This is a genomic window from Micromonospora sp. DT47 (assembly GCF_049844475.1).
In the GTDB taxonomy this organism is placed as follows: domain Bacteria; phylum Actinomycetota; class Actinomycetes; order Mycobacteriales; family Micromonosporaceae; genus Micromonospora.
In genome coordinates, this window is record NZ_JBNCLC010000006.1 from 166,686 (window position 1) to 277,560 (window position 110,875).

The 110,875-nt window shown below is 71.6% G+C and carries 110 protein-coding genes and 8 pseudogenes (2 of these 118 only partly in view); 61 read left to right on the plus strand and 57 right to left on the minus strand.

Annotated features, from left to right (window positions below; translation table 11 throughout):
• Positions 1-79, minus strand: the beginning of a protein-coding gene (locus ACLQ2U_RS11975; RefSeq protein WP_425750667.1) for an ABC transporter substrate-binding protein. Its footprint begins 953 nt before the window's first position; only the first 79 of its 1,032 coding nucleotides appear in the window; it begins with the start codon at positions 77-79; the stop codon falls past the left edge of the window.
• Between the two features lie 70 nt (positions 80-149).
• Here ACLQ2U_RS11975 and ACLQ2U_RS11980 point away from each other — a divergent pair, with 70 nt between their 5' ends.
• The 4 genes from ACLQ2U_RS11980 (at position 150) to ACLQ2U_RS11995 (ending at position 4,318) form a co-directional block, all read left to right on the plus strand.
• The gene (locus ACLQ2U_RS11980) at positions 150-1,229 is read left to right on the plus strand and encodes a FecCD family ABC transporter permease (protein ID WP_425750668.1); all 1,080 of its coding nucleotides are present in this window, start codon (positions 150-152) and stop codon (positions 1,227-1,229) included.
• Positions 1,226-2,251: a FecCD family ABC transporter permease gene (locus ACLQ2U_RS11985; protein ID WP_425750669.1), complete on the plus strand. Its 1,026-nt coding sequence runs from the start codon at positions 1,226-1,228 to the stop codon at positions 2,249-2,251. The genes ACLQ2U_RS11980 and ACLQ2U_RS11985 overlap by 4 nt, the downstream gene beginning before the upstream one ends.
• Positions 2,252-2,260: 9 nt before the next feature.
• Positions 2,261-3,061 (plus strand): ABC transporter ATP-binding protein, encoded by an 801-nt coding sequence (locus ACLQ2U_RS11990; RefSeq protein WP_425750670.1) that lies wholly within the window; start codon positions 2,261-2,263, stop codon positions 3,059-3,061.
• A 159-nt stretch (positions 3,062-3,220) separates the two neighbouring features.
• The gene (locus ACLQ2U_RS11995; RefSeq protein WP_425750671.1) at positions 3,221-4,318 is read left to right on the plus strand and encodes an FUSC family protein; all 1,098 of its coding nucleotides are present in this window, start codon (positions 3,221-3,223) and stop codon (positions 4,316-4,318) included.
• A gap of 30 nt (positions 4,319-4,348) precedes the next feature.
• Here ACLQ2U_RS11995 and ACLQ2U_RS12000 read toward each other — a convergent pair whose 3' ends face one another.
• Positions 4,349-6,106, minus strand: a complete 1,758-nt coding sequence (locus ACLQ2U_RS12000; protein WP_425750672.1) for a sulfatase — start codon at positions 6,104-6,106, stop codon at positions 4,349-4,351.
• A gap of 148 nt (positions 6,107-6,254) precedes the next feature.
• Positions 6,255-6,986: pseudogene (locus ACLQ2U_RS12005) on the minus strand (CDP-alcohol phosphatidyltransferase family protein); the annotation flags it as partial.
• A 90-nt stretch (positions 6,987-7,076) separates the two neighbouring features.
• Between ACLQ2U_RS12005 and ACLQ2U_RS12010 the strand changes: the two are divergent.
• From ACLQ2U_RS12010 to ACLQ2U_RS12055, 10 genes are all read left to right on the plus strand, one after another.
• Positions 7,077-8,057, plus strand: coding sequence for a zinc-dependent alcohol dehydrogenase (locus ACLQ2U_RS12010; protein WP_425750673.1), 981 nt, complete (start codon positions 7,077-7,079; stop codon positions 8,055-8,057).
• 4 nt (positions 8,058-8,061) lie between these two features.
• Complete coding sequence (locus ACLQ2U_RS12015) at positions 8,062-8,460, plus strand: 6-pyruvoyl trahydropterin synthase family protein (RefSeq protein ID WP_425750674.1); 399 nt, start codon at positions 8,062-8,064, stop codon at positions 8,458-8,460.
• A gap of 2 nt (positions 8,461-8,462) precedes the next feature.
• The gene (locus tag ACLQ2U_RS12020; protein ID WP_425750675.1) at positions 8,463-9,497 is read left to right on the plus strand and encodes a glycosyltransferase family 4 protein; all 1,035 of its coding nucleotides are present in this window, start codon (positions 8,463-8,465) and stop codon (positions 9,495-9,497) included.
• A complete protein-coding gene (locus ACLQ2U_RS12025; protein ID WP_425750676.1) occupies positions 9,494-10,315 on the plus strand; it encodes a class I SAM-dependent methyltransferase in 822 nt (273 codons plus the stop codon). Before ACLQ2U_RS12020 ends, ACLQ2U_RS12025 begins: the two co-directional genes overlap by 4 nt.
• A gap of 55 nt (positions 10,316-10,370) precedes the next feature.
• Complete coding sequence (locus tag ACLQ2U_RS12030; RefSeq protein ID WP_425750677.1) at positions 10,371-11,393, plus strand: lysylphosphatidylglycerol synthase domain-containing protein; 1,023 nt, start codon at positions 10,371-10,373, stop codon at positions 11,391-11,393.
• Positions 11,394-11,405: 12 nt separating this feature from the next.
• Complete coding sequence (locus ACLQ2U_RS12035) at positions 11,406-12,062, plus strand: GTP cyclohydrolase II (protein WP_425750678.1); 657 nt, start codon at positions 11,406-11,408, stop codon at positions 12,060-12,062.
• Between the two features lie 46 nt (positions 12,063-12,108).
• Positions 12,109-12,801, plus strand: a complete 693-nt coding sequence (locus ACLQ2U_RS12040) for a RibD family protein (RefSeq protein WP_425750846.1) — start codon at positions 12,109-12,111, stop codon at positions 12,799-12,801.
• Positions 12,802-12,905: 104 nt separating this feature from the next.
• Positions 12,906-13,454: a sigma-70 family RNA polymerase sigma factor gene (locus ACLQ2U_RS12045; protein WP_425750679.1), complete on the plus strand. Its 549-nt coding sequence runs from the start codon at positions 12,906-12,908 to the stop codon at positions 13,452-13,454.
• A gap of 109 nt (positions 13,455-13,563) precedes the next feature.
• Positions 13,564-14,259 carry a response regulator transcription factor gene (locus tag ACLQ2U_RS12050; protein ID WP_425750680.1) on the plus strand — a complete coding sequence of 232 codons (696 nt, stop codon included), beginning with the start codon at positions 13,564-13,566 and terminating at the stop codon, positions 14,257-14,259.
• Positions 14,252-15,280, plus strand: a complete 1,029-nt coding sequence (locus ACLQ2U_RS12055; protein ID WP_425750681.1) for a sensor histidine kinase — start codon at positions 14,252-14,254, stop codon at positions 15,278-15,280. Before ACLQ2U_RS12050 ends, ACLQ2U_RS12055 begins: the two co-directional genes overlap by 8 nt.
• Before the next feature lie 106 nt (positions 15,281-15,386).
• On the opposite strand, the gene ACLQ2U_RS12060 is transcribed toward ACLQ2U_RS12055, so the two are convergent.
• From ACLQ2U_RS12060 to ACLQ2U_RS12070, 3 genes are read right to left on the minus strand one after another with little or no spacing between them, the layout of a single operon-like run.
• On the minus strand, positions 15,387-16,025 hold the full coding sequence (locus tag ACLQ2U_RS12060; RefSeq protein WP_425750682.1) for a class I SAM-dependent methyltransferase: 639 nt from the start codon (positions 16,023-16,025) through the stop codon (positions 15,387-15,389).
• Positions 16,022-16,708, minus strand: coding sequence for a TIGR04282 family arsenosugar biosynthesis glycosyltransferase (locus ACLQ2U_RS12065; protein WP_425750683.1), 687 nt, complete (start codon positions 16,706-16,708; stop codon positions 16,022-16,024). Before ACLQ2U_RS12065 ends, ACLQ2U_RS12060 begins: the two co-directional genes overlap by 4 nt.
• Positions 16,705-17,379: a glycosyltransferase family 2 protein gene (locus ACLQ2U_RS12070; RefSeq protein WP_425750684.1), complete on the minus strand. Its 675-nt coding sequence runs from the start codon at positions 17,377-17,379 to the stop codon at positions 16,705-16,707. Before ACLQ2U_RS12070 ends, ACLQ2U_RS12065 begins: the two co-directional genes overlap by 4 nt.
• Positions 17,380-17,524: 145 nt before the next feature.
• Here ACLQ2U_RS12070 and ACLQ2U_RS12075 point away from each other — a divergent pair, with 145 nt between their 5' ends.
• Positions 17,525-18,904, plus strand: coding sequence for a hypothetical protein (locus tag ACLQ2U_RS12075; RefSeq protein ID WP_425750685.1), 1,380 nt, complete (start codon positions 17,525-17,527; stop codon positions 18,902-18,904).
• A 70-nt stretch (positions 18,905-18,974) separates the two neighbouring features.
• On the opposite strand, the gene ACLQ2U_RS12080 is transcribed toward ACLQ2U_RS12075, so the two are convergent.
• Positions 18,975-20,036: an NAD-dependent epimerase/dehydratase family protein gene (locus tag ACLQ2U_RS12080; protein WP_425750686.1), complete on the minus strand. Its 1,062-nt coding sequence runs from the start codon at positions 20,034-20,036 to the stop codon at positions 18,975-18,977.
• 401 nt (positions 20,037-20,437) lie between these two features.
• Between ACLQ2U_RS12080 and ACLQ2U_RS12085 the strand changes: the two genes are divergently transcribed.
• Positions 20,438-21,718, plus strand: a complete 1,281-nt coding sequence (locus ACLQ2U_RS12085) for a molybdopterin-dependent oxidoreductase (RefSeq protein WP_425750847.1) — start codon at positions 20,438-20,440, stop codon at positions 21,716-21,718.
• The gene (locus ACLQ2U_RS12090) at positions 21,711-22,160 is read left to right on the plus strand and encodes a hypothetical protein (protein ID WP_425750687.1); all 450 of its coding nucleotides are present in this window, start codon (positions 21,711-21,713) and stop codon (positions 22,158-22,160) included. Before ACLQ2U_RS12085 ends, ACLQ2U_RS12090 begins: the two co-directional genes overlap by 8 nt.
• Positions 22,161-22,201: 41 nt before the next feature.
• Here the strand turns inward: ACLQ2U_RS12090 and ACLQ2U_RS12095 are convergent, their stop codons facing one another.
• Positions 22,202-22,708, minus strand: coding sequence for a molybdenum cofactor biosysynthesis protein (locus ACLQ2U_RS12095; protein ID WP_425750688.1), 507 nt, complete (start codon positions 22,706-22,708; stop codon positions 22,202-22,204).
• 83 nt (positions 22,709-22,791) lie between these two features.
• Between ACLQ2U_RS12095 and ACLQ2U_RS12100 the strand changes: the two genes are divergently transcribed.
• Positions 22,792-23,874 (plus strand): SRPBCC family protein, encoded by a 1,083-nt coding sequence (locus tag ACLQ2U_RS12100; RefSeq protein WP_425750689.1) that lies wholly within the window; start codon positions 22,792-22,794, stop codon positions 23,872-23,874.
• A gap of 19 nt (positions 23,875-23,893) precedes the next feature.
• On the opposite strand, the gene ACLQ2U_RS12105 is transcribed toward ACLQ2U_RS12100, so the two are convergent.
• The 3 genes from ACLQ2U_RS12105 to ACLQ2U_RS12115 form a co-directional block, all read right to left on the minus strand.
• A complete protein-coding gene (locus ACLQ2U_RS12105; protein WP_425750848.1) occupies positions 23,894-25,765 on the minus strand; it encodes a transketolase in 1,872 nt (623 codons plus the stop codon).
• Positions 25,766-25,966: 201 nt separating this feature from the next.
• Positions 25,967-26,998: an LLM class flavin-dependent oxidoreductase gene (locus ACLQ2U_RS12110; RefSeq protein WP_425750690.1), complete on the minus strand. Its 1,032-nt coding sequence runs from the start codon at positions 26,996-26,998 to the stop codon at positions 25,967-25,969.
• A gap of 260 nt (positions 26,999-27,258) precedes the next feature.
• On the minus strand, positions 27,259-28,308 hold the full coding sequence (locus ACLQ2U_RS12115) for an NAD(P)H-dependent flavin oxidoreductase (protein WP_425750691.1): 1,050 nt from the start codon (positions 28,306-28,308) through the stop codon (positions 27,259-27,261).
• A gap of 219 nt (positions 28,309-28,527) precedes the next feature.
• Between ACLQ2U_RS12115 and ACLQ2U_RS12120 the strand changes: the two genes are divergently transcribed.
• Entirely contained in the window at positions 28,528-28,932 is a 405-nt protein-coding gene (locus ACLQ2U_RS12120; protein WP_425750692.1) for a DUF2267 domain-containing protein, read from the plus strand.
• 28 nt (positions 28,933-28,960) lie between these two features.
• Here the strand turns inward: ACLQ2U_RS12120 and ACLQ2U_RS12125 are convergent, their stop codons facing one another.
• The 11 genes from ACLQ2U_RS12125 to ACLQ2U_RS12175 are packed head-to-tail and all read right to left on the minus strand — an operon-like array spanning position 28,961 to position 40,061.
• Positions 28,961-29,488, minus strand: coding sequence for a hypothetical protein (locus tag ACLQ2U_RS12125; protein ID WP_425750693.1), 528 nt, complete (start codon positions 29,486-29,488; stop codon positions 28,961-28,963).
• Positions 29,489-29,502: 14 nt separating this feature from the next.
• The gene (locus ACLQ2U_RS12130) at positions 29,503-30,291 is read right to left on the minus strand and encodes a hypothetical protein (protein ID WP_425750694.1); all 789 of its coding nucleotides are present in this window, start codon (positions 30,289-30,291) and stop codon (positions 29,503-29,505) included.
• Positions 30,288-31,532: an MCE family protein gene (locus tag ACLQ2U_RS12135; RefSeq protein ID WP_425750695.1), complete on the minus strand. Its 1,245-nt coding sequence runs from the start codon at positions 31,530-31,532 to the stop codon at positions 30,288-30,290. Before ACLQ2U_RS12135 ends, ACLQ2U_RS12130 begins: the two co-directional genes overlap by 4 nt.
• Positions 31,529-32,944, minus strand: coding sequence for an MCE family protein (locus tag ACLQ2U_RS12140; RefSeq protein ID WP_425750696.1), 1,416 nt, complete (start codon positions 32,942-32,944; stop codon positions 31,529-31,531). Before ACLQ2U_RS12140 ends, ACLQ2U_RS12135 begins: the two co-directional genes overlap by 4 nt.
• Complete coding sequence (locus ACLQ2U_RS12145; RefSeq protein ID WP_425750697.1) at positions 32,941-34,191, minus strand: MCE family protein; 1,251 nt, start codon at positions 34,189-34,191, stop codon at positions 32,941-32,943. Before ACLQ2U_RS12145 ends, ACLQ2U_RS12140 begins: the two co-directional genes overlap by 4 nt.
• The gene (locus ACLQ2U_RS12150; protein WP_425750698.1) at positions 34,191-35,174 is read right to left on the minus strand and encodes an MCE family protein; all 984 of its coding nucleotides are present in this window, start codon (positions 35,172-35,174) and stop codon (positions 34,191-34,193) included. The genes ACLQ2U_RS12145 and ACLQ2U_RS12150 overlap by 1 nt, the downstream gene beginning before the upstream one ends.
• Entirely contained in the window at positions 35,171-36,205 is a 1,035-nt protein-coding gene (locus ACLQ2U_RS12155; RefSeq protein WP_425750699.1) for an MCE family protein, read from the minus strand. The genes ACLQ2U_RS12150 and ACLQ2U_RS12155 overlap by 4 nt, the downstream gene beginning before the upstream one ends.
• Positions 36,202-37,485: an MCE family protein gene (locus ACLQ2U_RS12160; RefSeq protein WP_425750700.1), complete on the minus strand. Its 1,284-nt coding sequence runs from the start codon at positions 37,483-37,485 to the stop codon at positions 36,202-36,204. Before ACLQ2U_RS12160 ends, ACLQ2U_RS12155 begins: the two co-directional genes overlap by 4 nt.
• Positions 37,486-37,487: 2 nt before the next feature.
• Positions 37,488-38,291 carry an MlaE family ABC transporter permease gene (locus tag ACLQ2U_RS12165; protein WP_425750701.1) on the minus strand — a complete coding sequence of 268 codons (804 nt, stop codon included), beginning with the start codon at positions 38,289-38,291 and terminating at the stop codon, positions 37,488-37,490.
• Position 38,292: 1 nt separating this feature from the next.
• Positions 38,293-39,063 carry an MlaE family ABC transporter permease gene (locus tag ACLQ2U_RS12170; RefSeq protein ID WP_425750702.1) on the minus strand — a complete coding sequence of 257 codons (771 nt, stop codon included), beginning with the start codon at positions 39,061-39,063 and terminating at the stop codon, positions 38,293-38,295.
• Positions 39,060-40,061: an ABC transporter ATP-binding protein gene (locus ACLQ2U_RS12175; RefSeq protein WP_425750703.1), complete on the minus strand. Its 1,002-nt coding sequence runs from the start codon at positions 40,059-40,061 to the stop codon at positions 39,060-39,062. Before ACLQ2U_RS12175 ends, ACLQ2U_RS12170 begins: the two co-directional genes overlap by 4 nt.
• Positions 40,062-40,222: 161 nt before the next feature.
• Between ACLQ2U_RS12175 and shbA the strand changes: the two genes are divergently transcribed.
• From shbA to ACLQ2U_RS12210, 7 genes are all read left to right on the plus strand, one after another.
• Complete coding sequence (gene shbA, locus ACLQ2U_RS12180) at positions 40,223-40,801, plus strand: RNA polymerase sigma factor ShbA (protein WP_425750704.1); 579 nt, start codon at positions 40,223-40,225, stop codon at positions 40,799-40,801.
• Entirely contained in the window at positions 40,798-41,679 is an 882-nt protein-coding gene (locus ACLQ2U_RS12185; protein WP_425750705.1) for an anti-sigma-D factor RsdA, read from the plus strand. Before shbA ends, ACLQ2U_RS12185 begins: the two co-directional genes overlap by 4 nt.
• Before the next feature lie 532 nt (positions 41,680-42,211).
• On the plus strand, positions 42,212-43,426 hold the full coding sequence (locus tag ACLQ2U_RS12190; protein WP_425750706.1) for an ATP-binding protein: 1,215 nt from the start codon (positions 42,212-42,214) through the stop codon (positions 43,424-43,426).
• The gene (locus tag ACLQ2U_RS12195; protein ID WP_425750707.1) at positions 43,423-43,887 is read left to right on the plus strand and encodes a roadblock/LC7 domain-containing protein; all 465 of its coding nucleotides are present in this window, start codon (positions 43,423-43,425) and stop codon (positions 43,885-43,887) included. The genes ACLQ2U_RS12190 and ACLQ2U_RS12195 overlap by 4 nt, the downstream gene beginning before the upstream one ends.
• 29 nt (positions 43,888-43,916) lie before the next feature.
• A complete protein-coding gene (locus tag ACLQ2U_RS12200) occupies positions 43,917-44,261 on the plus strand; it encodes a DUF742 domain-containing protein (protein ID WP_425750708.1) in 345 nt (114 codons plus the stop codon).
• On the plus strand, positions 44,239-44,844 hold the full coding sequence (locus tag ACLQ2U_RS12205; protein WP_425750709.1) for a GTP-binding protein: 606 nt from the start codon (positions 44,239-44,241) through the stop codon (positions 44,842-44,844). The genes ACLQ2U_RS12200 and ACLQ2U_RS12205 overlap by 23 nt, the downstream gene beginning before the upstream one ends.
• Positions 44,845-44,865: 21 nt before the next feature.
• On the plus strand, positions 44,866-46,104 hold the full coding sequence (locus ACLQ2U_RS12210) for a styrene monooxygenase/indole monooxygenase family protein (RefSeq protein ID WP_425750710.1): 1,239 nt from the start codon (positions 44,866-44,868) through the stop codon (positions 46,102-46,104).
• A 116-nt stretch (positions 46,105-46,220) separates the two neighbouring features.
• Here ACLQ2U_RS12210 and ACLQ2U_RS12215 read toward each other — a convergent pair whose 3' ends face one another.
• The 3 genes from ACLQ2U_RS12215 to ACLQ2U_RS12225 all read right to left on the minus strand — a co-directional run bounded on the left by ACLQ2U_RS12215 (position 46,221) and on the right by ACLQ2U_RS12225 (position 47,722).
• Positions 46,221-46,862 carry a DUF2238 domain-containing protein gene (locus tag ACLQ2U_RS12215; RefSeq protein WP_425750711.1) on the minus strand — a complete coding sequence of 214 codons (642 nt, stop codon included), beginning with the start codon at positions 46,860-46,862 and terminating at the stop codon, positions 46,221-46,223.
• A 200-nt stretch (positions 46,863-47,062) separates the two neighbouring features.
• Positions 47,063-47,245, minus strand: coding sequence for a hypothetical protein (locus ACLQ2U_RS12220; protein ID WP_425750712.1), 183 nt, complete (start codon positions 47,243-47,245; stop codon positions 47,063-47,065).
• A 303-nt stretch (positions 47,246-47,548) separates the two neighbouring features.
• Positions 47,549-47,722 carry a hypothetical protein gene (locus ACLQ2U_RS12225; RefSeq protein ID WP_425750713.1) on the minus strand — a complete coding sequence of 58 codons (174 nt, stop codon included), beginning with the start codon at positions 47,720-47,722 and terminating at the stop codon, positions 47,549-47,551.
• 532 nt (positions 47,723-48,254) lie between these two features.
• Here ACLQ2U_RS12225 and ACLQ2U_RS12230 point away from each other — a divergent pair.
• Positions 48,255-48,719 (plus strand): MarR family winged helix-turn-helix transcriptional regulator, encoded by a 465-nt coding sequence (locus tag ACLQ2U_RS12230; RefSeq protein WP_425750714.1) that lies wholly within the window; start codon positions 48,255-48,257, stop codon positions 48,717-48,719.
• Between the two features lie 73 nt (positions 48,720-48,792).
• Here ACLQ2U_RS12230 and ACLQ2U_RS12235 read toward each other — a convergent pair whose 3' ends face one another.
• Positions 48,793-49,407 carry an FMN reductase gene (locus ACLQ2U_RS12235; RefSeq protein WP_425750715.1) on the minus strand — a complete coding sequence of 205 codons (615 nt, stop codon included), beginning with the start codon at positions 49,405-49,407 and terminating at the stop codon, positions 48,793-48,795.
• Positions 49,404-50,501: an LLM class flavin-dependent oxidoreductase gene (locus ACLQ2U_RS12240; RefSeq protein WP_425750716.1), complete on the minus strand. Its 1,098-nt coding sequence runs from the start codon at positions 50,499-50,501 to the stop codon at positions 49,404-49,406. The genes ACLQ2U_RS12235 and ACLQ2U_RS12240 overlap by 4 nt, the downstream gene beginning before the upstream one ends.
• 198 nt (positions 50,502-50,699) lie before the next feature.
• Between ACLQ2U_RS12240 and ACLQ2U_RS12245 the strand changes: the two are divergent.
• From ACLQ2U_RS12245 to ACLQ2U_RS12260, 4 genes and pseudogenes are all read left to right on the plus strand, one after another.
• Positions 50,700-50,877, plus strand: a pseudogene (locus tag ACLQ2U_RS12245) (DDE-type integrase/transposase/recombinase); the annotation flags it as partial.
• Between the two features lie 241 nt (positions 50,878-51,118).
• Positions 51,119-53,014, plus strand: coding sequence for an ABC transporter ATP-binding protein (locus ACLQ2U_RS12250; protein ID WP_425750717.1), 1,896 nt, complete (start codon positions 51,119-51,121; stop codon positions 53,012-53,014).
• A 512-nt stretch (positions 53,015-53,526) separates the two neighbouring features.
• On the plus strand, positions 53,527-55,692 hold the full coding sequence (locus ACLQ2U_RS12255) for a glycogen debranching N-terminal domain-containing protein (RefSeq protein ID WP_425750718.1): 2,166 nt from the start codon (positions 53,527-53,529) through the stop codon (positions 55,690-55,692).
• Positions 55,693-55,745: 53 nt separating this feature from the next.
• The gene (locus tag ACLQ2U_RS12260) at positions 55,746-55,985 is read left to right on the plus strand and encodes a transposase (protein WP_425750719.1); all 240 of its coding nucleotides are present in this window, start codon (positions 55,746-55,748) and stop codon (positions 55,983-55,985) included.
• 391 nt (positions 55,986-56,376) lie between these two features.
• On the opposite strand, the gene ACLQ2U_RS12265 is transcribed toward ACLQ2U_RS12260, so the two are convergent.
• Entirely contained in the window at positions 56,377-56,658 is a 282-nt protein-coding gene (locus ACLQ2U_RS12265; RefSeq protein WP_425750720.1) for a hypothetical protein, read from the minus strand.
• 179 nt (positions 56,659-56,837) lie between these two features.
• On the opposite strand from ACLQ2U_RS12265, the gene ACLQ2U_RS12270 reads away from it, so the two are divergent.
• From ACLQ2U_RS12270 to ACLQ2U_RS12295, 6 genes and pseudogenes are all read left to right on the plus strand, one after another.
• Positions 56,838-56,963 (plus strand): hypothetical protein, encoded by a 126-nt coding sequence (locus ACLQ2U_RS12270; RefSeq protein ID WP_425750721.1) that lies wholly within the window; start codon positions 56,838-56,840, stop codon positions 56,961-56,963.
• A gap of 111 nt (positions 56,964-57,074) precedes the next feature.
• Positions 57,075-57,197: pseudogene (locus ACLQ2U_RS12275) on the plus strand (hypothetical protein); the annotation flags it as partial.
• Between the two features lie 414 nt (positions 57,198-57,611).
• Positions 57,612-58,493: a 4,5-DOPA dioxygenase extradiol gene (gene ygiD / locus ACLQ2U_RS12280; protein ID WP_425750722.1), complete on the plus strand. Its 882-nt coding sequence runs from the start codon at positions 57,612-57,614 to the stop codon at positions 58,491-58,493.
• A gap of 42 nt (positions 58,494-58,535) precedes the next feature.
• Positions 58,536-58,853 (plus strand): hypothetical protein, encoded by a 318-nt coding sequence (locus ACLQ2U_RS12285; protein WP_425750723.1) that lies wholly within the window; start codon positions 58,536-58,538, stop codon positions 58,851-58,853.
• A gap of 33 nt (positions 58,854-58,886) precedes the next feature.
• Positions 58,887-60,290, plus strand: a complete 1,404-nt coding sequence (gene sthA / locus ACLQ2U_RS12290) for a Si-specific NAD(P)(+) transhydrogenase (RefSeq protein WP_425750724.1) — start codon at positions 58,887-58,889, stop codon at positions 60,288-60,290.
• Positions 60,291-60,689: 399 nt separating this feature from the next.
• Complete coding sequence (locus ACLQ2U_RS12295) at positions 60,690-61,598, plus strand: GNAT family N-acetyltransferase (protein WP_425750725.1); 909 nt, start codon at positions 60,690-60,692, stop codon at positions 61,596-61,598.
• 86 nt (positions 61,599-61,684) lie between these two features.
• Here ACLQ2U_RS12295 and ACLQ2U_RS12300 read toward each other — a convergent pair whose 3' ends face one another.
• From ACLQ2U_RS12300 to ACLQ2U_RS12310, 3 genes are all read right to left on the minus strand, one after another.
• Positions 61,685-61,822, minus strand: coding sequence for a hypothetical protein (locus tag ACLQ2U_RS12300; RefSeq protein WP_425750726.1), 138 nt, complete (start codon positions 61,820-61,822; stop codon positions 61,685-61,687).
• Between the two features lie 203 nt (positions 61,823-62,025).
• Positions 62,026-62,409, minus strand: a complete 384-nt coding sequence (locus tag ACLQ2U_RS12305; RefSeq protein WP_425750727.1) for a hypothetical protein — start codon at positions 62,407-62,409, stop codon at positions 62,026-62,028.
• A gap of 439 nt (positions 62,410-62,848) precedes the next feature.
• Positions 62,849-63,253, minus strand: coding sequence for a hypothetical protein (locus ACLQ2U_RS12310; RefSeq protein ID WP_425750728.1), 405 nt, complete (start codon positions 63,251-63,253; stop codon positions 62,849-62,851).
• Between the two features lie 219 nt (positions 63,254-63,472).
• Here ACLQ2U_RS12310 and ACLQ2U_RS12315 point away from each other — a divergent pair, with 219 nt between their 5' ends.
• Positions 63,473-63,949 carry a hypothetical protein gene (locus tag ACLQ2U_RS12315; protein WP_425750729.1) on the plus strand — a complete coding sequence of 159 codons (477 nt, stop codon included), beginning with the start codon at positions 63,473-63,475 and terminating at the stop codon, positions 63,947-63,949.
• Between the two features lie 43 nt (positions 63,950-63,992).
• On the opposite strand, the gene ACLQ2U_RS12320 is transcribed toward ACLQ2U_RS12315, so the two are convergent.
• The gene (locus ACLQ2U_RS12320) at positions 63,993-64,727 is read right to left on the minus strand and encodes a uridylate kinase (protein WP_425750730.1); all 735 of its coding nucleotides are present in this window, start codon (positions 64,725-64,727) and stop codon (positions 63,993-63,995) included.
• A gap of 118 nt (positions 64,728-64,845) precedes the next feature.
• On the opposite strand from ACLQ2U_RS12320, the gene ACLQ2U_RS12325 reads away from it, so the two are divergent.
• Together ACLQ2U_RS12325 and ACLQ2U_RS12330 are read left to right on the plus strand one after the other, a co-directional pair.
• Positions 64,846-65,106, plus strand: coding sequence for a hypothetical protein (locus ACLQ2U_RS12325; protein ID WP_425750731.1), 261 nt, complete (start codon positions 64,846-64,848; stop codon positions 65,104-65,106).
• A gap of 311 nt (positions 65,107-65,417) precedes the next feature.
• Positions 65,418-66,188: a phosphotransferase enzyme family protein gene (locus ACLQ2U_RS12330; RefSeq protein WP_425750732.1), complete on the plus strand. Its 771-nt coding sequence runs from the start codon at positions 65,418-65,420 to the stop codon at positions 66,186-66,188.
• A gap of 163 nt (positions 66,189-66,351) precedes the next feature.
• Here ACLQ2U_RS12330 and ACLQ2U_RS12335 read toward each other — a convergent pair whose 3' ends face one another.
• The 5 genes from ACLQ2U_RS12335 to ACLQ2U_RS12355 are packed head-to-tail and all read right to left on the minus strand — an operon-like array spanning position 66,352 to position 70,502.
• A complete protein-coding gene (locus tag ACLQ2U_RS12335; RefSeq protein WP_425750733.1) occupies positions 66,352-67,008 on the minus strand; it encodes a hypothetical protein in 657 nt (218 codons plus the stop codon).
• Positions 67,005-68,474, minus strand: a complete 1,470-nt coding sequence (locus ACLQ2U_RS12340) for a hypothetical protein (RefSeq protein WP_425750734.1) — start codon at positions 68,472-68,474, stop codon at positions 67,005-67,007. Before ACLQ2U_RS12340 ends, ACLQ2U_RS12335 begins: the two co-directional genes overlap by 4 nt.
• The gene (locus ACLQ2U_RS12345) at positions 68,471-69,217 is read right to left on the minus strand and encodes an ATP-binding cassette domain-containing protein (RefSeq protein WP_425750735.1); all 747 of its coding nucleotides are present in this window, start codon (positions 69,215-69,217) and stop codon (positions 68,471-68,473) included. Before ACLQ2U_RS12345 ends, ACLQ2U_RS12340 begins: the two co-directional genes overlap by 4 nt.
• Positions 69,214-69,951 (minus strand): hypothetical protein, encoded by a 738-nt coding sequence (locus ACLQ2U_RS12350; RefSeq protein WP_425750736.1) that lies wholly within the window; start codon positions 69,949-69,951, stop codon positions 69,214-69,216. Before ACLQ2U_RS12350 ends, ACLQ2U_RS12345 begins: the two co-directional genes overlap by 4 nt.
• On the minus strand, positions 69,948-70,502 hold the full coding sequence (locus ACLQ2U_RS12355) for an RNA polymerase sigma factor (RefSeq protein WP_425750737.1): 555 nt from the start codon (positions 70,500-70,502) through the stop codon (positions 69,948-69,950). Before ACLQ2U_RS12355 ends, ACLQ2U_RS12350 begins: the two co-directional genes overlap by 4 nt.
• A gap of 476 nt (positions 70,503-70,978) precedes the next feature.
• On the opposite strand from ACLQ2U_RS12355, the gene ACLQ2U_RS12360 reads away from it, so the two are divergent.
• From ACLQ2U_RS12360 to ACLQ2U_RS12375, 4 genes are all read left to right on the plus strand, one after another.
• Entirely contained in the window at positions 70,979-71,722 is a 744-nt protein-coding gene (locus ACLQ2U_RS12360; protein ID WP_425750738.1) for an MBL fold metallo-hydrolase, read from the plus strand.
• Positions 71,723-72,013: 291 nt separating this feature from the next.
• The gene (locus tag ACLQ2U_RS12365) at positions 72,014-72,631 is read left to right on the plus strand and encodes a hypothetical protein (RefSeq protein ID WP_425750739.1); all 618 of its coding nucleotides are present in this window, start codon (positions 72,014-72,016) and stop codon (positions 72,629-72,631) included.
• 440 nt (positions 72,632-73,071) lie between these two features.
• Entirely contained in the window at positions 73,072-73,488 is a 417-nt protein-coding gene (locus ACLQ2U_RS12370) for a YciI family protein (protein ID WP_319458899.1), read from the plus strand.
• On the plus strand, positions 73,488-74,702 hold the full coding sequence (locus ACLQ2U_RS12375) for an RNA polymerase sigma factor (protein ID WP_425750740.1): 1,215 nt from the start codon (positions 73,488-73,490) through the stop codon (positions 74,700-74,702). Before ACLQ2U_RS12370 ends, ACLQ2U_RS12375 begins: the two co-directional genes overlap by 1 nt.
• Here ACLQ2U_RS12375 and ACLQ2U_RS12380 read toward each other — a convergent pair.
• From ACLQ2U_RS12380 to ACLQ2U_RS12425, 10 genes are all read right to left on the minus strand, one after another.
• A complete protein-coding gene (locus ACLQ2U_RS12380) occupies positions 74,667-74,888 on the minus strand; it encodes a hypothetical protein (RefSeq protein WP_425750741.1) in 222 nt (73 codons plus the stop codon). The two genes, ACLQ2U_RS12375 and ACLQ2U_RS12380, sit on opposite strands and share 36 nt — an antisense overlap.
• Before the next feature lie 218 nt (positions 74,889-75,106).
• Positions 75,107-76,111, minus strand: a complete 1,005-nt coding sequence (locus ACLQ2U_RS12385) for an ornithine cyclodeaminase family protein (protein WP_425750742.1) — start codon at positions 76,109-76,111, stop codon at positions 75,107-75,109.
• Between the two features lie 139 nt (positions 76,112-76,250).
• On the minus strand, positions 76,251-76,583 hold the full coding sequence (locus ACLQ2U_RS12390; RefSeq protein WP_425750743.1) for a nuclear transport factor 2 family protein: 333 nt from the start codon (positions 76,581-76,583) through the stop codon (positions 76,251-76,253).
• Between the two features lie 380 nt (positions 76,584-76,963).
• Positions 76,964-77,626 carry a M23 family metallopeptidase gene (locus tag ACLQ2U_RS12395; protein ID WP_425750744.1) on the minus strand — a complete coding sequence of 221 codons (663 nt, stop codon included), beginning with the start codon at positions 77,624-77,626 and terminating at the stop codon, positions 76,964-76,966.
• Positions 77,627-77,816: 190 nt separating this feature from the next.
• Positions 77,817-78,548, minus strand: coding sequence for a class I SAM-dependent methyltransferase (locus tag ACLQ2U_RS12400; RefSeq protein ID WP_425750745.1), 732 nt, complete (start codon positions 78,546-78,548; stop codon positions 77,817-77,819).
• Between the two features lie 52 nt (positions 78,549-78,600).
• Positions 78,601-78,990, minus strand: coding sequence for a leucine zipper domain-containing protein (locus ACLQ2U_RS12405; protein ID WP_425750746.1), 390 nt, complete (start codon positions 78,988-78,990; stop codon positions 78,601-78,603).
• A gap of 7 nt (positions 78,991-78,997) precedes the next feature.
• Positions 78,998-79,192, minus strand: a complete 195-nt coding sequence (locus ACLQ2U_RS12410) for a helix-turn-helix domain-containing protein (protein WP_425750747.1) — start codon at positions 79,190-79,192, stop codon at positions 78,998-79,000.
• Between the two features lie 61 nt (positions 79,193-79,253).
• The gene (locus ACLQ2U_RS12415) at positions 79,254-80,000 is read right to left on the minus strand and encodes a hypothetical protein (RefSeq protein ID WP_425750748.1); all 747 of its coding nucleotides are present in this window, start codon (positions 79,998-80,000) and stop codon (positions 79,254-79,256) included.
• 1,284 nt (positions 80,001-81,284) lie between these two features.
• Positions 81,285-82,097 carry an inositol monophosphatase family protein gene (locus tag ACLQ2U_RS12420; RefSeq protein ID WP_425750749.1) on the minus strand — a complete coding sequence of 271 codons (813 nt, stop codon included), beginning with the start codon at positions 82,095-82,097 and terminating at the stop codon, positions 81,285-81,287.
• Positions 82,098-82,299: 202 nt separating this feature from the next.
• Complete coding sequence (locus ACLQ2U_RS12425; protein WP_425750750.1) at positions 82,300-83,235, minus strand: alkylmercury lyase family protein; 936 nt, start codon at positions 83,233-83,235, stop codon at positions 82,300-82,302.
• A gap of 88 nt (positions 83,236-83,323) precedes the next feature.
• Between ACLQ2U_RS12425 and ACLQ2U_RS12430 the strand changes: the two genes are divergently transcribed.
• Positions 83,324-83,545 carry a hypothetical protein gene (locus ACLQ2U_RS12430; protein ID WP_425750751.1) on the plus strand — a complete coding sequence of 74 codons (222 nt, stop codon included), beginning with the start codon at positions 83,324-83,326 and terminating at the stop codon, positions 83,543-83,545.
• Here the strand turns inward: ACLQ2U_RS12430 and ACLQ2U_RS12435 are convergent.
• Entirely contained in the window at positions 83,542-86,652 is a 3,111-nt protein-coding gene (locus ACLQ2U_RS12435; protein ID WP_425750752.1) for a discoidin domain-containing protein, read from the minus strand. The genes ACLQ2U_RS12430 and ACLQ2U_RS12435 overlap by 4 nt on opposite strands.
• Positions 86,653-86,923: 271 nt before the next feature.
• On the opposite strand from ACLQ2U_RS12435, the pseudogene ACLQ2U_RS12440 reads away from it, so the two are divergent.
• A pseudogene (locus tag ACLQ2U_RS12440) lies at positions 86,924-87,157 on the plus strand (helix-turn-helix domain-containing protein); the annotation flags it as partial.
• 31 nt (positions 87,158-87,188) lie between these two features.
• Here the strand turns inward: ACLQ2U_RS12440 and ggt are convergent.
• Positions 87,189-88,991, minus strand: coding sequence for a gamma-glutamyltransferase (gene ggt / locus ACLQ2U_RS12445; RefSeq protein ID WP_425750753.1), 1,803 nt, complete (start codon positions 88,989-88,991; stop codon positions 87,189-87,191).
• Between the two features lie 225 nt (positions 88,992-89,216).
• Here ggt and ACLQ2U_RS12450 point away from each other — a divergent pair, with 225 nt between their 5' ends.
• The 4 genes and pseudogenes from ACLQ2U_RS12450 (at position 89,217) to ACLQ2U_RS12465 (ending at position 91,670) form a co-directional block, all read left to right on the plus strand.
• Entirely contained in the window at positions 89,217-89,426 is a 210-nt protein-coding gene (locus ACLQ2U_RS12450) for a hypothetical protein (RefSeq protein WP_425750754.1), read from the plus strand.
• Between the two features lie 552 nt (positions 89,427-89,978).
• Positions 89,979-90,352, plus strand: a pseudogene (locus ACLQ2U_RS12455) (integrase core domain-containing protein); the annotation flags it as partial.
• 67 nt (positions 90,353-90,419) lie between these two features.
• A complete protein-coding gene (locus tag ACLQ2U_RS12460) occupies positions 90,420-90,896 on the plus strand; it encodes a heme-degrading domain-containing protein (protein WP_425750755.1) in 477 nt (158 codons plus the stop codon).
• A gap of 152 nt (positions 90,897-91,048) precedes the next feature.
• A pseudogene (locus tag ACLQ2U_RS12465) lies at positions 91,049-91,670 on the plus strand (pyridoxal-phosphate dependent enzyme).
• 211 nt (positions 91,671-91,881) lie between these two features.
• On the opposite strand, the gene ACLQ2U_RS12470 reads toward ACLQ2U_RS12465, so the two are convergent.
• Positions 91,882-92,373, minus strand: coding sequence for a MarR family winged helix-turn-helix transcriptional regulator (locus tag ACLQ2U_RS12470; protein ID WP_425750756.1), 492 nt, complete (start codon positions 92,371-92,373; stop codon positions 91,882-91,884).
• On the opposite strand from ACLQ2U_RS12470, the gene ACLQ2U_RS12475 reads away from it, so the two are divergent.
• The 3 genes from ACLQ2U_RS12475 to ACLQ2U_RS12485 all read left to right on the plus strand — a co-directional run bounded on the left by ACLQ2U_RS12475 (position 92,363) and on the right by ACLQ2U_RS12485 (position 95,048).
• The gene (locus ACLQ2U_RS12475; protein WP_425750757.1) at positions 92,363-93,103 is read left to right on the plus strand and encodes a class I SAM-dependent methyltransferase; all 741 of its coding nucleotides are present in this window, start codon (positions 92,363-92,365) and stop codon (positions 93,101-93,103) included. The genes ACLQ2U_RS12470 and ACLQ2U_RS12475 overlap by 11 nt on opposite strands.
• Entirely contained in the window at positions 93,100-93,357 is a 258-nt protein-coding gene (locus ACLQ2U_RS12480; RefSeq protein ID WP_425750758.1) for a glutaredoxin domain-containing protein, read from the plus strand. The genes ACLQ2U_RS12475 and ACLQ2U_RS12480 overlap by 4 nt, the downstream gene beginning before the upstream one ends.
• Before the next feature lie 389 nt (positions 93,358-93,746).
• Positions 93,747-95,048 carry an MFS transporter gene (locus tag ACLQ2U_RS12485; protein WP_425750759.1) on the plus strand — a complete coding sequence of 434 codons (1,302 nt, stop codon included), beginning with the start codon at positions 93,747-93,749 and terminating at the stop codon, positions 95,046-95,048.
• 234 nt (positions 95,049-95,282) lie between these two features.
• Here ACLQ2U_RS12485 and ACLQ2U_RS12490 read toward each other — a convergent pair whose 3' ends face one another.
• Entirely contained in the window at positions 95,283-98,702 is a 3,420-nt protein-coding gene (locus ACLQ2U_RS12490) for a S8 family serine peptidase (protein WP_425750760.1), read from the minus strand.
• Positions 98,703-98,757: 55 nt separating this feature from the next.
• On the opposite strand from ACLQ2U_RS12490, the gene ACLQ2U_RS12495 reads away from it, so the two are divergent.
• A complete protein-coding gene (locus ACLQ2U_RS12495) occupies positions 98,758-99,708 on the plus strand; it encodes a helix-turn-helix domain-containing protein (protein WP_425750761.1) in 951 nt (316 codons plus the stop codon).
• Positions 99,709-100,238: 530 nt separating this feature from the next.
• Positions 100,239-100,505 carry a hypothetical protein gene (locus ACLQ2U_RS12500; protein WP_425750762.1) on the plus strand — a complete coding sequence of 89 codons (267 nt, stop codon included), beginning with the start codon at positions 100,239-100,241 and terminating at the stop codon, positions 100,503-100,505.
• A gap of 94 nt (positions 100,506-100,599) precedes the next feature.
• Here ACLQ2U_RS12500 and ACLQ2U_RS12505 read toward each other — a convergent pair whose 3' ends face one another.
• Entirely contained in the window at positions 100,600-101,058 is a 459-nt protein-coding gene (locus ACLQ2U_RS12505) for an Lrp/AsnC family transcriptional regulator (RefSeq protein ID WP_425750763.1), read from the minus strand.
• Between the two features lie 94 nt (positions 101,059-101,152).
• On the opposite strand from ACLQ2U_RS12505, the gene ACLQ2U_RS12510 reads away from it, so the two are divergent.
• Together ACLQ2U_RS12510 and ACLQ2U_RS12515 are read left to right on the plus strand one after the other, a co-directional pair.
• The gene (locus tag ACLQ2U_RS12510) at positions 101,153-102,004 is read left to right on the plus strand and encodes an LLM class flavin-dependent oxidoreductase (protein WP_425750764.1); all 852 of its coding nucleotides are present in this window, start codon (positions 101,153-101,155) and stop codon (positions 102,002-102,004) included.
• Positions 102,001-102,426, plus strand: coding sequence for a nucleoside deaminase (locus tag ACLQ2U_RS12515; RefSeq protein ID WP_425750765.1), 426 nt, complete (start codon positions 102,001-102,003; stop codon positions 102,424-102,426). Before ACLQ2U_RS12510 ends, ACLQ2U_RS12515 begins: the two co-directional genes overlap by 4 nt.
• Here ACLQ2U_RS12515 and ACLQ2U_RS12520 read toward each other — a convergent pair whose 3' ends face one another.
• Entirely contained in the window at positions 102,427-102,561 is a 135-nt protein-coding gene (locus tag ACLQ2U_RS12520; protein ID WP_425750766.1) for a hypothetical protein, read from the minus strand.
• Positions 102,562-103,338: 777 nt separating this feature from the next.
• A complete protein-coding gene (locus tag ACLQ2U_RS12525) occupies positions 103,339-104,067 on the minus strand; it encodes a helix-turn-helix transcriptional regulator (protein ID WP_425750767.1) in 729 nt (242 codons plus the stop codon).
• A gap of 92 nt (positions 104,068-104,159) precedes the next feature.
• On the opposite strand from ACLQ2U_RS12525, the gene ACLQ2U_RS12530 reads away from it, so the two are divergent.
• From ACLQ2U_RS12530 to istB, 3 genes and pseudogenes are all read left to right on the plus strand, one after another.
• The gene (locus ACLQ2U_RS12530) at positions 104,160-104,606 is read left to right on the plus strand and encodes a hypothetical protein (RefSeq protein WP_425750768.1); all 447 of its coding nucleotides are present in this window, start codon (positions 104,160-104,162) and stop codon (positions 104,604-104,606) included.
• 139 nt (positions 104,607-104,745) lie between these two features.
• Positions 104,746-105,540 (plus strand): annotated as a pseudogene (locus ACLQ2U_RS12535) (integrase core domain-containing protein); the annotation flags it as partial.
• A pseudogene (istB, locus tag ACLQ2U_RS12540) lies at positions 105,540-106,323 on the plus strand (IS21-like element helper ATPase IstB). The pseudogenes ACLQ2U_RS12535 and istB, both read left to right, overlap by 1 nt.
• Before the next feature lie 101 nt (positions 106,324-106,424).
• Here istB and ACLQ2U_RS12545 read toward each other — a convergent pair.
• From ACLQ2U_RS12545 to ACLQ2U_RS12555, 3 genes are all read right to left on the minus strand, one after another.
• Positions 106,425-107,861, minus strand: coding sequence for a pyridoxal phosphate-dependent decarboxylase family protein (locus ACLQ2U_RS12545; protein ID WP_425750769.1), 1,437 nt, complete (start codon positions 107,859-107,861; stop codon positions 106,425-106,427).
• 220 nt (positions 107,862-108,081) lie between these two features.
• Entirely contained in the window at positions 108,082-108,540 is a 459-nt protein-coding gene (locus ACLQ2U_RS12550; protein ID WP_425750770.1) for a transposase family protein, read from the minus strand.
• Between the two features lie 111 nt (positions 108,541-108,651).
• Complete coding sequence (locus tag ACLQ2U_RS12555; protein WP_425750771.1) at positions 108,652-109,842, minus strand: MFS transporter; 1,191 nt, start codon at positions 109,840-109,842, stop codon at positions 108,652-108,654.
• A gap of 282 nt (positions 109,843-110,124) precedes the next feature.
• Between ACLQ2U_RS12555 and ACLQ2U_RS12560 the strand changes: the two genes are divergently transcribed.
• Positions 110,125-110,875: the 5' portion of a hypothetical protein gene (locus ACLQ2U_RS12560; RefSeq protein WP_425750772.1), read on the plus strand. Its footprint extends 5 nt past the window's final position; only the first 751 of its 756 coding nucleotides appear in the window; its start codon is at positions 110,125-110,127; its stop codon lies off the right edge, out of view.

Here is a 110,875-nt window from a genome sequence, read left to right on the forward strand (position 1 = left end):
GCGCGGCCAGGGCGGCGCCACCGCCGGCGGCGAGCAGGCCCCGGCGGGAGAGTCGGTGAGTGGAGGCGGCAGGAAGCATAGTGACGTCTTTCGATCAGGGCCGGACCACGATGATCCGCGACCGCCGAGTTAGGTTAACCTAACCTAACTTGCTGTCAACAGGCCGCACGCCGTTTCTGCCCAGAGTGGAGCCGACACTGTCCGTCACCACGACCGCCGACGCCCCGCCGTCGGCGCCACCGCCGCGCCGGGCCGGGTCCTCCGGCGTACGGTGCGCCGGCCTCGCCGCCGGCCTGCTGCTGCTCCTCGTCGTCGCGTTGCTCAGCGTCGCGGTCGGCGCCAAGCAGCTCTCCCCCACCGAGGTGTGGCAGGGCCTGGTCTCCGCCAGCTCCCCCGAGCACGCCGTGGTGCACCGGATGCGCCTGCCCCGTACGCTCCTCGGCCTGCTCGCCGGCGCGGCGCTCGGCGTCGCCGGGGCGCTCATGCAGGCGCTGACCCGCAACCCGCTCGCCGACCCGGGACTGCTCGGCATCAACGCCGGCGCGTCCGCCGCGGTCGCCACCGCCACCGCCCTGCTCGGCGTCGGCACCGTCCAGGGCTGGATCTGGTACGCCCTGCTCGGCGCGGTGACCGTCACCGTCCTGGTGCACGCCGTCGCCGGCGGCCACCGGGCCACCCCGGACCGGCTGGCGCTGGCGGGGGCGGCGCTCAACGCGGTGCTCTACTCGTACGTCAGCGCGGTGATGCTGCTCGACGCGGCCTCGCTGGACCGGTTGCGGTTCTGGACGGTCGGTTCGCTGGCCGGCGCCGAGTTCGCGACGCTGCGTACCGTGGCACCGTTCGTCGGGGCCGGCCTGCTGGTCGGGCTCGCGGCGGCGCGCCCGCTCAACGCCCTGGCCCTCGGCGACGACGCGGCGCGGGCGCTCGGCGCCCGCCCAGCCCTGATCCGGGGCGCAGCCGTCGCCGCCGTCACGCTGCTCTGCGGCGCGGCCACCGCCGCCTGCGGACCGATCGTCTTCGTCGGGCTGCTCGTGCCGCACCTGGTCCGCGCGCTCACCGGGCCGGACCTGCGCTGGCTGCTGCCCGGCTGCGCGGTGCTCGCGCCCGTGCTGCTGCTCGGCGCGGACGTGGCCGGCCGGGTGCTCGGCCGCCCCGGCGAGCTCCAGGTCGGGCTGGTCACCGCGGTCCTCGGCGGGCCGCTCTTCCTGCGTCTGGTGGCCCGGCGATGACGGTGCTCCGGACCCGCGGCGGCCGCTCCCTGCGCTGGCGCGCCCGCTCCCTCGCCGTCGGGGCCGGCACCGCGCTGCTGGCGGTGACGCTCGGCCTGCTCGCGGTCGGCGGCGGCGACTACCCGATGAGCCCCGCCGACGTGCTGCGCACCCTCGCCGGGCAGGGCACCCCGGCGGAGGAGTTCATCGTCGGAGAGCTGCGGCTGCCCCGGGTGCTCACCGCCCTGGCCGCCGGGGCCGCCCTGGCGCTGGCCGGCGCGGTGGTCCAGGCGCTGCTGCGCAACCCGCTCGGCAGCCCCGACGTGCTCGGGGTCACCCAGGGCGCGGCGACCGGCGCGCTGGTCGTCGTGGTGGCCGGCGGCGGCAGCCTGACGCTCTCCGCCGCGGCGCTGGCCGGCGGCACCGCCACCGGCCTGCTGATCCGGGCCGTCGCCGGGCGGCGGGGGCTGTCCGGCCACCGGCTGATCCTGGTCGGGATCGGGGTCTCGGCCGTGCTCACCGGCGTCAACGGCTGGCTGCTCACCCGGGCGCCGCTGATGGACGCGGCCCGGGCCGTGCTCTGGCTCACCGGCAGCCTGGACGGGCGCGGCTGGTCACAGGCGGCGCCGCTGCTGGGCACCCTCGCGGTGCTCACCCCGGTGGTGCTCGGCCAGGCCCGGGCGCTGGCCACCGTCGAGCTGGGCGACGACGCGGCCACCGCGCTGGGCGTGCCGGTCGGCCGGGTACGGCAGGCACTGCTCGGCGCGGCGGTGCTGCTCGCCTCGGCCGCCGCGGCGGCCGCCGGGCCGGTGTCGTTCGTGGCGCTGGTCGCGCCGCACCTCGCCCGCCGGATCACCCGGGCGCCCGGGGCGAACCTGGTCGCCTCCGCGCTGACCGGGGCGGTGCTGCTGCTCGCCGCGGACCTGCTGGCGCAGCGGGCGTTCGCCGGGCGGCAACTGCCGGTCGGCGTGGTCACCGGCGCGATCGGCGGGGCGTACCTGGTGTGGCTGCTCGCCGCGCGGCGGCGGGCGGGACGGAGCTGAGGAGGGCACATGTCGGGAGATCCACGGCTGGGCGGGGTCGGGCTGACCCTGGCGTACGAGCGGCGGGTCATCGCCGAAGGGCTGACGGTCGCCGTACCGGACCGGTCCTTCACCGTGGTGATCGGGCCGAACGCGTGCGGCAAGTCGACACTGCTGCGGGCGCTGGCCCGGACGCTGCGGCCGCGCGCCGGGACGGTGCTGCTGGACGGGCGGGACATCCACACCCTGCCGTCGCGCGCGGTGGCCCGTACCCTCGGCCTGCTGCCGCAGACCGCGGTCGCGCCGGACGGGATCACCGTGGCCGACCTGGTCGCCCGCGGCCGCTACCCACATCAGAGCCTGCTGCGCCAGTGGTCCACCGAGGACGAGCGGGTGGTGGCCGAGTCGATGGCCGCCACGGGGGTCGCCGACCTGGCCGGGCGGCCGGTCGACGAGCTCTCCGGCGGCCAGCGGCAGCGGGTCTGGATCGCCATGGCGCTGGCCCAGCGGACGCCCCTGTTGCTACTCGACGAGCCGACCACCTATCTGGACATCGCCCACCAGATCGAGGTGCTGGACCTCTGCGCCCGGCTGCACTCCGAACAGGGCCGGACCCTCGTCGCGGTGCTGCACGACCTGCATCACGCCGCCCGGTACGCCACCCACCTGATCGCCATGCGCGACGGCCGGGTGGTGGCCGAGGGCGACCCGCGGACGGTGGTCACCGCCGAGCTGGTCCGGGAGGTGTTCGGGCTGCCGTGCCGGATCGTCGAGGACCCGGAGACCGGCACCCCGCTGGTGGTCCCCGCCGCCCATGGCCGGACCCGCTGACGCCCACCGGCGTCGATCCGTCGCGCGCGCCGCCGGTCCGGCCCGCCGCACCTGCGGGTTTACCGGGTCGACCGGTCCGGGTAGTGCCACGTCCGGGCCGGCTAGTGATCACGGTCCGGTGTGGACCGACCATGGGGGCAGCGGAACGTGCGAAAGAGGATGCGGTCCGCCGTCGACCGGCTGCGCGGCGGGGCGATGCCGGCGCTGGAGGCGGCGGCGGCCGCGACCATCGCCTGGCTCATCGCCGCGGAGCTGATCGGCCACCCCGATCCGGTCTTCGCGCCGAGCGCCGCGCTGATCGTCCTCGGCGAGGCGCGCGGGCAGCGCGTCCGGCAGACCGTCGAGATGGTCCTCGGGGTGGCCGCCGGGATCCTCGCCGCCGACCTGGCCGTGCGGTCGCTCGAACTGGGCACCGGCACCGTCTTCGTGGTCCTGCTGCTGACCATCGGCGTGATGGTGACGCTCGGGGCGAGCAGCACCCTCACCGTCCACGCCGCGATCTCCGCGCTCTACCTGGTCGCGGTGGCGGCGCCGAAGGGCAGCATGATGCCGTTCCGGTTCGTCGACGCGCTGATCGGCGGCGCGGTGGCGCTGGCCGCGAGCCAGCTCATGGTGGCCCGGGACCCGCTCGCCCCGCTGGTGGCGCAGGCCCGGCAGACGTTCGCCGACCTGGCCGACCTGCTCGGCCGGATCGACGAGGCGCTGGCCGGGTGCGACGAGGAGGCGGCGCGCGCGGTCCTGGACCGGGCCCGCGAGCTGGACGGCTGCGTGGACCGGCTGCGGACCGCCGTGCAGGCGTGCGGCGAGTCGCTGCGGCTGCGCGTCCGCAAGCGCCGGCACCTCGGCCAGGTGGAGGAGGTCGAGGCGACCTGCCGGCAGCTCGACTACGCGGTGCGCAACATCCAGGTGCTGGCCCGCAACGCCGTCACGCTGACCCGCCTGCACACGAGGACGCCGCCGGAGCTGAACGACGCGATCCGGGCACTGCGCGAGGCGGTCCGCGCCGCCGCCGACGCGCTCTCCACCGACCTGCGCGGGCGCCGGGACGCCGACCGGTACGCCGACCGGGCCGACGACGCCGCCCTGGAGGCGGTCCGCATCGCCGCCACGCTGCTGCGGACCGACCCGCCGCTACCGGTGGTGATGATCGTGGGCCAGATCCGGGCCACCGCCATCGACCTGCTGCGCGGGGTCGGGGTGGACGACGCGGCCGTGCTCGGCCAGGTGGACCAGGCCGTCGGCATGCCGTCGGCCTGACCGCCGCGCGCCCCCGTGCTGCCGGTGGCGTCAGTCGTGCCGCGGCGCGGCCGCGTGGGTGGGCGGCGGCGGGCCGAACGCGGTGAGAAACCGGTCCCGGAAGGTGTCCATCCGCCAGACCGGGGCCTGCGGGCCGGGCCGCAGCCCGTCCTGCCAGCCCCACCCGTCGACCCGGGCCAGCACCGCCGGGTCACGGGCGACGATGGTGATCGGTATGTCCCGGCTGGCGTCCTCTCCGGTGACCACCGGGGCGGGCTGGTGGTCACCGAGGAAGACCAGCACCAGGCTGTCGTCGCCGTAGGTATGCACGTAGGAGATCAGGCTGTTCAGCGAGTACTCGATGGAACGGCGGTAGCCCTCCCGCACCTCGGTGGTGCTGCGTCCCACCACATCGGTCGGGTTGGCGGCGACCGAGGTCGGCCGGCGGTAGACCGACCCGTCGCCGACCTGCTCCCAGTCGAGCATCCGGGGGATCGCCGCCCACGGCGAGTGGCTGGAGATCAGCGGGATCTCCGCCATCACCGGGGCGTGGCCGGGGGTGGCGCGTTCCCGGCGCTGGAAGGTGGCCAGGGTGTACTGGTCCGGCATGGGCGCATAGCTGAACTTCGGGCCGCGGTAACCCAGCCCCGCCGCGTCGTGGTAGCGGTCATAGCCGAAGAATGTCCCCTCCGGCCACGGCTGGGTGGCCGCCGGCATCACCCCGACCGTCTGCCAGCCGGCCCGCCGGAACGCGCCGTTGAGGGTGAGCCGGTCGCTGCCCAGCAGGCCGAGGTGCCGTTGCTGGTTGTCGACCCAGAGCCCGGAGAGCAGCGTGTCATGGGCCAGCCAGCTGCCCCCGCCGGCGGTGGGCGAGGTGAGGAAGCCGCTGCGGGCGGCGAAGCCGGCGGCGGCCAGCTGCCGGGTGCCGTCGTCGAGCACCGCGCCGACCTGCGGCGCGAACTCCGGATCCTCGACCGCGTCCCGGCCGTAGCTCTCCACGAAGGCCAGGATCACGTCCTTGCCGCGCAGGGCGGTGAGCAGCTGGTCGCCGGGGGTGTCCCGGAAGGCGTCGGTGGCGACCTCGGCGGCGAAGGCCTCCCGGTCCCGCAGCCCGGCGCCCACCTGCCCGACGTGCTGGCGGACCAGGGCGGACGCCTCGGAGTCGGCGACCGGCGCCCCGACCGCCGCGACGGCGACCCAGACCACGGCGAGCGCTGCGAGCACCCGGACCACCCGCGGGTCGTGCCGGGCCACCAGCCGGGTCAGCCGCAGCACCGACCGGGTGGTCAGCACCAGCAGCGCGACGACGAGAGCGACCAGCGCCACCGACGCGGCGACCGCGCCGGCCCGGCCGACCGAGTCGGTGACGAAGCCGTACGCGTCGTCCAGCAGCACCCAGTCGAGCACCAGGTCGAACGGGCGGGCCAGCGACGCCGACATGCCCATGTCGAGCAGCTTCACGATGGCCAGCAGCCCGATCGCCAGGCCGACCAGGAGCGCCACCGCCCGCCGGGCCCGGCCCCGCAACACCAGCAGCAGGGCGGCGGCGATCAGACCCTCGACCGGGACGCGGAGGAACGCGGCGGGGGTGAGCTGGTCAAGCCGGTTCGGCGCGACCAGCATGGCGAGGACCAGCAGGCCGGCCAGCACGGTGGTCACCGTTGCGGCCACGGTACGCAACCGACCACGGCCACCCGCGGTCGCGGTGCCGGCGGCGGCGGCTCGCGGCTCGTCGCCGGATCCGATGTCGACGGCCGGGTCCTCCCCGGCGGTCGTCGGGCGGCGGCGCAGGCGCGGCAGCACTGACACTGCGGTGTCCCTTCCTGGGGAGGCCCGGCGGCGCGGCCGGGTGGATGGGTACGGCTCAGACGGGCTGGTGCGCGGCGAGCGGCCGTTCGGCGGCCGCCCGCCGCCGGGTCGCCGCCGCGGGCGGGGCGGACGCGGGCTGAGCCGACGGGGCGGACGGGGGCGCGGCCGGAGCCGCCGGCGCGGTCCGGGCCGGACGGTGCCACCAGAGCCAGCCGACGTCGTGGCCGAACGACTCGACCAGCAGGGCCAGCGAGGCGGCCACGACGACGGCGGTCACCGACCGGGGCAGCACGTCCGCCGTGACGGTCGCCAGCACGATCCCCTGCGCCGCCGCGACCACCTTGCGCCAGTAGCGCGGCGGCAGCGTGCCCCGCATCCAGGGCAGCACCCAGCTCGCGGCGACGAAGGCGTACCGCATGGCGCCGATGGCGAGCACCCAGGCCCCGGCGGACGGTGCCACGTGGACGCTGAGCACCAGGATGAGGACGGCGTCGACCTCCATGTCGAAGCGGGCGCCGAGCGCGCTCGCGGTGCCGGTGCGCCGGGCCACCCAACCGTCGACCGCGTCCAGCGCGAGCGCCACCGTGGCCAGCGGCACCAGCACGCCCAACGGCGCCGGCCGGTCGAGGGCCTCCACCACCAGCGCCGTCACCCCGCCGACCAGGACCGCCCGGGTCAGCGTCACCCGGTCCGCCGGCCCCAGCCGGTCCGCGCCCCGCCGGCGCAGGCCGCGCTCGAGCGCGGCGGCGACGACGACGCCGTACCCGACACCGGCCAGCCACCCGGCGACGTCGAGCCCGACGGTCGCGGCCAGCCCGGACAGCAGGACGATCTGGGCGGTCAGGCCGACCACCGGACCCGTTCGAACCCTGGACACCACGCCTCCGTGTTTATGATCGACGGCCTCGACAGGAAACACGGAGCAGGCGGCCGTTCGGTTCGGTTCCGCAGCCAGATGAGGAGAAAGCGCGTGACCCGCGACGCCCGTGCCTTCTGGCTCCGCTCGGCCGGGGTGGGTGAGATCCGGCCGGTGACGCTACCCGACCCGGGTCCCGACGAGGTCCTGGTCCGCGCCCTGCACTCCGGGGTCAGCCGGGGCACCGAGACGCTGGTCTTCACCGGCGGCGTGCCGGTGAGCCAGCACGCGGCGATGCGCGCGCCGTTCCAGGAGGGCGACTTCCCCGCCCCGGTCAAGTACGGCTACCTCAGCGTCGGGGTGGTCGAGGCGGGCCCGGCGGCGCTGCGCGGACGTACCGTCTTCTGCCTGTACCCGCACCAGACCGCGTACGTGGTGCCGGCGTCGGCGGTCACGCCGGTGCCGGACGGGGTGCCGGCGGCCCGGGCGGTGCTGGCCGGCACGGTGGAGACCGCGGTGAACGCGCTCTGGGACGCCGCGCCACTGGTCGGCGACCGGGTGACCGTGGTGGGCGGGGGGATGGTGGGCTGCGCGGTCGCGGCGCTGCTGGCCCGCTTCCCCGGCGCACGGGTCGAGCTGGTCGACGCCGACCCGGCGCGGGCCGCGGTGGCCGCGGCGCTGGGCGTCGGATTCGCCCTGCCGGACGCGGCGGCCGACGGGCGTGACCTGGTGGTGCACGCCAGCGCGACCGGCGCCGGCCTGCAGCGCGCGCTGGAGCTGCTCGCCCCGGAGGGCACCGTGGTCGAGCTGAGCTGGTACGGCGACCGGGAGGTGCGGCTGGCGCTGGGCGGCTCGTTCCACTCCGGCCGGTTGACCATCCGCAGCAGCCAGGTCGGCACGGTCTCCCCCGCCCGGGCGTCCCGGCGGAGTTACGCCGACCGGCTGGCGCTGGCCCTGGAGCTGCTCGCCGACCCGGTCTTCGACGCGCTGCTCACCGGCGAGTCCCGCTTCGCGGAGCTGCCCGACGTGCTCGACCGACTTGCCGCGGGGAGCCTTCCCGCGCTCTGCCACCTGATCAGCTACGACGGGGAGTGACGCCGTGTTCAGCGTGACCGTACGGGACCACATCATGATCGCCCACAGCTTCCGCGGCGAGGTGTTCGGCCCAGCGCAGAAGCTGCACGGGGCGACGTTCGTGGTGGACGCGACGTTCCGCCGGGCCGACCTCGACGCCGACGGCATCGTGGTCGACATCGGCCGTGCCACCGAGGAGCTGAAGTCCGTGCTCGGCGAGCTGACCTACCGCAACCTCGACGACGAGCCGGCGTTCGCCGGGCAGAACACCACCACCGAGGTGCTCTGCCGGGCGATCGCCGACCGGCTGGCCGAGCGGGTGCACGCCGGCGGGCTGGGCGAGGGCGCCCGGGAGCTGGCCGGGATCACCGTGACGCTGCACGAGTCGCACATCGCCTGGGCCAGCTACGAGCGGTCGCTCTGACCGTGCCGGTGGTGCACGTCGTCCTGCCCGGCGACATCGACGACCCGGCCACCCCGAGCGGCGGCAACAGCTACGACCGCCGGGTCTGCCACGGGCTCGCGGGGGCCGGGTGGACGGTGCGCGAGCACGGCGTACCCGGGGAATGGCCGCGGGCCGACGGGCCGGCGCGGACCCGGCTGGCCGGGGTGCTCGCCACCCTGCCCGACGGCACGGTGGTGCTGCTCGACGGGCTGGTCGCCTGCGCGGTGCCGGAGGTGCTGGCGCCGCACTCCCGGCGGCTGCGGCTGGTTGTCCTGGTGCACATGCCGCTGGAGGACGTCACCGAGGCCGCCGCGCTGGCCTGCGCCGCCGCGGTCGTCACCACCAGCGGGTGGACCCGGGGCCGGCTGCTGGAGCGCCACCGGCTGCCCGCCGGCCGGGTGCACGTCGCCGAACCGGGCGTCGACCCGGCCGCACCGGCGACCGGGACGGCCGAGGGCACCCGGTTGCTCTGCGTCGCGGCGGTCATCCCGCACAAGGGACACGACGTGCTGGTCCGGGCCCTCGCCGAGGTCGCCGACCGGCCGTGGACGCTGGACTGCGTCGGCGCGCTCACCCGCGACCCGGCCTTCGTGGCCGGGTTGCGCCGGCAGGTCGACGCCCTGGGCCTGACCGATCGGGTAGGGCTGGCCGGCCCGCGCACCGGGGAGGCGCTGGACGCCGCGTACGCCGGCGCCGACCTGCTGGTGCTCGCCTCGCGGGCCGAGACGTACGGGATGGTGGTCACCGAGGCCCTGGCCCGCGGCGTCCCGGTGCTGGCCACCGCGGTCGGCGGGCTGCCCGGGGCGCTCGGCCGGACGGCCGCCGGCGAGCTGCCCGGCCTGCTGGTCCCGCCGGACGACCCGGCCGCCCTGGCCGACGCGCTGCGCCGCTGGCTCGACGGCGCCGACCTGCGCGACCGGCTGCGCGGCGCCGCCCGGGACCGCCGCGCCACCCTGCCGGGCTGGCCGGCCACCGCCACGACGATCGCCGACGTGCTGGACGGATTGAGAGCGTGACCACCTACCCGACGGACCCGTTCGCCGACTGGCTGCGGCTGCGCGAACCCGCCGACGCCGCCGCCCGCGCCAGGGACCTGGTCGACCGGCTGGGTGACCGGCTGACCGGCGACCGGCCGCTGGTCGTGCACGACCTGGGCAGCGGCACCGGGTCGATGGCCCGCTGGTTGGCCCCGCGGCTGCCCGGCCCGCAGCACTGGATCCTCTACGACCGGGACGCCGGCCTGCTGGACCGGGCCCGCGCCGACGCACCCCGCGACGCCGACGGCGACCCGGTCACCGTCGGGACCCGGCAGCGCGACATCACCCGGCTCACCGCCGACGACCTGGCCGGCGCCGCGCTGGTGACCGCCTCCGCCCTGCTGGACATGCTGACCGCCGAGGAGGTCGACCGGATCGTGGCGGCCTGCGCCGGCGCCGGCTGCCCCACCCTCTTCGTGCTCTCCGTGATCGGCCGGGTGGAGCTCGACCCGGCCGACCCGCTGGACGCGGAGGTCGCCGCCGCGTTCGACGACCACCAGCGACGTACCGCCGACGGCCGGACGCTGCTCGGGCCGGACGCCGCCGACGCCACCGTGGCCGCCTTCGCCCGGCACGGGGTCGACGTCACGGTACGGCCGAGTCCGTGGCGGCTCGGTCCCGCGCAGGCCGCGCTGACCGCCGAATGGTTCACCGGCTGGGTGGACGCCGCCGTCGAGCAGCGCCCCGAGCTGGCCGACCGGACCGCGGCGTACGCCCGCCGCCGGCTGGCCGAGGCCGGGGCGGGCCGGTTGACGGTGACCGTCGGGCACACCGACCTGCTCGCCGGGGCGGAATGAACCCGGACGCCGCCTGGTACGTGAAGGAAGGAGACGTCCGCCGAGGAGGAACCGCGTGACCGCCGCCGACTCGTCCCCCGCCCCCGCCAGCCCGAGCTGGGCCCGGGTGAGCCACCTCGGGGGCGTCGCGCTGGTGGCGGGACTGCTCTGGTGGCTGGGCACCGGCCCGGTGGTGGCCGGGCTGCGCCGGATCGACGCCCCCGCCGTGGGGGCGGCGCTGGCGCTGGGCGCGCTCACCACGGTCTGCTGCGCGTGGCGGTGGAAGCTGGTCGCCGAGGGGCTCGGGATCCGGTTGCCGCTGGGCACCGCGGTGGCGGACTGCTACCGGGCGGTCTTCCTCAACGCGACGCTGCCCGGCGGGGTGCTCGGCGACGTGCACCGAGCGGTGCGGCACGGGCGGGACGCCGGCGACGTCGGTCGGGGCATCCGGGCGGTGGTCTGGGAACGCACCGCCGGGCAGGTCGTGCAGGCGGCCCTCGCGGTGGTGCTGCTGCTCGCCCTGCCGTCCCCGGTGCGGCCGTACCTACCGGCGCTGACCGCGGCGACGGTGGTCGTCGCCCTTGTGCTCGTCGTACTGCTGCGGGCGCTGCCCCGGTCCGGGCCGTCCCGGCGGGCGCGGGCGCTGCGGGCCGCCGCGGCCGACGTCCGGGCCGGCCTGCTCGGTGCCCGGACCGCGCCCGGGGTGCTGGCCGCCTCCGTGGTGGTGGTCGCCGGCCACCTGGCCACCTTCGTGCTGGCCGCCCGGGTCGCCGGCGCCACCGCGCCGCTGTCGGCGCTGGTGCCGCTCACCCTGCTGGCGCTGCTGGCGATGGGGCTGCCGGCCAACGTCGCCGGCTTCGGCCCGCGCGAAGGGGTGGCTGCCTGGGCGTTCGGCGCCGCCGGCCTCGGTGCGGCCCAGGGGGTGTCCACCGCGCTGGTGTACGGCGCGCTGGTGCTGATCGCCGCGCTGCCCGGCGCCGCCGTCCTGATCGTCCGCCGGCGCCCGTCCGGCCTGCGGCAGGGTGCGACGGCCCGTACGGTGAGGAACCCGGGTGGTTCCTCACCGGTCCCCGCTGCCGGGCTGGCCGGCAGCGCCTGACGGAGGAGACACATGCACGAAGCACTGCCGGTCGCGACGGTCCGCACCCAGGTCACGGTTCCCCTCCGCTTACCCGACGGGTACGCCACGACGGCCCGGGTCTTCACCTTCGACGGGCTGGTGGACGGGCGGGAGCACCTGGCGTTCGGGCTCGGCGACTGGGCGGGCGCGCTCGACCGGCACGCGGCGGGCGGGGCGGCGCCGCTGGTCCGCCCGCACAGCGAGTGCCTGACCGGGGACGTCTTCGGCAGCCAGCGCTGCGACTGCGGCCCGCAGCTGCGGGAGGCGGTGGAGCGCATCGCCGGCGCCGGCGGCTTCCTGCTCTACCTGCGGCAGGAGGGACGCGGCATCGGCCTCTACCCGAAGCTCGACGCGTACGCGCTGCAGGACGCCGGCCTGGACACCTACGAGGCCAACGTGGCGCTGGGGCACGACGAGGACGAGCGGGACTACCGGGCCGCCGCGCAGATGCTCGCGGTGCTCGGCGTCGGTGCGCTCGCGCTGCTCAGCAACAACCCGGAGAAGGCCGACCAGCTGGATCGGCTCGGGGTGACCGTCACCGAGGTGGTGCCGACCGCGGTGTACCTCTCCCCGGCCAACGCCGACTACCTGGCGGCCAAGGCCAGCCGGGCGGCCACCCGGTCCGTCGACCAGCCGTCGCTGAACTGAGATGGGCGTCGTACCGGCCGCGCCGGCGGTCCCGCAGGTGGCCACGATGGCCGCCCGGCCGTACGTGCTGCTCAGCTGCGCCACCTCGATCGACGGGTACATCGACGACGCCACCGAGCAGCGGCTGCTGCTGTCGAACGAGGAGGACCTGGCCCGGATCGACGCGGTCCGGGCCGGCTGCGACGCGATCCTGGTGGGGGCCGGCACCGTCCGCCGGGACGACCCACGGCTGGTGATCCGCTCGGAGCGGCTCCGCGCGGCCCGCGAGGCGCGTGGACTGCCCCCGTCACCGGTGAAGGTGACCCTGACCGCCCGCGGCGAGCTGGACCCGGCCGCCCGGTTCTTCACCGTGGGCGACGCCGACCGGATCGTGTACTGCGCCAGCCCGGCCGTGGAGAAGACCGCCGAGCTGCTCGACGGGCTCGCCACCGTGGTGGACGCGGGCGATCCGCTGGACCCGGCCCGGGCCCTGGCCGACCTGGCCGGCCGGGGTGTGGGGCGGTTGATGGTGGAGGGCGGCGGCACGGTGCACGCGCAGTTCCTCACCGCCGGGCTCGCCGACGAGCTGCACCTGGTGGTCGCCCCGTTCTTCGTCGGTGACCCCCGGGCACCCCGGTTCGTCGGCGACGGGGCCTTCCCCTGGCACCCCGGCCGGCGGGCCCGGCTGGCGGAGGTCCGCCAGATCGGCGACGTGGTGCTGGTGCGGTACGCCCTGTCGGAGCGCTGCACCGAGGGGTGAGGCGGTGAACCGGTCGGGCGCGCCGTCCGTACCACCGGTCGAGGCGGACTCCCCATCTACTACGCTACGTCGTAAAGGGTGGGTGCGGCGACGAGGGGCGGGACGTGGTGGACGAGGACGACCGGCAGGTCACGGCGTGGGCGCTCGCCGCGGGCCGGGGCGACCCGGTGGCCCTGGCCGCATTCGTCCGGGCCACCCAGCCGCAGACCTGGCGGTTCCTGCGCCACCTGCTCGCCTCGGCGGAGACCGACGACCTGGTGCAGGAGACCTACCTGCGGGCGATCCGCGGGCTGCCCCGCTTCGCCGGCCGCTCCACCGCGCGGACCTGGCTGTTCGGCATCGCCCGGCGGGTCGCCGCCGACCACCTCCGGTCCACCGCACGCCGGCCGACGACCGTCGCCCTGGACGCCTGGGACCCACCGGCGGCCGCCCGGTTCGAGAACACGGTGGTGCTGGACGCGCTGCTGCGGCAGCTGCCCGCCGAGCGCCGGGAGGCCTTCGTGGCCACCCAGATCCTCGGCCTGTCGTACGCCGAGGCGGCGCAGGTCTGCGACTGCCCGGTCGGCACCATCCGGTCCCGGGTGGCGCGGGCCCGGGAGGGCCTGATGGCCGCCCTGGAGGAACGGTCCGGCGCCACCGTCCGCGCCGGCTGACCGCCGGCCGCCCACCCCGGGGGCCGTAAGGACATCGCAAGGTTTCCACGCCCCTGCGCCCGTCCGGCGCGCGGCTACGCTGGCCGGCACGAGGGGGGGAGGTACCCAGGTGGCGCAACGGGTGCTGGTCGTCGACGACGACCGGACGGTCAGCGACGTGGTGTGCCGCTACCTGGAGCACGCCGGCTACCGGGTGGACCACGTCGGGGACGGGGCCGCCGCGCTCGCCGCCGTCGCCGCCGCGCCGCCGCAGCTGGTGGTGCTCGACCTGATGCTGCCGGTGCTGGACGGGCTGGAGGTGTGCCGGCGGCTGCGCGAGCGGCCGGACGGCGTACCCATCGTGATGCTGACCGCGCGCGGCGACGAGGCCGACCGGATCCTCGGCCTGCAACTCGGTGCCGACGACTACCTGAGCAAGCCCTTCTCCCCGCGCGAGCTGGTGCTGCGGGTGCGCTCGGTGCTGCGCCGGGCCGGCGGCGGGCCGCCGGGCGCGGCGCCGGAGGTGCTGACCGACGGTGGCCTGACCGTGGAGACCGGCCCCCGGGTGGCCCGGCTGCACGGCCGGGAACTGGCCCTCACGCTGCGCGAGTTCGACCTGCTGGCGTACCTGATGCGCCACCCTGCCCGGGCGTTCCGCCGGGCCGAGCTGCTGGAACGGGTCTGGGGGTGGCGCTTCGGCGACCAGTCCACGGTGACCGTGCACGTGCGCCGGCTTCGGGAGAAGATCGAGACCGAGCCGGCCAGCCCGCGACGGATCGTCACGGTCTGGGGCGTCGGCTACCGGTACGAGCCGGTCGATGGCTGACCTGGCCCTGATCTTCGGCGCGGCGCTCGGCGCGGCCTGCTGCGTCGGGCTGCTCGGCGCGGGCGCGCTGCGGCTGCTGCGCGGCCGGTCGATCACCGCGCACATCTCCGTCCTGCTGGCGATGACCGTCACGGCGGTGGTGGCCGGCGTCGCGGTGATCGCCGAGGCGATGTTCCTCTCCCCGCACGACCTGGAGGTCGTGCTGATCACCGTCTCCGCGGCGGCGGTGGTCAGCCTCGCGGTCGGCTGGCTCTTCGGGCGGCGGCTGGCGGCCGCGGCGGTCTGGACCGACCAGGCCCGGGAGCGGGAACGGCGGATCGAGAAGGGGCGCCGGGACCTGGTCGCCTGGGTGTCGCACGACCTGCGGACGCCGTTGGCCGGCTTGCGGGCGATGGCCGAGGCGCTGGAGGACCGGGTGGTCGCCGACCCGGCCACGGTCGGCGAGTACCACTGCCGAATCCGGGTGGAGACCGACCGGATGACCCGGCTGGTTGACGACCTGTTCGAGCTCTCCCGGATCAACGCCGGGGCGCTGCGGCTGTCGCTGTCGGCCGTACCCCTGGGGGAGTTGGTCTCCGACGCGCTGGCCGGCACCGCACCGCTCGCCGCGGCCCGCCGGATCCGGCTGGTGGCCGCCGAGTCGGGTTGGCCGACGGTCACCGCCAGCGAGCCGGAGCTGGCTCGGGTGGTGGGGAACCTGCTGCTCAACGCGGTCCGCTACACCCCGGAGGACGGCACCGTGCGGGTGGACGCCGGCCGGGACGGCGACGGCGCCTGGCTGGCCGTCGCCGACACCTGCGGCGGCATCCCCGAGGCGGACCTGCCCCGGCTCTTCGACGTGGCGTTCCGGGGCGAGCCGGCCCGTACCCCGCGGCCGGGCAACGGCGGGGTCGAGGGCTCCGGCGGGCTGGGCCTGGCGATCGTGCGCGGTCTGGTCGAGGCGCACGGCGGCCGGGTCGAGGTACGCAACGTCTCCGGCGGCTGCCGGTTCGTCGTCCGGCTGCCCCTGGCGAGCGCGTAGGGCGACCCGGCCAGGTCGGGCCGCCCGGCGTCTCCCGCGACTCAGCCGCGAACCAGGCGCCGGACGCCGCACGGTAGGTGGCGAACCGACCTCCGTTCCCTCCCCGTCACCCGACCGCGGTCGTGCCGAGCTCGGCGAACCAGCGCCGGCCGGCGGGGAACACCTCACGGACGGCGAGGCCGGCCGTCGCGGCCGGGGCGTGCACCGCCCGGGTGTCCAGCCGCGCCCAGCGGAAGCTCGGCCCCCGGTCCCGGCCGGACACCACGTGCGCCTGCCCCTGCCAGATGCCCGTGCCGGGCGGGTCCAGCTCGACCAGCACAGTGCCGGCCGGGCGGAGCAGCGCCCGGCAGCGGCGCAGCAATGCCACCGGGTCCCCGCCGATGCCGATGTTGCCGTCGAGCAGCACCGCGTGCGCCCACCGCCCCTCGGCGGGCAGCGGGTCGAACAGGTCGGCCTGGACGGCGACCGCGCCGCGCGCCCGGGTCAACCCGACCGCCCGGGCCGAGACGTCGACGCCGAGCGTGGCCAGCCCGGCGCGGGTGAGCGCCAGGGTGAGCCGGCCCGGCCCGCAGCCCAGGTCCAGGGTGGGGCCGGCGCAGCGGGCAACCACCGGCTCGGTCGCCGGCTCGGCCGGCCCGTGCCACCGGTCCACCGGCAGCCGGCTGCGCGCCCCGTCGGCGTGCACCAGCCAGTGCGCGCCGGCGTCCCGGTCGTGCAGCGCGGTGGCGAAGCCGTCGACGGTCACCGCCGGCCCCCGACCACCAGGATGCGCCGGAGCGCGGCGACCTCCCGGGCGAACCGGCCGCCGGGGACCGCGCCGGCCACCGCGAGCGCGTCGGCCCAGGAGTCCACGTCGCGCAGCACCGGCAGCGGCCCGACCCGCAGGTCGCGCTCGGCGAGCGCCGTCCAGGTGAGCCGCCCGGTGTCGGGGGTGGACATCGGCACCGTCCGCAGCGCGTCCGCGTGCCGGGGGTCGCGCAGGCCCAGCGCCCACCAGCCGCCGTCGGCGGCCCGGCCGAGCACCGCGTCGGTGTCGGCCGCACCGAGCCGGCGTACGGCCCCGGCCAGCCGCGCCGCGGTCAGCTGCGGGGTGTCCATGCCGATCTGGAGCACCGGCCGTTTCGGGTACGCCGCCGCCACGTCGGCGTGGGCGTGGGCGAGCCGGGCGGCGAAGTCCTTCCCGCGCTGCGGCAGGACCGGCCAACCTGCGACGGCGGCGGCCAGGTCGACGCCGTCCTCGGCGTCGGCGAGCCGGCCGGCCAGCGCCAGCACCGGGGTCACGCCCGGGGTGGCGGCGACGGCGTCGAGCGTGTCGCGCAGGGCAGCGGCGGCGATCCGGGCCGCCTGTCCGGGCGTGGCGGGCGGGCAGAGCCGGGTCTTGGCCGCACCGGGCACCGGCGCCTTGGCCACCACCAGCAGCACGGTCACCGTCGACCGTCCACGCTGCGCAGCACGGCGGCGAAGTCGCGGGTGGCGCGGAACGTGCCGCGTACCGAGCCGGAGACCTTGGAGCGGGTGCCGGCGGCGCGGGGGGCGTACGCGACGTCCCGCTCGTGGATCCGCCAGCCGGCGGCGGCGGCGCGGATCAGCAGCTCCAGCGGGTACCCGAAGGCCCGGTCGGTGACCCCGAGGGCGAGCAGCGCCTCCCGCCGGGCCACCCGGATCGGGCTGAGGTCCCGCAGCGGCACGCCCCGCTGCCGCAGCAGCGCGGCGACCAGCGCGGTGCCGGCCCGGGCGTGCCACGGCCAGACCCCCGCGCGCACCGGCCGGCGGCGGCCCACGGCCAGGTCGGCGCTGCCGTCCGCCACCGGGGCGACCAGGGCGGGCAGCTCCCGGGGGTCGAACGAGCCGTCGGCGTCGAGCACGCAGACCAGTTCCGCGTCGGCGGCCTCGATCCCGGCGTGCACGGCCGCGCCGTAGCCCCGACGGGGCTCACGGACCACCCGGGCGCCGTGCCGGGCGGCCACCTCCGGCGAGCCGTCCCGGGAGCCGTTGTCCACCACGATCGCCCGGTAACCGGGCGGCAGCGCGCTCAGCACGCCGGGCAGGGCGGCGGCCTCGTCCAGGCACGGCAGCACCACGTCGATCTGTGTCGGCATACCGCCGACGCTAAGACCGGACCCGGCCGCGCCGGCCCCGATCGGCCTTACGGAACCCTTACCGAGCAGGCATTTCTTACCGTCCGGTGACGGGCAGGCGGTTCGGCTGACGGGCGGCCGGCCCGCGCCTTATCGTCCGGTCGTCATGAGACCCGCACCCTCCCTCCCCCGCTCCCCCGCCGCGGACCGGGCGTCGACCCGGGACCGGGGCGACCTGGCCGTGCTGGCCGTCGAGGCGGCGCTGCTCGCCGCCGCGGTGCTGGTCGGGGCGATGCTCAACCGGCGCGGCGTGGGCCTGCACGCGGACGCCGCGCCGCTCTACGCCGCCTGGCGGCCGCACGCCGGCTGGGGCACCCCGCTGGCGCTGCTGGTCGCGTTGACCGTGCTCGGACCGGGGATGCGCTGGGCGCGGACCGCCCGGTGGGTTTCGCTGCTGGCCGCCGGCTGGCTGGCGGCGGTCGCCTGGACGCTGGCCCTGGCGCTGGTCGACGGCTGGTCGGCGGGGCTGACCCGGCGGCTCACCCCGCAGGCGGAGTACCTGCACGAGGTGCCCGGGGTGGTCGACATTCCCCGGATGCTGGCCGGTTTCACCGACCGGATCCTCGACTTCCAGCCGGACTCCTGGTCCACCCATACCGCCGGCCACCCACCCGGCGCCCTGCTGGTCTTCGTCGGACTGGACCGGATCGGCCTGGGCGGCGGCACCGCCGCGGCGCTGCTCTGCGTGCTGGTCGGGGCGACGGTCACCGTGTCGGTGCCGGTCACCCTGCGGGCACTGGGGGCCGCCGACGCGGCCCGGGCGGTTTTGCCGTTCCTGGTGCTGCTGCCGGGCGCGGTCTGGCTGGGCGCGTCCGGCGACGCGATCTTCACCGGCGTGGTGGCCGCCGGGCTCGCCCTGCTGGCGGTCCGCGGACCGGTCGCGGCGCTGGCCGGCGGGCTGCTGCTCGGCTTCGCGCTGCACCTGTCGTACGGGTTCGTGCTGGTCGGTGCGCTGGCGCTCGCCGTACTCGCGCTGCGCCGGGACCGCCGGTGGGCCGCGCTGCTCGCCGCGGCGGCCGGGGTGGCCGCCGTGGTGGCCGGGTTCGTCCTGGCCGGCTTCCGCTGGTGGGAGGGGTACGACCGGGTCGTCGAACGCTACTACCAAGGTTGGGCGGCCGACCGCCCGTACGGCTACTGGATCTGGGCCAACCTGGCGGCGCTGCTGCTCTCGGCCGGCCCGGTGCTCGGGCCGGCCCTGCGGCGCGCGCTGCTGGCGGCCCGGGCGAGGTGGCGGCCGGCGCCGTTCCCGGAGCGGGTCCGGGGCCCGGGGCCGACGGTGCTGCTGCCCGCCGCCGCCGCGCTGGCGGTGCTCGCCGCCGACCTGTCCGGGATGAGCAAGGCCGAGGTGGAACGGATCTGGCTGCCGTTCGCGGTCTGGCTGCTGGTCGCCGCCGCGCACCTGCCCGCGCCGGCCCGCCGCTGGTGGCTGGCCGGGCAGGCGCTCACCGCCCTCGCCGTCAACCACCTGCTCTTCACCGTGTCGTGAGCGGTCCCCGGTCGAACCGCCTCGTGAGCGGTCCCCGGTCGAACCGCCTCGTGAGCGGCCCGTGCCCGGGTCAGACGGCGACCGCGGCGGGCTCGCGCAGCGGGTCGGTGGCGAAGGCGGTCACCCCGTCGACGAAGCCGACCCGCGCGGTGTAGCCGAGCAGCTCCCGGGCCCGGGCCGGGTCGGCCACCACGTGCCGGACGTCGGCCGCCCGCGCGCCGCCGACCACCACCGGCGCCGGCCCGCCCATCGCCCGGGCCAGCGTGATCGCCAGCTCCCCGACGCTGTGCGGCTCGCCGGAGCAGACGTTCACCGGGACCAGGCCGTCCGGGGCCGCAGTGGTGAGCGCCAGCAGGTTGGCCCGCGCCACGTCGGAGACGTGGACGAAGTCGCGGCGCTGCCGGCCGTCCTCGTACACCCTCGGCGGCCGGCCGTCGGCCAGCAGGGAGCGGAAGATCGAGGCGACCCCGGCGTACGGGGTGTCGCGGGGCATCCGGGGGCCGTAGACGTTGTGGTAGCGCAGTGCCCACACCCCGCCCCCGGTCTGCCGGGCCCAGGCCGCAGCCAGGTGCTCCTGGGCGAGCTTGCTGGCCGCGTACGTGCTGCGCGGCTCGAGCGGGGCGTCCTCGGGAACCAGGGCGGGGGTGAGCGTGCCGGCACACTCCGGGCAGGTGGGGTCGTACCGGCCGGCGGCCAGGTCGGCGGCGCGGCGCGGGGCGGGACGGACCACGCCGTGCCGGGCGCAGGCGTAGCACCCCTCGCCGTAGACCACCATCGAGCTGGCCAGCACCAATCGGGACACCCCGGCCCGGTGCATCGCGGCGAGCAGCACCGCGGTGCCGTAGGCGTTGTGGCTGGCGTAGTCGGGGGCGTCCGACGGGTCGAGCCCGTGCCCCACCATCGCCGCCTGGTGGCAGACCGCGTCCACCCCGGACAGCAGTCGGTCCAGCAGTCCGGGGTCGCGCACGTCGCCGATCACCGGGGCGTGCCGCCGCGACCACGCGGGCAAGTCACCGCCGTGCGCCTGGGGCAACAGGGCGTCCAGGCACACCGCCTCGTGCCCCTCGGCGACCAGCAGGTCGGCGATCTGCGATCCGACGAAACCGGCCGCGCCGGTGACCAGTACCCGCATTCCCGTCACGCTAGGGCACCGCGGGACGCCGCGGGCGGGTTCGGGGCGGACGTCAGCGGTCCGTAAGGGACAGGCGGTAAGCCTTCGGTAATGCGGCAAAGCGGACCGACCGGCGGTGCCGGCGTCTAGCGTCCTGGACGAGGGCCCGAAGCGCGGAGCGTGCCGCGCGGCCCGGCTCGCCGCCGTCGTCCGCAGGAGGTGCCGTGCCCGTCAGCCCCCCGCCGCCACCGGTCGGCCCGGCACCCGACGGGGAGGCCGGGCGGCCGGAGCCGGGCCAGGAGGCCGGACGGCCGGAGCCGGGCGGCGGCCCGTCCGCCGGCCGCGCCGACCGGTCCGCCGCCCCCGGACGGTCACCCGGCGCGCCGGGCGCCGGGGCCGGCGGGTACGCCTTCCCGGCGCGGCTGTGGCGGGGACTGGACCGGCACCGGCCGCCGGGCGTCGACGCGGCGACGCACGCCTGGCGCAGCCCGGTACGCGGCCCCTGGCTGACCTCGGTGCTCGGCGCCGTGCTGCTCGCCACCCTGCCACTGGTGATCGTCACCGGGCTGCTCGACTGGATCGCCTACAGCCCCCGCTTCGACCAGGCGCTCCCGCGCGACGTGGGCTGGCTGCACCCGCCGGTCTTCGACTGGCCGACCCGGCCGGCCTGGTTGTTCCGGGTCACCCAGGGGCTGCACGTGACGCTGGGGATCGTGCTGGTCCCGGTGGTGCTGGGCAAGCTCTGGTCGGTGGTGCCGAAGCTCTTCGACTGGCCGCCGGCCCGCTCGGTCGCCCAGGTGCTGGAGCGGCTGTCGCTGCTGCTGCTGGTCGGCGGGATCCTCTTCCAGACGGTCACCGGCCTGCTCAACATCCAGTACGCGTACCTGTTCGGCTTCGACTTCTACACGGCGCACTGGTTCGGCGCCTGGGTCTTCACCGCCGCCCTGGTCACCCACGTGGCGATCAAGCTGCCCCGGATGGTCACCGCGCTGCGGGGACCGGGCTTCGGGCGTACCCCGGTGGAGCGGACCCGGCCGGAGCCGGCGGATCCGGACGGCCTGGTGGCCCCCCGGCCCGGCCCGGCCGCGATGAGCCGGCGCGGGGTGCTGGCCCTGGTCGGCGGCGGGTCGCTGCTGCTGGCGGCGCTGACCGTCGGGCAGAGTCTGGACGGGGCGCTGCGCCGCACCGCGCTGCTGCTGCCCCGGGGCCGTCGGATCGACGACGGGCCCACCGGCTTCCCGGTCAACCGCAGCGTCGCCGCGGCCGGCGTCACGCCGGACCAGACCGGGCCGGGGTGGCGGCTGACCGTGCGCGGTGGTGGTCGCACCGTCGAGCTGGACCGCGACCGGCTGCTCGCCATGGCGCAGCACACCGCCACGCTGCCGATCGCCTGCGTGGAGGGCTGGTCGACGTCGCAGACCTGGACCGGGGTCCGGCTGCGCGACCTCGCCGCGCTGGTCGGGACGACCGACCCGGCCGCGGCGCGGGTGCGGTCGCTGGAACGCTCCGGCCTGTTCCACCAGGCCACCCTCCAGGGCAACCAGGTGCGGGACGCCGACGCGCTGCTGGCCCTGCGGGTCAACGGCGTCGACCTCACCCCCGACCACGGTTTCCCGGCCCGGATCATCGTGCCCGCGCTGCCCGGGGTGCACTGCACCAAATGGGTACGCGAGATCGCGTTCGACGGGCGGGCCGATGACTGAGTTCCGGCGCGCGTACGGGGCTGCGCCCTGGCACCTGGTGCTCCTGCTGGGCTGCTTCGCGGTGACCGGCTGGATCGCGCTGCGGCTGGCCGGCGAGCCGGCGGCGGGCCGGATGCTGCTCTGGTTCCTGGGCGCGGTGGTCGCCCACGACCTGGTCCTCTTCCCGGTGTACGCGTCGGTCGACCGGGTGCTGCGCGCCGCGCTGGGCCGGCGGGGCGGGCCGTCGGCGTTGAACCACGTGCGGGTGCCGGCGCTCGGCGCGGGGCTGCTCTTCCTGGTCTCCCTACCCGGCATCCTGGGCCTGGGCGACGGCACCTACGCCTCGGCGACCGGCCTGGCGCCCCGGCCGCTGCTGGGCCGGTGGTTGGCGGTCAGCGGGGCGCTCTTCGCGGCCAGCGCGCTGCTCTACCTGGCGCGTCGGCTGCGACACGGGCCCGGGTGACGCGGCGGGTCGGCGCCACCGTGGCGGCAGCCGTCGACGCCTCAGCGGTGCGGCCGGTCGCCCGGTGCCGTCGTCCCGTTGTCGATCGTGACCTCGACCGGGCCTACCCGCAGGGTGCCGTCGGTCAGGGGCGTGCAGCGGACACCGCCCCGACCGCGCAGCGCCTTCCAGGCGCCGGGGCCGACCGTGACGTCCATCCAGGCGCAGGGATTCGCCGGCCGACGGACCCGCAGGCTGACCGGCCCCTGCCCCGAGTCCAGGATCAGCACGGACCCGACCAGCTCGTCCACGGCGATGCCGGAGGTGAGGACGTTGCGCCTGACCTGCACCAGATCGGCGCCGGGCGGCAACGACTCCTGCGCGATCACGGTCACGCTCGCGTCGCGGTGCGCCGCCTTGCCGAAGTACCGGTCGCCGACGATGCCGAGGCCCGCCCGGATCCGGATTTCCTCGACCAGTTCCCCGGGCGGGGCCGGGGCCGGACCGTCGGCGGGCCGGCCCACGTAGCGGTGCACGGGCGAGGCCAGCAACTGCACGATCAGCGGCATGACAGCGATCCTACGAACCGGGCGGGGCTCGCCGGGCGGAGTCGAGGTCCCGATCAGATCAGTGCGACCCGTAGAGTCCCGGCGTGATCGAGATCCATGCCGCGGCCGACCTGTCCCACCCTTCCGACCGGGTCTGGCATGTATTGACGAACCGAGGGTTGCTCGCCCACTGGTTCACCGACGCCGAGGTGGTGACGGGCGCGCCGGGGCGGCTGCTGCTGCGCACGGCGGGGCTGCCCGGCTACGACGCCGCCGTCGAGGCGGAGGTTACCGACCGGCGGGCGCCGGAACTGATCGCGCTGCGGTGCCGTGAGGGCGACCGGCGTACTCGGCTGACGTGCGCGATCACCCCCACCGCAGGGGGCTGCCGGCTGTCTGTGAGCGAGGCCCTCGAGCGCGGCACCTGGTCCCCCGAGCAGCGCCTGGGCCGCGAGCAGTACTACCAACAGGCGCTGACGGGACGGCTGCCCGCCATCCTCGACTGGCTGGCCTTCCAGCAGGTCGACCTGCCCGCCGGCGGGGTCGCAACGACGGCCGAGTTCCCCGTGACCGAGGTGTCCGGCGACGTGATCACGCCGGTCGGCCGCAGCCGCCTCCTGGTGCTGATCGCGGTGCTGGCCGGCGTCGTTCTGGCTGCCGGGATGGCGGGATGGGCCGTGCTGCCGGCCGATCCAGAGCGCACCGCCGGACCGGATCCGGTGCTGCCGCTGCCGCCGGCACCCACCGCCAGGAGCGTCCCGAGCCACTCGCCCCGGGCGACCCCCTCCCGCCCCAAGCCGACGGCCACCACGAGCATCGCCGCCCCGAGCCGGAGCCTCACAGCGAAGCCCTCAGGTACGCCGACCTCGAACCCGCCACCCGCCCCGCCGGTGGCTGCCCGCTACCAGACCGTGTCCACGCGGCTCCTCGGCTACACCGGCGAGGTGGTGGTCGACAACTCGGCCAGCGCCGCGGCGCAGGACTGGACGGTGATCGTCACCCTGTCGCAGGGCGGCACGGTCACCAACGTCAGCGGGGCGGACTGGCGGCAGGACGGGCAGGCCGTCACCTTCACCGGGCCGGCCGGACGGCCGCACACATTCCGGTTCGACGTCCGCGACCCCGAGCTGCTCACCAACGCACCCGAAGGATGCACGGTGGACGGCAACCCGTGCGCGGGCCTGTGATGCCCCCGAACGGCTGTCGTCAGCGGCTCCCGGCCAGCGCGGCGCGCGCCGCCGCGACGATGGCGCCCACCCCGATCCCTGCCTGGTCCATCAACTCGGCTGGTGTCCCCGAGGTGGGCAGCCCGCGTACCGCCAGGTGGGTCACCCGCACCGGCTCGGCCAGGTCGGCCAGTGACTCGAGCACGGCCGACCCGAGGCCACCTTCCGGGTAGTGGTCCTCGACCACCACCAGCCGGCCGCCGGTGTCCCGGACGGCGTCGAGCAGCCGATCCCGGTCCAGCGGCTTGACGGAGTAGAGGTCGATGACCCGCGCGTTAACCCCCTCGCCCGCCAGTTCGTCGGCGGCGGCGAGGCAGTTGTGCACGGTCACCCCGGCACCGATCAGCGCGATCCGGTCGTCGTCGCCGCCGCGGAGCAGCTTGCTACCGCCCACCGGGAAGGTGTCGTCGTTATCGTAGAGCACGGGGTGACCGCCTCGGGTCGTGCGCAGGTAGTTGATGCCCTTGCGGTCGACCATCTGCCCCACGAGAGCGGCGCAGGACACGGCGTCACTGGGATAGAGAACCGTCGACCCCTGTACGGCGCGCATGGCGGCGAGATCCTCCAGCCCCATCTGCGAGGGACCGTCCGCCCCGACCTCCACCCCGGCGTGCGAGCCGGACAGGGCGATGTCGGCCTGGGAGATGCCGGCCATCCGGATGAAGTCGTAGGCGCGGGAGAGGAACGCCGCGAAGGTCGAGGCGAATGGCCGGTACCCGCGCACCTGCAGCCCGACCGCCGCCGCGACCAGTTGCTGTTCGGAGATGAACATCTCGAAGAACCGGTCGGGGTACGCCTTGGCGAACTTGTCGGCGCGGGTGGAGTCGCTGACCTCGCCGTCGAGGGCGACCACGTCCGGCCGGGAGCCCAGCGCGCGCAGCGCATCACCGTACGCGTTCCGCGTGGCCACCTTCGCCCCCCTGTCGTACCGCGGCAACTGGGGCGGCTGACCGGCAGGGGCACCAGCGGGCGGGGCGGGCTCGGGCTGCGGCCCGGTGACGCGGATCTGGCGTACCCCGCCGAGATCGTTGACGGCCCGCTCGGCCACATCGGGTTTCAGCGGCTTGCCGTGCCAGCCCGGCTGGTTCTCGACCTCGGGTACTCCCTTGCCCTTCACCGTCCGGGCGAGCACCACCGTGGGACCGGTCGACTGCCGGGCCCGGCCCAGCGCCTCGTCGATCGCGACCAGGTCGTGGCCGTCGATGACGATCGCCTGGCAGCCGAACGCCTCGACCCGCCGTCGGTAGGTGTCGAGATCCCATTCCAACTCGGTCGGCCCCCGCTGCCCGAACCGGTTCACGTCGACGAGCGCGGTGAGGTTCCGCAGCCCGTAGTGGCCGGCCTTGTCCAGCGCCTCCCAGATGGAGCCCTCGGCCGTCTCGCTGTCGCCGCACAGCGCCCACACGTGGAACGGCAGGTGATCCAGATACCGCCCGGCCAGCGCGATCCCGACGCCGACGGGCAGTCCCTGACCGAGCGCACCCGTCGCGACGTCCACCCACGGCAGCGCCGGCGTGGGATGTCCCTGCAGACGCGACCCGAACTGGCGGTAGGTCTCGACCAGCTCCTGGTCGGTGACCACACCCACCGCCTTGAAGACCGCGTACAGCAGGGGCGAGGCGTGGCCCTTGGAGAAGATGAGGTGGTCGTTGGCGCGACCGCGAGGGTCGGCCCAGTCGTACCTCAGGTGCCGGGAGATCAGCACCGCCAACAGGTCGGCGGCCGACAGACTGGAAGTCGGATGGCCGGATCCGGCCTTGGTGCTGCACCGGATCGCGTCCACCCGCAGCTGGGCAGCAAGCTCACCCAACTGGGTGAGCTGCTCCTCGTCGAGGACGCGCTCTGCTTCCATCGTCACCGGTATCGCCTCCAGCGATCGGCCATCTTGGCCAGCACTCCATGCCTGGCCGACCGGACTCGCCGTCCGGGCCGCTCGCCGCTGACCGACTCCGCCCATACGGTAGCCAGCAAACCCGGTCGTCATCCGGTAACCACCGATTTGGCCGCCTTGTGGGCTGCGGAGATCACGTCGCCGTCAGGCCGGCTCGCCGGTTCACACCTGCCCGGCGTAGAAGCCGGCGCTGGGCCGTACGCCCGGATCGGGGGTCGGGGTGACGGCGAGCGCGGTGGAACCGCCGGCCTCCACCGCCTCGCGCTGCTCCTCGACGGCCTTCGCCCGGGTGCCCGGCTCGGCACGCTCGGCGGCGACCAGCTCCCGCACCGCGGGCGCGACCTCCTCGGCGAACAGCTGGATCGCGGTGGGGTCGTCGGCGCCGAGGATGAACCCGGAGGTGCCGTGGTCCAGGGCGAGACCGGTGAGCTCCTCCACCCACTGCTGCGGCGGCCCGGTCAGGAAGCCGGACCCGGAGCGGGTGAACCGCCCGGAGAGGTTGAGCAGCCGCCGCACCGACCAGGGGTCCCGCCCGGCCGCCTCGGCGCCCTCGTCGACGAGCGCGTTGAGGTCCGCCAGCTCCGCCGGCCCCTTGGGCAGGTACGCCAGCGACGGCAGCCAACCGTCCGCCGCCCGTCCGACCAGCCGCAGCATCCGCGGCTTGTACGCGCCGACCCAGATCCCCACCGGGTGCGCCGGGGCGGGCCCGCGCTTCGCGCCGACCACCCGGTAGTGCTCGCCGTCGACCCGGACCCCGCCCCGTCGGTCGGCGGCCCACACCTCCCGGATGATCCGGATCGCCTCGTCCAACGCGTCCACGGCCTGACCGCGGCTGAGCCGCCGGCCCCCGTTGGCCTCGATCGCCTCCCAGAACGCGCCCGCGCCGAGGCCGAGCTCGACCCGGCCGCCGCTGAGCAGGTCCAGGCTGGCGACGCTGCGGGCCAGCACCACCGGCTGGCGCAGCGGCAGGTTCAGCACGTTGCCGGCCAGCCGGATCCGGCTGGTCGCCGCCGCCAGGTACGACATCAGCGTCCAGGTGTCCAGGAAACCCGGCTGGTAGGGGTGGTCCTGGAAGGTGACGAGGTCGAGGCCGACCTGTTCGCAGAGCTTCGCGAGGGCGACCACCTGCTCGGGGTGCCCGGCGTCGGGGGTGAGGAAGCCGCCGAAGATCAGCTCGTGCCCATAGTCGGTCATGACCGCGCCGCCACCTCGCCCCTCGTCCCATCCGGCTTCGCCCGTCGCCGCGCTCCAGCGGCGCGATCAGGCCTGCGGCGCGGGAGGCACCGCCGGTGCGACCGGGTCACGGCGGCCCGGTCCGGGACGACAAATCCCACGGTACGGGCGGATCCGCAGCTTCGTTCACCGGACCACCGGGAGACCTCGCCGCGACGGTCCGGGCGTCCGCTACCGACGTCCCTGGCTCCCGCGCCGTCGGCTGGTCCGATCGGCGGGACTCAGTCCCAGCGGGCCGACCGTTCGGCCGTCGCTGCCAGCGCGGCCCGCGCGCCGGCGGTCAGCTCGGCCACCAACTCGGCCGCCGGCAGCTCCCTCGCCAGGGGATGTGCCTGGCCGGCCCACAGATTCGCCACCGAGGCGTCCCCGTCCCGCCGGGCGGCGGCCAGCAGCGGCCGGGTCAGGTGCAGCACCTGCGGATAGCCGGCCGGTGCCGACCGGTCGTGCCGGCGGAGGAAGTCGTTGACGAGGGCGCGCGCCCGCTTGCCGGTGAACGCCCCGGTCAGCGCGGTCGGCGCGGCGCTGGCGACGGCCGCCCGGTGCATCGGCGAACTGCCCGCCTCCGGGCAGCGCAGGAACGCCGTGCCGAGCTGCGCGGCCGTGGCGCCGGCGGTCAGCACGGCGGCCACCCCGGGGCCGTCCCCGATACCGCCGGCGGCCACCAGCGGCCGGTCGCAGCCGGCGGCGATCAGCCGCAGCAGCGGCAGCAGGGCGTAGTCGTCGTCGTCCGGCTGGCCGCCGCGGTGCCCACCGGCCTCGGTGCCCTGCACCACCACGGCGTCCACGCCGATCCGGGCCGCCGCCACGGCAGCGTCCGGCCGGTTGACCGTCGCCCAGACCTCGGTGCCCCGCTCGCGCAGGGCGGCCACCGCCGCCCTGTCGGGCAGCCCGAACGCGAAGGACACCACCGGGACCGGGTCCGCGAGCAGCGCCGCGAGCTTTTCCGGGTACGCGTCGTTGCCGCCGGCCGGCTCCCCGAGCGTCACCCCACGCCGCCGGGCCTCCGGGCCGAGCCGGTCGGCGTACGCCTGGATGGCGGCCTCGTCCACCACGTCGGCGCCGGGGAGAAAGACGTTGACCCCGAACGGCCGGTCGGCGCGGGCCCGCACCTCGGCGATGTCGGTGACCAGCCGCTCGGTGTCGATCATCCCGGCGGCGAGGAAACCCAGCCCACCGGCGGCGGAGACGGCCGCCACGAGCGCCGGGGTGGACGGACCGCCGGCCATCGGAGCGGCGACGATCGGGCGGCGCAACGCGGACAGCACGGACATCCGCCCATCCTGCCGCACGTGACGCGATCCGGCCGCCGATCCGCCCGTGGCTGCTGCCCACCAACCCGCCGGCCCCCACCAGCGCCAGCATCAGCAACTGGCACGACGGACCGTCCGGCTCGCCACGTCAACGGCGGACAGCCATGTCCCGCTGGTCGCCGTTTGCCGCGCCGGCACGCGGGTAGACGCCGCTATCCGTCGCAGAGAAAGGCCCCGAAGGTGGACAACAGCGAGTTCATCGACTCGGTGGCGAAACGCTTGAGCACGTCGACCGAACAGGCGACCGCCATCACGCGCGCCACGCTCACGACCTTGGCAGAGCGGATCGAGGGGGGCGAGGCGCGGGACCTGTCCGCCCGACTTCCCGACGAACTGCGGGCCTACGCGTTCGCGCCCCGCGAGAAGGCCGAGCGCTTCGGGCTCGACGTGTTCGTCCAGCAGGTCAGCGGACGGGCCGAGGTGGATGGGGCGCTGGCACAGGCCGGCATGCGCGCGGTGTTCGACACCCTCCGCGAGGCCATCCCGCCCGGCGACTACGACGACGTCATCACCCAACTCCCGGCGGAGTTCTGGGAAATCACCGACTCGGCGGGGCGATACGTCGGACGGCGGAGCCGCGACTAGCAGCGGCGCCGCCGGCGTCGTCACCGCGTCAGATGGCCGTGGCCTTGGCGACCTTCCATTCCCCGTCGACCGGGACCAGGGTGAGCACCACCCGGTTCTGGTCGACCTTCTCCCCGGCCGTGTTCACGTTGCGCCGGTACTGGTTGAGGTACACCAGCAACTCGACCCGCTCGGCGGTCGCGGTCACCACGCCCGTCGCGGACACCTCCGCGGCCACGACCGCCTGCTGCTTGGCGGCGGTCTGCTTCAACGCCGACGTGGTCTGCGCGTACTCCGCGCCGAACGGGCCCGTGGCGAAGGTGCGGCCGTTGGCGACGCTGTCGTCGAAGGTGCGGTAGTCGTAGGAGAAGATCGCCTTGGCTGCGGCGGGCGCCGTGGCCAGCGCCTGTCGTACGGCGGTGTCCCGCTGTTTGGCGCGGTGGTCGCCCCACCAGCCGAGGCTGGCGACGGCCGCCGTGAGCACGATCGCGACGACCAGGGCCGGGACCAGCCCGATCCGGGTGGAGCGCCGCACGGGGACGCGCGGCCGTCGCGCGAATTCGACCAGGGTACGCACGGGTCCTCCCTCTCTCATCCGACGAACTGCAGGCGGGACACGAGCCACCGGCCGGAACCCTTGTCGCGGACCATGTCCAGCTGGATCCGGTAGTGCGACGGCCGACCCTGGGGTGCCTTGACGTTCTTGACGGTGGCGTCGACGGCGACCAGCACGACCGCCCTGCGGCGGTCCCCGGAGACCAGCCCGGCCCGCAGCACCGACCCGCGCGAGTCGACCTTGTTCTCCACGACCGCGGCGCGGACCTGCGACTGTCCTCGGGTGAACTCGTCCTTGAAGTCGCCGGTGGCCCCGGCCGTGATCCGCTGGATGTCCCGGTCGACGCTGGCCGCGCTGACCGAGACGAAGGTGACGCTGGCCTGTCTGGCGGCGGCGAGGGCCTCCTGTCGGGCCTGGTCCGTCGCCCGGTCGACGTACCACCGGTGACCGGTCACGCCGGCGGCCGTGACCGTCGCGGCGAGCACGGCCACGAGCAGGACGACCAGCATCCGCCCGCGTCCCGCCGGCGCGGCCGCGGCCGGCTCGTCGGCGGGCCGCTCACCGGTGCCCTCCTCCGGCGGACCGTCTGCGTTCGCCGGGTCGTCCCCGCCCGCCGGGTCCTCGACCTCCGCCGGGTCCTCGACCGGTTCCCGGTCGAGCCGCTTCAGCAGGTCCTCGATCGGCTCCGCGGGCCGGGGAAGCTGGCGGGGCACGATCCGACGTTGGGACGCCCGGCCGGGCACTCCGGGCTTCGCCCCCTTAATGACTCTCAGCGTGTGGTCCCTGCGGGCCTGCATCGCCACCTCCTTCTTCGCGCCGGTCACCGGGTCACCCCGGCGAGCAGCAACTGCTTCCACGACTGGTCCCCGGCCATCCGGGACTGGCCGCCGGTCCCACCGAACTGCAGCGGTCGACCGTCGGAGCCGAGCACCAGGCCGGTCGCCGGGTCGTACCCGTCGGTCTCGGCGGACGGCGCCGCGCCGGTCTGCGCCGGGGCCGGTTCCCGGCCGCCCGGACGGGGTGCGTTGGCGGCGCCGCGCACGCTCGCGCCGGCCGCCCGCTCCCCGCCGCCGCATGTCGTCCCGCCGCCCCGGTACACGCAGGACGGCGGGTCGTTGGCGTTGAGGACCAGTCCCAGGTGGGCGGTGCCGTCGCCCGGGGTGACCGTGAAACCACCGGCGACGGCGATCGGGTACACCACCAGCAGTTGCTCGATGCCGGGCAGCCGCCGGGCGGCGATGCCGTTGACGGTGACCAGGTTGCCGAGCAGGGTGCCGACCGTCGGTTCCAGCCCACGCAGCAGCGCGACCAGCTCGCGCCCGGCGGGAGGTCCGGCGGCGAGCAGCCGCCGCAGGTCGGGATCGGCGCCTCGGACGGTGGCCGCCAGCCGGGCCAGGCCCGCCGCCCACCGGCGCAGCGCCTCGGCCGACTCCGCCTGGGTGGTGAGCACGGTACGTCCGTCGTTGATCAGCGCGAGCGTCTCCGGCAGCCGGGTGGTCGCGTCGGTCAGCAGCGCGTCCCCGGCGTCGAGGATCCGGGCCAGCGCCATCTCGTTGCCCTCGAACGCGGTGCCGAGTTCGGTGATCAGGACGGTGAGATCGTCCGGGTCCAGGGAGCGGACCAGGGCGTCGAGGTTGCTCAGCAACGTCTCCGGGGCGAGCGGCACGCCCGTCCGGTCGGCGGGGATCACCGCGCCGCCGGCGAGGTACGGCCCGCTGTCGCGCTCGGGGCGCAGGTCCACGTACTGCTCACCGACGGCGGAGCGCTGCGCCACCACGGCGCGCAGGTCGTCGGGCACCCGGACGTCGCGCTGCAACCGCAGGTCGGCGCGGACCCCGTGGCCGCGCAGGGCGACCGCGGTGACCCGGCCGACGGGCACCCCACGGTAGGTGACCGGGGCGTTGGGGAAGATCCCGCCGGCCCGGGCCAGGTCCATGTGGACGACGTAGCTGCCGCCGAGGAACCGGTCACCGAGCCCGACGTAGCGGACTCCCACGTGGCCGACACCGAGGACGCTCACCAGCACGAACGCCAGGACCTGCAGTTTCGCGGTACGTCCGATCATGGCTTCAATCCCCCTCCGAGGACGTCCGGCAGGCCGCCGATCTGTCCGGTCACCGCGCCGGTCACCGGCAGTACGCACTGCGCCGACATGACGGTGCCCGCGGGCAGTTCGGTACCGGCGGGGAAGGCCGTTCCCGGTGGCACGACGCCCTTCGGCAGGATCAGTCCGCCGGCGGGCACGGTCGAGCCGGGCTTGAGCAGGACGCACCCCTCCGGCAGCAGGCAGTCCTTCGGCGGCGTCCAGGTCGCCGGGACGTTGTCCGGGTCGGGCAGGCACTTCAGGATCGGCAGGTCGGGGATTGGACCGGACCCGGTGCCGGGCCGCGGCACGACGGGCGACGTGCCACCGGCCGCGGGCGGCGTGGTCGGGCCGGAGGCCTTCGGCGGCGCGGCCGGGCGGGCCGGCGTGGGCGCGGCCGCGACCAGGTTCGCCAGGATCGAGGCCGAGTCGAGGTCGGCGGTGACCGAGAGGTTGACGAAGTCGCCGACGATCGCGCCGGTGACGTTCGGCGGGAACGGGTACGACAGCATGAAGTCCAGGGACTGCGGCAGGTCGTCTCCGGCGCGTACCAGCTGTTCCAGGATCGGTTGCAGCGCCCGGACGTCGGCCAGGGTGTCGTCGCGGCTGCGGTTGACGACCCGGGTGCCGACGTCGCCGAGTTTGTCGAGGGCGGTCAGCGCGCCGGTCAGTTGGGCGCGCTGACGGGCCAGCACGGTCAGGCCGGGGGCGAGGGAGTCCACCGCCTCGCCGAGCACCCGCTTCTGCCGGTGGAGCCGGCCGGTCAGCCGGTCGAGGGCGTCGAGGGCGCGGACCATGTCGGCCTTCTGCTTGTCCAGCCCGCCGATGAACGTGTCGAGCTGGCTCAGCGCGTCCCGGACGGCAGGTTCCCGGCCGGCCAGGGCGGTGCCGAGTTCCTGGTTGATGGTCCGCAGCTGGGCCAGGCCGCCGCCGTTGAGCAGCAGCCCGAGGGCGGCGAGGACCTCCTCCACCTCGGCGCCGCGGGTGGTGCGGGACAGCGGGATGACGTCGCCGTCGGCGAGCCGGCCGCTCGCGGCACCGGTCGGTGGCGGCGCGACGGTCACGTATTTCTCGCCCAGCAGGCTGCTCTGCCGGACCGCGGCGGTGGCGTTGGACGGCAGGTGCACGCCGGCGCCGAGGCGCAGGGTGACCCGGGCGGTCCAGCCGGCCAGCGAGATCTGCTCGACGCTGCCGACGGTCACGTCGTCGACCTTGACGGCGGCCTGCGGCACCAGGTCGAGCACGTCGGTGAACTCGGCGGTGACGGCGTACCCCTCGCCCTTCGGGGCGCCGCCGGGCAGCGGCAGGTCGGCGAGGTCCGGCGGGCCGCACCCGGCCGGGAGCAGCGCCACCAGGACCGCGCAGGCCAGGGTTCGCAGTGTCCGGGCGGTCATGGCGTGCCTCGCAGGATGCCGCCGAGGGTGGGGTCGCTGGTGAGGCCCGGGCCGCCCGGCGCCTGGTCGGGGATCGGCCCACCGGGAGAGCTGATCGGAGGAGTACCCGGTGGTGTGGTGCCGGTCGCCGTGGCGCCGGGCGGCAGCTTGAGCAGCTTGCGCAGCTGGTCGGTCATGGGCAGCCCGCGTGAGTGCAGGGTCTGCGCGAGGGCCCGGCACTTCGCGGGCGCCTTGGCCGCGGGGAGCTGGTCCACCATCAGCGAGCAGGCGAAGCCGGCCGGGTCGTACGGACCCATCGGGTTGTCGCGGGTGTCCAGGGTGCCGGAGCGCGGGTTGTAGGCGAGGGCGAGGTTGTTCAGGGCGAGCGGGGCGACGTCCAGGATGTCGATGACCGCCTGTTGCTGCCGGACCAGCACGCTGGTGATCTCCGTCAGCGCGGCGACGTTGGAGGTCAGCGCGGCCCGATTCTGCCTGACGAACGCGGTGACGTCGGTCAGGGCGGTGGCGAGGTTGCGCAGCGCGGCGGCCAGTTCGTCGCGTTCACCGGCCAGCTGTTCGGCGACGTCGGCGAGCTGCTGGTTGAAGGCGCGCACCTGCCGGTCGCTGCGGGCCAGCGCGGTGGTGAAGCGTTGCAGGTTGGCGACGGAGCCGAAGAGGTCCTGCCGGCCGTCGGAGAGGGTGGTGAGCGCCTGGGACAGGCCGTCGAGGGTGTCGTGCAGGTGCTGGCCGTTGCCCTCCAGGTTGGCCCGGCCGGTGGCGACCAGGTCGGACAGGGCGCCGTCGCGGTTGGCGCCCTCGGGGCCCAGGGTGCGGTTGAACTCGTCGAGCGCCTGGTAGATGTCGTCGATCTCCATCGGCGCGGCGGTCCGCTCCACCGGTATCTCGGCGCCGTCGGTGAGCGCGGCGCCGCCGGCGTAGGCGGGGGTGAGCTGCACGTACCGGTCGCTGACCACGCTGGGCGGGACGATGAGTGCCTGCGCGTCGGCGGGGACGTCGATGCCCGGGTCGTAGCGCATCGTCACCTCGACGGTGCGGCCCTGCGGGGTCACCGCGACCACCTCGCCGACGCGTACGCCCAGCACCCGTACGTCCGATCCGGGGTACACCCCGACGGCCCGGGTGAAGTGGGCGACCACCCGCCGGTCGGGTGTGCCGTCACGGAGGACGACCACGCCGGCGGCGACGGCGACCAGCAGGGCGGTGGCGACGGCGACCGGTCGTCGCCAACGCTGGATGGGACCGGGCATCAGCGGCCTCCCGTGGTGGGCTGGTACGGCTGGAGCAGCCCGGAGACGTAGGAGTCGAACCAGCGGCCGTTGCCGACCACGTTCGCGAACGCGGTGACGAACGGGCCCATCCGCTGAATGGTCCGTTCCAGGTCGTCCCGGTTGCGTTGCAGGATGGCGACCACCTCGCGCAGCTTGCGCAGCGCGGGACTGAGCTGGGCGCGGTTGTCGGCGACCAGTCCGGAGAGCTGGGTGGCGAGGTCGTCGGTGCCGACGAGCAGCTTGTGGATGGCGTCCCGGCGCCGGCTCACCTCGGTCAGCAGCGCCTCGCCGTCGGTGACCAGTTTGCGGAACTCCTCGTCCCGGGTGGCGAGCACGGCGGTGACGTCGCGGGCGCGGGCGAGCAGCGCCCGCAGTTCGGCGTCGCGTCCGGCGACGGTCCGGGAGAGCCGGGAGAGTCCGACCAGGGAGGCGTTGACGCTGTCGGGCGTGTCGGCGAAGGTCTGGGACAGGGTGGTGAAGGCGGCGGCGAGCTGGTCGGTGTCGACCTTGTCGAGGGTGTCGGCGAGCCCGGTCACCGCCTGCACCACGTCGAACGGCGCCGCGGTGCGGGCGAGGGGGATCCGCCCACCCTCGCGCAGCCGCCCCGGCCCGGCCGGTGACAGGGCCAGATACTTCTGGCCGAGCACCGTCTTGATCCTGATCGTGGCGCCGGTGTCGGTGCCGAGGCGGACGCTGTCGTCGTCCACCCGGAACCGGACCCGTACGTAGGGCGCGCCGTCGCGGGCGAGTTCCACGGCGGTCACCTTGCCGACCCGCACCCCGGCGACCCGCACCTCGTTGCCGGTGGTGAGGCCGCTGGCGTCGTGGAAGGCCGCCTGGTAGGCGCGTCCGGTGAGGTCGGCCAGCCGGTCGAGCTGGAAGGCGCCCACCAGCGCGGCGACGATCAGGGCCAGCCCGACCGCGCCGACGACGACGGGGTTGCGTTCCCGGAACGGTGTCACTGGCTGCCTCCGCCGGCGCATCGGGCGGCCGGGGCGCTGAAGGTGGGCAGGTCGAGCGGTGCCCGGCCGGCCACCGCCACGTTGCCGTCGAAGTCGCAGAGGTAGAAGTTGAACCACGAGCCGGAGGAGGCGACGCGGGTCAGTGACTGGTACCGCTCGGGCATCCGCCCGAGGGTGCTGTCGATGACGGCCGCGTTGCGGTTCAGGTTGCCGGCGAGTCCGTCCAGGGCGCGGACGTCCGCGGCGAGCGGTGGTCGTACCTCGCTGAGCAGCGAGGACGTCGCGGTGGTGAGTTCGCCGATGCTGATCAGCGACTCGCCGATGGCCTTGCGGTCGGCGGAGAGCCCGGAGACGAACTGCTGCAGCTGGCTGATGCTCTGGTCGAGGTTGCGGTCGCGTTCGGCCAGCGTGGCCAGGACGCCGTTGAGGTTGGTGATGACCCGTCCGATGACGGCGTCCCGGTCGGCGAGGGTGTTGGTCAGCGAGGCGGTGCGTTGCAGCAGGCTGCCCACCGTGCCGCCCTCGCCCTGCAGCACCTGGATGATCTCGTAGGCGAGCTTGTTGACGTCGTCCGGGTCCAGCGCGGTGAACAGGGGTCGGAACCCGTTGAACAGCACGGTCAGGTCCAGCGCCGGCGTGGTCTGGCCGAGCGGGATGAGGCCGTCGACCCGCAGGGGCCGCCCCTCCCCCGGCCCCTCGTTCAGTGCCACGTACCGCTGGCCGACCAGGTTGCGGTAGCGGATCTTGGCGCGGACGCTGGTGGACACCGGGACGTCGGTCGTGACGGTGAAGGCCACCTCGGCGACGGCGCTGTCGACGACGCTGATCCGGCTGACCCGGCCGACCTTCACCCCGGCGACGCGCACGTCGTCTCCCGGGAGCAGCCCGGTGACGTCGGTGAACCGGGCGCGGTAGGTGACGCCGCCGGGTGGGAAGGCGCCGAGGGTCTGCGCGAGCAGCGCGGTCAGCAGCAGGGTCACTGCGGCGAAGACCACCAGCTTCACCAGCGGCGCGGTCGTCCTGGTGCTCATCGGGCGTTCACCACCCCGCCGCGCAGCAGCGGCCCCCAGAGCAGGACCGCGATGTCGGGGACCTCCGCCGGCGGGGTGCCGGTGACGGCGCCGACGAGGGGCTTGACCAGGGCACGCTCCTCGCCGGTGGCGGCCTGACCCATCGCCGGGGACCCACCGGAGGGCGAGGTCGACGGCAGGCCGACGGGCAGCGGGGTACGCGGGCGGGCACCCCGGTAGTCGTAGCCGTCGTTGACGGGCACCTCGGGCGCCGGCCGCCCCGGTTGGGGCAGGCCCCGGCACTGCGGGCCGGTGTGTGCGCCGTAGACCGGCTCGTCGCGTCCCTTCTCGTACCTGCCGCCGTCGCGGGTGACCTCGAGGGTGATGTGCATCCGCCCACCGGCGAAGACCTCCTCGACGCGGGGTTGCAGGGCGACCAGGCCGCTCATCAGGCACGGGTACTCGGGGGCGTACGTGGCGAGCAGTTGAAGCACCGGCCGGCTGACCTGGCCGAGCGCGATGAGCTGGTCGCCGTGCCGGTCGAGGAAGCCGCGGGTGACGTCGGCGGTGCCGGTGGCGTCGGCGAGGAACGCCGCCAACTGGTCCCGTTGGTCGGTGACGGTGCGGGCGGTGACGGTCACGTCGCGCAGCAGGGCGAGCAGGTCGGGCAGCGCGGCGTCGTAGCTGTCCAGCGCGGCGGCCAGCTTCCGGACGTCCTCGGCGATGGTCGGCATCGCCGGGTTGAGCTGCCTGAGGTACGCGTCGAGCCGGACCACGTTCGCGCCGAGCTGCTCGCCGCGCCCCTCGAGCGCGGTGGCGATGGCCCCCAGCGTCGCGGCGAGCTGGTCGGGCCGCACCGCCTGCAGCAGGGGCAACGCCTGGTCGAGGATCCGTTCCAGCTCGACGGCGGTGCGGCTGCGGTCCTGGGTGATGACGGCGCCGTCGCGGATCGGTGCGGCGGTGCCGCCGCTGGCCGGGACCAGTTCGACGTACCGCTCACCGAAGAGGGTCTTGGGCAGCAGCCGTGCGCTGACGTCGGCGGGGATCCTGGATGTCGTGGCCGGATCCAGGGCCAGCCGGATGGTCGCGCCGGCGCCGGCGCTGCCGACCGAGCGGACCTCGCCGACGACGACCCCGCGTACCTTGACGTCGGCGCCCGGGGTGAGCTGCAGTCCGGCCCGGTCGGCGCGCAGGGTGACCCAGGCGACCGGGGTGAACGCCTTGCGGTACTGCAGCACCGAGGCGGTCAACGCCGTGGCCAGCACGGCGATGAAGACGATGCCGAGAATGCGATGTCTCATGCTCACCCCGCGATCCGGACGGTGGTGGTCGCGCCCCAGATGGCCAGCGACAGGAAGAAGTCGACGATGTTGACCGCGACGATCGCGAGCCGGACGGCCCGGCCGACCGCGACGCCGACGCCGGCGGGTCCGCCGCTGGCGGTGTAGCCGTAATAGCAGTGCACCAGCACCACGATCACGCTGAAGACCAGCACCTTGCCGAAGGACCAGAGCACGTCGCCAGGGGGCAGGAACAGGTGGAAGTAGTAGTCGTAGGTGCCGGCCGACTGTCCGAAGTAGTGCACGGCGATGGTGCGGGTGGCCAGGTAGCTGGAGAGCAGACCGACGACGTACAGCGGGATGACCGCGATGAATCCGGCGATCATGCGGGTGGTCACCAGGAACGGCAGCGACGGCACGCCCATCACCTCGAGGGCGTCCACCTCCTCGGAGATCCGCATCGCCCCGAGCTGGGCGGTGAATCCGCAGCCGACGGTGGCCGACAGGGCCAGCGCCGCCACCAGCGGCGAGATCTCCCGGGTGTTGAAGTACGCCGAGACGAAGCCGGTGAACGCGCTGCTGCCGAGCTGGTTGAGCGCCTGGTAGCCCTGCAGCCCGACCTCGGTGCCGGTGAAGAAGGTCAGGAAGCAGATGACGCCGACGGTGCCGCCGAGTACGGCGAGCGCGCCGGACCCGAAGCTCACCTCGGCCAGCAGCCGTACCACCTCGCGCTTGTACCGGCGCACGGTACGCGGCGCCCACGCGAACGCGCGCAGGTAGAAGGCGAGCTGTCCGCCCAGGTCGTCGAGATGTCGCAGCACCGCCACGTCAGCTTCCCTTCTGCGGTACGACCTGGAAGTACACGGCCGTGACGAGGAAGTTCAGCGCGAAGAGCAGCATGAAGGTGATCACCACGCTCTGGTTGACCGCGTCGCCGACCCCCTTCGGGCCGCCCTTGGCGGTCATCCCCTTGTAGGAGGCGACCAGCGCGGCGGCGGCACCGAACAGCAGCGCCTTCACCTCGCCGACCAGCAGGTCGGGCAGCTGCCCCAGGGCCTGGAAGCTGGCCAGGTACGCGCCGGGCGTGCCGCCCTGCAGGACCACGTTGAACAGGTAGCCACCGGTGACCCCGACCACGCTGACCAGGCCGTTGAGCAGGACCGCGACCAGCATCGAGGCGAGCACCCGGGGCACCACGAGGCGCTGGATCGGGTCGATGCCCAGCACCTGCATGGCGTCGAGTTCCTCGCGGATCTTCCGCGAGCCGAGGTCGGCGCAGATGGCCGAGCCGCCCGCGCCGGCGATGATCAGCGCGGTGACGATCGGACCCGCCTCGCGGACCACCGCGAGCACCGACGCGGCCCCGGTGAACGACTGCGCGCCGAGCTGCCGGACCAGTGAGCCGAGCTGCAACGCGATGACCGCGCCGAAGGGGATGGAGACGAGCGCGGCGGGCAGGATCGACACCGAGCTGATGAACCAGGCCTGCTGGACGAACTCGCGCACCTGCACCGGCCGGCGGCCGAGGCCGCGCAGCGTGTCCAGGCAGAACGCGACGAACTCGCCGGTGCTGCGTACGACGGTGACGGGGGCGCTCATCCGGCCACCTCCCGGAGCCTGACGGGGCGGCTCAGCTCGACCGTCGGCCGCTCCGCGTCGTGCCGGCCCTCGAAGGAGCCGGGTGGCGGGGTGACGCCGTTCTCCCGGCACCACCGCCCCGGCGGCCGCTCGGCCACCCGGGGCAGCCCGTCCGTGGGCGGCAGCTGCAGCGGGATGGGCGGCAGTGGCGGCAGTTCGACGCCGGCGTCCGCCTCGGCCCGCAGCTCCTCGGCGTCCTTCTCCTCGGCCATGCCGATCGGGCCGACCCGCTGGGCGTTGAGGAACTGCCTCACCACCGGCTCGGTGCTGGACAGCAGCATCTCCCGCGGCCCGAACATGGCCAGGTGCCCGTGGTAGATCAGCCCGATGTTGTCCGGCACCGTGCGCGCGGTGTTGATGTCGTGCGTGACGATCAGGAACGTCGCCCCGGTCCGCTGGTTGAGGTCGATGATGAGCTGGTTCAAGTACGCGGTGCGTACCGGGTCCAGACCGGAGTCGGGCTCGTCGAACAGGACGATGCGGGGGTCGAGCACGAGCGCGCGGGCCAGACCGGCCCGCTTGCGCATGCCGCCGGAGATCTCACCCGGCAGCTTCTTCTCGGCGCCGACCAGCCCGACCATGTCGAGCTTCTCGGTGACCACGTCGCGGATCTGCGACTCGGACTTGCGGGTGTGCTCCCGCAGGGGGAAGGCCACGTTGTCGTAGATGGTCATCGAGCCGAACAGCGCGCCGTCCTGGAACAGCACGCCGAACAACTTGCGGACCTCGTACAGCGCCCGCTCGGAGAGCCGGGGTAGGTCCTTGCCCTCGATCCAGATGGAGCCGGTGTCGGGCCGGAGCAGCCCCACCAGGGTCTTGAGGAAGACCGACTTGCCGGTGCCGGACGGACCCAGCAGCACGGAGATCTCACCGGCCGGCAGGGTCAGGCTGATGTCCGACCAGACCGGTTGGCCACCGAAGGACTTGGTCAGTCCCTGCACGGCCACTTCGACACCCATGCACCCTCCCCTCGTCGCTACCTGAGACATCGCGGCGGTCCGGCCGGGCGCAACAGCTTCTTTCCGCCGCGTCTCCATCACGAAGCGTGAGCTAGGCAAAGTGGCGTGCGTCTCGATAGCGTGCGGTTAACCCGCCGGTAACGAAGGTGTCTCGCATCCCCATGACCACAGCGATCGAGCCAGAACTCGTCCGACTGGCCGCCGATGGCGACCGGGCGGCGGTGGCGGCCCTGCTCACCGACGTGCGGCCACGGCTCGTCCGCTACTGCCGGGCCCGGCTGGGCCGCATCGGCGGGGCGTACACCACCGCCGACGACGTCGCCCAGGAGGTGTGCCTGGCGGTGCTGAAGGCCCTCCCCCGCTATCGCGAACAGGGCAGGCCGTTCTCGGCGTTCGTCTTCGCCGTCGCCGCGAACAAGGTCGCCGACGCCCAGCGGGCGGCGGTGCGCGACTCCGCCGTCGCCGTCACCGACACCCCGCTGGAGTGCCCGGACGCCGCGCCGGGGCCCGAGCAGCAGGCCGTCGCCACGGATCTGGCCCGCCGGCTCTCGGTGCTGCTGCACCGCCTCCCCGACGTCCAGCGGGAGATCATCATCCTTCGGGTGGCGGTCGGTCTCCCCGCCGAGGAGGTCGGCACGATCCTCGGGATGTCGGCGCCGGCCGTACGGGTGGCCCAGTCCCGTGCCCTCGCCCGGCTCCGTACGCTTGCCGGTGACGGACTTGACGAGGTGGCGGCATGAGTGAGCGCTGGCCGGACGGTGGCGAGGAGCTGGACCTCACCACGGTCGCCCACGACGACCTGCTCCTCGACGCGCTCGGACGGGGCGAGACGGAGACCGACGCGGACGGGCTCCCGGCGATGCTGGCCGCCTGGCGCGCCGACGTCGTCGCCGACGAGACGGACGCCGATGTCGACGGCACCGAGGTCCTCGCCGTCGGAACGGGCGTCGACCGTCGGGTCGACCGGGTCCGGGCCGACACTCCCGCCGGACCCGTCCTCGCCTCGGCCCGGTCGCGACCGCTCAGGCGGCGGGCCCTGCGGCTGGCCGCCGCCGTGGTCGCCGCCCTCGTGCTGGCGACGGGGCTGGGGGTCGGCAGTCGCACCGCCGGGCCGAGCAGTCCGCTGTGGTCGCTGACCAAGGTCCTCCATCCCGAGCGGGCTGAGGTGCGGGCCGTCGAAGACACCATCGACCGCGCCCGTGACGCCGTGGCGGCGGGACGGTTCGAGGAGGCCCGGCAGTTGATCGATCAGGCCCGGCGGGACCTGACCCGGATCACCGACCCCGCTGACGTCGCTCGGCTGCGCGCCGACATCGACGCCGTCCTGCGCGACCTGGCCGCGGCGGCGTGCCCCACCTGGCCCGGGTGCGCGACCTCCCCGGCGCTCCCGACGCCGTCGCCCGCCGCGCCGACGGCCGGCGGCCCCGACGCCACCGGCACCCCGGCACCGCGCACGACCGCGCCGGCGCCGCGGCCGGCGGCACCGGCGCCCTCGCCGACGTCCGGCTCCCACCTCCTGCCGTCGTTGCCCGGGCTTCCCCTGCCGCCGGCGCCGAGCCCGTCGCTGCTGCCGCCGCTGCCCGGGCTGCCGCTGCCCACCGGAGATCTGCTCGGCTGACCGACTCGCCGGCCCGGCTGGACCGGTCGCGGCGGAGCCCGGCCGTGGCGGTCGGGCCGCCCGCGCTGCCCTGCAACGGGCGCCTCGCCCCGGTTGGCCTGGCGCTCGCCGCGCGCTGCCCGGCCGGCGGCGCGGTGACGTTCGGAAACGCCTGTTGCGTTCTGGGGGCCGCGCCCGATGGACATAGGTGGCATCAACGCGGCCGGGCCTGGCCGGGAATCAGGTATGCGGTGACCCGGTCTGCGACGTGGCCCGGGTCCCGGCGTACCGGTGCCGGCACCGCCCTGCTGGCGGCCCCTGTCCGGCACGATGCACCGCACGACGGCGGTGGGATCGGCCGCGGCGGGTGCGCCGCGCCGGACACCGCCGTGCCGCCAGCGACCTGCGCGGCGTGTCCAGTCGGTGTGAAAACCCCAAGTTGACCTTGAAGCGGTTGCCATCGGCACAGGACGGTGGTTGACTGCTGCACCGTGCCAGAACGGGTAATTAACGATAGGCCGGGTATTTCGTGACACAAGGTGAGATGTCCATAATGAAGTCTCCGAATCGACGTCGCGCGACGTGGCGGCAGCGGGCGGCCCGCTGGCTGGACCCGACGGTGGCGCAGTGGGCCGTCGCTCCGGAGGAGACCCCACCCCCGCCCGAGGAGCGCGCGGACAGCCTGTGGCCGGCCATCTGCGAGCAGTTCGCCCTGCGCATCCTCGCCTCGGCGTACCAGATGGGCAGCCACCTCGAAGCCGTCGAGACCGACGAGCAGGACCCGGACCGGCTCGAGCGGCTCTACCGCATCGACCACACGAACACCCGGATCCGCCGCCACGCGGAGAACCTGCAGGTCCTGTTGGGCCGCCGGATCGAGGACGCCGACCCGCAGACCGTCACCCTGGTGGACGTGGTACGGGCCGCATCCTCGGCCATCGAGTACTACCCCCGGATCCGGGTCGGACACGTCGTGGACCTCGGGATCGTGGAATTCGCCGCGGACGACGTCATCCGGGTGCTCACCGAGCTGCTGGACAACGCGACCCGCTTCTCACCGCCCGCCGCGTCGGTGATCGTCTCCGCGTACGTCACCGAGGACGGCAGCGTGCTGCTCCGGGTCGAGGACGCCGGCCTCGGCGTCCACCCCGATCAGCTGGCGGCGCTCAACGCCATGCTGGCCGGCACCGCCTCGGCACCGGTCGCGGTGAACCCCGCAGCGCACCTGGGCCTCGTCGTCGTGGCGTACCTGGCCCACGCCAACCGCCTGCGGGTGAGCCTCACCAACCGACCCTCGGCCGGCACGACCGCGACGGTGCTCGTCCCCGCCCCCCTGCTGTGCGAGGTGGTGCCCGGCGCTCAGCCCGGACCTGCCACTCCCCCGTCCACCGAGCCGATGGCGCCGGCCGGCAGGCCGCCCACCTGGAGCGAGACCCGTCAACGGAGTGCGCAGATGGCCGCGTCCCACGACAGCGCGCAGGCCCCCACCATGCGCCTGACCACCCTCGACGCCCTGCCGACCGGCGACAACCCGGGCGCGGAGGCACGCCAGCCGGGTCCGGGCGGCGGCCTGCCCCGCCGGGTACGTGAAAGCGTCCGCGCCGACGCCTCCGCAGCCGGGGCGCACCGCCCCGGAGTGCCACCACAGGATCGGGCCCCGGCGGACGGCGCGTCGTCCCCCGACGCCTGGCCCGACGAGACAGCGGCCTTCGCGGCCGGCATCAGCGACGCACAGTCCGCACCCCTCCACGAAGGACACCTTCCATGACCCCGACCCACCACCTCAGCGGAAGCCAGTCGGCGGCCGGCCAGGGCCAGCCGGACTGCGCGTGGCTGATCCGCCAGTTCGCCGACGACGTACCCGGCGTCACCCACGCGTTGCTGGTGTCTCTCGACGGTCTCCAGCTCGCCGCCTCCCGGCAGGTTCCCCGCGACCTTGGTGACCAGCTCGCCGCGCTGACCTCGGGGCTGCTCAGCATGGCCGACCGCAGCGCCGCCCTGCTCGACCTCGGCGCCTCGGAGTATCTGACGGTCCGGCTGCCCCACGGGCACCTGCTGTTCATGCGGGTCGGCGAGTCGGCGGGCCTGGCCGTGGCCGCCGCCGCCGGTTGTGACCTCCGGGTCGTCTCCTATCGGATGACGCAGTTCGTCGGGGCCGTCTGGCACGCGCTCACCCCGCAGGTCCGCAGCGAGTTGCACCGCCTCACCGTCAGCCAGCCGGCCCGCTGACGGGCCAGAGCCAAGGGAGCGTGTCCACCGTGCCCACCTCGTACTGGAAGGTACGGCCCTACGTCCTCACCGGGGGGCGTACCCGCACCAGGCAACACCTGCTGGTGCACACCCTGGTGTCGGTGCCGTACTACGACGCCGTGTTCGCCTCGGGCCTGCTGCCGGAATCACGGTCGCTCTACGAGCAGGCCAGGAAGACCAGGTCGGTCGCCGAACTGTCAGCGGTCTGCGGCATGTCGCTGGGGGTGACCCGGGTGGTCGTCGACGACCTCGCCGCCACCGACCGGCTGCAGATCCACTGCGACAACTACGCCTCCCCGTACGACTACCGCCTTCTGGAGAGACTCCGCGATGGCCTCCGCCAACTTGCCTGACAGTCCCCTGCTGACCTCGGCGAAGATCGTCATCGCCGGTGGCTTCGGGGTCGGCAAGACCACCTGTGTCCAGTCCATCTCCGAGATTCCCCCGATCAACACCGAGGCGTGGATGACGGCGGCGAGTGAGACCGTGGACCGACTCGACCCCGGAATCGACAAGACGACCACGACCGTCGCGATGGACTTCGGCCGGCTGACGATCGGCACCGACCTGGTGCTGTACCTGTTCGGCACGCCCGGTCAGCCCCGGTTCTGGCCGATGTGGGACGACCTGTGCCGAGGAGCCGTCGGGGCGCTGGTCCTGGCCGACACCCGGCGCCTGGAGGAGTCGTTCCCCGCGGTCAACTACTTCGAGCAGGACACCGACCTGCCCTTCGTGGTCTGCGTCAACCTGTTCGACGGTGTGCTGACCCACCACCTGCACGACGTCCGCGAGGCCCTTGAGGTGTCCCCCGAGGTTCCCGTGATCGGCTGCGACGTCCGCGATCCGTCGTCGGTCGCCAGGGCACTGCTGGCGGTCGTCGAGCACACGATGACCCGCACCGCCGGCTCGTCCCCGAGCGTCCTCGCCGCCCGATAGCCCACCGACCTGGAGTTGACAATGCGCAGAATTCTGATCGTCGGGGCCGGCCAGTCCGGGCTGCAGCTCGGGCTGAGCCTGCTCGCCGAGGGCTACGACGTGACCATCATGTCGGCCCGTACGCCCGACGAGATCCGTCGTGGCTGGGTGATGAGCACGCAGGCCATGTTCGCCGCCGCCCTGGACACCGAGCGGCGGTACGGGCTGAACCTCTGGCAGGACCAGGCGCCGTCGATCGAGGGGCTGCACGTGTCGTTGTCGGCGCCACCCGGCGAGCGGGCGCTGCGCATCCCCTGCCCTCTCGACGACCCCGCGCAGAGCACCGACCAGCGCCTGAAGATGGCCGCCTGGCTGGAGGTGTTCGAACAGCGCGGCGGCACCGTGCACTACCAGGGTGTGACCACCGCGGACCTGGACGGGCTGACCCGGCTCGGGCGCTACGACCTGACCGTCGTGGCCGCCGGCAAGGGCGACCTGGTCGGCGTCTTCGACCGGGACCCGCAACGGTCGGTATACACGGCACCCCAGCGAGGACTGGCCGTCGCGTACGTGCACGGCATGGCGCCGGACCCGCTGTGGCCGGTGCCGCACGTCAGCTTCAACGCGGTGCCCGGGCTCGGCGAGCTGTTCGTCATTCCCGCGCTGACCCTGTCCGGACCGTGCGAGATCCTGTTCTGGGAAGCGGTGCCCGACGGGCCGCTCGACCTGTGGAAGGATCGGCGGGACCCGGTCGAGCACCTCAAGCTGACCCTGGACCTGGTCCGGCAGTACACCCCGTGGATCTACGACCGGTGCGTGGGCGTCGAGCTGACCGACGGGCGGGCCACCCTGTCCGGCCGGTACACCCCGACGGTGCGCCATCCGGTGGCGGAGCTTCCCTCCGGCGGCGTCGTCCTGGGCATGGCCGACGTGGTGGTCGCCAACGACCCGATCACCGGTCAGGGCAGCAACACCGCCGCCAAGTGCGCGTCCTCGTACCTCCGATCCATCCTGGAGCGTGGCGACCAGCCCTTCGACCGGGATTGGATGGGGCGCACGTTCGAGAGGTTCTGGGCGGACGCCGGGCAGGCGGTGACCCAGTGGACCAACGCCATGCTCCAGCCGCTGCCCCCGCACGTGCAGCAGGTCCTCGGCGCCGCCTCGGCCAACCCGACGATCGCCCGTCGGTTCGCCAACGGCTTCTGCGACCCGAACGACTTCCAGCACTGGTTCATGACGCCGGACCGCGCGGAGCAATACCTGGCCTCCGTCGCCGACTGAACCGACCGCTTCGCGAGCCGAGGGCCGTGGCGCGGCGGGCGGTCGACCCGCCGCGCCGGTCCGTCCGCGCGGCGCTGGGACCGGCCGAACCGGCGATCGGCCACGCCGGCCGGCTCCTACCCGGGCAGCCCTGCTCGATGGGTGGGCGCTGGCGGCGGCAACTGGCGGTCGTGCCACCGGCTGAGCAGGGCCAACGACGTGATCGCACCGACCAGCGCCAGGAACATGTCCCACTGGGTGTCCCACACGTCGCCCTGGGTGGCGAGGAAGTCGTCGGCGGCCGAACCGCCGGCCACCGCCGCCCACCATTCGATCATCTCGAAGAGAGCGCTGAAGGCCAGACAGGCGCAGACCACGAGCGGGGCGAGCCACCGGCTGCCACGCAACGGCGAGCGGCGGACCAGAATCTCGCGGACCAGAATCGCCGGCACGAAGCCCTGCGCGAAGTGACCGAGCCGGTCGTACGGGTTGCGCGACAGGTCGAACAGGTCCTGCAGCCAGTTGCCCAGCGGGGTACGCGCGTAGGTGTGGTGCCCGCCGACGATGAGGATCGTCGCGTGCACCGCGAGCAGGCAGCACAGCAGTGTGCTCAGCGGGAACCGGCGCCAGACGAGCAGCAGCACCGGGATCCCCACGATCACCCACACCGTCTCCAACAGCCAGGTGAGCCGGTCGTAGGGCCGAATGCCGGACGCGACCAGCGCAACGAGGACGAGGCCCAGCAGTGCCTGCGGAAGGACAGCGCGTGCTCGGGCCACCGGTGACCACCTACTCGTGAATGACCAGACCGCCAGCCGCCGCCCGGACGCCGACGATATCAGCGGCGTGATCAATGCCAGACGTACGTACGGCAGGCGGAACCTCGGTCCACCGGGGCTCCCACCTCGCTGTCAACGACGGCGGTTGGCCTTCGACGTTTCGGCAGTGCCTCGTGGTGTGGGGTGGACATGTCCCGGCGTCAGCCGGCCCGCTCGGCCGGGCGTAGCAGCAGGGCGGCGAGCAACCCGCCGAGGAGGACTGCGGCGGCACCGACCGTCTGGCCGGTCTCCAGCGCCGAGCGGAACGCGTTGGAGACGAGCCCGCGTTCGGTCCCGGTGCGCGCGGCGGCCAGGGCCGCCGGGAACGACCCGGCCCCGGCCACGGCGGCGGGCAGCGGCGCTGGCGCCCAATATCTCCGCGCGCCGTCGGGGGCCGACCGATCCGAGGAGGATGATCCGTTCGTCGCCGATGTGCGGTGCCACCAGTTCGGTGTGCTGTCGCTCGTCCTGCACGATGCCGCAGATGGTCAGGGCCCGCCGGTGAGCCGGGCGATCTCGATGGGTCGTCGACCTACCCCGGGCGCACACGCCGTCGAGGCTCGACCAGTAGTTCCGTCACCTGCTCCCATGGGACGTTGTGATGCAGAAGGGTGTCCGCCACGCGACCGGCCCGAGCAGAGCCACCCTCACGGGGATGGCACATCGGTGAGATCGGCCGGGTCGAGACGCAACGTCGCGAGCAGCCCGGCGTGCTTGCCGGGATCCACCCACTCCGGTAGCTCATGATCGACCCAGTCGGCTCTGACCTGCTGACCCCGCTCGCGTAGGGCTTGAACGATCCGGTGCTTGGCGATCTTCATCAGCTGCTCCCTTGTGAAGCCGTTGGGACGGTCATGGCCCCTCCCCTGCTCGAACGGGTAGCGGTGTGGACGCGGTGGTCGAATCCCCGTCACCAGGTCGCCGGGGGGCGCGGTGGACGTCGGTCGGCGCCCCTGCGAACTCGTACCGTGGCCGACGGAGCCGTGCGGACAGCACGTGGAAGATTCCAGGGACAAGCCGGCGTGGCGGTCGCACGTCGATGCAACAGCTGTGAGCTGGTCGTGGTCGCAACGCTCGGAGTCGGCGGAAGGGAGAGTGCCGTAGCTGTCGCGATGGAGGTGACCATTGTTCAACGCCCCTCAGGGGCTGGTGGCGGCGAAACCGGCGGGGCCACCGGGGTACCCGGGCGACATGACCACCGTACGCCCCCACCCGGTAGGAGGGCATCCCGTACCCCGTCCTCCCGGGAACTCGACGTTGCACCGGGACCGACCTGAGCGCCGCGGCAGTCAAGGCGATCGTCACGGAGTGCGGCGCGGCCGATTGCTCGGTCAAGCAACTAGCATGGATGGCATGTCCGGCTCCCCAGCAGAACCCCTTCAGCCCCTGAACCCCGAGGAGGAAGCGCTGGTCCGCTCCCTGGGCCGCGTGATGTACGTCCTGCCCCGGGCGATCGACGCCGACATGGTGAGCGAGCACCAGCTGCCGCTCACCGAGTACACCGCCCTGAGGAACCTGTCCGAGGCGCCCGGTCGGCAGATGCGGATGAGCGAACTCGCGGCGGCCTGCCAGCTCTCGCTGAGTGGGATGACGCGCACGATCAACCGCCTGGAGACCGCGGGCCTGGTCGAGCGGGTCAGGAGCGAAAAGGACGCCCGCAGTTGGAACGCCGTCCTCACCGACGCCGGCTTCGCCCGCCTGGAACAGTCCTGGCCGAGCCATCTGGCCAGCGTGCGGCGGCGGTTCCTGGACCACTTCGAGGGCATGGACCTCGTCCAGCTGGCCCGTGCGTTCCAACAGGTCGGGACGGCCCGCTGACGCGTCCTCCCCGCCCGCATCAGCCGTGGGCGCCGGGCACGCGATGCGGCGGCCCGGCGCTCCGCGACTGCGGTCACTCCCCGGCGAGCAGGTGCTCGAACGGCGTCGGGTCGTCGAAGGGATCGGTGTGGGTGGGCTTGTCACGCCGGTCCACCTCGCGGGCCAGTTCGCCGGCCGCCCGGTCGATCCGGTGGACCAGCGAACTCTGTGCCGTGTCGCCGGCACCCCAGTCCTCGGGGGCGGCGAACACCGCGGTCGGCACGACCACCGCGTGCAGGTAGGCGAAGAGCGGTCGCAGCGCGTGTTCCAGCACCAGCGAGTGCCGTCCCGTCCCCCCGGAGGCGGCGATCAACACCGGCTTGTCCACCAGCGCGGTGTCGTCGAGGACATCGACGAACATCTTAAGGAGCCCGTTGTACGACGCGCTGAACGTCGGCGTGACCGCGATCAGTGCGTCCGCGCCCGCCACGGTCTCGTGCACTCGCTTCAGCTCTTCCGACGGATAGCCGGCGAGCAGGTTGTTGACCATGTCGTGCGCGTGGTCGCGCAGCTCGATGAGCTCGACGTCGACCTCGGCACCGAGCTGTTCCAGCTCGCGCCGGGCCGCGTCGGCGAGCCGGTCGGCGAGCATCCGGGTCGACGACGGCTGCCGCAGACCGGCCGACACGACTGCGATGGTGCGCCTCATCGGTCCTCCTCCGCCGCAGCGGCCTGCGCAGCGGCCTTCAGCGAGGCGTGGGTCGGGGCGTCCGGCACGTGGGCGGGACGGCCCACTGCGAACTCCTTGCGCAGCACCTGCACGACCTCGCCCAGCATCTCGATCTGCTGCAGCACCGTCTTCCGCGGTACGCCGATCCCGTCGACGTTGAAGAGCTGGCGCTGGTAGTCGCCGCCCGCGTACTCCCGGAAGGCCAGGGTCCGGTCGATCACCTCCTGCGGGCTGCCGACCAGGAGCGCCGTCTGCTTCATCGTCTCCTCCAGCGACGGCCCATGTCCGTAGGCCGCAGAGTTGTCGAAGTACGGGTGGAAATCGCGGACCGCGTCCTGCGAGTTCCTCCGCATGAACACCTGCGCGCCCAGGCCCACGATGGCCTGGTCCGCGGAGCCGTGCCCGTAATGCTCGAACCGCCGGCGGTAGAGCCCGACCATCCGCTGGACGTGCTCCTTGGGCCACAGGAGGTTGTTGTGCAGGAACCCGTCGCCGTAGTACGCCGCCTGCTCGGCGATCTCCGGGCTGCGGATCGAGCCGTGCCACACGAACGGCGGTACGCCGTCCAGCGGCCGGGGCGTCGAGGTGAACGACTGCAACGGGGTGCGGAACTTGCCCTCCCAGTCGACCACCTCCTCACGCCACAACCGGCGCAGCAGGGCGTAGTTCTCGACGGCGAGCGCGAGGCCGTTGCGGATGTCCTGGCCGAACCACGGATAGACCGGCCCGGTGTTGCCGCGGCCCATCATGAGGTCGACCCGGCCGTCGGCGAGATGCTGGAGCATCGCGTAGTCCTCGGCGATCTTCACCGGGTCGTTGGTCGTGATCAACGTGGTCGAGGTGGACAGCACGATCTTTTCCGTCCGCGCCGCGACGTGGCCGAGCAGCGTGGTGGGCGAGGACGGGAAGAACGGCGGGTTGTGGTGCTCACCGATGGCGAAGACGTCCAGGCCCACCTCCTCGGCCAGCTTCGCGTACTCCACCACAGCCTTGATCCGCTCGTGCTCAGACGGCATCCCTCCGGTCACCGGGTCGCGCGCCACGTCGCCCACACCAAAGATTCCGAACTGCATCTCAGCTCGCCTGCCTCGCTCGTTCCGATCACGGTTGACGCCATCATGAACCCGAGGCGGGTGAGGCAAATTCCTTGACTAGGCAAGTACTTTGGGGTGACGGCGCTCACGGTCGGCCCGGCAACCGCAGCCCCCTACTGGTCCGTCCGGTCGACCATGTCCCAACGTGGGCCCTCCTCGGCCTAACACAGGCCGCCTCACCCCACCACCGGGGGCAAGCTCTACCTCTGCGCGATCAAGGACGTTTACTCCGGCCGGATCGTCGGCTACTCCATCGACGACCGGATGACAGCGTCCCTGGGCTGTCACGGCGCTGCGCTACGCGATCCGGCTGCGGGACCGGGCCGGCACGATGCACTCCGACCGGGGCAGCCAGGGCGGATTCACCTGGTCGTCGCAAGCCACCCCACGCTACGACGTCCACATGGGACCGAACGAACACCGCGAAACCCGTTACGAAGAACACGAAGCCCGCCAATCCCCGCCCGCGCCGCACGCGTTGAAGATCAAGCTAGTAGCGCACTCTCTCGCAGGCTCCCTCACGGTGCGAGCCGGGATATCAAATGACTTGACCTCAACCTCGGGTGAGGTTCTAGCCTCTTTCGCGGAGGTACGGCATGAGCATGGAGATTACCGCGTGGATGTCCCTGCACCACGCGATGAATGCGCAGGACGAACGGCCACTGTCACGGGCGACCTTGAAACGCATCGCCCGGTTCGCGGGGCCGCACCGCACCTTGATCATAAAGTTCCTGTTGTTGAGCGTGGTGACAGCGGTCCTCACGGTGGCGGCGCCGGTTCTCGCCGGTCGGGTGGTTGACGCGATCGTCGACGGAGCCGACACCGGCATCGTGATCCGGTTGGCAGTGCTGATCGCCGTGATCGCCCTGGCCGAAGCCGGCCTGGGTCTGGTGACGCGCTACCTGTCCGCAAGCATCGGTGAGGGATTGATAGTCCAGCTCCGGACCGCCGTCTTCGACCACGTTCAGCGCATGCCGGTGGCGTTCTTCACCCGGACCCGCACAGGTGCGCTGGTCAGCCGTTTGAACAACGACGTGATCGGCGCACAGCGGGCATTCAGCGACACCCTGTCGAGTGTGGTCGGCAACACCGTCACACTGATACTGACGTTGGCGGTGATGCTCAGCTTCTCGTGGCAGATCACGCTGCTGGCGCTCGTACTGCTGCCCATCTTCGTACTGCCGGCCCGGCGGATGGGTTCGAAGCTCGCCCAATTGCAGCGCGAAGCGGCCGAGCACAACGCGGCGATGAGTACCCGGATGACAGAACGCTTCTCCGCACCCGGCGCAACACTGGTCAAGCTGTACGGGCGTCCGGCCGAGGAGTCGGCCGAGTTCGCCGCGCGGGCGCGGCGGGTGCGAGACATCGGCATTCGCGCCGCCATGCTCCAGTGGGTGTTCATCACCGCACTCACCGTTGTTGGCTCGCTGGCGCTGGCCCTGGTGTACGGGCTAGGCGGTCTTTACGCCCTACGGGGCAGCCTCGACGCCGGTACCGTGGTCGCGCTGGCGCTGCTACTGTCGCGCCTCTACGCGCCGTTGACTTCGCTGGCCAGCGCCCGGGTCGAGGTGATGAGCGCGCTGGTGAGCTTCGAGCGGGTGTTCGAGATCCTCGACCTCAAGCCCCTGATCCTCGACAAGTCCGACGCCCGGCCGCTTCCCGACGGGCCAGTGGCGGTGGAGTTCGACGCGGTACGGTTCGGCTACCCGTCAGCCGACAAGGTGTCGCTCGCCTCGCTTGAGGATGTGGCGAAGCTCGACACGCGCGGCGGCGAGGAGGTGCTGCACGGCGTATCGTTCCGCGCCGAAGCGGGGCAGATGGTCGCCCTCGTCGGCTCCTCCGGAGCGGGCAAGTCGACGATCGCTCAGCTCGTGCCCCGCCTGTACGACGTCGAGGACGGCGCGGTGAAGCTCGCCGACGTCGACGTACGCGACCTGTCGGCCGACTCGATCCGAACGGCACTCGGCGTGGTGACCCAGGACGGGCACCTGTTTCACGAAAGCATCCGAGCCAACCTGACGTTCGCTCGGCCGGACGCGACCGAGGAGGAGATGCGGGAGGTACTACGCCGGGCCCGGCTCGACAGCCTGATCCGCTCGCTTCCTGAGGGGCTCGACACCGTCGTCGGCGAACGCGGGTACCGCCTGTCGGGCGGAGAACGGCAGCGGCTCACCATCGCGCGGCTGCTCCTGGCCCGTCCCCGCGTGGTCATCCTCGACGAGGCGACCGCGCACCTCGACTCCACATCGGAGGCCGCAGTACAGGCCGCACTCGGCGAAGCCCTGACCGGCCGGACAAGTGTGGTCATCGCGCACCGGCTGTCGACCATCCGTGCGGCCGACCAGATCCTCGTCGTCGAAGACGGGCGCATCGTCGAACGCGGGCGACACAGCGACCTACTCGCCGCCGGCGGCCGGTACCAGGAGCTGTACCGCACGCAATTCGACCAGGAAGAGCCGGCGGTCCAGGAAGAACCCGTCGCGGCCGCGTAGCCGTGCCGGAGGCTCTGTCGTCCTCAACGCACTAACTTCGGCAGTTGAGGGCGTTTGCGAGGACGGCATCCTCAACCAGGGCCTTGAAGCGCCTCGTGTCGCTGTTGCAGTCGAACTGCTGCCCGTTTCAGCACCGCTGGCACCGGTGCGCCACTTCACCCGCCAACGGATCGTCTTGCCCTCCTGGGACCGCCCCCTCTCGACGTAGAGGTGCGCCCACCTCCACAACATCGCCCTCACCGGGTGAGCACCAACGCGGCCACGGGCAACGCCTTGACCGAGTTACGAGACGTTGCTTAGGTGGAGCGCGCCGATCGGACGTTATGGCTGGAGATGTCGGAACTCCAAGGCCCCTCCATCCCAACGGCAGCGGGGTTGCCATGGGATGACTTGCGTATGGCCGGGAACCCTGGTTCGGAATGACCAAGTCCTGACAGCAGCTTGGCGGCGATCTTCCGCTGCGAGCGACACTCGGCATGGGCAAACCCTGTCGACGACTTGAGGAGGTCTGGGTGACCGCGACATCACGGCGGCCGACGCCCGCCGACCCGATGCCGGACGCACCGACGCGGCCGGGGGTGTCCAGCGGCGCCTGCCGAGACCTGCCGCCGGAGTTGGGGCCGGACGCGATCGGCGTGCTGGAGGGTCGCACGTTCATGTTCTCCGACGCCCGCGGAGACGTGCCGAGAGGCTCCATCGGCGGCCTGGTGCGCGACGACACCCGGTTCCTCAACCAGTGGGAACTGACGATCGACGACGCGCCGCTGCTGGTGCTCTCCTCGGGAACCGTCGACGCCTACTCGGCGGCGTTCTTCCTGGCCAACTCCGACCTGCCCCACCTGCCGGCCAACCGGGTGGGCGTGCGACGGCAGCGCTTCGTCGGCGACGGCCTCTACGAACGCCTCGAGCTGCGGTACTTCGGCATCGAACCCGTGTCGATCCGCCTGCGCTTGGCGGTGGGGACGGATTTCGCCGACCTGTTCGAGATTAAGGAGTCGGGCCGCGACCGTGCTCCGGACATCATCCGCCGGCACGAACCGGACGGCTCGGCACTCGCGTTCGGGTACCGCAACGGCAGCTACGCGGCGTCGTTAAGCGTCGAGGCCGACCCGCCGGCCGACCTGGCGGACGGCGACGCCCTGGTGTGGGATGTGTGTCTCGAGCGGGGGCAGCAGTGGAGCTGCGAGTTGCAGGTTCCGCTGCGCTGCGGCGAGGAAGACTACCGACCGGCGGTCCGCGGGTTCGGCGAGGCCTTCGATCACGGGCCGGAGGACCCGTCGACCCGGTGGGCGGCGGAGAAGCCGCATCTGCACGCGGACGTGGATCTACTCCGCGACGTCTACCACAGGTCGGCGATCGATCTGGTGTCCATGCGGATCGAGAAGACCATCGCCGGCGAGCCGGTCGTCCTCCTTGCCGCTGGCCTGCCGTGGTTCCTGACCACCTTCGGTCGCGACACGGTGATCACCGCCTACCAGACCATGATCTGCGGCCCTGATGTCGCCCGCGGCGCCCTGATCGTGCTGGCCACGCATCAGGCGAAAGGGTTCGACGACTTCACCGACGAGGAACCTGGCAAGATCTTCCACGAATACCGCTCAGGTGAGCTGACCCAGCTCGGACTCAAGCCCTACCGCCCGTACTACGGCAGCGCCGACACCACCGCGCTCTGGCTCATCCTGCTCTCGGAGTACTGGCGGTGGACCGGGGACGCCGACCTCGTGCGCCGGTTGCGCGGCAACGCCGAGGCCGCGCTGCGATGGATCGACCGTTACGGCGACCGCGATGGCGACGGATACGTCGAATACGCCACCCGCTCCAAGCAGGGCCTGGGCAACCAGTGCTGGCGGGACTCCCCGGACGGTGTGCAGTACGCCGACGGGAGGATACCCGTCCTACCGATCGCCACCTGTGAGACGCAAGGCTACACCTACGACGCGAAACTGCGCATGGCCGAACTCGCCGAGGGACCGTGGCAGGACCCGGCCATGGCTCAGCAACTACGCGCCGGCGCCGCGCGCCTGCGCGAGCAGTTCAACCGGGACTACTGGATCCCGGAGCGGGGCGGCTACTACGCCGTCGGCCTCGACGGCGACAAACGGCCCATCGACTCGATGACCTCCAACATGGGTCATCTGCTCTGGAGTGGGATAGTCCCCGAGGAACGCGCCGGACAGCTCGCGCGACACCTGATGTCTCCCGAGCTGTTCTCTGGGTGGGGGGTGCGCACCCTGTCCACCGCCGATGTCGGCTACAACCCCATCGGCTATCACGTCGGCACCGTCTGGCCACACGACAACTCGATCATCGCCGCCGGGCTGGCCAGCTACGGTCACCGCGACGAGGCCAACCGGATCGCGATGGCGATGCTGGAGGCGTCCCGGCACTCCGAGCACCGGCTGCCCGAGGCGTTCTCCGGCTACGACCGGTCCTTCGGCCGTCAGCCCGTGCCGTACCCGACCGCCTGCAACCCCCAGGCCTGGGCCAGCGGGGCTCCCCTGCTGTTCCTGCGCACGATGCTCGGCCTCGAACCGCGGGAGGCCGAACTCGTCGCCGACGCTCACGTCCCCGACGAACTCGGACGGATCCGCCTGCACCACGTAGCGGCGCTCGGGCGACGGTGGAACGTCGAAGCCGCGGGTTCCGAGTGCACGATCTCCCCCGATAAGAACTCCTAACGAAATGATGTTGGGGCGTGTCCGCTGGGACATGAGGATCGTTCTGTCTGAATGTGAGGAGGGGTGAGCAGCCGCCGTGGGTCGTCTCGGACGAGTTATGGGCTGAGATCGCGTCGCTGCTGCCACCACGTCCACCGCGCCGGCACCGGTTCCCGGGCCGCAAGCCCCTCGACTATCGCAAGGTGCTGTGCGGGATCCTGTTCGTGCTCTACCCCGCGATCCCGTGGGAGTACCTGCCCCAGGAACTCGGGTTCGGCTCAGGGACGACCTGCTGGCGCCGGTTGCGGAACTAGAACGACGCCGGCGTGTGGCAACGGCTGCATGAGGTCCTGCTGGGCAAACTACGGGCCGCCGACGGCCGAGATCGAAGCGCTGCGCCGCGCCCGTGTGGTGCACGTGCAGCCGGGTATCGAATCACTCACCTCACGCGTGCTGAAACTCATGGACAGGGGCGTGACGGGCACCCGGAACGTCCGGACATTGCGTGACTGCGAATCGGCGGAGCTGACGGTCGCCTGGAACTGGCTGTACGGCTTCCCCGGCGAGACCACCGATGACTACCGTCCGGTGATCGAACAGGTGCCGGCGCTGGTGCATCTGCAGCCCCCGTCCGCCGCCACCCGGATCGCCCTCGAACGGTTCAGTCCGTACTTCGAACGACCCGAGCTCGGGTTCGCCCTCCGGTCACCCGACGAGATCTATCACCACGTCTACGCCCTGCCTCCCGAGGAACTGGCCGACCTCGTCTTCCTCTTCGAGTGCGAGCCTGCTGGCATCGTCGGCGAGGACGTCAGGCACCTGGAGTGCGCACTCGACGAGTGGAAGGCGGCGTATCCCAGCAGCACGCTCCTGCGGATCCTCGACGCCGACGGGATCCACATCCAGGACAACCGCGTCGGCTGGCCCAGGCGCGACCATCACATCACCGACCCGACGCTGGTGGCCGGATACCTGGAGCTCGAGCACGGTCGGTCCCTGCCCGCGCTGGTCGCCCGGCTCGGCGATCAGGGAATGATCCTCGCGCCAGAACGGGTCCGCCGTGTGGCTCGACCAGCTGCGGCGAGACGGACTGGTGTTCGTCGAGAACGGACAGTACCTGGCGCTCGCCACGGTGAACGCGCCGATGCGGATGAGGTGAGGATGACGTGCCGACCGCCGCGTCCACCAACACGCCCACCCCTGTCAAGCCGCACCAGACCAGCGTGCGGGCCGCCGACGCCGGCGAGGTCCTGGTGGCCGAGCTCGAGGCGGCGGGCACGACGGGGTGGTGATAAACGGCGGCGTCCGTGTCGATGCTGACGCTCCCTCGCTGATGTTCCGCCCAGGCAGCAGGGCAGGCCGCCCGGTGGCAAGCTGAGCACCGCTACGGGTCCTGCTACTACCGCCGCGGACCAGGCTTCATGACCGTGAAGGACACCCGCATCGCCACGGCCCCCATCCGGTTCGTCATCGACGACGAGCCGGCGTGGTCGGCTTCGGGAAGCTGCTCAACGTCGCGAATCTGAACCAGGCTGACCCATCGGTATGCGACCTGGCCGAGATCCTCGCCCACGAGCGCCTGGTGCTGCGGTTCGGGAACGCCGCGACACTGCTTCCCGTCCGTATGCGGCGCTGGCCCGTACCGTACGACGCAATCTAAAGGACCAAGGTGCTGCACACCCCCTCCGGGGCACGCCCGCCAACGTCCGGGAGCACGTCATCTACGCCCTGAGATCCACCGGCTGACCGGCATCACCCGACGCCATCCTGCGCAGGCTGAGCCCGGACGGTTCCATGTCCGCGACCTACCACCGCTACGACACGGGCCATCCCGAAGTTCGGTAGCGGACAGGCCGTCAAGCATTAGGCTGATGACCTGCTCGGAATGAGGCGCCCCACCGTCCGACGGACCGACACCGCGCATCGAGGAAGGCCAGATCGTGCACGCAGACGCCGTCAACGGCTCAGGCGACCCGATGCCCGCGGCGTTCATCGGACACGGCAACCCGATGAACGCCCTCGAGGTCAACCGCTACACGACGGCATGGAAGGCCTTCGGCGCGGCGGTGCCGCGCCCCCGCGCCATCCTCGTGATCAGCGCACACTGGTTCATAAACGCCACGGCCGTCACCGCCATGCCAAAGCCGCGGACCATCCACGACTTCTACGGGTTCCCGCCAGCACTGTTCGAGGTGCAGTACCCCGCACCCGGGCTACCGGAGCTGGCCGCAGAGATCAGCGACGTCGTGCACCCCACCTGGGTCGGTGCCGACATCGACAGCTGGGGCATCGACCACGGCACCTGGTCGGTGCTCACGCACGCCTTCCCCGACGCCTCGATCCCGGTTGTCCAGCTCAGCATCAACGCCGACAAGCCCCTGGACTATCACCTTCAGCTCGGCGCCAAGCTCGCGCCCTTGCGGCAGCGAGGAGTGCTCATCGTCGCCAGCGGCAACGTCGTGCACAACCTGCGCGGCATGGACTGGGAACTGACCGACGACGGCTACGACTGGGCCCAACGCTTCGACGAAGACGCCAAGGGCCGCATGCTGACCAACCCGACTGAGTTCGCGACGCTCGACGCCCACCGTGACTTCCAGCACGCCGTACCGACACCCGACCACTTCATCCCCGCCCTGTACCTCGCCGGCCTCGCCGCAGCAACTGACACACCGGACACCGGCGTCCTGGTCGACGGCTACGCCTACGGATCGCTGTCGATGACCGCCTACACACTCGGCCTCTCCTGCCCCAACGCCGCTGGTGAAGGCGGATCCCCACAACCACCCGCCGCCCTACCACCCGACGCGTCCAACATCTGACCCCAACCCCGGGCTGCACGACAACATGCTCATCACCCCGCCGTGGAGCGACCCGCGGAACTGACCGGCCTCAGCGGGTCCGACCAGGCCTGGCTGGCGTGGATGGCTCACTTCGACGCCGACCTGTCGGCCTCCATGCGTCTGCAGACGACCCGCCCGCAGACCCTCGCGTACGCGCTCACCGACTCGCCGTGTCAGCGAGACCCGGTACTGACCACCGGTCGGGCTCGCCGCAGTCCACCGGATGGCCGTCACGCCGTCGACCTCGGCGGCGCCCAGGAACTGCTCGATCACGCCTCCTCGCCGCAGGGCACCAATGGCAAACGACCGAGTCAGGGACCGCACGCATACACGGCCTAGCGCGGGCCGCGACATCTTGCGACGCTAACAGTTGTGTATGACTACGACCTGTTGGTGCTGGGCTCCGGACCCAGTGGTCAGAAGGCCGCGATCGCCGCCGCCAAGCTCGGCAAGCGGGTCGGCATCGTGGACCGCCGCGACATGATCGGTGGGGTGTGCATCAACACCGGCACTGTCCCCTCCAAGACGCTACGCGAGGCCGTGCTCTACCTGACCGGCATGAGCCAGCGGGACCTGTATGGCAGCAGCTACCGGGTCAAGGAGCAGATCACGGTCAGCGACCTGGCCGCCCGGACCCAGCATGTGATCAGCCGGCAGACCGACGTCATCCGCAATCAGCTGGCCCGCAACCGGGTCGCAATGATCACCGGCACCGGACGGTTCGCGAACGCGCACGCGATCTGGGTGGATGGCGGCTCCGGGCGCGAGTCCAAGGTCACCTTTGACAAGATCATCATTGCCGCGGGTACACGCCCGGCCCGCCCGGACAGCGTCGACTTCGACGACCGGACGATCGTGGACTCGGACGGCGTCATCAACCTCCAGGCCGTACCCCGCAGCATGGTCGTGGTCGGCGCCGGCGTGATCGGCATGGAGTACGCGTCCATGTTCGCCGCGCTCGGCACCAAGGTGACCGTGGTAGAACGCCGCGACCGGATGCTCGAGTTCTGCGACGAAGAGGTCGTCGAGTCGCTCAAGTACCACCTACGCGACCTGTCCGTGACGTTCCGCTTCGGCGAGGAGGTCGCCGCGGTGGAGAAGCACCAGACCGCGGCGCTGTGCATCCTAGAAAGCGGCAAGAAGATCGTCGCGGACACGGTCATGTACTCGGCCGGCCGCCAGGGCCAGACCGACGACCTGGCGCTGGAAGCGGCCGGGCTGGAGGCGGACAAGCGCGGCCGGATCAAGGTCGATGCGAACTACCGCACCGCGGTCGACAACATCTACGCGGTCGGTGACGTGATCGGCTTCCCGGCGCTGGCGTCCACGTCGATGGAGCAGGGCCGACTCGCCGCGCAGCACGCCTGCGGCGAGCCGGTCCGCGAGCTGCACGAGTTGCAGCCAATCGGCATCTACACGATTCCGGAGATCAGCTTCGTCGGGAAGACCGAGGAGGAGCTGACCGACGGCTCGACGCCGTTCGAGGTGGGCATCGCGCGCTACCGCGAGCTGGCCCGCGGCCAGATCGTGGGTGACTCGTACGGCATGCTGAAGCTGCTCGTCTCGCCGGACGACGGCCGGCTGCTCGGCGTGCATGTGTTCGGGACCGGCGCCACCGAGATCGTCCATATCGGACAAGCGGTCATGGGCTGCGGCGGCACGGTCGACTACCTGGTCGACACGGTGTTCAACTACCCGACGCTGGCCGAGGCGTATAAGGTCGCCGCCCTGGACGCATCCAACAAGATCCGCAACATCATCCGGATCGACGGTTAGTAGACTGATGCCGCGACTGGCGTTCCGTCCGGTCCGGAATTTCCGATGGTGCGCAGCGCTCGCAGGTCCTCGACGGCGCAGAGATTTCCGTGCCGGTGTAGCGGCACGGTGGCTAGTGCGGTGTCCACTAACGTTCGCCGGGTTGTCGCCCCTGGGAATTGTCGTACGGGTGGTGTTGGCTTCGGTTCGTGCCTCGTCGTCGGGATCCGTTCGCGCCGCCGGTCGTGCATCGCACCGCGCGTGTCGCGGTGCGGGTGACGCCGGGGCAGCGGCGGCGGTGCTTCGGGCTGCTGCGCTCCGCTGGTGATGTGTGGGGAGTCGCTCGCCCCCACGGCGAGGATCCACAACACCCACCGGAAACCCGGTGAACGTTAGTGGACACCGCACTAGCCTACGCAGATGAGCTTCCCGATGGCCGGACTGCGACTGCGGTTCTGCACCGATCCGGGCGAGATCCTCGCCGCGGCGGGTGACCACCTGGCCGCCAACCCGGTAGTCAGCACGGTCGTGACCACGATCGCCCACCGGGTGCTGTCGCAGCGGGCCGACGGGATCTCGCAGCCCGACCGTAACTGGTGGCTGGTGGTCAGCGACGACTCCGGCGCCGTGGTCGGGGCCGGGATGCGGACGGCGACGGCTGCACCCTACCCGCCATTCCTGCTGCCGATGCCCGACGAGGCGGCCGTGGCCTTGGCCTACGCGTTGCACGAGCGCGGGGAGCAGGTGCTCGGGGTCAACGGGGCCCTGCCTGCCGTGGAACTGTGCGCAGCCGAGCTGGCCCGACTCGGCGGGGGCCGAGTCGAGGTCAGCCAGCACACGCGGCTACACGAGCTCGGCGAGCTGGTGCAGCCGACGTCCGCGCCCGGCGCGCTGGTGGTCGCGACCGAGGACGACGTGGAACTGGTTACGGAGTGGTTTGCCGCGTTCATGGGCGACGCCGACGAACAGGCGGGCCGGCGGCGCGGTACCAGTGCGCACCAAGTGCCCGACCGTTCGGAGATGCTGCGCCGAATCCAAGCCGGCCGGCTGTGGTTCTGGGTCGACGAGACTGGGGAGCGGGTGCATCTCACCGGCGCCAACCCACCGTCATTCGGGGTGGTCCGCGTGGGACCGGTATACACGCCGCCGGCCCAGCGTGGGCGCGGCTGGGCCAGCAACGCGGTCGCCGAGGTTTCCCGGCGGATTCAGGCCGAGGGTGCGCGGGTCTGCCTGTTCACCGACCAGGCGAACCCGACGTCGAACAAGATCTACGCCGCCCTGGGCTACCGGCCGGTAGTCGACATGGCAAACCTTCTCATCGTCCGCTGACGCCGACCACATCGCGGATGAGTGCACGGTAGGAGGCATGACCGGGTGGAGGTCGCCGCCTCGGTCTGGGAAAACACGTTGGTGGGCTAAATCTTGATCCAGTAACGTCGCGCGGCGCCGAGTTCGGTGTCCCGGACGTCCTCGAGGGCGCCGGGACCCCACTCGTCACGCGCCTCGAGCCAGGCGGCGTGCAGGCGTACGGTGGGCGCGACCAGTTCGGGCATGCGGCGACGATAGAGGTCCAGGTCTCGCGGGCGGGTATCAGGTTCGCCTGCACCTCATGCGGCTGGATCGGACACGCCGATCGCAATGCCGCCCTGAACGTCCTCACTGCGGCCGGATCGGTCGTGGACGGACGTGGAGCCACCGCCGGGGGGCGGCGTGACCGCCCCCCGGGAATCTGCTCGCCATCAGGCGGCAGAGGGGGTCACCAGGCCTTTCCTCGGATCGGCGGGACGTCGAGGTCGCGGTTCCCGCCGCGGTGTTCGGCGAGCATCTGACGGCGCTTCGCGCGCCAGCCGTGGCGCTCCTGGCGCCGGGCCTGCTTGCGGTAGACCCGGCCGGAGCAGCTGTTGCACGGACACTGCCCGCGCCCGCCGATGTAGGTCAGCGCGCAACGCGTCCAGTACGTCCGCGGCGCGCTCAGGCACTCGCGCAGATCGCAGGGGATCAAGCGCTTGACGAGATGCCGCCGCAGCTCGGGATCCCAGTGCTCGTAGAGCCAGTGGTTGTGGTCGACCCGGTACTCCTGGCGCAGCATCGGGTCGCGCTCGCGGACCCAGCCGGGTCGGTGAGCATCGGTTCGGGACATGTGACGACCTGCCCTTCGGGCCGCCCGCGCACCGTGCGCGGGACTAACGCCTCCCTGGCATGTCGATCACCTCCAGATGTTGAGAGTGGATGCCGGTACACGAGTGGTCTGGGGCCTGCCCATCTCCCGACTCAGCAGGGGAGCACCCGTCAGAGCATGTTGGTCACGGCGTACATGGTAGGCCGGGGCACCGACGGGATCCGATCACCGTGGCGAGCCGCCCGGCCCTTGCCGGAGTGGCCGCGGGTGCGGGCGACCCGGGAGGCCATGCGGTCCGGCGTCTCCTGCGGCGCCGGGAGAGTGGATGCCGCCGCCGAACACGGCGACGTAGGTGGGGGCGGCCATGGCCCGGGCCTCCCGCTCGGTGAACCCCCGGCGGCGGAAGTAGGTGACCTCACCGGTGACCCACTCGTGCAGCGGGCGACGGCCACGCCGAGGCTCAGCAGGTTGGCCCGCAGCTTGTTCGCCTCGTCCTCGTAGACCATGTCAGCCGACCGGCGCGGGGGTGGGCTCCCGCCAACGCTGCCCGCCGCCACGGCCTGGCCGACGATCTCGGGGTACCCGCCAGCGGTACCCGGGCCGGGGGACGCCGCGAGGCGCCCGGCGTCCAACCGGTACCCAGGTGGTCCTCCCACTGCCGGGCACTCAGGCTGAGGACGTGCAGCGCCGGGAACCCGGCGACGGCGGCGACGTCCGCGACGGCCGCCTCGGCGAGGTCCAGCCGCACCAGGTTCGGCAGCTCCGCGAGCGCGGCAACCGACACCGGCTCGGCGTTGCCGGCCAGCGCCACGTACCCGATCGTCGGCGTCGCGGCCAGCCGCTCCGGCTCGAACCGCTCGGCCACGACGAGGCGGCCGACCGGCAGATGCTCCGTCGTTGGTGCACGCCGACGGCGGCGCGGCTTCATTCATCGGGCAGAGTCGCCGTGCCGCGCTCGCCGCGCTATGAACGCCCGATCAGCGGCAGAAGCGGATACTGCGCCGGCTGGCCAGATGCGTTGGCTGCTGCCACCGCATGTTGGTGCTCCGGGGCAACGTGAGCCGGTACATGATCCAATGGCGCCATGGAACTCAGCAAGCAGTTCAGCGAGCAGCAATACGCTCGGGCGCTGGAGTCGTGGACCTGGCTGGATCTCGACGGTAAGGTTCCGCGGTTTACCTCGCTGTTCGGCGATGTGTTCCTCGAGTCTGCGGACGGGGCATGGTGGTTCCTCGACACCTTCGAAGGGCACCTCGTACGGGGGTGGAACAGCGGTGCCGACCTCACTGCCGAACTAGACACCGAGGCTGGCCAGGACAGGTACCTCCTGGCCAGCCTCGCTATGGCCGCGTACCACCGGCGCGAGCTTCGCCTGGACGCCGGCCAGATCTATGCCTACGCGCCGCCCCCGATCGTCACCGGTAGTTTCGACGTCGACCAAATTGAGGTGTTCGACTTCTTTGCGGTGGTCAATATCGCTGGCCAGCTCCACGAGCAGCTACGGAACAAGCCCTCAAGTTGGAGCCGGCCCCTCGGAATGGTCGGCAGACCCGGCCCGTAGTACCCGCCACGGCGTTGGTCGCGGCAACCAGCGACGAACGCGCTCAGATCGGCATGGTCGGATGTGACTGGTGGGTGTTTGCGCTGAGGGACGGGAATCGACGCTTGTCGCTGGAGTTCTCGACGACGGGGACCATCCAGCGCTTGACCGTCGGCGCGTCGGCTCGGTCGTTGTCCACGACAACTTGCGCGATAGCCTCCGGGTCGACCTCGCTGCGATACAGCGCCTGCCCGGGTAGATAGCGCCCGAGGTAGCGCCGCTCGATCTCCTCGTGCGACCCGAACAGATTCATGTCGCGGACTTTGGCGCGGCGCAGCGTCTCCCGCGGTGATACGCGCAGGTAAACCGATAGCGTCCACTGGTCACGCAGTTGCTCGCGCAGAAGGAACACGCCGTCGAAAATGAGGACGGCACGAGCCGGAACCTCGGCGACGCGGACCGAAGAGCCGGCATCAGTTTTATGGTCATACCTGGCGATCTGCACCCGGGCAACGCCCTCGCCGAACGGCCTAAGGCACTCACTGAGCAGAGCCTGGTGGTCGAACGAGTCGCGGTAGTAACCCTCGGCTGACAGCTCGCCTCGCTGGTAGCGCAGCTCGCGCGACTGATGGAAGCCATCGATCGACGCGCGCAATGTCGGTACATCCAGCGCCCTGGCGAGCTGATCGGCCAGCGTCGTCTTGCCCGCGACGTCCGGTCCGTCAACGCCCACCAAGACCCGGTCCTGTTTTCGAGACAGGCTCGTCACGACTGCTGCGAGCCGCCCCACCATGTCCATCCACGGAGCATCTCACGGCAAGATCCGTTTGCGCGGGACTGTCGGGCCGACAAGGGACCGGGTCAATGCGATCGAGGTCTGGCGTCCGTCCGAGCGGGACGTCGTGCGATACCGCGACGTGGACCTCTTCGGCCTGCCAGCACTCGAAGTCGTGGAGCGTCTACGTCGCCATGTTGACCTCAGGCCCAACGAGCACGACGACGGCTTCACTGCAGGAGACCTGCACCTCGCCCTGTGGCGTCCGTTCGCCGCGGACGACGACCCGGATGAGGAGCAGGGTCACTTCTTCCAATCGATTCTCCTGGCCCGGCCCGGCTACGACGACACACCCGCCGAGGCAGCAGCGCGGCACGCCGCTGGCGGCCAACCGGGCTACTGATCCACCTGAACGTCGCGCGAGACCGCTTACTGCGTCACACCCGCCCGGCCAGTGACGTTCGCTGCGGCGGGGATGACGCGTAAAGCTCACCGGACTCCTCGCGGCTCAGGTCGCCAACGAAGAGTTGAGCGAGCAGTACCGCGCTGCCTTCGTGGATCAACGAGACCTCGCCGGTTCGAGCGTAGAACGCTCAGCTCACATCGGCACGGCCGCGCGACCAGCGGCAGGAGAGTGCACCGAAGCAAGGGCCCGGGCTGGCAGCGGCGCGGCCTTACAGGTGATTCAGCGTGCCCGGCCGTTAGGGTCGCGAGATGGGTCAGGGCAGCGAGCATGTCGTGGAGCAACCCTTGGCCGGGGGTCGTTTGACGGCTGGTGTGGTCCGGGTTGGAGATACGGTGCGCCGCCCGGCCTCGCCTGCGTCGCGTTTCGTGGCGCGGCTGCTGACTCATCTCGCCGCGAAGGGTTTCGACGGCTCCCCTCAGCACCTGGGGTGGGACCAACACGGTCGTGACATGTTGTCGTTCGTGCCCGGCCATGTTCCTCCGCGATGGCAGCAGTTCACCGACGTCCAGGTCGGTCAGGCAGCGAGGCTGCTGCGAAAACTGCATGACGCCACGCGAGACTTGGCGTCGAACCTCCGGGGTGAGGTGGTCTGTCATCACGACCCCGGTCCGAACAACACGGTCTTCCGCGACGGCCAGCCGGTCGCGTTCATCGACTTCGACTTCGCGACGCCTGGCCACCCGTTGGAGGACGTGGGGTACATGGCGTGGGCCTGGTGCATCTCGTCACGGCCTGACCGGGGACCCGCGACAGAACAGGCCCGCCAGGTGCGGACGCTGGCGGACGCGTACGGCTTGAGCCCGACCGACCGTGACCGCCTACCAGCCGCCATCCGCGAGCGCTTGCGCCGCAACGAGGCGTACTGGCGAGACATCCACGACGACGAAGCGGCCTCGACCCCTCGCGCACGCTCTGCCGAAGTGCTCGCCTGGACCCAGCGCGAACTCGCCTACACCGAGGCCAACCAGGAGACGTTCATCGCCGCACTATGTTCGGCAAAGTCGCGCGGTCAGCGCTGATGACAGCACGTTCGGCCCCGATTCTTCTGGCTCACTGGGGCGGCGTTGAGCGAGCAGATTGGGAGCATCACCGCGCTCCCAACGACGCTGAACGGCGCTTAACCGGTCGATGGAGCCGCCGATCGATGTTCCTCGGGTTCGGTGGAGTCGGTTTGGTCGACTTTCATGTGTTTCGCTCGTTGGTGGCGTCGCGGGCTCCGCGTAGCGCGATGGCGGCCATGCCGGTGATGAACACCAGGCCGGCGCAGAGGGCAGCGCCGATGTCGTGTGGAGGTCGGGCGGGCCAGATCCAGGGTGTGGTGAGTGCGGGTCCGTGCCATTGGGTGTACAGGGCGTAGATGGCGATCATGAGGTAGGCGGTGGGGGCGGTCCAGGCGAGTGCGCCGCCGAGGAGGGCGGCGCACAGCAGCCCGATGCCGGTCAGCCCGGCGAGGTTGCGCAGCACGTCCAGGGCGCCGCCGGCGAGGTGGGCGCCGATTCCCGCGGCGGCCAGCGTGCCGGCTGCGGCGGCGGTCAGGATCAGCGCGGTGGCCAGTCGCAGGAGTGGCAGCCATCGGCCGGTGGCGCGTTCCGGTTCGCCGAACGGGCTGGCGGTGGTGGCGGCGATGGCGGCGGCGCATCCGGTTTCGAAGATCAGTGGGAGTTGGAGTGCGCCGTAGGCGTTCCATTGCCAGTGCAGCGCGATCCGTAGTGCGACAGCGCAGGCCGCGATCGCGGCCAGGGCCGCTGGGACTCGGCGGCTGGTCAGGTGCAGCCGTGCCAGGCGTAGGCCGACGGGTGCGGATTCTGCCGGCGGCGTGCCGGCTCCGGCGGCGGTCATGGCAGCTCCGCGAGGGTGATCTGGCCGGCCCGCAGCGCGGCTACGTGCTGCGTGAGCCAGGCGTGTCGGGCAGCGGGCGGCAGGGCGGCGAACCGTTGCGCGGCGGCGGCGGTCGGGGTACCGGGCGAGAGGGTGGAGGTCTTGAGAATGGCCTCGGCGACCGCCTGTTGCGCGTCGGTCGTCTCGCGCTTGCGGCCGCCGATGACGCTGTTGAGGATGTCGTGCGCGGTGTCCGCTTGCAGCACGGTAGTTAGTTCGTCGGTAGCTACCGAACGTCCCAGTTGGATGGGGAGGAGTATGTGGAGCGTTGGCGGGGTGCCGCTCATGGCCGTGCCGGCTCTGCTGATACTGACGCGGTTGCCCGATTCTTGTTGATAGATCGCGGCAGTTTGGTTGATGCGGGCCGGCGCGCCGGGCAGGCCGGCCAGTTCGCTGAGTACCGGTTCGAGTGCGGCCGTCACCGTGGGCAGGTGGATGGTGTAGGCGGGGTGCAGGCAGACCGGGATCGGGGTGTCGCTGCACACGGGTGTGTAGGGGACGGGGCGGTCGTTGGCGGGGTTGTGCAGGGCGGGGATGGCGATCATGCCGTGCGGGTCGAGCCGGCCGGTGCCGGCCAGTGCGGTTGCGGTGATGGCGGCCAGCAGGCCGGCCGTGGTGAGGGCGGCGGCGGAGCGGCGTAGCCATCGGCCGCCGGAGCCCGCGGGCAGGCCCAGGACGCCGAGCAGCGCCGTGGTGAGGCCGGCGAGGAACATCAGCTGGACGATGGGCAGGTCGGGCAGGTAGGGGTAGAACGTGGCGACGCCCTGGTCGGGGCCGATTTCCCAGGGGCCGGCGACCAGCGGGGATACCTGCCAGGGTGAGTCGTCGCCGTGGATGAACTGCGCGGTGAGTTCGAGCGCGAGGAACGCGGCGACGGCGACTAGTGGTGCGGTGAACCGGCTGGGGCGCAGCGCCCCGGCGGCGAATCCGAGCGCGGAGAACGCGGGCAGACTCGCGGCGCCGACCGCCGCCGGCCACCACAGCGGACCGCCCCAGGCGCCCTGCCGCGCGGTGACCACGTACAGGACAGCCACGCAGCCCAGGTACGCGACCAGCGCCCAGCAGGTGGTGGCGGCCCAGGTGGCGAGCTGGCAGGCCCACCGAGACCGGGAGGCGCCGGACAGAAGGTCGGTCATGCCGTAGCGGGCCTCCCGCGAGCCCAGCCAGGCGGCGGCGCCGACCACAGTGGGAACGAAGACCGCCAGGGCGCTGGTCTGCATGGTCATCGCGCGGACGTTCCACATCGGTGGGTACGCGATGGCCGGCCGATACGTGATCAACCAGAAGAGCGCGACGACGATCGGCAGCATCCACAGCATCACGTTGCGGCGCAGCTCCAGTCGCAGCAGCCGCCCGGCCGCCGCCAGCGGCACGCGGGACGCCCGCGCCGGCCTGGTAGGCACCTGCATGACTGGCGTGGCGGTCATGAGCGTGCCTCCGCGAGTACCGCGCTGTATCCGCGCTCCAGCGGGGCGTCCCCCGCCGCCGTGGTTCCGACGCCGCGGGCGGTCAGTTCGTCCGGCGTACCGTGGAAAACGATCTTTCCCCGGTCCATCAGGGCAACCTGAGTGCAGGCGGCGCCGACATCCTCGACCAGGTGTGTACTGACAATCACCGTGGCGCGCTGCCCGAGGTCGCGCAGCAGGGCACGAAACGCCACCCGCTGCTCGGGGTCCAGCCCGGCGGTCGGCTCGTCCAGCAGCAGCAGTTCGGGCTCGTTGACGATCGCCTGCGCGATCCCCACCCGGCGCAGCATCCCACCGGATAGGGTACGCAGCTTCGCCTTCGCCTTGTCGCCCAGGCCCACGCGTTCGACCGCGGCGGCGACCGCGCGGTGCACCCCCGCTGACGGCACCTCCTTCAGCAGCGCGAAGTACTCGACGAACTCCACGACCGTGAACCCCGGGTAGAAGCCCAGGTTCTGCGGTACGTAGCCAAGGCCGCGCCGGATCTGCCGGCGCTGCCTATAGATGCCGGGATCATGACCGAGCAGCCGTATCCGGCCCGAGGACGGTGGGATCACCGTCGCCAGCACCCGCAGCAACGAGGTCTTGCCCGCCCCGTTCGGGCCGAGCAGTCCGAACACGCCCGGACCGGCGTCCAGGGTCACCCCGGCCACGGCCATGGTCCGGCCGAACCGGCGGGTCAGTTCAGTGGTCGCGACGTTCATGAGGTTCCTCTCGAGATCCGGGTCGTATAGAGCACGATCGCCGCGCAGCAGCCGGCGAACGTCAGGTAGGGAAGCCACAGCACCGAGGTCGTCACCGCGGCGCTGATCCGCCCAGTGGCCGCCTGGCCGGCCAAAATCATGATCACCCAGCCGGCCACGCCGGCCGCCACGCCCAGGTTCGCCGACCGGGCAACCGTCGCCGTGGCCAGCGCCAGCGCGCACACCGCGGTCATCGGGAGCAGCCAGCCGAGCGTGACCGCCGTAGCGACGCCCGACGCGGCCGAGGCGGCCAGCCCGAACGCCGCGTTCAGGCCGAACACCGCCAGCGCCCGGACCAGCAGCACCAGCCGATCACTGACCGCGACGCTGCACGACAGCTCCCAGGCCGGGTCGATCCCCGGCCCGTACGCGTACGCGATACCCGCCGCGGCCACCGCCGGCGCGAGAAGCGCGACGTACGGCGTCCCGGTTTCCAGCGTGGCCAGCACCCCAGCCAGCAGCACCACCCCGGTGGCGACGACCCACCCGAGCAGCAGCGACGGCGTGGTCACCAACGCCCGGGCCAGACCCGGCGAGCGGAGCAGCCGGCCAGCCAGCCGCTCCACCGGGCCCGGACGGCGACGCCACACCTCGGCGGCCACCCCGACCCACACACGTTCCAGGTCGACGTCGCGCGGCGCCGGACCCCGCTGCGCCGAGGCGCGGTCGGCACCCACCTCATGGTCGTTGGTCATCGCCCACCACCCTCTGGCATCGGATCGTGCCGTCGCAGCGCCGCGCGCATCAGCCGGCGGATCTGGTATGCGCGGCTCTTCACCGTCCCCTCCGGAACGCCCATCAGTTCAGCTACCTCAGCCACCGGCCGGTCCTCCACGTACATCAACCGCCACGTCTCCCGCTGCGGGCTGCCCTCCGGGCCAAGCGCCTCGACAGCATCGGCGAGTTCCGCTCTCCACAACGCCGCTTCCGTCGGGTCCACCGGCTGCCCCTCGCCAGCCGCTACCAGAGCGGGAATGAGCAACTCCGGGTGCCCCCGGCGGCGCAGCCACAACGCCGCCTGCCGCCGCGCGATCCCCCACAGCCAGCCACCGGCACCCCCCAACCGGTAACCCGCGGCACCCCGCCACACCGCCACAAACGTCTCCTGGAGCACGTCCTCCACATCGGGGGCGGGCAGGACCGCACGCAGCCGGGCAGCCATCCACGGCGCATGCCGCGAGAACAGCTCCCGCAACGCCCCGTCGTCACCACCCGCCACGGCACTGACCAGCTCGTCGTCGTCCATCGCCTTCTCTGTTGCGTTCCAGCGCCTACCGGTTCACGATGACGCAGAATTTCTTCCTACGGAGAGTCTCAGCTGGTGAGCTGGCGGGTAGGCAGGCAGGGCGCAGCCGAGGTCGGCGAGGGCGTGGAGGTGGTCGGCGGCGGGCCCGCTTCCATGGCGTACTGCCACCGTGGACACGGTCACAGGCAATTGCCGATGCGGATTTGGCTTGCCCACCCAAATCAGCGCATATTCACATCCCTCGCGCCAGTTTAGGCAAGTCAGACGAACGTGCTTCCGTGACGCGCTCAATTCGGCAGAGTCGAGCGTGCCCCAGTCGCTGAACTGCGAATGCCCGACCAGCGGCGGATGAGGCTGTTCGGGCGCTGGCGCGCGCCAGAATGCCCGACCAGCGGCGGATGAGGCTGTTCGGGCGCTGGCGCGCGCCATGAGTTAAGGGGCTCGGCCATAACAGGCCAGCCGATACAGTCTCTAGGATGCGGCTCACGGTTCTCGGCGGATGCGGTGCCTGGCCCGAGGCGGGCCAGGCATGCAGCGGCTACCTCGTTGAGCACGATGGGTTCCGGCTGCTCGTCGACCTTGGCTATGCGACCGTGCCGCGGCTGCTGGAACGGGTCACCGCGGCCCAGGTCGACGCGGTGTTCATCAGCCACGGACATCCCGATCACTGCGCCGACCTGAACCCTCTGCTGCGGGCGCGTGCGTTGCGCGATGATCCGCCCGCGCCGCTACCGGTGTACGCGTTGCCTGGCGCGCTGGATGCGGTGTTAGCGCTGGATCGTCCCGGGATGCTGGCTGCCGCCTACGTTCTGCACGAGTTCACCGCCGGCAGCCGCCTCGATATCGGCCCGTTCCGTGCCCAGACCCGCCTGCTGCCGCACTGGGTGCCAAATGCCGGCGTACGGCTGGTTGCGGGCGACCGGGTGCTCGCGTACACCGGTGACAGCGGCCCGAGCCCCGACGTGGTGGAACTGGCCCGCGACGCTGACCTGCTGCTGGCCGAGGCCACCTATGTGGATCAGGTGCCGGAGGACTCGCGGCGCTACCTGTCGAGCGCGCGCCAGGCAGGTCGGCAGGCCGCGGATGCCGGCGCCGGACATTTGCTACTGACCCATCTCTGGCCGGGTACGGACCCGGCGGCTGCGCGAGCCGCGGCCGGTGACGGGTACGACGGTGAGGTCGGCGTCGCCGTCGCCGACCTGGTCCTCGACCTTCCCTAGGCCCAGCCTCAAACGCATCCAGGCCGGATCAACCTTCGCTCCTGGACGGTGCGCAAACGCACGCTCATCGACACGAGCGGGCGATCAGCGGCAGATCCGGATGCCGTGCGGGCAAGCGCGGCGCCACGCAAGACGTCGAGCACCGGAGCGCTCGATCCTCAGGTGTCCTTCAGGGGTGGAGGACTGTGCTGATCTTGGTAAGTCGTAGCCAAGTTTCCGACAGCGGGCGGGGAAATCGGTCCGGGGGTCCTCACAATGTGTTGCGACCCGATCATCAACGCGGGAGCAGACATGAAGCGCGTGGACATGTGGATCCGGGCCGTTGGCGGCACGGCCGTACTCGCGCTCGCGTTGGGCGGGACGGCCGGGTGCGGCGGATCCGCGACGACCGGGGACGCGGCGCCGGGGCGTTCGGCCTCCACCGGGACGGGCGCGATCTCCGGGGCCGCTGCGGCCACCACCACACCGGCAGCCACCACGGGCGGGCCGTCGGCCAACGCCTCACCGGTACTGGCCGACGGCCGGAGCGCGGTCTACCTCACCGGCCTGGACACCACTCGGAACACCGTCACGTTCGACCTGATCGAGTTCCTGACCGGTGACGCGGCCAAGGCGGAGTGGAAGAAGGACCACCCGGAGAACCCCGACGGCCCGGACAACGACTACATGATCGTCAACAAGAACAAGATGTTGCGGACGCTGCCGGTCACTGCGGATGTGCAGTGCGTGGTGCTGTCGACGCTGGGCGGCACGGACACGAAGACGATCAGCTTCGCCGCCCTCCCGGCATTCCTCAAGCAGCAGAACAAGGGGATGACGCTCACCCCACCGGCCATCGCGGTGCTGCCGTTCTGGCTGACGGTGCAGCACGGGACTGTCATCAGGTTCGAAGAGCAGTTTCTGCCTTGATGCACGAGCGGGGGAACCCGGCCCGCGTTCGCCTACCTGCACGACCGGATGTCGAGCTGGCCGATCATCGTGACGCTACGCAACGATCGACCAGCGGCAAGAGAGTGCGCCGCGGGCGAAACGCCGCTAAAGATTCCCGTCGCCCTCTCTTCAGCCAGGTAGCGGAAAGAAATCACTGAGCGCGTACCGGATGGTTTCCGCAGATCCGTGTGAGCGTCGCCGCCTTCCGAAGCTGCGACGATAAGCTTTCTGATCAGCATGGCGTCCGCGTCAGCCATCGCTCAGGGCCAGGTCTGACGGGCGCAACGCGGGTCGGACGGATTCGGCTGCGTCGCGGCGAGAGATTTCTCCGGGGCCGTGTCGATCCGCGGGCCGCTCGTTCGACGTGTGGGTGCGAGTGCGAGGGCCGAGAGGCGGTCCCGCCGGACGAGGAGAACGCGATGCCGAAGTACATGCTGATCATGCGGGGCACCGATGAGTCGAACGCGGCCCTGATGGCCGGGTTCGAAGAGTTGGCGGCCACGACGTACCACTACATCGAGGAGCTGGTCAAGGCCGGCGTGTTCGTCGCGGCCGAAGGGCTGGACGATGCGGGCCAGGGCGTCGTGGTCGACTTCAGCGGCGAGGCCCCGGTGGTCACGGACGGGCCCTACGGAGAGACCAAGGAACTGTTCGGGGGCTACTTCCTGCTCGATGTCGCCTCGAAGCAGGAGGCGGTCGAGTGGGCCAAGCGGGTCCCGTCGGTCACCGGGTCCAAGATCGAGATCCGGCGGGTGGCCGGGGACGACGAGATGCCGCAGGACAACGAGGGGTCCGTCGAGGAACGGGCCGGGAGCGAGAGCACCGGCCGGATCTGATGGGTACGGCCGACGTCGAGGCCGTCTGGCGGATCGAGTCGGCGCGGATCGTCGCCGCGCTGACCCGGTTCACCGGCGATTTCGGGCTGGCCGAGGACGCCGCCCAGGAGGCGGTGGCCGAGGCGCTGGTGTCGTGGCCGCTCGCCTCTCCGGCCAATCCGGCCGGCTGGCTGATGGCCACGGCCCGGCGGCGGGCGATCGACGCGATCCGCCGCCGGACCGCCCTCCAGGACCGATACGCCCTGCTGGCGGCCGACCCGGCGGTCGACGAGGACATCGACCCCGACCGGATCGACGACGACATCCTGGCGCTGATGTTCGTCAGCTGCCACCCGGTGCTCTCCCCCGAGGCCCGGGTGGCGCTGACCCTGCGCGTGGTCGGCGGCCTGTCCACCGAACAGATCGCCCGCGCGTTCCTGGTACCCGTGCCGACCGTGCAGGCCCGCATCACCCGGGCGAAGAAGACGATCGCGGCGGCCGGGGTGCCGTTCGAGCTGCCGCCGGCCGGTGAGCGCCGGGAACGGCTGGGCGGCGTGCTCAGCGTCCTCTACGTGATCTTCACCGAGGGGTCGACGGCCACGTCGGGCGACCGGCTGCTACGCCCCGGCGTCGCGTACGAGGCGATCCGGCTGGCCCGCACGCTGGCCGCGCTGCAGCCGGACGAGCCGGAGGTGCACGGTTTGCTCGCGCTGTGCGAGCTGACGGCCGCGCGCTTCCCGGCCCGGACCGGCCCGGATGGTTCGCCGATCCTGCTGGCGGACCAGGACCGGCGGCGGTGGGACTTCTCGGCGGTCCGCCGTGGGCTGGCCGCGCTGGCCAAGGCATCGGCTCGCGGGCTCGGCCCCTACGGCCTGCAGGCTGCGATCGCCGCCGCCCACGCGTCGGCGCCGTCGGTGGAGGCGACCGACTGGGACCGGATCGTGGTGCTCTACGAGGCGCTCGGCCGAGTCGCGCCCTCGCCGGTGGTCGAGCTCAACCGGGCCGTCGCCGTGGCCATGGCCTCGGGTCCGGCGCAAGCCCTGGCCATGGTGGACGAGCTGATCGCCTTGGACCGGCTCCCCGGTTCGCATTTGGTTCCGACCGTACGCGGTGAGCTGCTGGCCCGCCTCGGTCGGCGACCGGAGGCGCGCGCCGAGCTGGAGCTGGCCGCCCGGCTGTGCGCCAACCAGCGCGAACGCTCAGTGCTGCTGCGCAAGGCGGCCGCGCTGGGCTGACTTCTCCAGCGCGGTCGGCCGGGATTCGAGTGCGGCCCGGATGCCGTCGATCGCGTCGGCCCCGACGGCCAGGCGCAGCGGCGGCTCCGCCATGCCGGCGACCGCGAGCCTATGCCGTTGAGTGCAGTTGAGCGCCGTTCGATGCAGTTCAGTGCTGTTCGATGCACCCTGCTGCTCCCAATCCACTCCCCCATCACAGGCCCAGCAGGGGTCAGGGTCGTCCTCCCACATGCTTGCCAGCCCGGCAAAGGCGGTCAGTTCGGAAGGGCCGCCGAGCGGGTTCCCAAGGCTGGACGTCGCTCGCTGCCGGTGGCCAACTGCTCCTTGCCCGGGCCTCGGCGACATCCGGGCCACGATCGGACTCTCCCCCACCGACGATGACCGGCCGGCCGGACCTTGCCGCATCAAGGGGCGCCGTCGTGTGCGGCGACGTAGCTGCGGTAAATCTCGGCGCCGACGACGAGATCCTGCCACGGCATGCCGGTCCCCTTGAATAGCCTGGGTCCATCGGTGGGTAGCTGCGCGCTGCCGGTCACGACATCGCGCAGCGCGTACAGGTCCTCCTCGCAGACGACGCCGGCAGCCAAGGGCATGACAATGTCACCCGCCTCGCGCAGGGCACTCGCGCGGGATTCGACGACGACGCTCGCGCGGTTGACGAGAGTGTCATCGACCTCACGCATGCGCGGCGAGTGCGAACCGATCGCGACGACCACAGCTTCCGCCTTGACCAGCGTGCCGTCGAAGAGCGGCGCCGGTGCGCTCGTACAGCAGCAGATGATGTCCGCCTGCGCTACCGCAGCTGCGGATTCGTCTGGGCCAGACACCCGTACCGGAACGCCGGTATCGGCGAGGTGCACGGCGAGACGGTCGCGGCGTGCGCTGTCGCGTCCCACGAGCCAGACCTCGCTGACCTGGTGCAGCGCGAGCATCGCCTCGGCGTGGCCGCGCGCCTGTGGCCCGGTACCGAACACCGTAAGGCGAAGCCGTCCGGCCGCCTTGCCCGGCAGGAGATGCCGCACGGCGAGCGCGGAGACCGCAGGGGTGCGAAGGTTCGTCAGGGCGACGCCGTCGATGATGGCGGCCGCACGTTGCTCGGGACCTTCAAAGAGGATGAAGGTTCCCTGGATGAGCGGTAGTCCGTGGTGGGAATTGTCCGGGGTGTTGGAGAGCACCTTTACCCCCGAGAAGGCGCCCAGGGTGGACGGCATGACAAGCAGTTCGCCGGCCTGGGTGGCCACCCGGGAACGGGGCGTGTCCTGCTCGGGATCGAGGCCGCCGCGGAGGGCGATTTCCAAGGCGTCGACCGCATCCCGGATGGGGATCTCCTCGACGGCTTCTCCGGAGATCAGGTGCATCCCTGCGAACCGCCGGACAGGAAGGGCGGTGCGACTCGGATCCTCATTCATGGTGGCTGACGCTATGCGAAGAAGAGCGGTTCGCCGCCCTGGCGACCACCCCGCTGGCCGACATGGTCACCGAGGCGGCCGACAGGTGGTGATCGGGGTGCCACTGGCATCCGTCAGGAGGCGTGCAGGGGCATCCGCCCTACGGCCGGATGTCCAGGGCGCCGATCAGACCATCGCGAAGCGTGAAGCGGTGGCGCAGCCGGACCGGGCTGCCCGGGAACGTACCCGAGACGAGCGTCGTCACCACCAGGTTGCCACCGGCTTCCTCCTCGACCGTCTCCGGTACGGACGTGTAGTCGAACTCGGCCGCGGTCCGCTCGCGCCAGGCCCGGATCGCCGCCGGGCCCTCGTAGGTCCGGTCCTCGTCGGCGACGATCGCGTCGTCCGTGAAGCAGGAGACGAAGGCGTCAATGTCGGGTTCGCCGGTCAGCTGGTAGTAGCGGACAATCACGTCGGGAACGGTGACGGTCATGTGGCTCTCCTCGCGTGTCGCAGCCCGCGTACCCAACGAGACACCAGTCATTCGTCAAGCCGCCCGCGCCTGTCCAGCCGATGCCACATCCCCCGATTTGCCCGCTGGCCCGTAGGTGGGTGCAGCGCGACGGTGACGGTGAGCCGGGGGCGAGCTGGAAGCAGGCTGTCCCGGACGGCCACCCGACGGGCTGGTCCGACCCGGGGTCGGCGGAGATCCGCAACCGCTCGTGATCCAGCCGTTGCGCGTCGAGGTGTGCTCCGGGAACCATCAGCCTCACACAGCGGCGCGGTCCTGTCGGCGGTCAGCGCGCCGCAGCCAACGGTCCGATGATCGTCGCGCAACGGCGACACCACCGAACGTCCGGCGGCTGACAACGGCTACGGTTGCCCGGGGTCGCAGTTGTTGCTCGTACGCGTGACCGTGTATTCGGTGTCGTCGTGGGTGATGCCGGACGGCGAGCCGTCGAAGTAGGTTTCCACCTTCTGCCAGCCCCGGCGCTGCTCGTAGTGCAGGTGCGGTGCGCCGGAGTTGCCGGTGCTGCCGACCCGCCCGATCTGGTCGCCGTGGGCGACCTGCTGACCGACCCGGACCAGCGGCGGTTCGAGCAGGTGGAGGTACTGCGTCTCCCACTTGCCACCGTGGTCGATCTTCACCCAGTAACCGCCGCCGCGGCCGCGCGGGCCGTCCGGGTTCCCAGGGGTACGACCACCCAGGGCCCCGTTGATTCCCGCCTCGGTGACCGTGCCGGCGTAGGACGCGAGCACCGGGCGCCCCCACGCCTCGCCCTCGGTGGGAAACAGGTCGACGTCGTAGTCGTCGTGGCCGGGGTAGGTGCCGAGCCGCCAGGTCTCGCCGCAGGCAACAGGAAGCTGGAAGAGCGGACGCGGACCCGGCGGCCACAGCAGCGGCACCACGACCACGGCGACAGCGACGACCGCCGCGACCGCGCCGAGCGCGAGGACAGCACGGGCGATACGGACCCGGACGTGGCGGCGGGTGCGGAATCTGGTCGAATGGCCGGTCGTCACTGCCCCGAGCATGGCAGCTGCCGGCAAGGCCCCGGCTCCTGGGCACCCGCGCAATGGACTCGCGCTACCCGAGGCCGCGGACGGACTCCGCCACCAATCCCTGACAGGCATCAAGGTTGTCCGGCCTATAGGGGTCACACCAGTGGGTTGGTCGTGACCGCTCTGACGCTCGTTCCTCTGTCTGGCCACCGGGTCTTTGGCGTCAGTGAAGAACAAGAAGGTCAAGGGCATCGACGAGAGGCTTGGTGTCGGTCTTCGCTGCCTCGTGAAGTCGAGCGAGTCCGGTGGCGTATTCGTCGTCGCTGATCAACTGCAGGAGGGTGTGGGCCTCTCGACGTAGTGCCGTGGCGGCCTCGTGAAGGGACGCGGCGGTGGTCTGCGGGACCTGTTCGAGAGCGACGGTGCTGAAGCCGGCGGTGGCGAATGCGGCCTCGAGGTCGGCCACACCGGGGTAGGTGTTGAGCACGCGGATCGCTTCCGGGAAGTATCGGAACAGGCTGATCCCGTGGTGCCGTCCGGCGAATGCGGAGCGGATCAGCAATGGAGCGCCGGGGCGCAGGACGCGGCGCAGTTCGTGGGCAGCGGCGGTCAGGTCGGGCACGTGGTGGATGACGGTGGACATCCACACTGCGTCGACGCTGTCGTCGTCGAGCGGGATGTGGGCGGCATCGCCGGCCACGACTGGCTGGTACACCGATCGAGCGCGCATCGCTTCCGAGGGCTCGACCGCGACGACCTGGACCTCCTCGTACCAGTTGGTGAAGGTCCGCGCCCAGCTACCGGTGCCGGCGCCCAGGTCGAGCAGCCGCATACCAGGGCGAGGGTCGAGGTGCCGGGTGACCGCTTCCCGCCAGGCGGCGAGGCCGTCGTCGGTAAGGTGGCGGCTTGCCTCGAACGCCACCGCGTCCACGCTGTCATACGCGATTCGGGCCATGCCGGTGACTCAACCGTCCAGGGGGCGAAGTGACAAGGAGTCGTGCATTGATTCACATCCGTGAGTTCTGCTGGCGCGACTCTGACGCTGTCGCCGCGCTGTGGGCCGGGGCGGGGCGGGACGTGCTGCCTCGTGAGGAACCCCCACAGGGCGCCAGCGAAGCGCAGCGGGTCCTGGACCGGTAGCAGCCAATCGTAGGCACCAACCGGAGTAGGGCTCGAGCCGCGAGGCGCGATGGACGAGCCAGCCCGCGCAGCCCTTCGGCGCGGTAGCGGGCCAGCCACCGCTGGCCGGTCCGCAGCGGTACCTCGGCGTCGGCGGCCACCCGGCTCAGCGGCACATTGTCCTCGACGTGGGCGCGCAGGATCCGCCACCGCCGCAGCGCCTCGGCGCGTTGTACCTCGGTGGTCAGCGGCGGCCGGGGCCGATCTCCGCCAGCCATCGCCGGGTCACGACACCGGTTCGGCGACGGCGTCCTGGTCTTCCGGTAGCGCCCGGTAGAGGGTGGAGCGGCCGATGCCGATGTGCCGTGCAATGGCTGTCACCGACTCGCCGCGGGCTTGCCGGGCGCGGGATTCTCCCCGAACGGGTACTCCGGCGCCGGGAACTGCACCCACCCCGACGGATGAGGCGTTCCGCTGCATATCTGCCCTGTTGGCGGCCCGTGCAACGCCCCGCTGCCGTTCCGTGCCTGTTCCCCCACAATCACGCCGACGTGACAGGCTCCACCCTCGCGTGCCTATCCTCGTCCTCGGCAAGCGCACGCTGCCGAGGGACGAGCCTGCGCAGGAGATCCCTGCCGGTTAGGAGCCAGGAAAGTCCGAATGCCCAGACGGAGGCCACTTCCCCGAGGTAAAGGGGCGTGAGTTCCCAAACGGTGGCGTCGATCATTTCCCCGACGGCGACCCAGAGGACGGCGGCGATGATCACCCACCCGCAAATCTTCTGGACCAACCACATCCCGGTGCTGTCATTCCATTTCCTTTCGCGGTATGCGAACAGGAACGCGATCGCCGCCAGGCTGAGGATGAAGACTGCGGCGCAGACGAAGTGGATTGTGGCCGTCAGCGTCTCGCCGAGCTGCTGCTGTACTGGCGAGCATCCGGCCGGCATCGGCGTCGTCCCGCAACGCGGCGCGTCGTTCACCAGCCCCGGGCGGGAGGTCGGGAAGAAGACGACCCCTAGGACCGCCACACCCGCCACAAGGCTGAGCCAGAAGTCGCGGGTTCTCCTCTGACCCGCCATGTAGGTCGCCAGCAGGAAGCCGGCCACGCACAGACTCGCCACGAACAGGTCCCGCATGGAGGAGTGGTAGTAGGAGCTGAGTGATCCCCTGACGTGCACACCTCCTCGAAGGAAGTACGCCTCACCGATGATGAAGACCAACGGCAGAAAAATCCCGATGAAGCCCACCACCGTCCGGATCAACAGATAAGACTTCGCGTAGAGCACGGCCGGATCGTCGCCATCGGCCAAGTCTCGGGGACGCTGAAGAGGGTCTTTAGCTAGCATGTCCATGATTTCCTCCCACTAAGAGGGCAAGGTTCATGGGAGCGGCCGCGGCTCAAATCGGTACAAGCGTCTTAGGTGGGCCATCTCCGATTGGACTGGCGTGTCCGGGTCCGCGCCAGGCGTTCCTACTCTCTAGCGGGCGGCGACGTCACGGAAGCGCGGGAGGCTCTAGTCGGGCTGCCGCATTAGCAGGTACTTCGCTCCGCTGTCTGAGGCGAGGTCGTCCGCCAGGCATCCAGCCTAGGGGGCGGTTGGCGCGATGAAACTTTCGTGTCCAACATCTGCCAATTTTGGCATGAGGACGTGCCGTACAGCGTGCCAAAACTCGATGCTGGCCGTTGACCTCGGGCTTCGTTGATTCAGGTCTGGCCGCTCGCTGGTGCTCGTTTGATTACACCGCCCAGAATCGGTCGTCGCCGTATCGCCCGTCCAGACCGTGCAGGTCTCGGCCTACCAGGCGCGTCGATCGGGACAACCACGGCCGGGTCGTGGTTCGGTGCGTGTTGGGCAAACTCTGGCGTGGACGATGTCCGTTGAAGTGCGCCGCTTATACGTCGAGCCTGAATCCGGCCATGCCTCCAGCCAGGAAGCTCCCGGGCCTGCTTCCCGGCGTGTCTCCGGTCGGCCACGCCGGCCCCCCAACGGCATTCGCCGAGGCCAGTCAGGCCCGTTCGCAGTGGCGGATTCGACCGCAGGCGTTGGGGACGGACGAGAACAGGAACCGGTTGTAGCCTGCTGCCGATGTGGCGACGACAGAGATCATCCGATGCGGTTGACTGGCGCTCGGTGCAGCACGCGTACGGCCGGCGGTGGAGGCGCCCGACCTGCTGCGCCAGCTGCGCTCACGCGACCGGGAGACCCGCCGGGGCGCGCCTACCAGCGGCTGCTGAACCTCCTGGTGCACCAAGGCTCGAGGTACGAGGCGAGTGCAGTCGTAGCGCCGTTTTTGGTCGGGATCGTCGCTGACATCAGGGCGCCGGACCGCTTCGCCGCCTGCCAGGTACTGGCGGCTGTCGCCGTCGGGGATCAAAGTTCCTGGCTGATCGACCGCCCCGACGTGGCCTCGGCGCGGCGCGAGGTCCAACGCAAGGAATCGATTAGACCGGCCCTGGCCCGCCTGATCGCCACCGAGCCGGATCCGATCGTGGCGGCGGGGCTGTGCGGCGGCGCCGACGATCCTGACCCTGAAGGGGCTGATCGGTCGACTGCGGCTTGGCGTATAGATCAGATGGTCGTCAACCGGTCCGGGTCCGTGAGGATCTGCAATGCGGCGGCGTGCGTGGCCGCGCTGCATGCGAACAGCGCCGGTCCAGGCATGGGCCGCGGCTGCCCGTCGAGCCCGCTGAAGCGTCCGCCAGCCTCCTCGACGATGATCGAAGTTGCCGCGTAGTCCCACACCTGTCCCCGGGCTTGGACGGCGAGGTCCATTTGCCCACGTGCGACGAGTAGCGCCGCGTGGGTGCCCCACGGTTTGGTCGATGTGACAGCGCCCAGCGGCGCGATCATCTCACGTTCAGACAGGGAGAGTTCCTCGTCGGTGGGGATCACGCCAAGCCGGCGCCCTGGCAGGATGTCCGGGTTGTGCCGGGCGACGGCGATCCGCCGTTCCTGGACCAGGCTCAAGCCGGAGATGTCCGCTTCGAAGGCGCCACCGCCTCGCTGGGCCCACCAGATCCTTCCCTGCGCGGGAACGACGGCTACACCGACAACGATCTCACCAGCCTCTTCCAGCGCGACGAGCACCAACCACCGGTTGTCACCAGCGACGAAAAGCGCGGTGCCGTCGATCGGGTCGACAATCCAGCGACGGCTGCCCCCACCAGTCTGCCCGGCTTCCTCACCCAGGACGGCGTCGTCCGGTCGCGCGTCGGCCAGCACTTTTCGTATGGCGGCTTCAACAGCGCGGTCAGCCTCAGTCACCACGCTGCCATCCGATTTCAGCTGCTGAGGAAGCTGAGCGAGGGAGGCGAAATACCGGAGGCCGATCACGGCGCCGGTAAGCGCGGCGCGTCGAGCGAGCAGAAGATCGCTTTCCATGTGCTCCATCCTTCTGGATCGGCGCCACCAACTTTCGGGGCCACCGACCGTACGTCGCCGTACAGATCACCTACGTCAGGTCTGGCTCCAACGACTGCTGTATCGAGGCCTCGGATCACCTGGCCAGCATCCTTGCGGTGGCCGTGTGCGCGGTCCTCGCGGGGGCCAGGTCCTGCTTGCTGACGCCTGTGGTTGTCGACCCTCAGGCGAGCAGCGGCTCGAAGATGTCGCGAGCCAGCGTGAGGGCCTCGTCCTGGTCGAGGACGGTGGCTGTGAGGGTGGGATGGGCGGTGATCCACGTTTGGGCGTTTTCGGCTGAGGCGAAGAAGTTGATGGTGGAGCAGCAGGTGTCTACCGAGCTGCCGGTCGTCCGGCTCGCGGCGTACACCACCACCGCTTCCGGCGGCTGGTAGGTGGCGGCGCCTTCGGCGATGGTGACCTGGATGGGTTTGCCGGTGTGCGGGTCTGCGGAGGTGATGACCGCGTCGGTGTCGAGCATGAACGGCATGCCCAACGCGTCGATGGCGCACATCGCGAACACCTCGACGTCACCGAGCGACACCTCATGCGGTGTCGGCACCGGGGAGAACGGGTAGGCGGCGATCAGCCGAGCGCCGTCGTCGACAGCGAGCAGATCCACGGCGCTGAGTTGCCGTAGGGCGGCTGCCCCATCGAGGCCGGCCGCCTCGGCGGCCGAGCTGAACTCGGTATGACTGGGGGCGGTCCCGGTGGCGGCGAAATGGCGCAGGACCGCCCGATACACCTCACGCAAACCATCCGGCAGCTGCGCCGCGCGGCGGGGCCGGTCGACCCGGATGGCGGTGCCCGACTCGGCGCAGCAATCCACCGCTCGCAGGGCCGCCCCACGCGGGGCCGCCGCTGGTTCCGACGTCATCGCCCGTTGCAGGGCCGCCCGAAGGTGCTCGGCGGTCGGGAGGTCCAGCCGGCACGCCGCCCCGTCGCCAACAACCCCGCCCATCACATCCACGCCATTGACCAGCACCGACGGCGATGGATAGTCCCCTACCACCTCGGTCACTTCGGCCGGAAGCCCGAGGGCGGCCAATGACGTGTACAGCGCCTCCCTGACAGGGGCGAGATTCGGGCAGTCCGGCACCGAGCGAAGTTCGACTATCACCCCACCAGTGTGAATCCTGTGTCCGACTTCAGGGTCAAGGCCCCAGCTGGGCGCACCGGCACCATGCCGGGCGCTCGGTCCTATCGGCGTGATTGCCGTTGCGCGCGACCCGTTCCGGTGGCGGGTCTGGACCACCGTGGAGGTCACGGGCGGATACACCACGCTGCGCCCCTGGATGTCCGCGGCCGTGCACGTCGCGCAGGACGCGGGGGCGGTGCTCGGCGAGGAATGTGTTCAGCACCCGGCCGGCGGGGCGGCCTGGCCCGTCGACGGGAACGGCACCGCACGCAACCCCGTGACCACCAACTAACGCGCGGCGACCCCGAGCTCGGCCGCGGACGTCCAGGGGCGGCCAGACACCTCGGAGAGGGCCCGGAGCCGGACGTACCGGGCCGGGCGCGCGGAGAAGCAGGAGGTCTGCTCGGCGGAGGTGTTACGCCACGTACCGGTGGCGGCGACGGTCCAGCTCGTGCCCGTGGTGGAGGTGTACACCTCGTAGCGGGCGATCCGGCCGTTGGTGGAGTCCTGCCGCGGCAGGTAGTACAGGCAGCTCACCGACATCGTGTGGCGGAGGTCGAGCTGGATCTCGTGCGGCGGTGGGGGGTCGGCCCGGTACCACTCGGTGTGCCAGATGGTGCTCCGGTTGCCGTCCAGCACGTTGGTGGCTCTACCGTTGGAGCCCACCGTCTCCTGGCTGTCGACCCAGCGCACCCCCATTGCGCTGCCCGGCAGGCGCGCAGCCACCCCCACGTTCAGCTCGGCGGCCGAGGTCCATGGCCCGCCGTTGACCTCCGACAGCGCCCGCAGCCGCAGGTAGCGGCCCGCCTTCTCGGGGAAGGTGGCGGCCTGCTCGGCGGTGCCGTTCACCCACGAGCCGGTTGCCACCGGCAGACCCCAGGCCGTCGGGTTGTTGGAGACGAACACCTCGTAGCGCGCTATCCGGCCGTTCGGCCTGTCCTGCCGGGGTAGGAAGTAGAGGGCGTTGACCGCGTACGTGCCGCCCAGGTCGAGCTGGATCTCGTGCGGATGCTTCGGCACCGTCCCCTGCCACTGTGTGTGCCAGATGGTGGCCCGGTTGCCGTCGAGGACGTTGCGGGCACGGCCGTCCGACGCCACAGTCTCCTGGCTGTCGACCCACCGCACCGTCATCTGGGCCTGGCGCAACCGGTGCGGTACGAAGGTCGCGGTCCAGGTCGCTGGCGTCGTGGGGGCGGTGACGACGTGGGTCTGTGCGCCCCCGTCGGACCAGGCGGCGAAGACGTACGGAGTGTCGTTGACGGTCTGCGGGGTCACCGCGCTCAGGGTGTTCTGCGAGCCCTGGACCACCGTACGCGTGAACGGGGTGGCCTGGGCGGCGCTGCCGACCGCGAGGCGGAGTCCCGGTGGGTTCGTGGTGAAGGTCAGGTCGACGGTCCTCGGGTCGAGCCGGACCGTGCTGGACGACGAGAGACCCTGGCTGTCCGTGGCGGTCAGCACGAGCTCCAGATAGGAGGGGTACTCGTGGTCGGGTGCCGGGAAGGAGGCGCCTGCGACACCGGACCAGTCCTGCAGGGTGTGCACGTGGCAGCTGTCGGCCGTGTAGCAGTGGTGCTGAACCAGGCGCCAGCGCAGGCCGGCGGCCGGCACCGGGCCGTCCTCGGCGTCCGTGGCGTGGCCGAGGAAGGTGATGACGTCGCCGACCTTGTAGGACAGCGTGGACGCCGGGGAGTCGATGACCGCCTCCGGCGGGGAGTTGCCGGACTGGATCGCCACCGTCTGGGTGTCCGACGCGTCCAGGGTGTCGATCACCCGCAGCCGGGCGGTGTACGGGCCGCCGGTCGGGTAGGTGTACTGGGCGGTGGGGCCGGTGGCGTCGACGGTCCCGTCGTTGGTGAAGTCCCATTCGTAGCGCAGCAGGCCGGCGTCGGCCGGGTCCGGGTCGGTGGAGGCGCTGCCGTCGAAGGAGACGGTCAGCGGAGCGGTACCGGAGGTCGGTGAAGCCGAGAGCACCGCGGTGGGCGGCTGGTTGCCGGCGAAGTACCGGATGCGCCGCACGGTGCCGCCGGCGTCGGCGTAGTAGAGGTCACCGCCGGGGCCGATGGTCAGGTCGACCGGGTTGGCGGCCCCGGACGCGAAGGTGAGCCGGTTCGCCGGGCTCGGCGGGCCGCCCGGGGTGGACGGCAGCATCGCCCAAATGCAGTCGCGGGAATAGTCGGCGAAGAAGAGCGCCCCGCGGTAGGAGGCCGGATAGTCGCCGTTGTCCGGGTAGAACGCCAGCCCGGAGACGGACGACCCGCCGATGGGGCAGCTCTCGCCCGACACCACGGGTTGGCTGTGCTGGTAGGCGTAGTAGGGAGCGCTCTGGCCGCCGTTGGTGTAGAGGCTCCCGCAGAGGTTGAGGTTGGCGCTGTCGTAGCCGCTCTGCCGGCCGGGGCCCTCGAAGCACGGCCAGCCGAAGTTGGTCACCGCCGTGGTGGGCGAGGCCAATCGGTTGATCTCCTCGTAGGTGTTCCACCCCACGTCGCCCAGCCAGACCTCGGAGGTCCCGGGTCGTACCGCGAAGCGGAAGGGGTTGCGCATGCCGTACGCGACGATGCGGCGGGTGTTCGCGTTGGACGACCCGGCGGCCGGGTTGCCGGGCGCAGCGTCGCCGGTCAGCGGGTCGACGCGCAGGAGAGTGCCGTTCAGGCCGGTCGGGTCGGCGGAGGTTCGCACGTCCTGGGAGCGCAGCGCGCCGCCCTCGGCGGTCGGCGGGGTCATTGCGCCGCCCGGCGGGTCGCCGCACGGGTTGTTCGGGCTGCCCAGCTGCCCGTAGTCGACGGAGTTGAAGCTGGCGCCGTCGCCGGCGGTGACGTAGAGCATCTTGTCGGGACCGAAGCGCAGGTCGCCGATCGAATGCGACGAGAACTGCTGGCACCAGTCGTGGATGAGTACCTGCTCGCCGCCGGTCATGACGTCACCGGCTGCCTGCAGCCGCGACAGGCGCCCGGTCACCACGCACTGCCCGCCGCCGGCGCCGCCGACGGCCGAGCAGTTGTCGTTCCAGACCGGCGCGACCTTTCCCGGCGGGGCGTCGTAGGTGTAGAGCACGTAGACGTACGGCTGGGTGGGGAAGTCCGGGTGCAGGGCGAGGCCCAGCAGACCGCGGTCGTTCTGGTCGTGAACCTGCGTCGAGAGGTCGGCGAAGACGGTGGGGGTGGAGTCGGCCAGGCTGTCGAAGATTTTGATCCGCCCGCCCTTCTCCGCGACGAAGATCCGTCCGTCCGCGGCGAACTCGATGTTCGTGGGGATGTTCAGGCCGGTGAGGACGGTCTGCTCGCGAAACCCGGCGGGCAGCGCTGCGGCGGCCGCCGGCTGGGCTGCCGGAGCCACGACCAGGACGGCGGCGACCAGGACGCCGGCGAGGAAGCCCGACACGGAGCGTACCGAGGGCGACATGTGACCACCTGGGACGAGCGGCGAATGAAGACAAACAGACAGTATCGAGGACAAGGGGGGCTTGGGTGTCGGCTTTCTGTCGAGTTCTGGGCGGTCGCGCAAGTCGAGCGTGGGCGCTCCCGCGGTCGGGCACGTCCGTCGGTGATGTTGGGGTGACTGGCGGGACTCAGTCAGAGGCGTTCGGGATCCGTCTCCCGTCTCGACGGCCGACCTCGGGGTCGGCAACCTCAGGTCGTGCGTCGAGCCGGGCGGCGCCGGCCTGCTCAGCACTCACCGGGAGGGCCGAGGAACCCGCCATCGACTACTCACACCCGGCCGGCAAGCCCTGCTCGTGCTCGCGCACCTGCGTGACGGCGACACCCCGGCCCGCCTCGCCGCAGGCTCCCGGGTCAGCCCAACGACCACGTGGCGCTACATCCGCGAGGCCGTCGACCTGCGGCACGAGCGGGCCCCTACCCTGGCGGAGGCGATGGGCCGCATCGCTCGGCTGGCGTACGCGATCCTCGGGGTCTGAGCCGTCGCCGCGGTCCCCACCGTCAGTGGCGCGCCCAGCGGCCCACCACGGCCGCTGCACCGCCGCCCCGGCGTACCGGCTCGGCCGCGGCGAGCAGCCGGCCGTCCTCCAGGAACTCGATACCGGTCGCGGCGCCGATCTCCGCGGTGGGAGAGAAGGCGTGACCCGGGGGGAAGCCGTTGGCGTACTCGGTGATGAACGCAGGCTCGGCCTGAGTGCTGGTGCCGTTGCGCTGTGATGCCCGCGGCGCCGCCAGCGCCTCCGGCAGGGTCATTCCCAGGTCGATCCGGTTGACCAGCATCTGCAGGACCGTCGTGATGATCGTCGCGCCCCCGGGCGTGCCGACAGCCAGGAACGGCCGTCCGTCGGCCAGCACGATTGTGGGCGACATGGAACTGCGCGGGCGCTTGCCCGGCGCCGGCAGGTTCGGGTCGGGCGCGATTCCCTGGGTCGGCGCGAAGTTGAAGTCGGTCAGCTCGTTGTTGAGCAGGAATCCCCGACCGGGTACGACCATCCCGTTGCCGCCGGTGGCCTCGATGGTCAGCGTGTACTCCACCACGTTGCCCCACCGGTCGGCCACGGTCAGGTTGGTGGTGCTCTTGCGGTCGTCGCGGGTGTCGGCGACCGTCGCCGCCGAGCAGCCGTCGTAGGCGCCGTCGGGGACGCCGGGTGCGACCGGCTTGGGCAGCGCCGCCGAGGAATCGATCAGGCACGCGCGTTCCTTGGCGTACGCGTCGCTGATCAGTTCGCGGAGCACGTTCTGCGCGGTGTGGTCGCCGACGTACCGGTTGCGGTCGGCGAACGCCAGCGCAGTGGCCTCCAGGTAGTGGTGCATCGCCTGGGTCGCGGTCATCGACCGCAGGTCGAACTGCTCGAGGATGTTGAGCGCCTCGCCCACCGCGGTGCCGCCGCTCGACGGGGTGGACATGCCGTAGATCTCGAGGCCGCGGTAGTCCGACCTGGTCGGCTCGGGGAAGCGGGTGCGGTAGCCGGCGAGGTCGGCGGAGGTCATTCCGGCCGGGCGGATCGGGTACGGCCACGAGCCGATCGGCTGCGCCGCCACCGGCGGGTGCTGCACGGTGGCAACCACGTCGCTGCCGATCTCGCCCCGGTAGAACACGTCGGTGCCCTGCTCGGCGATCAGCCGGTACGTTCCGGCGAGGTCCGGGTTGCGGTAGGTGCTGCCGACCGCCGGCGGCTGGCCGCCGGGCAGGTACAGCGCGCTGGTCGAGCTGAACTGCCCGAACGCGGCTTGATTTGCGGCGATCTGGCTGGCGAAGGTCTCGTCGACGGTGAAGCCGTCCTCGGCGACCCGCGCGGCGGGCTTGAGCATCTGCGCCAGCGACCGGGTGCCCCAGCGGTCAAGCGCGTCCTGCCAGGTGAGCAGGGTGCCGGGGACGCCGACCGACAGCCCGCTGATCCGGGCCTCGTCGAACCGGTACGGCTGCCCGGTGGCCGGGTTGATGAAGCTGGTCTCGGTCATCGACGCCGGTGCCGACTCGCGGCCGTCGATGGTGTGCACCCGCCCGGTCTTCGCGTCGTAGTAGACGAAGAAGCCACCGCCGCCGATGCCGGCCGAGAAGGGTTCGGTGACGCCGAGCGTCGCCGCCGCGGCGACCGCCGCGTCGACCGCGTTGCCACCGCGCTGCAGCACATCGAGCCCGACGGCCGTGGCGGTGGCGTCCACGGTAGACACCGCACCCCCATACCCGACAGCCACCGGCTCCTTCGGCGGCTCGGCCGGCTTCGCCTGGGCGGGAACGGCGGTTCCGGCCACGAGCGTGGCCAGAGCGATGGCGGCGGTGATGAGGGCCCGAGGTCTCATGTGGTCTCCCCAGATCGACACGGGTGGACTTACTGCCTACTCCCATGGCCGGGAGTAGGCAACCCGAACAAGACGATGTTCCGGGGCCGGGCTCAGCCCATTCCGGCCGTGGCGAGCTTGAATCCGAAGCCGGGGAGAGCGCGCCGATGCCGGTCGTCACGCCGGCGGCGAGCCGACGGCGGCGCCGGAACTGGGCGGCGAGGTAGCTTCCCGTGAAAATCATCCGTGGCCGGGCTGCCACCGACGACCGTGTACGCCGGAACCCTCGATGTCCTCTACCCGGACGCGGTGCGCCTGCAGCAGCGGGCCCAAGCGGAGGGTGTCGACCTCCACCTGAACGACGGGGCGGTGCACACCTGGTCGCTGTTCACCTTCCTACCCGGACCCCGAGCAATCCGGTCGCTGCACCACGCGCTCGTCGGGGACCCGGCGTGATCGCTCCGTCCGGACCTTGCCCAGCTGAGCAGCGCGCCACGGACGCTGCACCTTCGGGAACACCCAAGAGCTCATCAAGCAGGGAGCCCTGGTCATCGCACTGGCGGTGGGATCGGAGTCTCGGTGCGTGGAACGCGCCTCAGCGACCCACCTGCCCACTACAGAGACAGGCCCCCATCAGCTCGCCTCCCTTCTCGGCCATGGGGACAGCCGCCGACGCCGGGAGGTCACGCCAGCTCGCTCTTCCGCATCGTCGCAGGTCAGGGCGTTGTTCGCCGTCCCTCTCCGTGAGCACGTCGGATGCGGTGACCACTTCGCCGAGCGGCACCCAATCTGCACCAACCGGCAAGGGTCAAGCAGCCAGGAAATCCTTACCGCCCTGACCTGCGAATACTCCCCTATCAGGCAACATAGAGCGCCGTTGACCGCAGTTCAGTGCCCGTTGAGTGCAGTTGTGTGAACCGGGACGCTGCACTGCCTCTGAGCAGCGAAAGGGACCCGGCTGGTGACCGGGATCCGGCTCACGGCTCCGGCGCGGATCCGACTCCGCTCCAGATGAAAGCGTCCCTGGCTGTCGCGGCGCTGCGCAAGGCAATCCTGTTGCGTGACCCGGCCGGCACGATCGTGCATTCCGAGCGGGGTAGCAGTTCCGGTCACGCAAGTTCGTGAAAGCGTTGCGGCACTACGGTTTGATCGCATCGATGGGCCGGGTGGGCGTGCGGCGACAACCCCACCATGAAGTCCTTCTTCGCCTTGCTGCAAGGAACGTCCTGGACCGGCAACGCTGGCAAACCCGCCAAGAGCTACGCCTGGCGATTGCGACCTGGGTCGAACGGACCTACCACCGCCGCCGACGCCAACGACACCTCGGACGACTCACACCCATCGAGTTTGAGACAATCACCAGGCACGCACACGCGGCCTGAACCACTCAACCCCGCGAGTCAACCACACCTGGGGCAGTCCCCCCACCCGAACGAGGAGGAGGTGCGTATGCCACCTGACCATGACCCGTGGCCGACGCTAGAGGAGCTGCTCCGGGAGGAGGGCGAGCTGGAGCTTCCGGCCCTGTCGGAGTCGGACGCGTACGAGTTGGGGATGCTGGCCGTTGCCGCCGCGAGGGAGCAGCGGCTACCAATCGCGGTGGGTGTGTGGCGGGCCGGGCGCCAGTTGTTCCACTGCGGCCTGCCGGGTTCGACGCTGGACAACGACGCGTGGCTGCGTCGCAAGGGACGGGTGGTGATGCGGTTCGAGCACTCGTCGCTGTACATGGCACGGCTCTGCCAGGACCAGCAGGTGACGCTGGTGGAGAAGTTCGCACTGCCGGCCTCGCGGTATGCGGCCGCCGGGGGCGCAGTGCCACTGCGCGTTCGCGCCACCGGCGTGGTGGGATGGTTCGGCGTTTCCGGGCTTCCGCAACTGGAAGACCACCGCTTCGTCGTTGACATGCTTCGCGCGATCTCGCGATAGCCGTGCGCCGGTGCCGTATCCGACACCGACCAGACCGGCACGCATGAGCCGCCGACGGTGCAGGACGTAGTCACGGATGAAGTTCAGCACCCCGGCGGCCCGGGTGTTGGTGAAGCATTGCGGGTGTACCCCGGTCCCCGCGACCGGGGTCGGTGCGACCATTTGCGGGCGGCCGGCGACCCGACGACTCGTCCGGCAACCACGCCCAGGCGCTGGCCTGGGCCGGTAGCGCCCTCGACGTACCGGCGACCATGCTCATGCCCGCGGACGCCCCCGAGGTCAAGGTGAGCGGAGCCAGACAGCACGGAGCCCGCGTCCTGCGCTACGACCGGCGACCGGGAGCGACTGGCCGGGGACCTGGCCTCCTCGGCGGGACTGACCCTCGTCCCGTCGGCCGACGCCGTCGAGGTCGTGGCCGGTCAGGGCACCGCCACCGCCGAACTGATCGACGATGTCGGCCCGCTCGACCTGATCCTCGTGCCCGTCGGTGGTGGCGGCCTGATGGCCGGCGCGATGCTGGCGGCCCAGTCACTCTCCCCCGGCTGCGCCGTTGTCGGGGTGGAGCCGGTCCTTGGCAACGACGCGGAACGTTCGCTGAACCAGGGCCGGCTGGTTTCGGTCGAGGCAGCGCTGCTCAACTCGCTCTTCGCCGCCACGACCACCACCGGGGTGGGCGGTCGCACCAGTCACGCCGTACCGCACGAGGCCGTCGCCCGGCGGCTGGCGGCGGCCGGGCGGCTGGCGGCGCCACCCCGACCCGCCGCCCATAGGTGAGCCTGGCGACGGTCGGCAGCACACCGGCCGCCGCCGGCCCACCGGGTGGCGGCATCCGCACTTCAGCCGCCGGACACCGCCCCACTCCCCGCCAGCAGGTCGGCGCGGCCGGCAGGCGGGGTCGAACACGGGCACCGAGGTAGCCGCCGGCCAGCCCGCCGTGGCCGCGGTGTATTCCCCATGGGACGGGCGGGCGTGGAGTTCGTGGACGCTATGGGACCGTGCGGTCCTGACCGACCGTCGTCAACCGGCTCATGAGAGTGTCGAGCATGGCGAGGAACTGCTGTACGCCGCCGGGTGGCAGGTCGGCGAATAGTTGCGCGGAGTCGGCCGCATAGTCGGCGCCCAGTTGTTCGGTCACCGCTCGGCCGGTGTCGGTCAGCTGCACCAGGATCGCGCGCCGGTCGCTGGGATGCGGACGGCGCAGTACAAACCCTGACTCCTCAAGTCCGTCGACCAGGGCGGTGACGTTGCGGGCAGTCACGCCGATCGTGCGGGCCAACTGCCGCTGGGTCGTCGGGCCATGCCGGTGCAACTGCCAGACCACCGTGGCCCGGGCGCGGGTCAGACCGCGTGCGACCAGCCCGGCCTGCATGTAGTCGCCGACGGTTACCGCGAACGCGAAGAGCCGCTCCAACGCGTCGGAGAAGTTCCGACAGTCCGGGGCGGAAGTGACGGTCGCAGGATTGTGTATGCCATTCACCGTGTATAACCTCCGCGATGAGGGTAGCGGCGATCCAGCCGGTCCGCGACCGACCGTCAGCACGGAGGACGTCATGCCAGCGAGGTCTCACCCCGTATTCGCCCGAGTCTATGAACGCCTGAGCCTGATGATGGACCGTGCCGGCGGCGCCGAGCACCGCCACGACCTAGTCGCCGGGCTATCCGGCCGGGTGATCGAGATCGGCGCCGGCAATGGCCGCATGTTCGCGCACTACCCGCCTGCAGTCACCGAGGTCGTCGCGGTCGAGCCGGAGCCACGGCTGCGGGCCACGGCGATCACCGCCGCGCGTACCGCCTCTGTTCACGTCACGGTTGTCGACGGCCTGGCCGAGGCGCTACCGGCCACGGACGGCGAGTTCGACGCTGCCGTCGTCGCTCTGGTGCTGTGCACCGTGCCGGACCCAGCAGCCGCGCTCGCCGAGATCCGCCGAGCGTTGCGGCCGGGCGGCGAGCTGCGCTTCTTCGAGCACGTCGCCGCCGAGCAGCCCGGCGGCATGCGTCGCGTGCAACGCCTGGCGGACGCGACCCTCTGGCCCAAGCTGTTCGCCGGCTGCCGCACCAGCCGCGACACCGCGACCGCCATCAGCGACGCCGGATTCCTCGTCGAGTACCTGCACCGCTTCCGCTTCCCGACCACCGGACCCAGCAGCCCCGCCGCACCCCACATCAGCGGGCGAGCCGTCAACCCGGCCAACGAGAGCGCGCGATGAACCCGCCCACCCCGGCGCAGACGCCGATCACCCTCTACACCCGGCCCGGCTGCCCGTACTGCTTCCTGCTGCGCCGCGGCCTGCGCCGCCGCAACCTGGCCTTCAACGAGGTGAACATCTGGGAGCACCCCGACGCGGCCGCAGCCGTGCGGGCCGTCGCCAACGGCAATGAAACCGTCCCCACCGTTAACGTCGCCGGGCAATGGCTGGTCAACCCACGCGCCGCCCTCGTCGACCAACTCGCCCGCACCTGACCCCCCACCGCGACGCCCTCCGGTCAGGGCATAGCCGGCTGCGTCTGATCTGCCGGTGGCACAACCACTAACGGTCACGACGCGTACTGGACGCAGTGCTGGCTGACCGAACCCGAGCAGCGTCAGGCTGCGCCTCGCGCAGATGCGCAAGATCCACTCTTCGGAAGGAGTCCCGCACGGCTGACGGAAGTGGCCTCATCAAACACCCGCAAGAGTGTTGTTCGTGTCGTAGGCTGACAAAACGGTTCAGAAAGGGGCGCCGACTCGGATCCCAGGCGGCTGTCAGGGCGCGCCCTGATCTGTGTGTCCTCGAGCCTAGGAGCGCCATGTCATCTCGGCCTACCGCAGATGAAAATGCGCCGGACCATCATGGCTCGATCATCAAGGTGGTGGTGTCGAGTCTGATCGGCACCACGATCGAGTGGTACGACTTCTTTCTCTACGGCTCGGCCGCCGCACTGGTGTTCAACAAGGTGTTCTTCCCCGGCTTCGACCCGCTGGTCGGCACGATCCTCGCCTTCGCCACGTACGCGGTCGGGTTCGTGGCACGACCACTCGGCGGGCTGGTGTTCGGCCACTTCGGCGACAAGGTCGGGCGCAAGAAGATGCTCGTGCTCAGTCTGCTGATCATGGGAATCGCGACCTTCGCGATCGGGCTGCTACCGACGTACTCGGCAGTCGGCCTCCTGGCGCCGATACTGCTCGTGGTCTTTCGCCTGTTACAAGGGTTTGCCGTCGGCGGAGAGTGGGGTGGCGCCATCCTCATCGTCGCCGAGCACGGCGAGGCCGAACGACGCGGCTTCTGGTCGAGTTGGCCGCAGGCAGGAGTGCCGGGCGGCAGCCTGCTGGCCGTGGGCGTGCTTTTCCTCCTCGCTTCCACCATGGATGACGCGGCGTTCGAGGCATGGGGATGGCGGGTGCCTTTCCTGCTGAGCGCCCTGCTCGTCGTCGTCGGGCTCTACATCCGCGTGTCGATCAGCGAGTCGCCGGTCTTTCAGCGGGCGCAGGCCGAGATGAAGCGATCGCAGGTCAGGCAGAAGGCGCCGATTCTCCAGGTGCTACGCCGCTACCGCCGCGAGGTCCTCATCGCGATGGGGGCCCGCTTCGTCGAGAACGTCTCGTACTACATTTTCACCGTCTTCGTGCTGACCTACGCGACCACCGAGGTGGGGCTGACAAGAGGTACGGCGCTCAACGCAGTACTCATCGCCTCGGCCGTCCAGTTCGTCACGATCCCGCTACTGGGCGCGCTGTCCGACCGGATCGGCCGGCGACCGCTCTATCTGGCCGGTGCGATCGGCGTCGGCATCTGGGGGTTCGCGTTCTTCGCCCTGATCGACACCAAGTCATTCGCCGCGATCACCCTCGCCGTCACCGCCGGTTTGGTCCTGCACGCCATGATGTACGGGCCGCAGGCCGCCTACTTCGCCGAACTGTTCGCCACCAGCGTGCGCTACAGCGGCGCCTCGATCGGTTACCAGCTCGCGTCCGTCTTCGCGGGCAGCCTGGCCCCGATCATCGCGGTCGCCCTTCTCGCCCGCTACGGCTCTTCCACGCCAATCTCGATCTACCTTGCCGCCTCGGCGGTCATCACGATCATCGCGGTGCTGCTGTCCCACGAGACCAGACAGCGCGAGCTGTCCGCGGACAGCGGCATCGACCGCGCCAATGTGCCCGGTGGGGGAGGCTGAAGGGAGCGCGAGGCCAGGTGGCGGTCTGACGACGGCTCGCGACGAGCGGGCGGGCATCGGATGCCCGCCCGCTTCGCCCGCCCGGTCCTGCCGATAGTTTCAGACCACCTCTCCGATTAAGTCCACAATGGGCACCAGTTCCGACCTATCCGGAAGTTTCGTCCCGACGCGTCGGGATACGTGCGAATGTCGAGCGTGGCGGGCGCAAGTCTCACGAGGTGACGACGAACAGCGTCACCGCACCGGCAGTATGCCGATCACGGTCTGGTCGATGCTGCCGCCGGCGGAGTCCGTCGCGGTCGCCCGTAGCGACAGATCGGTGCCCGGTCGCAGGACGTTGCCGGGCACCGTCGCGCGGTATCTCCCCTCGGCGTCCTTGCGGATGTCGAGCCGTTCCCAGGTGGTGCCGCCGTCGACGGAGTACCAGAGCCGGGCACCGGTGACGCGTGCTGCCGGTTCCGCCAGGTGCGACACGGTCAGGTCGATCCGCAGCGCTTGTCGCGCCGCCGCGTAGCCGAGCGGGTCGACATTCGCGGCGTAGTCGACGCCGAGCATCGGCGGGATCGCCGAACCGACGTTCGCCGGGTCGTCGGGCGGTACGGAGTTGAACTCCCATACGGTGCGGGCCTCGTTGGCGACGGGCACCACCGCGGGGTCGAGCGTCCAGTCGTGCTCGAGCCGGAACCTGCCGGCGCCCCCCGGCACTGGGAAAACCCCGAGTGGGTCGACGGACTCCCCCAACAGCGTCCCGTTCTGGAACAGCCGCATCTGGGAGTTGCGAACAATCGAAGGGTCGAATCTACCGATGTGCCCGCCGTCAGCAAGTGCGACCTCGACGAACATGTTCGATTGGTTGCGTAGGCTCCAGAGAATCTTCGGGTGCAGGCCAGTGCCAAAGACTGGTTGCAGCCGCTCACCCTCGGCATACGGCTCGTACTGCGGGTCACATAGCTTGATCAATTCTTGGTCGGGCATCACGAAGCACTGCCTCCACAGCGCATCGGGGTGCGCGGTCAGCAGTTCGACTCGCCGGCCCGGTACCTCGACCCGGTTCCAGCTGGCCCATTCGATCGCGGAGAGCCTGGTGGTGTAGGCACGGCCGACGTGGTAGCGACCAGGTGCGGTGAGCCCGCTGAAAGTGTTCTCCACCCGCGCCATCGAGCGCAGTTCGTCCCGGCCGAGGTGCGGCGACAACGGGTCGTTGAACCGCGGCTCGGGCAGGAGCAGCTCATAGATCTCCGGCTCGCCCGGGCGGACCTTGCCTTCCGGCTCGAGCCGCCACCGGAACGCCACTTCGAACTGGCCTTGGGCGACGGGTGCGGTCGGCGTGACGAAGACGTTCCCGTCGACGATCTGGGCCGGGGTGAATAGAGCGTCGTCGGTGTACCCCGGGCCAGTGGGGCTTTTCCGCGCGTAGGTCACTCCGGCCTCGACCACGCGCACCGGCTGTTTGTCGATGGTCGGCGCCCGTAGCTGCTTCGCCGTACGAGCGTCGATCACGTATCTGGTGTCGCCCGTGACCGTGACCTCGGGCGACCCGGCGATCGTGAAGGTCTCCGGTTCGCCGGCAGTGGCCGGCGTGTTCACCGTGGTGAAGATGCTGTAGTGGCCAGGCGTGACGCGGAGGATCCCGGTGCCGTCCTCGTCCAGGAAGATGCGGGTGAAGCCGCCGGTCTCCACCTCGAACACCCCCACGCTGGCGCCTGGGTGAGGCGCGCCGTGCCGGTCGAGGACCCGCAGCGAGAGGTCGTAACGCTCGGGCTCGTCGTACAGCCCGACCGGGAAATCGAACAGTTGCTGACCGGCCGCGGCGGCCGTCACCGATCCGTGCCAGAGTCCGTCGTCGAGCTGGCCGGGGTCGAGCGTCACCGTCGCCGTTGCCGCACCGCCAGCCGGCACCGTCAGCGTCGTCGGTGACACCGTCAAAGCTCCGGCCGGCGCGACGGCTCCATCCTCGCGGACCTGCTGGTCCTGCAGAGTCACGGTGACCGGTTCGGCGCTGTCATTCGTCAACGTGAGCGCCCTGCTCCGGGTGCCCTCGTCGGGATGCTTGAGGTAACCGAAGTCCAGCGATGCCAGGTCGGCGCTGAGCTGCTGAGCGGTCGCCTGGGCCAGATCGAGTCGCCCGCCACCGTGGCTCCAGGCGGTCTGCTCAACCACGTCGTCCGCGGTGCCGACCAACTGGGCCTTCACCCGCTGCCAGGTCCACGTCGGGTGCTGCTGCATCAACAACGCGGCGGCACCGGCGACCAGCGGGGTGGCCTGCGAGGTTCCCCCCATGGGGACGTACAGGTCGCCCTCCCGAGCGCCGGCGCGCGCTCCGAGGAGGCCGACTCCTGGCGCGACCAGATCCGGCTTGAGCCGGTAGCTGCCGAGGGTCGGGCCCTTACTGGAGAAATGTGCCCAACGATCATTTGGGCCCACCGCCCCAACGGTCAGTGCCGAAGCCGCCGTGCCCGGGGTCCCGATGGTGAACGGGCTCGGCCCCGCTCCGCCCGCATTGCCTGCCGCGACGACAAACAGCGTGCCGGTCCGGGCGGTCAGCGAGTCGAGGGCGGTGACCACCGGGTCGTCCTCGCTACCGGCATCTCCACCGAGGCTGAGGTTCACGACGTCGGCGCCCTGGCTGACCGCCCATTCCATACCGGCGATCAGCCACGACCACTGGCCGTACCCCTCGTCGGTCAGCACCTTGCCGGACAACAGGTCCACGGCCGGCGCGATGCCCTGCCGAGCCCCGTCGGACCCGGCGCCGGTGCCGGCGATGAGGGAGGCGACGTGGGTGCCGTGACCGTTTCCGTCGGCGGTGTCGGTGCCGCCGGAGAAGTCCGCCTCGCTGGTTACCTGGCCAGCGAGGGCGGGATGTCCGTCGTCGACGCCGGTATCGAGGACGGCGACCTTCACGCCGCTGCCGTCGAGCCCGCTCTGCCAGGCCGCCGGCGCCTTCACCTGGTCGAGGTAGCCGTCCAGGCTGCTGGCCCGGATTGTCCGGTCGAGCCACACCTTCGTCAGGCCGGCCGTGGAACGCGCCCCGACCGGAGACCCCGCACCGGCGAGACCCTTGCCGAAGGCTGCCGCACGGGTCTTGTCCAGGCTGCCCGCGCTGGCGCCGATGCTGCCCAGCGCGCGCACCTTGGTGAGCAGGTCCGCGTCCAGGGACCGGGCCCCCGGCGACCGGCGCACGATCAGCGGCAGGTCGGCACGGTGTCGGTCGTCGTACCGCATCTCGACGAGACCCGTGACGTCGAAGAGGGCGGAATCCAGGACATCCGGCACCAGTGCCTCGACGTCGTGCGGGATAACCGTCACCCGGCCACGGTCGCGTCGTACCGAGAACCCGGTCGGGTGGCTGGGGTCGCGGGGCTCGAACCGCACGGTCGGCTCGCCGTCGCGGGTAGGCCGGAGCGTTACCCGATCACCGGTCACGAGCGTGACGGTGGTCGACGCCTCGGGCAGGCGAGCCGCGCCCGCCGGCACAACGCTGGTGGGTCCGGCCGGGGCCTCAGGCGGGCTGGCGGCGGCGGGTTCGACCGATGCCGAGCTGATCGCCAGTGTGGCGACGAGCAACAGGGCGACCAGGAACCGCGAGGACGCATGGGAATCGACGAGGGACGAGATCATAAGGTCGGTCCTATCGTGTCCGGTCGAGCCCACGCCACGAGATAGCGTGACCGGTGCTGGACATGGCTGGAACTGGTCAGGAGGGTGCGTGCTCGAGACGGTCGGTGTCGCGGCGCCCGAAGAGCAGGCGTATCGAGCCCTGCTGATGGCTCCACGGTGCACGGTGCGCGAGCTGGCGCGGCAGGTCGGCCGCAGCGACGACGAGGTCGGGCGGTCGGTGGAGCAGCTTGAGGAACTCGGCCTGCTGAGCCGTACGACGGACCGGCCGGCCCGGCTCGTCCCGGCCCGGCCCGACGTCGCCATCGACGTCCTGGTAGCCCGCCGCCGGGTCGAGCTGGACCGGGTGCAGGCCGAGGCGCGGACGATGCTCGCCGAGTTGCGCACGCACGAGCGGTACCGGCCGGAGAACCTGGTCGAGGTCGTGGTCGGTCAGCAGGCGATCGCTGCCCGGTTCGCGCAGCTCCTGCAAGGGACCCGACGTGAGCTGCGGGTGCTCGACCGGCCGCCGTACGCCGCCCGAGCCGACGAGTCGGACACCACGGTCCGCGGCCTGCTCTGCGACGGGGTCGTGGTCCGGGGCATCTACGCCCCCGACTCTCTTGAGGTGCCGGGCGCCGTCGACGAGGCCTACAGCGCCGCCGACGCCGGTGAGATGTCGCGCGTACACCCGCAGGTACCGATGAAGCTGGCGGTCTTCGACGGTTCCGCGGCGCTCCTGCCTCTGGCGGTGGACCAGCTGGTCGACAGCGCGCTCGTGGTCCACCGGTGCGCGTTGCTGGACGCGCTGACCGAAATGTTCGACCTGCTCTGGGAACAGGCCGTACCGGTCGTGTCGCCGGCCGGTGAGACCGGTCTCGACGCCCGGCTGATGACGTTGCTGGCCGCCGGCTTGAAGGATGACGCGATCGCCCGTCAGCTCAACCTCAGCAGCCGTACGGTCGGGCGCCGCGTCGCCGAATTGATGGAGCTGTTGGGTGCCCGGACCCGGTTCCAGGCCGGTGTTCACGCGCAGCGGCGCCACCTGCTGGAGGACTCATGACGTATTCGGTCGGAGCGGGCGTGGTCGTCGCGGTCGAGAGCAGCGCCGTGGTCTGCCCGACGGCCCACGCTGAGCCCGTCGCGGCGGGTCATCTGCTGGAACATTGCGCTCGACGCAGCGCTGTGAGGCGCTGACGCCTACACCGCGTCTTGCCTAACCTCGCGTTGACCGCCGCAATGATCGCAAGAAACCCGGGAGGGCACGACGACCGTCACCGCCGACGACCTGGATGCGGCAGTCTCCACCATCGTTGAAACACTGCGTCCAGCTACCGACCGGGACTGGTCCGTGCCAGCGGCCGCGGTGCAGCGGGACTGTTGGGTCGCCGCCGAGCACATCGGCGACAGCCTCATTGGCTACGCCTACCAACTCGTCGCCCGGCCCACCACACGATGGGTCCGCTTCCGGGCCAGCGCTGACGAGGAGCCTCGCCCGCCGAGGTGTTGGAGTTCGCCGAGGCCGGCGGGCGTATCCTCGCCGCGACGGTGCGCACGGCACCACCGCACGTGCGCGCGTACCATCCAAGTGGCATGGCCGATCCAGAAGGCTTTGCCGGGATGGGTTGTGTCGAGGCACTCGTGCACGGCCACGACATCACTCAAGGTCTCGGACTGGCTCTCGACCCACCACGGGACGTGTGCGCCCGCGTGCTCACCCGGATGTTCCCAGCAGCCGATCCGGTCGACCTCGACCCGTGGACCGCGCTGCTGTGGGCAACGGGCCGCGTAGAGCCGCCCGGACATCCCACGATTGAGCAATGGCGCTGGCACAGCGCCCCGCCGGGCGAGAACAACTGAACACCGCCACCGACCTGTCAGCGCATCTGGTCCACCGGACAACGACCGAATCGAAGGCCGGGGTCTGGGGCGGAGCCCCAGTTCAAACACCTGGTCACGGGTGGGGCGGCGTCGGGCGTGGGCCGCGATAGGGCAGGGTGGCGCTGTAGACCACGTTGGTGGTGGTGCTGCCGAACGCGGCGAGTTCGTTGACGACCTGTTCGAGGTGCGCCATCGACGTCGCGGCCACCTTCAGCACGTAACAGTCGTCTCCGGTGGTGCGCAGGCACTCCAGGATCTCCGACCGTCGCTCCAGCAGCCGGCGCAGCGGTTCGTGCCGGCTGCCGGGATACTTCAGCCGGACCACCGCGAGTACGGCGAAGCCCGCCTTGGGCAGGTCGACCTCGGCGCGGTAGCCCGTGATCACACCGATCGCCTCCAGCCGCCTCACCCGTTCGCTGGTGGCCGACGCGCTCAGCTTGACCCGGCGGCTGAGCTCGGTGATCGGCAGGCGGCCGTCGCCCTGCAACTCGGTCAGGACGGACCAATCGACAGCATCAAGATTCTCGGCCATCGGGCCAACCTACCGGCGGATCCACGGCAGAGGCCAGCAAAGGCAGGGATCGCGGTGTTCACACGGCGGGGCCACGCTGGCTAGCGTAGGACCCGTGCAGATTGGCGTGAACGTACCGAACTTCGCTCCGGGTACCGACCCCGACGTGCTGCGACAGTGGGCGCAGACGGTCGAGGGTCTCGGCTTCGACCTGCTGATGGTCTCCGACCACATCGCGGTGACCCCGGACGTGGCCGAGCAGTATCCGGCGCCGTTCTACGAGCCGTTCACCACGCTGTCCTGGCTGGCCGGGGTGACCCGCCGGGTCCGGCTGGGCACCACGGTGCTCATCGTCCCGTACCGGCACCCGCTGCTCACCGCCCGGATGGCGGCGAACCTCAACCGGCTCAGCGGCGGCCGGCTCGTTCTTGGCGTCGGCGTCGGCTGGGCCCGGCAGGAGTTCGAGGCGCTCGGCGTGCCGTTCCGGCGGCGCGGTGCGCTGACCGACGAGTACCTCCGCGCCATGCGCGACGCCTGGCGGAACACCGACGACTACGACACGGCCCCGATCCCGATCTGGGTCGGCGGCAACAGCGACGCCGGCATGCGTCGCGCGGTACGTCTCGGTGACGCCTGGCACCCGCTGCGGTTCACGCCCGGATGGCTGGCCGAGGCGGCCGGGCGGCTGAAGGCCACCGCCGACGAACTGGGTCGCCCGGTGCCCGCGTTGATGCCGCGCATCGCACTCCGGGAGGCCCGTGAACCGGTCACCGCCCCGGACCGGCTCGCCGGTGTCGGCACCATCGACCAGATTATCGCCGACATCGACCAACTCCGTCTGCTCGGAGCGGAGACGGTGCTGCTCGATCCGTTCAACGGCGACCTGACCGAGATCCGCCAGCCCGAACGCGCCTGGCGGACATTGGCGGCCGTGGCCGCATACCACAAATCCCAGGAGGACCGATGACCCCCGACGACGAGAAGTTTCTCCGCCGTGCCGTGGAACTCGCCAGCCAGGCCGGGGCGTCCGGCGAACGGCCGTTCGGCTCGTTGCTGGTCGGTGCGGACGGCACCGTCCTGATCGAGGACCACAACACCGTGGTCTCCGACTCGGACATCACCGCCCACCCGGAACTGAAGCTGGCCCGCTGGGCCGCCCGGGAACTCGCCCCCGACGTGGCGGCCGGCACCACCATGTTCACCAGTTGCCAGCCCTGCCCGATGTGCGCGACCGCGATCGACCGGTCCGGCCTCGGCCGGGTGGTGTACGCCCTGTCCACCGAACAGTTCGAGGAGGTCAAGCCGGCCACCCCGCCGCTGCCTCCGGTGCGGTACGAGGGGCCGGCGCTGTTCGACGAGGCGCGCCAGCCGATCGACAACCACTACTAGTCAGCGGAGCGTTATCACGTTGCCGTTGATCAGGCCGGCGGCGTCGGAGGCCGGATAGGCGATCACCCCGGCCGGGGTGGCGACGTGGACCAGGGCGGGGCTGGTCGCCACGGTCTGGCGTACCGCATCGGTCACCCAGAATCGGTAACCGGCGGATGCACCATGTTGACGGTGACACCGAGGTAGGCCAGCTCCGCCGCCGCCGACATGGTGTAGTTCGTCTGGGCGGCCTTCGCGGCGCCCCTGGTCTGCCCTGGCCCGACACGCTACGACGCGTGCAACCGGTGCCAGCGTCGACCGATGGTCCTATGCGGCCCGGCCGCCCCGCTCCGACTACGCGCCGTGGCCGGCTCGCAGTCGCTCGACCAGCCGCCCCGCGAACGACTCGACCGCCGGTGCCACGTCCCCGCCGGAGTGGAGATCCTTCTCGTGGCCCCCGCGCCGGGCCCGGTCACGCCGGTCCGGCCGGGCCGGGAACGAACGGTCCGGCCGGCCGGCGCTCCCGCCGGTCGGACCAGGGCCCGACCACGTCGACTTCCTCGGCGGATGACGGCGTCGGCGCGCAGGTCGTGGCGTGGAGTCGGTGGTGGCGGTGCCGTCGGGCATGCGGAGGCGGACGCGGAACTTCGTGCCGCGCTATTCCACCCAAGCCATGGGGTTACTCCGATCGGGTCGTGTCCGGTGCGCCGATGATTGACGCCTGACTTCCGACGTGGGGCAATTCGGTGGGGCGTGGGCGTGGGCGTCGGCGGGCGCGGTGACGTCCGGTGGCGGGTTCCGCGGAGACGGCGATGATGGTCAGACCCAGCAACAGGGTTGCGGAACCCCACAGGCCCGTCAGGGTGCGGCACCGGAAGTACTCGCCCGCGGGTCCCGCCAGGTCAGGACCCGACCTCGGCCCCGCTTGCCGGCTCAGCCGCGAATCTTGACGCAGCAGAAGCCAGGCTGCGGCGCGAGCTCCACACTCAGTCCCCGGAGGTCAAGTCCGTCGATAACGCCGCCGATGAGGGCGAGGTTCATGCCGCAAACCAGTTCAATGTGCTTGGCCGCCAACTGGTCGAACGGGCAGTTCGCAAGGCGGATCTCCCGGTCGGAGATACGCGGTTCGTAGCCATGACGAGCTAGCACGCGCGCCGCACGTACCAGGTTGTCATGGCGATCACCACCCGTGCCGACCGCCGAAGCGACGCCTGGAGCGGCAACCTTGCTCTCGTCCGCAGCCGCCGCGGCGATGCGCCGGCCCTCCTCCTCCGCCGCGTCTCGCACCGCGTCCGCGATCGGCACAGCGTCGCCCAACGACCGGTGGATGGCCGTCGCCAGCACATCACCGGCCAGGTCATAGCGACGTTCGGGCAAGGAGACCGAAAGCTGCCGGGATGAGCGCCGATACAGCTTCGATGGGCGACCCGCGCCCGGGCCGGTCCGCCCCGACAGCCGGCGGAACTCCACGTCGAGCAGGCCCTCCTCCACCAGTCGGTCGAGGTGGAATTTCACCGAGTGCAACGGCAGGTCGACGGCGTCCGCGGCCTGCTCGCGGCTGACCGCGTCGGGCTGCGCCGCCACGTACAGGTAGAGCGCGCGACGGGCAGGCTCCAACAGCGCACCAACCCCGGCGACCTGCTCGGCAAGCTCGTCCGACACGACCAGTCCTTTCTAAAGGAGAGACCTATTGACGTAATCTCGGCCCTGGTTCTAAGGTCGAGACTACTCTCTTTTAGAGCCAGGAGGTCGTCATGACCCACACGCGTTTCTCTGCATCATCATCTGCGACGCCGGTCGCCGCGAACGACCGCGCCCATCAGGCATTCCTCCTCCTACGCACGGTCTTCACGGTCGCTCCAATCATCTTCGGCCTGGACAAGTTCCTCGGGTTGCTCACCGACTGGGAGCAGTACCTCGCTCCCTGGATCAACGACATCGTGCCCGGTGACGCGCACCAGGCGATGCTCGCGGTGGGAGTCGTGGAGGTCCTTGCCGGCATCCTCGTCGCGATCAGACCCGCGATCGGCGGCTACGTGGTCGCCGCATGGTTGCTTGGCATCATCGTCAACCTCGTCACCATGGGCGAGTACTTCGACGTCGCGCTACGCGACTTCGGTTTGCTCGTCGGCGCGCTGGCGCTGGCGCGGCTGGCCTCGTCCAACACGGCCCGCGTCGGGACCAGCGAGGACGCACGGTGACGTGACAAGGGGCGATCGAGGAGTCCAGGGCCACGGGCGCCACTCGGCCACACCATCGACAGCGACGAAATGGCGGATACGCCGTGTCGACGCCGCGTGAAAGCTGGATCTGGCCCACTTTCCGTGATCGGGATTGACCCGGCCGTTGTTCCGCCGCCCGGACCCGGCTCAGCGGACCGACCATCTGCCGGGTGAGTTGGCGCAGTGTGACCTGTGGTTCCCGCCGGCGGACGTGCCGTTGGGTTCGGGCAGACCGGCCGACCTCCGGTGCTGGTGATGATCTCGGGGTATTCGCGGTGGCTCTCAGCGGTGATGATCCCGTCGCGGCAGTCCCCGGACCTGCTGGTCGGGCATTGGACGCTGATCTCCGGTTGGGGCAGGGTGCCCAAGGCGTTGGTGTGGGACCACGAGTCCGCGGTCGGGCAGTGGCGGGCGGACGACCGCAGTTGACCGAGGCGATGAACGCCTTCCGCGGCACCCTTGGCATCCGGGTCACATCCAGTGCCGCCCGGCGGACCCGGAGGCCAAGGGCCTGGTCGAGCGGGCCAACGGCTATCTGGAAACGTCGTTCCTGCCCGGGCGCCGGTTCACCTCACCGCAGGACTTCAACGTCCAGTTGGCGGAGTGGATGGTCCGGGCCAACAACCGCCGGCATCGGGTGCTGGGCTGCCGCCCGGTCGACCGGTGGGACGCCGACCGGGTCGCGATGCTGCCGCTGCCACCGGTGGCGCCGGTGGTCGGCTGGCGACAGACGACCCGGCTGCCCCGCGATCATTACGTGCGCGTGGACACCGACCTGGCCCACCGCCAAGCCGCCGCGGACCTGCGCGTCGCCGCCCAGCCCACCCCGACACCGGCCGTTGACGCGCAGGTGCAACGTCGGGCGTTGGCCGACTATGACCGGATGTTCGGCTTGGATGAGGTGGCCGTGTGATGGCCACCAAGACCAACCGCACCGTCACTTCCGAGATCGCGTTCCTCACCCGCGCCCTGAAGGGCCCCCTCCCTGGCCGCCTCCGTGGACAGGCTGGCGGAGCGGGCCCGGGCGGAGTCGTGGACGCATGAGGAGTTCCTCGCCGCCTGCCTGCAACGCGAGGTCGCCGCCCGGGAAGCCCACGGCGGTGAAGGCCGCATCCGCGCAGCGAGGTTCCCCGCCCGCAAGAGCCTGGAGGAGTTCGACTTCGACCACCAACGCTCGCTGAAGCGGGAAACGATCGCCCACCTCGGCACCCTCGACTTCGTGGCATCGAAGGAGAACGTGGTGTTCCTGGGCCCGCCCGGCACCGGCAAGACCCACCTGTCCATCGGCCTCGGGATCCGCGCCTGCCAGGCCGGACACCGGGTCGCGTTCGCCACCGCCGCGCAGTGGGTGTCCCGCCTCGCCGACGCCCACCACGCCGGCCGCCTGCAGGACGAGCTGGTCAAACTCGGCCGCATCCCACTACTGATCGTCGACGAGGTCGGCTACCTCCCCTTCGAAGCCGAAGCGGCGAACCCGTTCTTCCCACTGGTCTCCAGCCGCTACGAACGCGCCTCGCTGATCGTCACCAGCAACAAGCCCTTCGGGCGGTGGGGCGAAGTGTTCGGAGACGACGTCGTCGCAGCGGCCATGATCGACCGCCTCGTCCACCACGCCGAAGTCATCTCCCTCAAGGGCGCACCTTCACCGCTGCCACACCGGCGACGCCCTGCAGGTAGGCGGCGGCAGCATGGCTGAGTTCCGGCGAGCACACCATTGCGGGAAACGGCGGCTGCGGGAACTCGACTTGAGCGCCACCAACGGACTCCACCAGCCGCCGCACCTCGCAGTCTGAGTCCTCAACCAGTAGCGCCGGACACCTGCTCGGCGGCGCGGCGTACGTCGTCGAGCAGTATTTCCATGTCGTCGCGGGTAGTGCGGTAGTTGAGTACGCAGCCACGTAGCGCAAACCGGCCGTTGATGGTCGCGTTCGACAGGTACGAGCTACCGGCCTGCTGCAGCGACACCAGGATTCGTTCGTTGACGCGGTCGAGTTCCTGCTCTTCGACCACAGATCTTGGCCCGGTACGTGGCGCCGGAGGCAGGTAGCGGAAGCAGAAGATGGACAGCTCCACCGGGGAGAGCAGCTCGAAGTCGTCGCTGGCGTCGACGAGTTCCGCCAGATGGCGGGCGCAGTCGAGGTTGGATTCGATCGCTTCGCCGACGGCCTGCGAACCGGCGTGGGCCAGCACCATCCAGACCTTGAGGGCCCGGAAACGCCGGGAGAAATCCGGGCCGTAGTCCCAGAACGTGAACGCCTCGGCGGGCTCGGTTTGCACTACCCGGGTGTAGTCGGCGTCCAGGGTGAAGGCGGCGCGCGCCGCCTCGGGGTTGCGGTAGATGAGACAGCCGCAGTCGGCGGGTAGGTAGAGCCACTTGTGCGGGTCGAGGGCGATCGAGTCCGCCTCCGACAAGCCATCGAAGAGCGGGCGGGCCGAGCGGGCGAGTCGGGCGAAGCCGCCGTAGCAGGCGTCGACATGCATCCACAACCCGTACCGTTTCGCCACTGTCGCGATCTCCGTCAGCGGATCGACCGCACCGGTGCCCACCGTGCCCGCGCTCGCGACCACACAGAACGGATCCGAACCCCCGGCCTTGTCCTCTTCGATCTTGCGTACGAGGTCGTCGACGTCCATCCGGAAGCGTGCGTCCACCGCGACCTCTCGTACGTTCCCGCGTCCGATGCCGAGGAGGGCGGCGGCCTTGCGGATCGAGTGGTGCACTTCCTGGGAGGCGTAGATCCGTAGCGGCCTGGGGTGGGCGCTGACGCCGTGGGTGGCGACCGCATCGCCGCAGTGGCGGTGCCGGGCGGCGGCGAGAGCGGCGAAGTTGGCCATCGAGCCGCCGCTCATGAAGAGGCCAACCGCATTCGTGTCGCAGCCGATCGCCTCCTTGATCCAGCCGATCGCCACATGTTCCAGCTCGGTTGGGGCCGGCGCTGATCGCCAGGCGGGAAGGTTCGCGTTCAGAGCCGAGGCGAGGAAGTCGGCCACCGACGCCACCGCCGTGCCCGGCGCGGAGACGTACCCGAAGAAGCGCGGATGCCCGTTATGCCGGCTGCCAGGCACGATCACGTCGCGAAAAACGTCGAGCAAGTGGCTGAAATCGCGACCTTCGGCGGGCAGCGGCTCGGCGAGTAGATCTCTCAGCTCGGCCGCCGAGGTACGCGGAGCGACAGGCCGGTCACGGATCGAGCCATGGTACGCGGCGACCCACTCCACGGCTTCCATGCCCATCTGGCGGATCCTCCCTGGCGAGGGATCCAACGCGGAATCGTCCCTCGGTGGGCCGGATGAGGTCGATGTCATCGCCGGAGCCTAACTTGGTCTTTAACCTGCGTCGGCTGGGTGGTGACCCCGGCCGATCATGGGGACAGCCCTTGGTTGATCATTCTTCTTGCCTAACGACCTCGTGCGTGATTGGCCGGGGTGCCTACCTGCGGCGATGAAAGTCGCTTCATCCATTGTGGGGTGTGGACGGTAGGGCCTTGAGTGGTCTCGTGGTGTTCTCGGTGCGGTCGGTGTGCTGATGGTCGGAGAGCAGGCCGGCGATGGCGCGGATGGTGGCGTCGAGGTTCTCGCGTCGGCCGTGGTAGCGGCCCAGGATCCGCCAGTTCTTGAGGTGTCCGATGACGTGCTCGACGCGGATGCGCTGTGAGGAGTGCCGTTTCCGGGCGACCTCGCGCGGCGATGACGCTCGGCGGCAGCGAAGTCTGGCGTTTACGGGTATCCGGGTCCACCCACGGTGGTAGGTGGCCGACCTGTCGCAGCACCGCCCGCGACTCGTGCCCTGGATGGCGAAGCAAGCGTGCCGGACGATGCAGCGTTTCGGCTCGACGCAGCCGGCGTGGTGGACGGTCCAGCCCACGCAGCGGCGCAGGTTTTGCCAGAACCGCTCGAGGAGTTGGGCGAGCACGCCCTGAACGATGAACGGCTTCAGCTCTTCTGGCCGCGGGGGTACCCGAATGGCAATGGCCTGTTCGTGGTCGGATAGCTCAACGATCGCTGGATTCCCCGCCGCGGCGGGTCAGCCGGCTGATGTCTTGCTGGCTCTGCGGAGCCCGAGCAGGGCGACCAGGGCAAGGAGGATGACGGCGACGGAGTACTCGTTGGCGGTCCGGGGCAGGCCGCCGGCGTAGACCACGAGGAATCCGGCAATGACGGTGGGCAGGCCGAAGCCGACGTAGCAGACGATGTAGAGCAGGGAGAGCACGCTGCCGCGTTCGTGCGCCTCCACGAGCGGCATGACCGTCTTGAGGCTGCCCTGGAAACCGCCACCGAAGCCGACGCCTCCGAACGCGAGGCCGATGAAGAAGCCGGGGATTGATTCGGTGGTGACCGACACCAGCGTGATGATCATGCCCAGGATGAGGGCGGCGATTCCGGTGAGCATCACGGTCCGCGCTGCGGCGTTGCGCAGCAGGAGAATGCTGATGGTCCCGAAGGCGGCGAAGACGAAGACGACCAGACCGCCGGCCACGATCGAGGTGTTCATGAGGGCGCGCACCAGCGCCGGGCCGAGCGCGCCGAAGAAGCCGGCCAGCGCCCAGACGGCGAAGATTACCGGAGCGACGACCAGTACCGGCCCGCGCACGGCGCGGGGCAGCTTGATCTCCGGCCGCAGACTCTGCAGCGCTCCCTTCATCGGCGTGACCGTCTCCGGCATCAGCACGACCCCGACACCTTGGATCAGCAGGATCACGAACAGGACGACGTACACCAGTCGCGTCGGCGCGGGCAGGTACTGGATGAGCACCGCCGAGAGCAGGGCACCGATACCGGTTCCGATACCGGGGGCGATCGAGTTGGCAAGGGTGCCGCGGGAGCGGTTGATGTCGAGCATGGCGGCACCGACGGCGCCGATGGCGGCGCCAGCCCCGAGTCCCTGCACGCCGCGGGCGGCCAGCAGCGTGGGTACGCCGTTGGCGAAGATGAAGATGAGCAGTGAGATCATCTGGACCGCGATCGCGACAAGCAGGACCGGCCGCCGCCCGACATGGTCGGACAGCTTGCCGAACGTGAGCAGGGACGCCAGCACCGCGACGGCGTAGATGGCGAACACCACGGTGGTCGTGATCGGCGAGAAGTGCCAGCGCGTCTGGTAGATCCCGTAGAGGGGGGTCGGGGCTGCCGACGCGGCCACGAAGGACACGAGGATCGAGGCGAGCAGAAACAGGGATACTCTCGGCGAGAGGCGCCTCGATTCGGCGATACTCATCAGACGTGCTCCTCAGGTGAGCTGCAAGCGGCGGCCCGGCGCGAGCGACCTGGACGCCCTCCTGCTGACAGGCAGCAGCGGACTACCCAATGCGCCCCCTCACACGCGACATGGACTGGCCCGACGTGCCAGGCCCACCCGGTCTGCGGCCAGCCGTGCACCAGCAGCAACGGGTTCCCGGTGGCGAGCGTCGCCGCCGCAGTCGTGCATGGCCCTCGGGGCGGCGTACCCGCCGGTCCGACCGGCGCGGCCGTAGCCCTGTGGGCCCCTGCGGGTGGGCGCGTGACCCTGGCCGGTTTCGTCCTCGCCTCGAACGCTCTCAACCTGGCCGGCCTCCTGCGCCTGCGCCACCGGTTCCGGCTGCTATCCGGCACTTCCGTGGCCATCGGCACCGTGGCAGCGATCATCGCCGGCCCCATTCTGGGAGCAGTCCCGGCCCCGGTCATCCCGCTCGTCCTCACGCTCACCCTCCTGGCAGCTGCGGCCGCTTTCACCACCAAACTGCTCGGCACCTACCTCGGCCCCGTTGGAGTCCCGGTTGCCACCCTGCTGCTCCTCACCGTCGGCAACGCCACCAGCGGTGCCACCACAGGCGTTGATCTTCTGCCCGCCGCGGCCCGAACCATTTCCCCACTGCTGCCACCTGGCTCGGTCGTGCGCGCCATCACCGACCTGACCTACTTCCACGGTGCGCACGCAGCAGGCCCTCTGATCACGCTCACGCTGTGGGCCGTCATCGCTGCGCTCCTGGTCGGCCTACGCCCCCGCCTGACGCGGCGTACCGCAGCCGGCGCGGAAGGTCCGCCAGTCCGACCGGCGGTGTCTCACCCCAGCAGGTACCACCGGCGGCCGGTGCAGACCAGCCGGTGCGGCTCAACGTCGCGCACGGTGCCGCGCGAGCGCACGTGGCGAGGCTCTTCGATGCCACTCACCGAGCTGGACGCGGCCGCCCGGAGGCCGACGCCCACCGCCAGACCTCGTCGTCGAGCAGCAGCGGCATGCTCGCCGGGGACGAACCGCAACGGGTCAGCGC

Excerpts from the sequence above, each read along its gene's own strand:
- ACLQ2U_RS12240 (WP_425750716.1), bottom strand. The coding sequence starts at position 50,501 with ATGCAGTTCGGAATCTTTGGTGTGGGCGACGTGGCGCGCGACCCGGTG.
- ACLQ2U_RS12250 (WP_425750717.1), top strand. The coding sequence starts at position 51,119 with ATGAGCATGGAGATTACCGCGTGGATGTCCCTGCACCACGCGATGAAT.
- ACLQ2U_RS12545 (WP_425750769.1), bottom strand. The coding sequence starts at position 107,861 with ATGGGCATGGAAGCCGTGGAGTGGGTCGCCGCGTACCATGGCTCGATC.
- ACLQ2U_RS12070 (WP_425750684.1), bottom strand. The coding sequence starts at position 17,379 with ATGCCGACACAGATCGACGTGGTGCTGCCGTGCCTGGACGAGGCCGCC.
- ACLQ2U_RS12040 (WP_425750846.1), top strand. The coding sequence starts at position 12,109 with ATGGCCGCCCGGCCGTACGTGCTGCTCAGCTGCGCCACCTCGATCGAC.
- ACLQ2U_RS12375 (WP_425750740.1), top strand. The coding sequence starts at position 73,488 with ATGGGTACGGCCGACGTCGAGGCCGTCTGGCGGATCGAGTCGGCGCGG.
- ggt (WP_425750753.1), bottom strand. The coding sequence starts at position 88,991 with ATGAGACCTCGGGCCCTCATCACCGCCGCCATCGCTCTGGCCACGCTC.
- ACLQ2U_RS12365 (WP_425750739.1), top strand. The coding sequence starts at position 72,014 with ATGAAGCGCGTGGACATGTGGATCCGGGCCGTTGGCGGCACGGCCGTA.
- ACLQ2U_RS12080 (WP_425750686.1), bottom strand. The coding sequence starts at position 20,036 with ATGCGGGTACTGGTCACCGGCGCGGCCGGTTTCGTCGGATCGCAGATC.
- ACLQ2U_RS12160 (WP_425750700.1), bottom strand. The coding sequence starts at position 37,485 with ATGAGACATCGCATTCTCGGCATCGTCTTCATCGCCGTGCTGGCCACG.
- ACLQ2U_RS12530 (WP_425750768.1), top strand. The coding sequence starts at position 104,160 with ATGACCCACACGCGTTTCTCTGCATCATCATCTGCGACGCCGGTCGCC.
- ACLQ2U_RS12095 (WP_425750688.1), bottom strand. The coding sequence starts at position 22,708 with ATGCCGCTGATCGTGCAGTTGCTGGCCTCGCCCGTGCACCGCTACGTG.
- ACLQ2U_RS12395 (WP_425750744.1), bottom strand. The coding sequence starts at position 77,626 with ATGCTCGGGGCAGTGACGACCGGCCATTCGACCAGATTCCGCACCCGC.
- ACLQ2U_RS12555 (WP_425750771.1), bottom strand. The coding sequence starts at position 109,842 with ATGAGTATCGCCGAATCGAGGCGCCTCTCGCCGAGAGTATCCCTGTTT.
- ACLQ2U_RS12210 (WP_425750710.1), top strand. The coding sequence starts at position 44,866 with ATGCGCAGAATTCTGATCGTCGGGGCCGGCCAGTCCGGGCTGCAGCTC.
- ACLQ2U_RS12055 (WP_425750681.1), top strand. The coding sequence starts at position 14,252 with ATGGCTGACCTGGCCCTGATCTTCGGCGCGGCGCTCGGCGCGGCCTGC.
- ACLQ2U_RS12480 (WP_425750758.1), top strand. The coding sequence starts at position 93,100 with ATGAACCCGCCCACCCCGGCGCAGACGCCGATCACCCTCTACACCCGG.
- ACLQ2U_RS12350 (WP_425750736.1), bottom strand. The coding sequence starts at position 69,951 with ATGACCAACGACCATGAGGTGGGTGCCGACCGCGCCTCGGCGCAGCGG.
- ACLQ2U_RS12230 (WP_425750714.1), top strand. The coding sequence starts at position 48,255 with ATGTCCGGCTCCCCAGCAGAACCCCTTCAGCCCCTGAACCCCGAGGAG.
- ACLQ2U_RS12370 (WP_319458899.1), top strand. The coding sequence starts at position 73,072 with ATGCCGAAGTACATGCTGATCATGCGGGGCACCGATGAGTCGAACGCG.
- ACLQ2U_RS12340 (WP_425750734.1), bottom strand. The coding sequence starts at position 68,474 with ATGACCGCCACGCCAGTCATGCAGGTGCCTACCAGGCCGGCGCGGGCG.
- ACLQ2U_RS12295 (WP_425750725.1), top strand. The coding sequence starts at position 60,690 with ATGAGCTTCCCGATGGCCGGACTGCGACTGCGGTTCTGCACCGATCCG.
- ACLQ2U_RS12435 (WP_425750752.1), bottom strand. The coding sequence starts at position 86,652 with ATGTCGCCCTCGGTACGCTCCGTGTCGGGCTTCCTCGCCGGCGTCCTG.
- ACLQ2U_RS12515 (WP_425750765.1), top strand. The coding sequence starts at position 102,001 with ATGACCCCCGACGACGAGAAGTTTCTCCGCCGTGCCGTGGAACTCGCC.
- ACLQ2U_RS12390 (WP_425750743.1), bottom strand. The coding sequence starts at position 76,583 with ATGACCGTCACCGTTCCCGACGTGATTGTCCGCTACTACCAGCTGACC.
- ACLQ2U_RS12460 (WP_425750755.1), top strand. The coding sequence starts at position 90,420 with ATGCCACCTGACCATGACCCGTGGCCGACGCTAGAGGAGCTGCTCCGG.
- ACLQ2U_RS12360 (WP_425750738.1), top strand. The coding sequence starts at position 70,979 with ATGCGGCTCACGGTTCTCGGCGGATGCGGTGCCTGGCCCGAGGCGGGC.
- ACLQ2U_RS12475 (WP_425750757.1), top strand. The coding sequence starts at position 92,363 with ATGCCATTCACCGTGTATAACCTCCGCGATGAGGGTAGCGGCGATCCA.
- ACLQ2U_RS12115 (WP_425750691.1), bottom strand. The coding sequence starts at position 28,308 with ATGTCCGTGCTGTCCGCGTTGCGCCGCCCGATCGTCGCCGCTCCGATG.
- ACLQ2U_RS12145 (WP_425750697.1), bottom strand. The coding sequence starts at position 34,191 with ATGCCCGGTCCCATCCAGCGTTGGCGACGACCGGTCGCCGTCGCCACC.
- ACLQ2U_RS12110 (WP_425750690.1), bottom strand. The coding sequence starts at position 26,998 with ATGACCGACTATGGGCACGAGCTGATCTTCGGCGGCTTCCTCACCCCC.
- ACLQ2U_RS11995 (WP_425750671.1), top strand. The coding sequence starts at position 3,221 with ATGCGGTCCGCCGTCGACCGGCTGCGCGGCGGGGCGATGCCGGCGCTG.
- ACLQ2U_RS11990 (WP_425750670.1), top strand. The coding sequence starts at position 2,261 with ATGTCGGGAGATCCACGGCTGGGCGGGGTCGGGCTGACCCTGGCGTAC.
- ACLQ2U_RS12035 (WP_425750678.1), top strand. The coding sequence starts at position 11,406 with ATGCACGAAGCACTGCCGGTCGCGACGGTCCGCACCCAGGTCACGGTT.
- ACLQ2U_RS12385 (WP_425750742.1), bottom strand. The coding sequence starts at position 76,111 with ATGAATGAGGATCCGAGTCGCACCGCCCTTCCTGTCCGGCGGTTCGCA.
- ACLQ2U_RS12300 (WP_425750726.1), bottom strand. The coding sequence starts at position 61,822 with ATGCCCGAACTGGTCGCGCCCACCGTACGCCTGCACGCCGCCTGGCTC.
- ACLQ2U_RS12195 (WP_425750707.1), top strand. The coding sequence starts at position 43,423 with ATGACCCCGACCCACCACCTCAGCGGAAGCCAGTCGGCGGCCGGCCAG.
- shbA (WP_425750704.1), top strand. The coding sequence starts at position 40,223 with ATGACCACAGCGATCGAGCCAGAACTCGTCCGACTGGCCGCCGATGGC.
- ACLQ2U_RS12335 (WP_425750733.1), bottom strand. The coding sequence starts at position 67,008 with ATGACCGCCGCCGGAGCCGGCACGCCGCCGGCAGAATCCGCACCCGTC.
- ACLQ2U_RS11985 (WP_425750669.1), top strand. The coding sequence starts at position 1,226 with ATGACGGTGCTCCGGACCCGCGGCGGCCGCTCCCTGCGCTGGCGCGCC.
- ACLQ2U_RS12140 (WP_425750696.1), bottom strand. The coding sequence starts at position 32,944 with ATGACCGCCCGGACACTGCGAACCCTGGCCTGCGCGGTCCTGGTGGCG.
- ACLQ2U_RS12420 (WP_425750749.1), bottom strand. The coding sequence starts at position 82,097 with ATGGAAAGCGATCTTCTGCTCGCTCGACGCGCCGCGCTTACCGGCGCC.
- ACLQ2U_RS12205 (WP_425750709.1), top strand. The coding sequence starts at position 44,239 with ATGGCCTCCGCCAACTTGCCTGACAGTCCCCTGCTGACCTCGGCGAAG.
- ACLQ2U_RS12175 (WP_425750703.1), bottom strand. The coding sequence starts at position 40,061 with ATGGGTGTCGAAGTGGCCGTGCAGGGACTGACCAAGTCCTTCGGTGGC.
- ACLQ2U_RS12235 (WP_425750715.1), bottom strand. The coding sequence starts at position 49,407 with ATGAGGCGCACCATCGCAGTCGTGTCGGCCGGTCTGCGGCAGCCGTCG.
- ACLQ2U_RS12505 (WP_425750763.1), bottom strand. The coding sequence starts at position 101,058 with ATGGCCGAGAATCTTGATGCTGTCGATTGGTCCGTCCTGACCGAGTTG.
- ACLQ2U_RS12355 (WP_425750737.1), bottom strand. The coding sequence starts at position 70,502 with ATGGACGACGACGAGCTGGTCAGTGCCGTGGCGGGTGGTGACGACGGG.
- ACLQ2U_RS12225 (WP_425750713.1), bottom strand. The coding sequence starts at position 47,722 with ATGAAGATCGCCAAGCACCGGATCGTTCAAGCCCTACGCGAGCGGGGT.
- ACLQ2U_RS12345 (WP_425750735.1), bottom strand. The coding sequence starts at position 69,217 with ATGAACGTCGCGACCACTGAACTGACCCGCCGGTTCGGCCGGACCATG.
- ACLQ2U_RS12170 (WP_425750702.1), bottom strand. The coding sequence starts at position 39,063 with ATGAGCGCCCCCGTCACCGTCGTACGCAGCACCGGCGAGTTCGTCGCG.
- ACLQ2U_RS12315 (WP_425750729.1), top strand. The coding sequence starts at position 63,473 with ATGGAACTCAGCAAGCAGTTCAGCGAGCAGCAATACGCTCGGGCGCTG.
- ACLQ2U_RS12090 (WP_425750687.1), top strand. The coding sequence starts at position 21,711 with ATGACTGAGTTCCGGCGCGCGTACGGGGCTGCGCCCTGGCACCTGGTG.
- ACLQ2U_RS12105 (WP_425750848.1), bottom strand. The coding sequence starts at position 25,765 with ATGGAAGCAGAGCGCGTCCTCGACGAGGAGCAGCTCACCCAGTTGGGT.
- ACLQ2U_RS12410 (WP_425750747.1), bottom strand. The coding sequence starts at position 79,192 with ATGCAGCGGAACGCCTCATCCGTCGGGGTGGGTGCAGTTCCCGGCGCC.
- ACLQ2U_RS12400 (WP_425750745.1), bottom strand. The coding sequence starts at position 78,548 with ATGGCCCGAATCGCGTATGACAGCGTGGACGCGGTGGCGTTCGAGGCA.
- ACLQ2U_RS12305 (WP_425750727.1), bottom strand. The coding sequence starts at position 62,409 with ATGTCCCGAACCGATGCTCACCGACCCGGCTGGGTCCGCGAGCGCGAC.
- ACLQ2U_RS12500 (WP_425750762.1), top strand. The coding sequence starts at position 100,239 with ATGGCCGATCCAGAAGGCTTTGCCGGGATGGGTTGTGTCGAGGCACTC.
- ACLQ2U_RS12075 (WP_425750685.1), top strand. The coding sequence starts at position 17,525 with ATGAGACCCGCACCCTCCCTCCCCCGCTCCCCCGCCGCGGACCGGGCG.
- ACLQ2U_RS12185 (WP_425750705.1), top strand. The coding sequence starts at position 40,798 with ATGAGTGAGCGCTGGCCGGACGGTGGCGAGGAGCTGGACCTCACCACG.
- ACLQ2U_RS12190 (WP_425750706.1), top strand. The coding sequence starts at position 42,212 with ATGAAGTCTCCGAATCGACGTCGCGCGACGTGGCGGCAGCGGGCGGCC.
- ACLQ2U_RS12330 (WP_425750732.1), top strand. The coding sequence starts at position 65,418 with ATGGGTCAGGGCAGCGAGCATGTCGTGGAGCAACCCTTGGCCGGGGGT.
- ACLQ2U_RS12320 (WP_425750730.1), bottom strand. The coding sequence starts at position 64,727 with ATGGACATGGTGGGGCGGCTCGCAGCAGTCGTGACGAGCCTGTCTCGA.
- ACLQ2U_RS12405 (WP_425750746.1), bottom strand. The coding sequence starts at position 78,990 with ATGGCTGGCGGAGATCGGCCCCGGCCGCCGCTGACCACCGAGGTACAA.
- ACLQ2U_RS12155 (WP_425750699.1), bottom strand. The coding sequence starts at position 36,205 with ATGAGCACCAGGACGACCGCGCCGCTGGTGAAGCTGGTGGTCTTCGCC.
- ACLQ2U_RS12135 (WP_425750695.1), bottom strand. The coding sequence starts at position 31,532 with ATGATCGGACGTACCGCGAAACTGCAGGTCCTGGCGTTCGTGCTGGTG.